The 112,442-nt window shown below is 67.7% G+C and carries 105 protein-coding genes and 1 tRNA gene (1 of these 106 running past the window's edge); 54 read left to right on the forward strand and 52 right to left on the reverse strand.

Features of this window, described 5'->3' with window-relative positions; translation table 11 throughout:
- The 3 genes from AC06FB_RS04880 to AC06FB_RS04890 all read right to left on the reverse strand — a co-directional run.
- Positions 1–400, reverse strand: a 400-nt coding sequence (locus AC06FB_RS04880; protein WP_478053432.1) for a hypothetical protein, incomplete at its 3' end; no start/stop codon positions are given.
- Between the two features lie 146 nt (positions 401–546).
- Positions 547–888: a hypothetical protein gene (locus AC06FB_RS04885; RefSeq protein ID WP_053519549.1), complete on the reverse strand. Its 342-nt coding sequence runs from the start codon at positions 886–888 to the stop codon at positions 547–549.
- 122 nt (positions 889–1,010) lie between these two features.
- Complete coding sequence (locus AC06FB_RS04890) at positions 1,011–2,186, reverse strand: thiolase family protein (RefSeq protein ID WP_053519550.1); 1,176 nt, start codon at positions 2,184–2,186, stop codon at positions 1,011–1,013.
- Between the two features lie 182 nt (positions 2,187–2,368).
- On the opposite strand from AC06FB_RS04890, the gene AC06FB_RS04895 reads away from it, so the two are divergent.
- Positions 2,369–5,197, forward strand: coding sequence for a S8 family serine peptidase (locus AC06FB_RS04895; RefSeq protein ID WP_461289139.1), 2,829 nt, complete (start codon positions 2,369–2,371; stop codon positions 5,195–5,197).
- 58 nt (positions 5,198–5,255) lie between these two features.
- On the opposite strand, the gene AC06FB_RS04900 is transcribed toward AC06FB_RS04895, so the two are convergent.
- Positions 5,256–6,353 (reverse strand): Glu/Leu/Phe/Val dehydrogenase dimerization domain-containing protein, encoded by a 1,098-nt coding sequence (locus AC06FB_RS04900; RefSeq protein ID WP_053519551.1) that lies wholly within the window; start codon positions 6,351–6,353, stop codon positions 5,256–5,258.
- Positions 6,354–6,633: 280 nt separating this feature from the next.
- Here AC06FB_RS04900 and AC06FB_RS04905 point away from each other — a divergent pair, with 280 nt between their 5' ends.
- On the forward strand, positions 6,634–7,716 hold the full coding sequence (locus AC06FB_RS04905; RefSeq protein WP_065181815.1) for an HDOD domain-containing protein: 1,083 nt from the start codon (positions 6,634–6,636) through the stop codon (positions 7,714–7,716).
- Positions 7,717–7,719: 3 nt separating this feature from the next.
- On the opposite strand, the gene AC06FB_RS04910 is transcribed toward AC06FB_RS04905, so the two are convergent.
- The 3 genes from AC06FB_RS04910 to AC06FB_RS04920 are packed head-to-tail and all read right to left on the reverse strand — an operon-like array spanning position 7,720 to position 10,578.
- Complete coding sequence (locus AC06FB_RS04910) at positions 7,720–9,288, reverse strand: phospholipase D family protein (RefSeq protein WP_461289140.1); 1,569 nt, start codon at positions 9,286–9,288, stop codon at positions 7,720–7,722.
- Positions 9,289–9,330: 42 nt separating this feature from the next.
- Positions 9,331–10,029: an RNA pseudouridine synthase gene (locus AC06FB_RS04915; protein ID WP_065181817.1), complete on the reverse strand. Its 699-nt coding sequence runs from the start codon at positions 10,027–10,029 to the stop codon at positions 9,331–9,333.
- Positions 10,030–10,077: 48 nt separating this feature from the next.
- Positions 10,078–10,578 (reverse strand): M48 metallopeptidase family protein, encoded by a 501-nt coding sequence (locus AC06FB_RS04920; RefSeq protein ID WP_461289141.1) that lies wholly within the window; start codon positions 10,576–10,578, stop codon positions 10,078–10,080.
- A 63-nt stretch (positions 10,579–10,641) separates the two neighbouring features.
- On the opposite strand from AC06FB_RS04920, the gene AC06FB_RS04925 reads away from it, so the two are divergent.
- A complete protein-coding gene (locus tag AC06FB_RS04925) occupies positions 10,642–11,199 on the forward strand; it encodes a DUF2058 domain-containing protein (protein WP_053519556.1) in 558 nt (185 codons plus the stop codon).
- Between the two features lie 125 nt (positions 11,200–11,324).
- The gene (locus tag AC06FB_RS04930) at positions 11,325–11,591 is read left to right on the forward strand and encodes a DksA/TraR family C4-type zinc finger protein (RefSeq protein WP_053519557.1); all 267 of its coding nucleotides are present in this window, start codon (positions 11,325–11,327) and stop codon (positions 11,589–11,591) included.
- Between the two features lie 10 nt (positions 11,592–11,601).
- On the opposite strand, the gene AC06FB_RS04935 is transcribed toward AC06FB_RS04930, so the two are convergent.
- Together AC06FB_RS04935 and AC06FB_RS04940 are read right to left on the reverse strand one after the other, a co-directional pair.
- Positions 11,602–12,195 carry a mechanosensitive ion channel family protein gene (locus tag AC06FB_RS04935; protein WP_080375333.1) on the reverse strand — a complete coding sequence of 198 codons (594 nt, stop codon included), beginning with the start codon at positions 12,193–12,195 and terminating at the stop codon, positions 11,602–11,604.
- Between the two features lie 35 nt (positions 12,196–12,230).
- Positions 12,231–12,410, reverse strand: a complete 180-nt coding sequence (locus tag AC06FB_RS04940) for a hypothetical protein (protein WP_053519558.1) — start codon at positions 12,408–12,410, stop codon at positions 12,231–12,233.
- A gap of 124 nt (positions 12,411–12,534) precedes the next feature.
- Here AC06FB_RS04940 and AC06FB_RS04945 point away from each other — a divergent pair, with 124 nt between their 5' ends.
- From AC06FB_RS04945 to AC06FB_RS04955, 3 genes are read left to right on the forward strand one after another with little or no spacing between them, the layout of a single operon-like run.
- Positions 12,535–13,113 carry an RNA polymerase sigma factor gene (locus AC06FB_RS04945; protein ID WP_065174854.1) on the forward strand — a complete coding sequence of 193 codons (579 nt, stop codon included), beginning with the start codon at positions 12,535–12,537 and terminating at the stop codon, positions 13,111–13,113.
- Positions 13,110–13,643: a hypothetical protein gene (locus AC06FB_RS04950; protein ID WP_461289142.1), complete on the forward strand. Its 534-nt coding sequence runs from the start codon at positions 13,110–13,112 to the stop codon at positions 13,641–13,643. Before AC06FB_RS04945 ends, AC06FB_RS04950 begins: the two co-directional genes overlap by 4 nt.
- An 8-nt stretch (positions 13,644–13,651) precedes the next feature.
- Positions 13,652–14,533, forward strand: a complete 882-nt coding sequence (locus AC06FB_RS04955; RefSeq protein WP_053519561.1) for a DUF4097 family beta strand repeat-containing protein — start codon at positions 13,652–13,654, stop codon at positions 14,531–14,533.
- Between the two features lie 48 nt (positions 14,534–14,581).
- On the opposite strand, the gene AC06FB_RS04960 is transcribed toward AC06FB_RS04955, so the two are convergent.
- The 3 genes from AC06FB_RS04960 to AC06FB_RS04970 all read right to left on the reverse strand — a co-directional run bounded on the left by AC06FB_RS04960 (position 14,582) and on the right by AC06FB_RS04970 (position 16,660).
- Complete coding sequence (locus AC06FB_RS04960; RefSeq protein WP_053519936.1) at positions 14,582–14,764, reverse strand: hypothetical protein; 183 nt, start codon at positions 14,762–14,764, stop codon at positions 14,582–14,584.
- An 11-nt stretch (positions 14,765–14,775) separates the two neighbouring features.
- Positions 14,776–15,069, reverse strand: coding sequence for a YkgJ family cysteine cluster protein (locus tag AC06FB_RS04965; protein WP_080375345.1), 294 nt, complete (start codon positions 15,067–15,069; stop codon positions 14,776–14,778).
- 229 nt (positions 15,070–15,298) lie between these two features.
- Positions 15,299–16,660, reverse strand: coding sequence for an Hsp70 family protein (locus tag AC06FB_RS04970; protein WP_197601116.1), 1,362 nt, complete (start codon positions 16,658–16,660; stop codon positions 15,299–15,301).
- A 167-nt stretch (positions 16,661–16,827) separates the two neighbouring features.
- On the opposite strand from AC06FB_RS04970, the gene AC06FB_RS04975 reads away from it, so the two are divergent.
- Complete coding sequence (locus AC06FB_RS04975; RefSeq protein WP_053519938.1) at positions 16,828–17,163, forward strand: zinc ribbon domain-containing protein YjdM; 336 nt, start codon at positions 16,828–16,830, stop codon at positions 17,161–17,163.
- A gap of 7 nt (positions 17,164–17,170) precedes the next feature.
- Here the strand turns inward: AC06FB_RS04975 and AC06FB_RS04980 are convergent, their stop codons facing one another.
- Positions 17,171–18,319, reverse strand: coding sequence for a tetratricopeptide repeat protein (locus AC06FB_RS04980; RefSeq protein WP_065181978.1), 1,149 nt, complete (start codon positions 18,317–18,319; stop codon positions 17,171–17,173).
- A gap of 229 nt (positions 18,320–18,548) precedes the next feature.
- Here AC06FB_RS04980 and AC06FB_RS04985 point away from each other — a divergent pair, with 229 nt between their 5' ends.
- The 4 genes from AC06FB_RS04985 (at position 18,549) to AC06FB_RS05000 (ending at position 21,426) form a co-directional block, all read left to right on the forward strand.
- Positions 18,549–19,151: an HD domain-containing protein gene (locus AC06FB_RS04985; RefSeq protein ID WP_193396079.1), complete on the forward strand. Its 603-nt coding sequence runs from the start codon at positions 18,549–18,551 to the stop codon at positions 19,149–19,151.
- A 50-nt stretch (positions 19,152–19,201) separates the two neighbouring features.
- Positions 19,202–19,375: an oxidoreductase-like domain-containing protein gene (locus AC06FB_RS04990; RefSeq protein ID WP_065174857.1), complete on the forward strand. Its 174-nt coding sequence runs from the start codon at positions 19,202–19,204 to the stop codon at positions 19,373–19,375.
- Positions 19,372–19,989, forward strand: a complete 618-nt coding sequence (locus AC06FB_RS04995) for a DUF998 domain-containing protein (RefSeq protein WP_053519940.1) — start codon at positions 19,372–19,374, stop codon at positions 19,987–19,989. The genes AC06FB_RS04990 and AC06FB_RS04995 overlap by 4 nt, the downstream gene beginning before the upstream one ends.
- A gap of 93 nt (positions 19,990–20,082) precedes the next feature.
- Entirely contained in the window at positions 20,083–21,426 is a 1,344-nt protein-coding gene (locus tag AC06FB_RS05000) for a virulence factor family protein (protein WP_258012825.1), read from the forward strand.
- Between the two features lie 52 nt (positions 21,427–21,478).
- Here the strand turns inward: AC06FB_RS05000 and mprF are convergent, their stop codons facing one another.
- Complete coding sequence (mprF, locus tag AC06FB_RS05005; RefSeq protein WP_065174859.1) at positions 21,479–24,043, reverse strand: bifunctional lysylphosphatidylglycerol flippase/synthetase MprF; 2,565 nt, start codon at positions 24,041–24,043, stop codon at positions 21,479–21,481.
- A gap of 158 nt (positions 24,044–24,201) precedes the next feature.
- Here mprF and AC06FB_RS05010 point away from each other — a divergent pair, with 158 nt between their 5' ends.
- Entirely contained in the window at positions 24,202–24,549 is a 348-nt protein-coding gene (locus tag AC06FB_RS05010; RefSeq protein ID WP_049426796.1) for a RidA family protein, read from the forward strand.
- 49 nt (positions 24,550–24,598) lie between these two features.
- Here AC06FB_RS05010 and rnfB read toward each other — a convergent pair whose 3' ends face one another.
- The 13 genes from rnfB to trxA all read right to left on the reverse strand — a co-directional run bounded on the left by rnfB (position 24,599) and on the right by trxA (position 38,338).
- The gene (gene rnfB, locus AC06FB_RS05015) at positions 24,599–25,012 is read right to left on the reverse strand and encodes an Rnf electron transport complex subunit RnfB (protein WP_445394193.1); all 414 of its coding nucleotides are present in this window, start codon (positions 25,010–25,012) and stop codon (positions 24,599–24,601) included.
- Positions 25,013–25,037: 25 nt separating this feature from the next.
- Positions 25,038–25,628 (reverse strand): HAD family hydrolase, encoded by a 591-nt coding sequence (locus tag AC06FB_RS05020; RefSeq protein WP_065174860.1) that lies wholly within the window; start codon positions 25,626–25,628, stop codon positions 25,038–25,040.
- 75 nt (positions 25,629–25,703) lie between these two features.
- A complete protein-coding gene (gene metG / locus AC06FB_RS05025) occupies positions 25,704–27,782 on the reverse strand; it encodes a methionine--tRNA ligase (RefSeq protein ID WP_065174861.1) in 2,079 nt (692 codons plus the stop codon).
- Between the two features lie 102 nt (positions 27,783–27,884).
- On the reverse strand, positions 27,885–28,328 hold the full coding sequence (locus AC06FB_RS05030) for a DUF2147 domain-containing protein (protein WP_053519945.1): 444 nt from the start codon (positions 28,326–28,328) through the stop codon (positions 27,885–27,887).
- Between the two features lie 148 nt (positions 28,329–28,476).
- On the reverse strand, positions 28,477–28,881 hold the full coding sequence (gene gloA2, locus AC06FB_RS05035) for an SMU1112c/YaeR family gloxylase I-like metalloprotein (RefSeq protein WP_053519946.1): 405 nt from the start codon (positions 28,879–28,881) through the stop codon (positions 28,477–28,479).
- Positions 28,878–29,948, reverse strand: a complete 1,071-nt coding sequence (locus AC06FB_RS05040) for a serine hydrolase domain-containing protein (RefSeq protein WP_368865918.1) — start codon at positions 29,946–29,948, stop codon at positions 28,878–28,880. The genes gloA2 and AC06FB_RS05040 overlap by 4 nt, the downstream gene beginning before the upstream one ends.
- A gap of 16 nt (positions 29,949–29,964) precedes the next feature.
- Positions 29,965–31,896: a DUF885 domain-containing protein gene (locus AC06FB_RS05045; RefSeq protein WP_193396082.1), complete on the reverse strand. Its 1,932-nt coding sequence runs from the start codon at positions 31,894–31,896 to the stop codon at positions 29,965–29,967.
- A 94-nt stretch (positions 31,897–31,990) separates the two neighbouring features.
- Positions 31,991–32,776 (reverse strand): queuosine precursor transporter, encoded by a 786-nt coding sequence (locus tag AC06FB_RS05050; RefSeq protein ID WP_053520127.1) that lies wholly within the window; start codon positions 32,774–32,776, stop codon positions 31,991–31,993.
- Positions 32,773–33,456, reverse strand: a complete 684-nt coding sequence (locus AC06FB_RS05055) for a DUF502 domain-containing protein (protein WP_053520126.1) — start codon at positions 33,454–33,456, stop codon at positions 32,773–32,775. The genes AC06FB_RS05050 and AC06FB_RS05055 overlap by 4 nt, the downstream gene beginning before the upstream one ends.
- Positions 33,457–33,510: 54 nt before the next feature.
- Positions 33,511–33,963 carry a DUF4442 domain-containing protein gene (locus tag AC06FB_RS05060; RefSeq protein WP_478053433.1) on the reverse strand — a complete coding sequence of 151 codons (453 nt, stop codon included), beginning with the start codon at positions 33,961–33,963 and terminating at the stop codon, positions 33,511–33,513.
- 77 nt (positions 33,964–34,040) lie between these two features.
- Entirely contained in the window at positions 34,041–35,666 is a 1,626-nt protein-coding gene (locus tag AC06FB_RS05065) for a CHASE2 domain-containing protein (protein WP_262100418.1), read from the reverse strand.
- A complete protein-coding gene (locus AC06FB_RS05070) occupies positions 35,663–37,327 on the reverse strand; it encodes a FecR family protein (protein ID WP_461289145.1) in 1,665 nt (554 codons plus the stop codon). The genes AC06FB_RS05065 and AC06FB_RS05070 overlap by 4 nt, the downstream gene beginning before the upstream one ends.
- Before the next feature lie 153 nt (positions 37,328–37,480).
- Positions 37,481–38,338 carry a thioredoxin gene (trxA, locus tag AC06FB_RS05075; RefSeq protein ID WP_053520124.1) on the reverse strand — a complete coding sequence of 286 codons (858 nt, stop codon included), beginning with the start codon at positions 38,336–38,338 and terminating at the stop codon, positions 37,481–37,483.
- A 123-nt stretch (positions 38,339–38,461) separates the two neighbouring features.
- On the opposite strand from trxA, the gene AC06FB_RS05080 reads away from it, so the two are divergent.
- The 8 genes from AC06FB_RS05080 to AC06FB_RS05115 all read left to right on the forward strand — a co-directional run bounded on the left by AC06FB_RS05080 (position 38,462) and on the right by AC06FB_RS05115 (position 45,355).
- Positions 38,462–39,064: a DUF998 domain-containing protein gene (locus AC06FB_RS05080; RefSeq protein ID WP_478053434.1), complete on the forward strand. Its 603-nt coding sequence runs from the start codon at positions 38,462–38,464 to the stop codon at positions 39,062–39,064.
- A 105-nt stretch (positions 39,065–39,169) separates the two neighbouring features.
- Positions 39,170–41,812, forward strand: a complete 2,643-nt coding sequence (leuS, locus tag AC06FB_RS05085; protein WP_074900259.1) for a leucine--tRNA ligase — start codon at positions 39,170–39,172, stop codon at positions 41,810–41,812.
- A gap of 137 nt (positions 41,813–41,949) precedes the next feature.
- Positions 41,950–42,534 (forward strand): LPS-assembly lipoprotein LptE, encoded by a 585-nt coding sequence (locus AC06FB_RS05090; RefSeq protein WP_053520122.1) that lies wholly within the window; start codon positions 41,950–41,952, stop codon positions 42,532–42,534.
- A gap of 11 nt (positions 42,535–42,545) precedes the next feature.
- Entirely contained in the window at positions 42,546–43,583 is a 1,038-nt protein-coding gene (gene holA / locus AC06FB_RS05095) for a DNA polymerase III subunit delta (protein WP_053520121.1), read from the forward strand.
- A 3-nt stretch (positions 43,584–43,586) separates the two neighbouring features.
- Complete coding sequence (gene nadD, locus AC06FB_RS05100) at positions 43,587–44,252, forward strand: nicotinate-nucleotide adenylyltransferase (protein ID WP_180876096.1); 666 nt, start codon at positions 43,587–43,589, stop codon at positions 44,250–44,252.
- Between the two features lie 58 nt (positions 44,253–44,310).
- Positions 44,311–44,721, forward strand: coding sequence for a ribosome silencing factor (rsfS, locus tag AC06FB_RS05105; protein WP_053520119.1), 411 nt, complete (start codon positions 44,311–44,313; stop codon positions 44,719–44,721).
- Positions 44,722–44,785: 64 nt separating this feature from the next.
- Complete coding sequence (rlmH, locus tag AC06FB_RS05110; RefSeq protein WP_019662111.1) at positions 44,786–45,256, forward strand: 23S rRNA (pseudouridine(1915)-N(3))-methyltransferase RlmH; 471 nt, start codon at positions 44,786–44,788, stop codon at positions 45,254–45,256.
- 22 nt (positions 45,257–45,278) lie between these two features.
- A tRNA-Asn gene (locus AC06FB_RS05115) sits at positions 45,279–45,355 on the forward strand.
- Between the two features lie 43 nt (positions 45,356–45,398).
- On the opposite strand, the gene AC06FB_RS05120 is transcribed toward AC06FB_RS05115, so the two are convergent.
- From AC06FB_RS05120 to AC06FB_RS05135, 4 genes are all read right to left on the reverse strand, one after another.
- On the reverse strand, positions 45,399–46,823 hold the full coding sequence (locus AC06FB_RS05120) for a basic amino acid/polyamine antiporter (protein ID WP_461289147.1): 1,425 nt from the start codon (positions 46,821–46,823) through the stop codon (positions 45,399–45,401).
- Positions 46,824–46,952: 129 nt separating this feature from the next.
- Complete coding sequence (locus tag AC06FB_RS05125; RefSeq protein ID WP_065181829.1) at positions 46,953–49,760, reverse strand: TonB-dependent receptor; 2,808 nt, start codon at positions 49,758–49,760, stop codon at positions 46,953–46,955.
- A 195-nt stretch (positions 49,761–49,955) separates the two neighbouring features.
- Positions 49,956–50,606 carry an energy transducer TonB gene (locus AC06FB_RS05130; RefSeq protein WP_053516772.1) on the reverse strand — a complete coding sequence of 217 codons (651 nt, stop codon included), beginning with the start codon at positions 50,604–50,606 and terminating at the stop codon, positions 49,956–49,958.
- A 254-nt stretch (positions 50,607–50,860) separates the two neighbouring features.
- The gene (locus tag AC06FB_RS05135) at positions 50,861–51,595 is read right to left on the reverse strand and encodes an SIMPL domain-containing protein (RefSeq protein WP_053516775.1); all 735 of its coding nucleotides are present in this window, start codon (positions 51,593–51,595) and stop codon (positions 50,861–50,863) included.
- Between the two features lie 129 nt (positions 51,596–51,724).
- Between AC06FB_RS05135 and AC06FB_RS05140 the strand changes: the two genes are divergently transcribed.
- From AC06FB_RS05140 to tldD, 4 genes are read left to right on the forward strand one after another with little or no spacing between them, the layout of a single operon-like run.
- Positions 51,725–52,333 carry a Maf family nucleotide pyrophosphatase gene (locus tag AC06FB_RS05140; RefSeq protein ID WP_053516777.1) on the forward strand — a complete coding sequence of 203 codons (609 nt, stop codon included), beginning with the start codon at positions 51,725–51,727 and terminating at the stop codon, positions 52,331–52,333.
- Positions 52,326–53,813 (forward strand): ribonuclease G, encoded by a 1,488-nt coding sequence (gene rng, locus AC06FB_RS05145; protein ID WP_053516779.1) that lies wholly within the window; start codon positions 52,326–52,328, stop codon positions 53,811–53,813. Before AC06FB_RS05140 ends, rng begins: the two co-directional genes overlap by 8 nt.
- A 30-nt stretch (positions 53,814–53,843) precedes the next feature.
- Complete coding sequence (locus tag AC06FB_RS05150; RefSeq protein WP_478053435.1) at positions 53,844–57,698, forward strand: YhdP family protein; 3,855 nt, start codon at positions 53,844–53,846, stop codon at positions 57,696–57,698.
- Positions 57,699–57,758: 60 nt separating this feature from the next.
- Positions 57,759–59,204 (forward strand): metalloprotease TldD, encoded by a 1,446-nt coding sequence (gene tldD / locus AC06FB_RS05155; RefSeq protein ID WP_478053436.1) that lies wholly within the window; start codon positions 57,759–57,761, stop codon positions 59,202–59,204.
- A gap of 41 nt (positions 59,205–59,245) precedes the next feature.
- On the opposite strand, the gene yjgA is transcribed toward tldD, so the two are convergent.
- A complete protein-coding gene (gene yjgA, locus AC06FB_RS05160; protein WP_478053437.1) occupies positions 59,246–59,836 on the reverse strand; it encodes a ribosome biogenesis factor YjgA in 591 nt (196 codons plus the stop codon).
- 67 nt (positions 59,837–59,903) lie between these two features.
- Here yjgA and pmbA point away from each other — a divergent pair, with 67 nt between their 5' ends.
- Complete coding sequence (pmbA, locus tag AC06FB_RS05165; RefSeq protein ID WP_197572033.1) at positions 59,904–61,271, forward strand: metalloprotease PmbA; 1,368 nt, start codon at positions 59,904–59,906, stop codon at positions 61,269–61,271.
- Positions 61,272–61,358: 87 nt separating this feature from the next.
- On the forward strand, positions 61,359–61,733 hold the full coding sequence (locus tag AC06FB_RS05170; RefSeq protein ID WP_053516791.1) for a DUF4870 domain-containing protein: 375 nt from the start codon (positions 61,359–61,361) through the stop codon (positions 61,731–61,733).
- Between the two features lie 62 nt (positions 61,734–61,795).
- On the opposite strand, the gene AC06FB_RS05175 is transcribed toward AC06FB_RS05170, so the two are convergent.
- The 4 genes from AC06FB_RS05175 to AC06FB_RS05190 form a co-directional block, all read right to left on the reverse strand.
- Complete coding sequence (locus AC06FB_RS05175) at positions 61,796–62,674, reverse strand: polyprenyl synthetase family protein (protein WP_111186398.1); 879 nt, start codon at positions 62,672–62,674, stop codon at positions 61,796–61,798.
- Positions 62,664–62,924, reverse strand: coding sequence for an exodeoxyribonuclease VII small subunit (locus tag AC06FB_RS05180; protein WP_065174877.1), 261 nt, complete (start codon positions 62,922–62,924; stop codon positions 62,664–62,666). The genes AC06FB_RS05175 and AC06FB_RS05180 overlap by 11 nt, the downstream gene beginning before the upstream one ends.
- Before the next feature lie 36 nt (positions 62,925–62,960).
- On the reverse strand, positions 62,961–64,247 hold the full coding sequence (gene tilS / locus AC06FB_RS05185; protein WP_197572518.1) for a tRNA lysidine(34) synthetase TilS: 1,287 nt from the start codon (positions 64,245–64,247) through the stop codon (positions 62,961–62,963).
- A 101-nt stretch (positions 64,248–64,348) separates the two neighbouring features.
- Positions 64,349–66,055 carry an alkaline phosphatase gene (locus AC06FB_RS05190; RefSeq protein ID WP_128988859.1) on the reverse strand — a complete coding sequence of 569 codons (1,707 nt, stop codon included), beginning with the start codon at positions 66,053–66,055 and terminating at the stop codon, positions 64,349–64,351.
- A 154-nt stretch (positions 66,056–66,209) separates the two neighbouring features.
- On the opposite strand from AC06FB_RS05190, the gene AC06FB_RS05195 reads away from it, so the two are divergent.
- Positions 66,210–67,544 (forward strand): dicarboxylate/amino acid:cation symporter, encoded by a 1,335-nt coding sequence (locus AC06FB_RS05195; RefSeq protein ID WP_065181834.1) that lies wholly within the window; start codon positions 66,210–66,212, stop codon positions 67,542–67,544.
- Between the two features lie 182 nt (positions 67,545–67,726).
- Here the strand turns inward: AC06FB_RS05195 and AC06FB_RS05200 are convergent, their stop codons facing one another.
- Positions 67,727–68,500 carry a C40 family peptidase gene (locus tag AC06FB_RS05200; protein WP_197572516.1) on the reverse strand — a complete coding sequence of 258 codons (774 nt, stop codon included), beginning with the start codon at positions 68,498–68,500 and terminating at the stop codon, positions 67,727–67,729.
- 131 nt (positions 68,501–68,631) lie between these two features.
- A complete protein-coding gene (locus AC06FB_RS05205; protein ID WP_053516860.1) occupies positions 68,632–69,171 on the reverse strand; it encodes a C40 family peptidase in 540 nt (179 codons plus the stop codon).
- A gap of 111 nt (positions 69,172–69,282) precedes the next feature.
- Between AC06FB_RS05205 and AC06FB_RS05210 the strand changes: the two genes are divergently transcribed.
- From AC06FB_RS05210 to AC06FB_RS05240, 7 genes are all read left to right on the forward strand, one after another.
- Positions 69,283–69,765, forward strand: a complete 483-nt coding sequence (locus AC06FB_RS05210; RefSeq protein ID WP_053516805.1) for an FKBP-type peptidyl-prolyl cis-trans isomerase — start codon at positions 69,283–69,285, stop codon at positions 69,763–69,765.
- 99 nt (positions 69,766–69,864) lie between these two features.
- Entirely contained in the window at positions 69,865–71,109 is a 1,245-nt protein-coding gene (locus AC06FB_RS05215) for a DUF418 domain-containing protein (protein WP_346475679.1), read from the forward strand.
- Positions 71,110–71,112: 3 nt separating this feature from the next.
- Entirely contained in the window at positions 71,113–72,363 is a 1,251-nt protein-coding gene (locus AC06FB_RS05220; protein ID WP_065174883.1) for an NAD(P)/FAD-dependent oxidoreductase, read from the forward strand.
- Positions 72,360–73,718 (forward strand): glutathione-disulfide reductase, encoded by a 1,359-nt coding sequence (gene gorA, locus AC06FB_RS05225; protein WP_478053438.1) that lies wholly within the window; start codon positions 72,360–72,362, stop codon positions 73,716–73,718. Before AC06FB_RS05220 ends, gorA begins: the two co-directional genes overlap by 4 nt.
- An 84-nt stretch (positions 73,719–73,802) precedes the next feature.
- Positions 73,803–74,723, forward strand: a complete 921-nt coding sequence (locus AC06FB_RS05230) for an EamA family transporter (RefSeq protein ID WP_197600343.1) — start codon at positions 73,803–73,805, stop codon at positions 74,721–74,723.
- Complete coding sequence (locus tag AC06FB_RS05235) at positions 74,630–75,058, forward strand: MGMT family protein (RefSeq protein WP_227255343.1); 429 nt, start codon at positions 74,630–74,632, stop codon at positions 75,056–75,058. The genes AC06FB_RS05230 and AC06FB_RS05235 overlap by 94 nt, the downstream gene beginning before the upstream one ends.
- 93 nt (positions 75,059–75,151) lie before the next feature.
- Positions 75,152–75,826: a rhomboid family intramembrane serine protease gene (locus AC06FB_RS05240; RefSeq protein ID WP_053516819.1), complete on the forward strand. Its 675-nt coding sequence runs from the start codon at positions 75,152–75,154 to the stop codon at positions 75,824–75,826.
- A 49-nt stretch (positions 75,827–75,875) separates the two neighbouring features.
- Here AC06FB_RS05240 and AC06FB_RS05245 read toward each other — a convergent pair whose 3' ends face one another.
- The 6 genes from AC06FB_RS05245 to AC06FB_RS05270 form a co-directional block, all read right to left on the reverse strand.
- Entirely contained in the window at positions 75,876–77,462 is a 1,587-nt protein-coding gene (locus tag AC06FB_RS05245; protein ID WP_478053439.1) for a phytoene desaturase family protein, read from the reverse strand.
- Entirely contained in the window at positions 77,459–77,941 is a 483-nt protein-coding gene (locus tag AC06FB_RS05250; protein WP_053516822.1) for a VOC family protein, read from the reverse strand. Before AC06FB_RS05250 ends, AC06FB_RS05245 begins: the two co-directional genes overlap by 4 nt.
- A gap of 121 nt (positions 77,942–78,062) precedes the next feature.
- Positions 78,063–80,069 (reverse strand): M13 family metallopeptidase, encoded by a 2,007-nt coding sequence (locus tag AC06FB_RS05255; RefSeq protein ID WP_053516862.1) that lies wholly within the window; start codon positions 80,067–80,069, stop codon positions 78,063–78,065.
- Between the two features lie 166 nt (positions 80,070–80,235).
- Positions 80,236–82,338 carry a M13 family metallopeptidase gene (locus AC06FB_RS05260; RefSeq protein ID WP_180876129.1) on the reverse strand — a complete coding sequence of 701 codons (2,103 nt, stop codon included), beginning with the start codon at positions 82,336–82,338 and terminating at the stop codon, positions 80,236–80,238.
- A 172-nt stretch (positions 82,339–82,510) separates the two neighbouring features.
- The gene (locus AC06FB_RS05265; protein WP_053516826.1) at positions 82,511–84,544 is read right to left on the reverse strand and encodes an alpha/beta hydrolase family protein; all 2,034 of its coding nucleotides are present in this window, start codon (positions 84,542–84,544) and stop codon (positions 82,511–82,513) included.
- A 97-nt stretch (positions 84,545–84,641) separates the two neighbouring features.
- Positions 84,642–87,593: a TonB-dependent receptor plug domain-containing protein gene (locus tag AC06FB_RS05270; protein ID WP_053516828.1), complete on the reverse strand. Its 2,952-nt coding sequence runs from the start codon at positions 87,591–87,593 to the stop codon at positions 84,642–84,644.
- Between the two features lie 440 nt (positions 87,594–88,033).
- On the opposite strand from AC06FB_RS05270, the gene apbC reads away from it, so the two are divergent.
- Both apbC and dcd read left to right on the forward strand, forming a co-directional pair.
- A complete protein-coding gene (gene apbC / locus AC06FB_RS05275) occupies positions 88,034–88,888 on the forward strand; it encodes an iron-sulfur cluster carrier protein ApbC (protein WP_053516830.1) in 855 nt (284 codons plus the stop codon).
- A gap of 74 nt (positions 88,889–88,962) precedes the next feature.
- Complete coding sequence (gene dcd, locus AC06FB_RS05280; RefSeq protein ID WP_065174891.1) at positions 88,963–89,535, forward strand: dCTP deaminase; 573 nt, start codon at positions 88,963–88,965, stop codon at positions 89,533–89,535.
- Positions 89,536–89,601: 66 nt separating this feature from the next.
- On the opposite strand, the gene AC06FB_RS05285 is transcribed toward dcd, so the two are convergent.
- Genes AC06FB_RS05285 through AC06FB_RS05295 form a run of 3 tightly spaced genes read right to left on the reverse strand, consistent with a single transcriptional unit; the run spans position 89,602 to position 90,875 of the window.
- The gene (locus AC06FB_RS05285; RefSeq protein WP_005410498.1) at positions 89,602–89,769 is read right to left on the reverse strand and encodes a LiaI-LiaF-like domain-containing protein; all 168 of its coding nucleotides are present in this window, start codon (positions 89,767–89,769) and stop codon (positions 89,602–89,604) included.
- Positions 89,770–89,784: 15 nt separating this feature from the next.
- The gene (locus AC06FB_RS05290; RefSeq protein WP_053516834.1) at positions 89,785–90,207 is read right to left on the reverse strand and encodes an HIT domain-containing protein; all 423 of its coding nucleotides are present in this window, start codon (positions 90,205–90,207) and stop codon (positions 89,785–89,787) included.
- The gene (locus AC06FB_RS05295) at positions 90,204–90,875 is read right to left on the reverse strand and encodes a dienelactone hydrolase family protein (RefSeq protein WP_065174892.1); all 672 of its coding nucleotides are present in this window, start codon (positions 90,873–90,875) and stop codon (positions 90,204–90,206) included. Before AC06FB_RS05295 ends, AC06FB_RS05290 begins: the two co-directional genes overlap by 4 nt.
- Positions 90,876–91,220: 345 nt before the next feature.
- Here AC06FB_RS05295 and AC06FB_RS05300 point away from each other — a divergent pair, with 345 nt between their 5' ends.
- From AC06FB_RS05300 to AC06FB_RS05310, 3 genes are all read left to right on the forward strand, one after another.
- Positions 91,221–91,922: a hypothetical protein gene (locus AC06FB_RS05300; RefSeq protein ID WP_262218637.1), complete on the forward strand. Its 702-nt coding sequence runs from the start codon at positions 91,221–91,223 to the stop codon at positions 91,920–91,922.
- Positions 91,923–92,247: 325 nt separating this feature from the next.
- Positions 92,248–93,609: a 30S ribosomal protein S12 methylthiotransferase RimO gene (gene rimO, locus AC06FB_RS05305; protein WP_053516842.1), complete on the forward strand. Its 1,362-nt coding sequence runs from the start codon at positions 92,248–92,250 to the stop codon at positions 93,607–93,609.
- Positions 93,606–94,439 (forward strand): DUF3025 domain-containing protein, encoded by an 834-nt coding sequence (locus AC06FB_RS05310; RefSeq protein ID WP_478053461.1) that lies wholly within the window; start codon positions 93,606–93,608, stop codon positions 94,437–94,439. The genes rimO and AC06FB_RS05310 overlap by 4 nt, the downstream gene beginning before the upstream one ends.
- Positions 94,440–94,491: 52 nt before the next feature.
- Here the strand turns inward: AC06FB_RS05310 and greB are convergent, their stop codons facing one another.
- Both greB and AC06FB_RS05320 read right to left on the reverse strand, forming a co-directional pair.
- Positions 94,492–94,998 carry a transcription elongation factor GreB gene (greB, locus tag AC06FB_RS05315; RefSeq protein ID WP_053516845.1) on the reverse strand — a complete coding sequence of 169 codons (507 nt, stop codon included), beginning with the start codon at positions 94,996–94,998 and terminating at the stop codon, positions 94,492–94,494.
- Positions 94,999–95,033: 35 nt separating this feature from the next.
- Complete coding sequence (locus AC06FB_RS05320; RefSeq protein WP_345782741.1) at positions 95,034–96,539, reverse strand: helicase HerA-like domain-containing protein; 1,506 nt, start codon at positions 96,537–96,539, stop codon at positions 95,034–95,036.
- Between the two features lie 123 nt (positions 96,540–96,662).
- Here AC06FB_RS05320 and AC06FB_RS05325 point away from each other — a divergent pair, with 123 nt between their 5' ends.
- Entirely contained in the window at positions 96,663–98,273 is a 1,611-nt protein-coding gene (locus AC06FB_RS05325) for a transglycosylase SLT domain-containing protein (protein ID WP_065174896.1), read from the forward strand.
- A gap of 23 nt (positions 98,274–98,296) precedes the next feature.
- Positions 98,297–98,644: a ribonuclease E inhibitor RraB gene (locus tag AC06FB_RS05330; protein ID WP_053516848.1), complete on the forward strand. Its 348-nt coding sequence runs from the start codon at positions 98,297–98,299 to the stop codon at positions 98,642–98,644.
- Positions 98,645–98,705: 61 nt separating this feature from the next.
- On the opposite strand, the gene asd is transcribed toward AC06FB_RS05330, so the two are convergent.
- Positions 98,706–99,548, reverse strand: coding sequence for an archaetidylserine decarboxylase (asd, locus tag AC06FB_RS05335; RefSeq protein WP_053516850.1), 843 nt, complete (start codon positions 99,546–99,548; stop codon positions 98,706–98,708).
- Positions 99,545–100,195, reverse strand: a complete 651-nt coding sequence (locus tag AC06FB_RS05340; RefSeq protein ID WP_065174897.1) for an SCO family protein — start codon at positions 100,193–100,195, stop codon at positions 99,545–99,547. Before AC06FB_RS05340 ends, asd begins: the two co-directional genes overlap by 4 nt.
- A gap of 122 nt (positions 100,196–100,317) precedes the next feature.
- Here AC06FB_RS05340 and prmB point away from each other — a divergent pair, with 122 nt between their 5' ends.
- From prmB to AC06FB_RS05380, 8 genes are all read left to right on the forward strand, one after another.
- The gene (prmB, locus tag AC06FB_RS05345; RefSeq protein ID WP_053516852.1) at positions 100,318–101,247 is read left to right on the forward strand and encodes a 50S ribosomal protein L3 N(5)-glutamine methyltransferase; all 930 of its coding nucleotides are present in this window, start codon (positions 100,318–100,320) and stop codon (positions 101,245–101,247) included.
- Positions 101,244–102,347, forward strand: coding sequence for a chorismate synthase (aroC, locus tag AC06FB_RS05350; protein ID WP_478053440.1), 1,104 nt, complete (start codon positions 101,244–101,246; stop codon positions 102,345–102,347). Before prmB ends, aroC begins: the two co-directional genes overlap by 4 nt.
- A complete protein-coding gene (locus AC06FB_RS05355; RefSeq protein ID WP_478053441.1) occupies positions 102,340–103,377 on the forward strand; it encodes a 2-hydroxyacid dehydrogenase in 1,038 nt (345 codons plus the stop codon). Before aroC ends, AC06FB_RS05355 begins: the two co-directional genes overlap by 8 nt.
- Before the next feature lie 90 nt (positions 103,378–103,467).
- Entirely contained in the window at positions 103,468–104,496 is a 1,029-nt protein-coding gene (locus tag AC06FB_RS05360; RefSeq protein ID WP_053516858.1) for an aspartate-semialdehyde dehydrogenase, read from the forward strand.
- A gap of 70 nt (positions 104,497–104,566) precedes the next feature.
- On the forward strand, positions 104,567–106,483 hold the full coding sequence (locus AC06FB_RS05365; protein WP_262100398.1) for a motility hub landmark protein FimV: 1,917 nt from the start codon (positions 104,567–104,569) through the stop codon (positions 106,481–106,483).
- A 26-nt stretch (positions 106,484–106,509) separates the two neighbouring features.
- Positions 106,510–106,869 (forward strand): VOC family protein, encoded by a 360-nt coding sequence (locus AC06FB_RS05370; RefSeq protein ID WP_074900255.1) that lies wholly within the window; start codon positions 106,510–106,512, stop codon positions 106,867–106,869.
- A gap of 32 nt (positions 106,870–106,901) precedes the next feature.
- Positions 106,902–107,672 (forward strand): tRNA pseudouridine(38-40) synthase TruA, encoded by a 771-nt coding sequence (truA, locus tag AC06FB_RS05375; protein ID WP_053520070.1) that lies wholly within the window; start codon positions 106,902–106,904, stop codon positions 107,670–107,672.
- Positions 107,669–108,325, forward strand: a complete 657-nt coding sequence (locus AC06FB_RS05380; protein ID WP_478053442.1) for a phosphoribosylanthranilate isomerase — start codon at positions 107,669–107,671, stop codon at positions 108,323–108,325. Before truA ends, AC06FB_RS05380 begins: the two co-directional genes overlap by 4 nt.
- A gap of 23 nt (positions 108,326–108,348) precedes the next feature.
- Here the strand turns inward: AC06FB_RS05380 and AC06FB_RS05385 are convergent, their stop codons facing one another.
- Positions 108,349–109,236: a LysR family transcriptional regulator gene (locus AC06FB_RS05385; RefSeq protein ID WP_053520072.1), complete on the reverse strand. Its 888-nt coding sequence runs from the start codon at positions 109,234–109,236 to the stop codon at positions 108,349–108,351.
- 96 nt (positions 109,237–109,332) lie between these two features.
- On the opposite strand from AC06FB_RS05385, the gene trpB reads away from it, so the two are divergent.
- The 4 genes from trpB to accD all read left to right on the forward strand — a co-directional run.
- On the forward strand, positions 109,333–110,550 hold the full coding sequence (gene trpB, locus AC06FB_RS05390) for a tryptophan synthase subunit beta (protein WP_180876068.1): 1,218 nt from the start codon (positions 109,333–109,335) through the stop codon (positions 110,548–110,550).
- Positions 110,547–111,236 carry a hypothetical protein gene (locus AC06FB_RS05395; protein ID WP_478053443.1) on the forward strand — a complete coding sequence of 230 codons (690 nt, stop codon included), beginning with the start codon at positions 110,547–110,549 and terminating at the stop codon, positions 111,234–111,236. The genes trpB and AC06FB_RS05395 overlap by 4 nt, the downstream gene beginning before the upstream one ends.
- Before the next feature lies 1 nt (position 111,237).
- Entirely contained in the window at positions 111,238–112,047 is an 810-nt protein-coding gene (gene trpA / locus AC06FB_RS05400; RefSeq protein WP_478053444.1) for a tryptophan synthase subunit alpha, read from the forward strand.
- Positions 112,048–112,252: 205 nt separating this feature from the next.
- Positions 112,253–112,442, forward strand: the 5' portion of a protein-coding gene (gene accD, locus AC06FB_RS05405; protein WP_053520076.1) for an acetyl-CoA carboxylase, carboxyltransferase subunit beta. 686 nt of this gene lie beyond the right edge of the window; 190 of the gene's 876 nt are visible here — the first part of the coding sequence; it begins with the start codon at positions 112,253–112,255; its stop codon lies beyond the right edge, outside the window.

Below are 112,442 nucleotides of genomic sequence, written 5' to 3' on the forward strand. Positions count from 1 at the left end.
CTTCTTCCTTGGCCGCGTTCGCCTTCGCGTCATTTGCGACATCACGCGCCTTGTCGGCGACCTTCTGTGCGGCGTCCGCGGTCGCATCGCTGGCGTGTGCAGCGGCGTCGGTGGCGGCGACCTTGGCCTGGTCAGCAGCATTGGCGGTAGCGTCGGCCGCCTTGTCCAGCGCCTGCTGGGTATCGGCCGCCGCCTGCTCGGATGCAGCTGCCGTCTTGTCGGCGGCCTCGCGGGTAGCTGCGGCGGCCTGGTCGACTGCGTCACGGGCGGCGGCGCCTGCGCTGTCGGCAGCCTGCCGCGCATCCTGGCGGGCCTGTTCGGCTTCCGGCCCCTTGCAGGCGGCCAGGCCGATCAGCAGCGAAGCGGCCAGCAGGGACAGGGTCAGCGAGCGGATCTTCATGGCGGTCTCCGGTAGTGCACTGCGGCAATGGATGGGGACGCCAGCCTATTCACGCCCTTGTGAAGGCGGGGTCGCGGAACGCGATGCAAAGAAAAAGCCGCTGGCGAACCAGCGGCTTTTCCAGAACAGCGTGAAGAAAGAAGTTATTACTTCTTGGCTTCTTCAGCAGCGTCCTTGGCCTGCTCGGCGGTGCCTTCGGCAGCCTTGGCAGCGTCCTTGGCCTGTTCAGCAGCAGCGTCGGTAGCGGCGCCAGCAGCCTGGGCAGCGGCGTCAGCCGAAGCGTCAGCAGCGGTGGCGGCGGTGTCGGCGGCCTGCTGGGCAGCGTCGGCGGTCTGGGCGCCAGCAGCGGCGGCCTGATCGGCAGCAGCCTGGGCTTCGGTGGCGGCTTCGTTGGCCGAAGCAGCGGCGTCCTGGGCAGCTTCCTGCTTCGAGCAGGCGGCCAGGGCCAGAGCCAGGGACATCGCGACCAGCAGCTTGTTGATGCTCATTGTGTGAATCCTCGTCGTTAGATTAGGCAACGCGCAACTGCGCGCCGACAACATGATGACAAGCCACGTTTGGCTGTCAAGCGATCCCGCATTCATTTTTGCGAAATCGCAGTTAAACCTTTTTAAATCAATTCGATGGCAATTGCGGTCGCCTCGCCACCACCGATGCACAGGGTGGCAATGCCGCGCTTGCCACCGCGCGTGCGCAGGGCGTTGACCAGGGTCACCACCAGGCGTGCCCCGGATGCGCCGATCGGATGCCCCAATGCGCAGGCCCCACCATTCACGTTGAGCTTGTCATGGGGAATGCCCAGTTCGCGCATCGGGGCCATCGCCACCACGGCGAAGGCTTCGTTGATTTCGAACAGATCCACCTGGTCCAGCGACCAGCCGGTCTTCTGCAGCAATGCGTGGATGGCGCCGATCGGTGCGGTGGTGAACCACTCCGGCTCCTGCGAATGCGTGGCGTGGCCGACGATGCGTGCCAGCGGGGTGATGCCGCGGGCCTTGGCGTCTTCCTCGGTCAGCAGCACCACGGCGGCGGCGCCGTCGGAAATGCTGGACGAGCTGGCAGCGGTCACGCTGCCGTCCTTCTTGAACGCCGGGCGCAGGGTCGGAATCTTGGCGATGTCCGAGCGGCCGGGCTGTTCATCGGTGTCGACCTCGACCTCACCCTTGCGGGTGGCCACCTTCACCGCGACGATCTCGTCGGCGAACGCACCGTTGGCCTGCGCCGCCTGCGCGCGCTTGACCGATTCGATGGCGTAGGCGTCCTGCTCCTCGCGGCTGAACTGGTACTTGTCCACGGCGCACTCGGCGAATTCACCCATGGCCTTGCCGTCGTAGGCGTTGACCAGGCCATCGTGGGCCATGTGGTCCACTGCCTGGAAGTTGCCGAAGCGGTTGCCGGTGCGCGAGTTGGGCAGCAGGTGCGGCGCGTTGGACATCGACTCCATGCCGCCGGCAACCACGACCTTGGCCGAACCGGCTTTGATCAGGTCATGCCCGAGCATGATGGTCTTCATGCCCGAGCCGCACACCTTGTTGAGGGTGCTGGCACCGACGGACAGCGGGATGCCGGCGGCGATCGCGGCCTGGCGGGCGGGCGCCTGGCCAAGGTTGGCCGGCAGCACGCAGCCCATCAGGACTTCGGAAACGTCGCTGGCCGGGACACCGGACTGCTCCAGCGCTGCGGCGATGGCGGCCGCGCCGAGGGTCGGGGTCGGCACACCGTTGAACTGGCCGAGGAAGGAGCCGATGGCGGTGCGTTTGGCGGCGGCGATGACGATGTTGGACATGGCAATCTCGTTGATGCGTAAGCAATGTTCGGAAAGGAGACCGGGGGCGTTGGATGCGCTCCGGTTTCCCGGCAGACTGCGTGGGGGTCGGCCCAAGTATAGAGGGTCGGGGATGGCTGCCGCTGGATGGCGCCGCATGCCCGCCGGGATGAAGGCGGGCCAACGTTCATGGGATGGAATCGATGGAACGCACGACGATGGCACGGTCGGTCCTGGCAGCGGCGCTGGCGATGGCGCTGACGGCGTGTGGGGGCGGAGGTGGCGGTGGCAACGTGCGCGTTGACCCGCCGCCCACCACGCCGCCGCCTGCACCGCCGCCGCCGACCACGCCGCCCCCGCCCAAACCGCTGGAGCCGGCCTTCGATGCGCACCTGTCGGTCACCCATGCGGGTGCCGCGCAGGCCACCGGTGCCACCGGCAGGGGCGTGCGCATCGGCATCGTCGATTCGGGCGTGCAGCGCGCGGCCGCCGCGCTGAACGGGCGGGTAGTGGCCAACCTCACCTACATCGACCCTGCCCGCAACAATCTGGGCGTGGACGATGTGGTCGGCCATGGCACTGCCGTCGCCAGCCTGGCCGCGGGCGCAGCGGTCGGGCGCTGGCCCGGCGGCATCGCGCCCGGTGCGCAAATCGTGTCGGCGCGGATCATCTCCGACAAGCCGCCGGCAGACGACGGCAGCGGCCAGGGCAATTCGTTCAGCGGCACCCTCGGAGTGGCCCAGGTGCACCGCGACCTGATCAGCTACAACGTCAAGGTGATGAACAATTCCTGGGGCGGTCTGTACTGGACCGACCTGCCCACCACCGCCCAGGTCGCCGGCGAGTACCGGCCTTTCGTCATCAATCACGGCGGGCTGGTGGTGTTCGCCGCGGGCAACGACGCGCGCAGCGAGCCCAGCAGCCTGGCGGCGTTGCCGGGCCAGGCGGGCGTGGCAGGCTCGCGACCGGCTGCGGATCTGGAGCGCGGCTGGCTGGTGGCCACGGCCGTCGATCCCTACGCGCCGGACACGCTGGCCGGTTACGCCAATGCCTGCGGCCAGGCGGCGCGCTACTGTCTGGCGGCGCCGGGCAGCGCGGTCTATCCGGATGACGCGGGCACCAGCTACTTCTGGAACTACGGCACGTCCTTCGCCGCACCTCTGGTGTCGGGCGCGGCCGCGCTGGTGTGGGAGCGGTATCCGTACTTCGACAACAACCTGGTACGGCAGACCCTGCTCGGCACGGCCAAGGACATCGGCGCCGCCGGCGTGGACCCGGTGTTCGGCTACGGGCTGCTCGACATCGGCAGGGCCATCAACGGGCCGGGACGATTCGACTGGGGCGACGTGATTGCCAATGTCGACGCAGCATCCACCGGTTCGGTCTGGAGCAACGACATCGTCGGCAGTGGCGGCCTGGTCAAGCAGGGCGCCGGCGTGCTGGCGTTGACCGGCAACAGCAGCTACAGCGGTGCCACCCGCATCGAAGGCGGTGTGCTGTCGCTGCGCGACGGCGGCGTGATCCGTTCCGGCGTGAGCATCCTGCCGCAGGCCGATCCATCATCCAGCGGCCTGCAGTTCAATGGCGGCACGCCCCGCGTGGTCGGCAATGTGACCAACGGCAGCAGCGTGTTCCTGACCACTGCCAACACCACGGCGACCATCGAAGGCAACTACGTTCAGCAGGCCGGCGCACAGCTGATGATCGCGCTGGGGGCCAACGCGCTGCAGGTCACCGGCAGCGCCCGTCTGGACGGTGGCGTGCACGTCCACGGATTCGTCGATGGCTACGTGCCGCAGGACGGTACCCGGCAGGATCTGATCCATGCTGCAGCCGGCCTGACCGGCACCTTCAGCACCGCGGCCACATCCAGTGGCCTGCAGGGGCTGGCCCTGCTGCAGACCAGCTATGGCTATGACAGCAACAACGCATGGTTGAACCTGACCCGGATCAGTGTCACCGCCGCTGCGCGTGGGCTCGATGCCGGTGTGCAGACAACTGCGGCGCGGCTGGAAGGCGCGTTCGTCGAACTGGACGGCAACCACGCGTTGCAGGATTCGCCATTCGGTGGTGCAGCGGCCGGCCTGCAGCGCAGCACGGGCCTGGCGGCCACGCTGGAGAGCCTGTCCGGCAAGGCCCACGCGCGTGCCGAGGCGGCGACCTTCGACAGCATCGACATGTCGCGACGCGCGGTGGCCGCCCGTTTCGATCGCGTGCAGGCTCTGCCTGCGCTGCGCGGTGCCTGGCAGAGCACGTTGGGCGAGGCAGGGCAGGGCAGTTTCGCTGGCAGCGCCACCGACAGCCGGGGCTGGATGGCCGGTCAGGACGTGCCGCTGGGCAGCCATGGCCTGCTGGGCATGGCGTTCGGTGAAACACGCAGCAACGGTGGCAGTGCCTTCAACGGTGATCGCGGGCAGGACCGCCAGGCGCAGGCGCAGCTGTATGCCGGCTGGAGCGTTGGGCGCGGTTATGCACTGGCGCAGTTCGGCGCAGGGCGGTTCACCCGCGAACTGGACCGGCAGCTGCTGCTGGGTGCAGGTGCCTACGGCGTTTCCGCGCGCTACGGCGGTCGATTCAGCAGCGCCAGTGTCGAAAGCGGCTATCGCTTCGGCACCGTCGGCGCGTCGTTGACACCGTATGTCGGTGCCAGTGGCACGCGGGTGGATACCGCGGCGTTCAACGAGCGCGGCGGCTTCGGTTTCGGCCTGCGGGGTGAAGCCAATCGTGCGCAGCGCAGTCAACTGCTGGCGGGGCTGCGCGGCGAGCGTGGCTGGGGACGCTGGACGCTGCGCGGGCACGCCGAATGGCAGCAGCGCCTTCAGGGCGCCGCCGGGGAGTGGCAGGCCAGCTTCGTCGGTGTCGACGCGTGGGCACCGTTGCCCGGTGCCGACTCACCGCGTGGCAGCGCCCTGCTCGGGCTTGCGCTGGAGTCGTGGTGGGGGCGGAGTGGCCGTCTGAGCCTGGGCATCGATCAGCGTGTCGGCGGTGATGACGCACGGCAAGCGGCGCTGCGTTACAGCGCCGGGTTCTGATCCATCATGGGGTTGCCGGCGCCCGGAGGGGCGCCGTGCCGAGGCCCGGCAGGGGCGGTCAACCGCCGCGCAGATTGCCCAGGCGCGGGGTGCTGCGGCCCAGCGGCATCTTCAGCTTGCCGATCGACAGGATGCGGCTCTCGGCGATTCGGTCGGCCGCACGTTGCGGCGCGATGTTCTCGCGCTGCGACAGTTCAAAGATGCGTGTCAGGTTGTGGTAGATGCTGCGGATCAGGCGCATCGCGCGCTCGCGGTTGTAGCCATCGATCTCCAGCGACACGTTCATCACGCCACCGGCATTGACCGCGTAATCGGGTGCGTACAGGATGCCGCGCGCGTGCAGTTCATCGCCGATTTCCAGGCTGGACAGCTGGTTGTTGGCGGTGCCACAGATGATCTTGGCCTTGATCCGCGGCAGGGTGTCGGCATTGATCGAGCCTTCCAGCGCGCACGGCGCGAAGACGTCGGCATTCACTTCGTGGATCTCGTCCGGCTTCACTGCTTCGGCGCCGAAATCGCTGACTGCGCGATCGACCAGAGCCGCGTCCAGGTCGGTGACATACAGCTTCGCGCCGCGGTCGCGCAGCAGCTTGACCAGTTCCATGCCGATGTGGCCCAGGCCCTGCACTGCGATGCTGGTCTTGCCCACTTCCTCGTGGCCGAACTTGAAACGCATCGACGCCATCAACGCCTGCAGCGCGCCGTAGGCGGTGAACGGTGCGGGATCTCCGGAGCCGCCATGCACTTGGTGGACACCGGTCACGAACTGGCTTTCCAGGTAGATGTTCTCCATGTCGTTGACGTCGGTACCGACGTCTTCGGCGGTGATGTAGCGGCCACCCAGCGAATCGACATAGCGACCGAAGGCGCGGAACAGGACTTCGGTCTTGTCCGCTTTCGGATCGCCGATGATCACCGCCTTGCCGCCACCGACATTGAGGCCGGCCAGCGCATTCTTGTAGGTCATCGTCCGGCTCAGCCGCAGCACGTCGGCCAGCGCTTCGTCGGTGCTGGCATAGGGACGCATGCGCACGCCGCCCAGGGCCGGGCCCAGGGTGGTGTTGTGGATGGCGATGATCGCCTTCAGGCCGGCGTCATGGCTGTGGCAGAACACCACCTGTTCGTGGCCGGTGGTGGCGAGGGTTTCGAATAGCATGGCGTCTCCGATGGTGCGAACGGCGGCGAACTGCAGCGAACGACCAGTGAACGGTAGGGTCCCAAAACAAAAAAAGCGACGTCGTCGGTGCAGGGGGACGGGTCGCGCGGCGTCATTCTAGTCCATTCCCCGAGTGTCTGCCGTCGACGTCGACGGGCACTGCGGGTTAAAGAAGATGAAAGCGCGGCCGATGCTGCGTCGATGGCCAGTGGCCGGATCGTGTGAAGAGACAGAGACGGGCCATGGCGAGCGCAGTACGACATCGACAGGATCACGGCCGGTGACGCTGGCCTGGGCACGCAGGGTACGCGGCTGGCTTGCGTCGCTGACCGGCGCGGCGCCGTCGCGTCTGTCGGCGGGGCCGCGTCAGGCGGTGGCCGCTGCGGCTGCCCGCCTGCAGGGAGACCCAGTGCCCCCGGGAGAGATCGCCGCGCAGCTGCAGCGTGGCCTGCACGCGCTGGCGCTGTACCCGCGACTGGCGGGCGAGCCCGGCCCTGTCGATGCCGCCAGCGCCGGACTGGCACAGGCGGTGGCGGACGCGCTGCAGGATCGCGACTGGGCGACGCGGCAGCTGCCGCGCCGGCCGCAGCTGCTGCCGCAGCTGATCCAGACCGTCAACGATGATGCCGCCTCGGCACGGGTGATGGCGGCGATCATCGGCCAGGATCCGGTACTCACGGGCAACCTGCTACGCATCGCCAACAGTCCCGCGTACAAGGTGCACGAACGCCCGGTCGAGAGCCTGCAGCGGGCGGTGACCCTGGTCGGCACGGAAGGCGTGCGGCAGATCATCAGTGCGGTGCTGGTGCAGCCGGTGATGCAGGTTCAGTGCGAGCGGTTCCCGCAGTTCAGCACGATCACCTGGGAGCACGCCCTGCTGGCATCGCGTGCTGCTGCCGACCACGCACGCAGCGTGAACTCCGGCGATGCCTTCGCTGCGCAGTGGCTGGGCCTGGTGCAGGGACTCGGTGCGGCGCTGGTGATGCGCCAGCTGCTGCAGGAAGCCCAGGCGCGCGGCGAGGACGTGCAGCCGGCCCTGGCCCTGCAGCTGCTGCAGCAGTGGTCGTTGCCGCTGGCACAGCGGGTGGCCGCCGCCTGGGAGCTGCCCGACCCGGTGCACCAGACCCTGGCGGCCGACGCCTCGGGCCCTCTGTCCGACAGCCTGCGGCTGGGCAGCGCAGCGGCGGCGGCGAGCCTGCTGTGCCGGCATGGCCACGCCACCCAGGGCCGCATGCTGGCCCTGCTGGAGCAGCTGCCGTCGGCACCGCCCCATGCGTTGCGCTGGATCTGGCGGCGCCTGCATGGTCGCAGCGTGGAAACACTGGACGACGCCCCGCATGAAGGCGAGGCCAGGGCACACTGAGCGCTACAGCTGCGATTCCACCGGCAGCCAGCTGATGATCCGCGACAGCCAGCGCTGGCGCCGCGTAGCACCTGGCTCGTCCTCCACCCAGCGCGGCGGAGGCTCACGCTCCAGCCAGCGCAGCCGATCGCGGTTGTCCACTGCCAGCCACCAGCTGTGCCTGGCGTCGGCCAGGCGCAGGTACTCGTCGCGCAGCTGCGCGCCCAGCACGGGGTCGTCGAACAGCACCCCCATTTCGGTGTTGAGATAGGCCGAGCGCGGGTCGAGGTTGAAGGAACCGACAAAGCCACGGTGGTCGTCCACCAGGAAGGCCTTGGTGTGCAGGCTGGCCCCGCTGCTGCCGAACAGGCCTGCATCGCCCGCCTGGCCCTGTGCCTTCAGCTCATACAGGTGCACGCCGGCGTTCAGCAGGGGCATGCGGTAGCCCATGTAGCCGCCGTGCACGGCCGCAACGTCGTTGGCGGCAAGGGAGTTGGTCACTATGCCCACGTGCACGCCGCGCGACGCCATTGCCGAGAGCCCGTCCAGGCCCTCGTTGCCCGGCACGAAGTAGGGCGAAATCAACAAGGCCTTGCTGCGCGCGGACTCCAGTTCACCGATCAGCCCGGTAACGAGCCAGCTGCCGCGGTCGTCGTTGCGGTGTTTCATCGGCGGATCCGAGACGATGCGCACGGTGCTGCTCCAGTGCAGCGGCTCGGGGCTGGGACGCTGCCGATGGCGTGATTCGGCCACGCGCGCAAGATAGGGCCGGGCAGCATCGCGCTGCGCTTCATGGTCGGACTCACGCACCAGAAGGCGAAGCTGCGCGTCGGTATGGAAGGCCAGCGCGGAGACCGGAATCGCCGCCGGGCTGTTCCAGTAGTCGTCGAATATCCGGTTCGCCTGTGCAACGGCAGGGCCGGCGACCAGCAGGTCCAGGTCCTGGAAGTTCACATCCGTGCGCGCGCTGAAATACTCCTCGCCGATGTTGCGGCCACCGACGATGGCGACACGGCCATCGGCGATCCAGCTCTTGTTGTGCATGCGGTGGTTCACGCTGAAGAAGCGCTGCACCATCTCCACCATGCGCAGGATGCCGCTGCGGTTGCGGAACGGATTGTAGAGCCGGATCTCGATGTTCGGATGCCGGTCCAGCGCCATCATCAGCGCGTCCTTGTCCTTGGCATTCATGTCGTCGAGCAGGATGCGCACGCGCACCCCGCGCTCGGCGGCGTCATGCAGCGCTCTGGCCATCAGGTGACCGATCAGGTCGTCGTGCCAGATGTAGTACTGCAGGTCCAGACTGCGCCCGGCCTGCGCGGTGATCATCGCGCGCGCCGCGAATGCATCCATGCCATCGCCGAGGAAGGCCACGCCGGATTGCCCGGGGTGCGCCTCCTGCAGCGGCACGACCTGCTGGTCGATGCGGGTCTGCGCCGGTTGCAGCGGCAGTACGTGCGACGGCTCACCGTGCGCCTGTGGCGTCAGGTGGTCGGCCAGCAGCAGTCCGGACAGGACCAGCAGCAGAAGGATGGCGAAGATGATCGCAACGACGCGCAACAGGCGTCGCCACACAGGCGCAGGCGGGCTCATGGCCCCATGCTAGTGGATCGGCGTGCCGCGCGGCGGCGCGCGTCAGAACCGTTCGTCGCTGCCCACGTAGCGCCACTGTCCCGGCGGCAGCGGGCCCAGTGCCACCCGGCCGATGCGCAGGCGGCGCAGGGCGGTGACCTGCAGGCCGGCGGCAGCCACCGCGGTCTTCAGGCCCTTGGCCGTCAGCCCCTTGCCGGCGAAGCGCAGCCGCTGCTCGCTCTGCCAGCTCACCTTGGCCCCGCCCGACTCCTGCTGCAGCCGGGCCAGCAGCCAGGGGCCCCGTTCCGGCCCGCCTTCTGCCACTTCGACCAGATACTCCTGTTCGGTGCGGCCGAGATTGCGCTGCAGGTGGGCCAGCGTGGCCGGGTCCTGGCTGACCACGACCAGGCCGCTGTCTGCCGCGGGCAGGGACGCAGCCAGCTGCAACCCGTGGAAATGGCGCTGCAGTGGCCGGATGCCGCTGGCGTCCAGAGCGCTGTGGCTGTTGCTGCTGACCAGCGCACACAGGGTTTCGGCGGCAGCACCAGCCGGCTTGTGCAGCAGCATGCCCACGCGCTCGGCCTTGCTGTCATTGGCCTGTTCATCGACCACGATCACCGCAGTGTCATCGACCGGGCGCTGTGGCTGTTCGACCACCTCGCCATCGACCGTGACCCAGCCACCTTCAATGTAGCGCCGCGCTTCGCCGCGCGGGATGCCGAGCAGGGCGGACAAGCGTTTGTCGAGGCGTATCGGTTCCATGGGCGGGCAGGTCGGGCGGGGGCCGCGCAGTGTAGCCCCTGCGCGCGGTCAGCGCTGGCTGCGGTTGGCCAGCTCGGTCAGGTACAGGCGGGTGTCGAATTCCAGCTGCAGGTAATCGGGCTCTATGTGCTGGCAGAGCTGGTAGAAGGCCTTGTTGTGGTCGGCTTCCTTCAGATGCGCCAGCTCGTGCACCACGATCATGCGCAGGAAGGCGGCCGGCGCCTGCCGGAACACCGTGGCGATGCGGATCTCACGGCTGGCCTTGAGGCGGCTGCCATGCACGCGGGAAATGGCGGTATGCGTGCCCAATGCATGCTTGATCACTTCCAGCGTGTTGTCGTAGCAGACCTTGTTGAGCGGTACCGACTTGCGCAGGTAGCGGTCTTTCAGCTCCTGGGTGTAGTCGTAGAGCTGGCGGTCGCTGCGCACCTCATGGGGCTCGGGATAGCGCTGCTGCAGCCACGGGCCGAGCCGGCCCTGCGCCAGCAGTTCGCTGACCTGGGCGACCAGGGGTTCGGGATAACCGGTGAGGTACTTCAGGACTGCCATGCAGGGGCGGCGGGGCGTCGGTAGAATGGGGGCATCCAAGATTACACGCGGTACGCACCGACCATGGCAAAGCCCAACGCGCTGCAGGAACAATTGCTCAAGGCCGGCCTGGCCAAGAAGTCGCAGGCCAGCGCCGCCGCACGCGAACAGGCCAAGGCGCGCCAGGGCAAGGCTGAATCGACTTCGGCCGAGGTCCAGCGTGAGGCTGAACGCGCCCGCGCCGAGAAGATCGAGCGTGATCGTGCCCTGGCCGCCGAGCGCAACGCACAGGCCAGGCTGGCCGAGCAGAAGGCGCAGGCAAAGCAGATCATCGCTGCCCATGCCGTGCCGCATAAGGGCGAGGACGAGTATCGCTTCAGCGATGGCAGCACGATCCGCACCCTGCTGATCGACCCCAAGCTGCGCAAGGCGCTGTCGGTGGGCGTGCTGGTCATCGTCGCCCAGGGCGAGGGTTACGCGTTGCTGCCCCGTGCTGCGGCGGAAAAGGTGCGCGAGCGCGCGCCGGAAGCCATCGTGGTCGACCACGGGCAGCCGGGCTCGACGGAGGAGATCTCCACAGGCAACGCCGAAGATGATGCCTACTACGCGCAGTTCCAGATTCCTGACGATCTGGTCTGGTAAGCCGCTGCCGCAGGCGTCCCCACGGGCAGACAGGTAGCTGAAGCACGGGCCGGGCGGGGCACTGCCCGGCCTTTTCCGTGGGTGTATCGTCCCCATATCAGGCCACACACCTGCGGAGGACGGACATGGCTACCGGTTGGGCGGGAGATGGCGCGGTCCAGGACCAGATCGACGCGACGGTAGACGATGCGATTGCCCGCGCGCGGCGCCAGCTGCGCCAGGGCCCGGGTCTGGAGCACTGCGAGGAATGCGACGCACCGATTCCGTTGGCGCGGCGCAACGCCGTGCCCGGCGTACGGCTGTGCGTGGCCTGCCAGCAGGCGCACGATGAGGAAGAGCAGGCGCACAGCAGCTACAACCGTCGCGGCAGCAAAGACAGCCAGCTGCGTTGATGTGGGCGGCTCAACCGTCGCCCTGGATGCCGCCCGGCGCCTGTGCCGGATCGCGCCAGCGGCGTACGGTGCGCTGGAAGAACAGGTTGTTCGGCAGCTGCAGCACCGTGCCTTCGTGGCCTTCGCCGGTCTCCTGCAACGTGGTGTAGATCAGGTTCACATCGATCACCCGGCCCTTCAGTCCGGGCTTCTCGCCGTTCTCCAGCACCTCGATGTAGTCATGCAGGCGGAACGGGCGGGTAGTGAAGATCAGCAGCGTGCAGAAGATGTTGGAGAGCACGCTCCAGGCCGCGAAGAAGGCCACCGCACCGACGGCTGCAAAGCCCGTGAATGCCGTCCACAGCACTGCCGGTGAGGCCCCCAGCAGGCTCAGGATGTACAGCAGTGCACTGAAATAGACCACGAAACTGGTGATGCGGCGCGCGCCCATCACCATTTCCGGCGGCAGGGTGTAGTGGTCGGCGAAGCGGCGGATCAGGCGGCGCGCCAGCAGCCGCAGCAGCCAGGCGGCCAGCAGGACGAGCGCGATCTGCAGGGCGATGCCCATGTTGTGCAGCCAGGGATGGGTCCAGGCCGGCAGGTGATCCTTCAGCGACAACATCATGGGGCGACAGCAGGTAGCGGTGGTGGTCGCCGATGTTACCCGGCACGTGCCGGCGATTCGACCATCGGCCTCCACGCCAGGCACACCAGCTCCTGGCGCTGCTGCTGCAGGCAGGCCCGGCCGCGCTCGGGGTGGAGCTGCAGCGACAGGCCAAGCACCTGCAGCGCGACGCAGGCAGCGACGGCCAGCAGGGCGGCACACGATGGGCTGGACATGGCGGGCTCCCGGACGGTATTTCACGAAGGACCCTCCATGGATGCAGCGGCCGCCGAAAAGGTTGCATCGTGCCTGGCAGGAATCCGATCTAAACCTTCTGCGGGACTGGCGCATCCAAGGACTATGCTCGACACCACCATGCCCGCACCGCCTGCTGCCTCCGACGCCGTCGACGAACCCGCCCTGGTACGGGCGGCAGCCGGTGGCGATACAGCGGCCTACGAACTGCTGTATCGACGCCATGCGCCACGGGTGTTCGCCGTGCTGTGGAGGCTGTGTGGCGGCCAGCAGGCACGGGCGGAGGATGCGCTGCAGGAAGCGTTCCTGCAGGCGTGGAAGGCACTGCCCGGGTTCCGTTTCGAAAGCAGCCTGTCGACCTGGCTGCATCGTCTCGGGGTCAATGCCGCGCTGATGGAACTGCGCGGCCGGGCGGGAGGACACGATCACGACAGCCTGGATGACGTGGACGGTGGTGTACCGGAGCTGGCCGTGCATGACCGCTGCGCCGGCACGGAGCGCGACCTGGAACGTGCGCTGGCGACGCTGCCCCCACGGGCGCGGGCGGTGCTGGTGCTGCACGACATCGAAGGCTGGAAACACCAGGAAATCGCCGAGCAGCTGCAGATGGCTGTCGGCAGTTCCAAGGCACAGTTGCATCGTGCGCGTGGCTTGCTGCGTGCACGGCTGGGAGACATGACATGACGATGAACGACCCCGACTACGACCACGATCTGCTCGCGCGCCTGCGCGCCTTGCCCCGCGAGCGCAGCGTTCCGGAGGACGGCTGGGCGCGGCTGTCGGCCAGCCTGCCACCGCGCGGGTCCGCCCCCGGACCGCTCCCGGCAGCAGGCAAGGTGGTGGCGATGACGCCGGGTCCGCGACGGCGCTGGTGGCTGCCGGTGGGCGCGGCGCTGGCCGCCAGCCTGGCGGTCTACGCGGTGGCACCGTGGTGGCAGCCGCCGCAGGCCACGCCGGCGCCTTCCGGGCTGCAGCTGCAGGCCGCAGCGATGACCGAGCAGTACCAGCAGGCGGTGGCCTCCCTGCCGCAGGGCGGGGCAGCGGAGTGGCAACCGGCCCTGCACGAACTCGACCGCAGCGCGGAGCAGATCCGCGCGGCGATGGCGCAGGATCCACGTGCGCCGCACCTGCTTGGACAGCTCAAGCGCACCTATGCGCTGCGGCTGGAACTGACCCGGCAGGCGGCGCAGGCCGCCGCCGGACTGACAACCTGAGGAGACCCATGATGCGACCCCTTCTTTTCTGCTGCGCCGCGCTGCTGCTGGTACCGGCTGTGGCACTGGCCGACACGCGCGTCGACGAACGCCATGCACTCGCCACCGGTGGCCGGATTGAACTGAGCAACGTGGCCGGCAAGGTCACCGTGCGCGGCTGGGACCGCAACGAGGTCCAGCTCACCGGCAGCCTCAGCGACGGCCTGCAGCTGCGTCAGGAGAAGAGTGCCAACCGCGTGCGGTGGGAGGTGGAATATCCACGCCGCAGCAACAATGGCGGGGCCACCCTGGTGTTGAACGTGCCACGCTCGGCGGAACTGCTGCTCAGCACCGTCAGTGCGAGCCAGGACATCAGTGGCATCGATGTGCGTCGGCTGCAGGCCGATACGGTCAGCGGCAGCCTGTCCGCGGCAGGCCGCAGCGGCGACACCAAGCTCAACACGGTCAGCGGCAGCGTCACTGCCCGCCTGCAGACGCCGCGGCTGGACGTGAACACCGTCAGCGGCCGCATTGACGCGGGGGGAGGCGTGTCCGGCGACATCGGTGCGCAGACCGTCTCCGGACGCGTGGATGTCGATGCGGGGCGCATCCAGCGCCTGGCGGTGGAGACGGTGTCAGGCAGCATCGAACTGGCCGCTGCCGGTCTGGCGCCGGGGGGGCGCATCAACGTCGAATCGGTGAGCGCATCGGTCAATCTGCGGTTGCCGCGGACCGTATCGGCGCAGCTGTCGGTGAACAGCTTCAGCGGCTCGATCAACAGTGATGCCGGCACGGTGGAGCGGCCGCGTTATGGGCCGGGCAGCAATCTCGACACGCGGCTGGGGGGCGGTGACGGCGATATCCGCATCCAGTCGCATTCGGGCAGCGTGCGGGTCCGACTGGACCGCTGAGCATCGACCGGCAGGCCGCGGCGGCAGCGCCGCCGCGGTCAGGGAGGGTCAGCTGGCTTTCTTCAGCGCCCAGGTCGTACCCAGCACTTCGATCTTGCCACCGGCCTTGCGGAACGCGGCCAGGTCAGACGCGATCGAGTCGCTGCTGACCACAGTACTGGCGGCTGCACCCTTGCGTTCGCTACGGATGCTGTTGTTAGCCTTCGCGGGGGTCTTTGCCTTGCGGGGCATGGTTGCTCCTGTCAGGTGGAAGGGGAGGAAAGCGCACAGGCATCGGCCTGGCGCAGGTAATCCTGCCGCTCGCGGCGGCAGTCATCGCCGCCCATCGAAAACTGGCGGCAGATCGCCGGGCGCTGCGAATAGATCGTGCAGCGCAGGTGATAGGGATCGATCGCCGCGCACCAGCCTTCCTCGTTGCGCGCCATCACGGCCCGGCCGTGGGCGTCGCGCGCGAGGAACTGGCCGGGCACGTGGTCGCCGGGCTGCAGCAGTACCGGCAGCCGGCAACAGACCGCGTCACAACGGCGGCAGTCGATGGGTGCAGGTGCGGCGTCAGGTTGTAAGGCCACAGGGGCCTGGCGGGTGCCCAAAGCGGGTCTCGATGGCGGCTCGGGTGATGCGCGGCCATGAACGAGCCAGGAAGGCACGGCCGCAAGACCCGCGTGGCGGGCCGCGCTGCACCCGGAACACACACCGGCAGGGCCGATGGAAGGTACAGCTGTGGATCAAGCCTACCGAGGGTAGCAAACCCTGCGTAACGTTTTGTTAATCCCGGCTGGCTGCGGCCAGCGCCAGGCCTTGTACCACCCCGAGTGAAGGCTCCCCGTAGACCATCCGGGCACCCGGAAACGCCTCCGCCACGGCCTGGCGCAGGTAACCCGCACGGGACATGCCACCGGTCAGGAACACCGCGTCCGGGTCGCCGCCGATGTCGCTGCGCACCTGGGCGAGCAGCGTGCGGATCTGTTCCAGGTAGCCATGGGCCGCACTGGCCAGGCCCTCGGCACTGCTGTCGGCGTGCAGGTCGCGGCCGATGTAGTCCAGCGTGCTGCGGTGCGTGGCAGAACTGCTCAGGGCGATCTTGGCGCGCTCGACATCACGGTACAGGCGCGCGGTGTTGCCGGTGTCCTGCAGTGCCTGCAGGCGCGGGCCCCAGGGTGCGTCGACCGCATCGTAGTTGTGCTGGCGGAAGTCGCGCTGGCGGGTCATGTCCTGCACGGTGGCGGCTTCCACGTAGTGGTGGGCGGGCACGCGGGTGATGCCACGACCGAACAGCGGCATGTAGCTGGACAGGCTCAGGGCCAGGTCGATGTCGGTGCCGCCACGGGCGATGCCCCAGGCACGGTGGATATGCGGGGGTACTGGTCCCCCCACTTCGGCATGGGCGATGTCGGTCGTGCCACCGCCGATGTCGACGATCACGGCCTGGTGCCGTGTCGCGCTTCCGGCGTGATAGTGCATCGCCGCTGCGGCAGGTTCTTCCAGGAAATCGATGCGGTCGAAGCCGGCCTGCGCCGCCGCCTCGCGCAGGATGTCCAGCGCCTGCGCGTTGCCGGCCTCGCCGATCGAGCTGCGGAACTGCACGGGGCGGCCGAGCAGGGCGGTGCGCAGCGGCCGGCCGAGCTGCGCGCTGGCGGTCAGGCGGATGTGCTCAAGGATATGCGCGGCAATGCCGGTGATGGTCTGCTTCGCGCGCGGGTGCAGGTTGTAGCCGAGCATCGACTTGGGGCTCTGCACGAGGTTGCCTTCATGCTCCTCGAAATAGGCTTCCAGCGCGTCATCGCCGTAGATCGCGTTCTGCAGCAGGTCGCTGGCGCTGCGCGCTTCGCGGGCACGGGCTTCCATCCATTCGCGGCGCAGTGCGCGCAATGCTTCGCGGCGCAGTGCCTGCGGCGGGCGCTCCTGGCCGGCAGCGCGGGCGGCACGCGCCGCGCTGTCGATCATCTGCTCCAGCGCATGCTGTTGGCTGGCATCGGGCTGGAAGTCGTCCGGATCGGGTACCACGCCTGGGAAGTAGACGCTGGTGCGGAACTGTTCGGCATCGCCGAAGCGGATCGGCAACAGGCGACCCTCGTGCACGATGGCGGCGGCAGAATTGCTGGTACCGAAGTCGATGCCGAGGCGCATGCGGAATTCCAGGGACGGACAAGGGCCGCGCACTCTGCTGCAGTTTGCGGTCCGCTGCAAGCGCCTGCCGGCCATCTCGGGCGGGCAGGGGGAGCGGCCGCGGGAGAACGGGTGAAAAGAGCGGGCGGTTACAATGGCGGCCGTTGATTCATTTTGAGGTACTTGCAATGTCGTCCGTTCCCGCTTGTCCGCAGTGCACCCTGGAAAACACCTATGCCGATGGCGCGCTGTGGATCTGCGCCGATTGCGGCTTCGAATGGACCGCCGAGGAGGGCGCGGGGCAGGCGCTGGTCGTGCGTGACAGCAACGGCAACACCCTGCAGGCCGGCGACACCGTTACCGTGATCAAGGACCTGAAGGTCAAGGGCTCCTCGATTCCGCTCAAGCAGGGCACGGTGATCCGCAACATCCGGCTGGTCGAGGACGATGCGGAGCACATCGAAGGCAACTCGGACAAGATCAAGGGCCTGGTGCTGAAAACCTGCTTCCTCAAGAAGGCCTGACCGGCCCTCAGCGCCTGGCCTGCTGCTGCGCCCGCCAGCGGGCCAGGCTGTCCAGCTTGGCCTGGTAGCGGGCCTGCTGCGGCGCCCCGCCGAGTTCCTGGGCCCGTGTCAGTTCCTTGTCGGCGCGGGCCAGCTGGCCGGCGAGGAAGTACACCCTCGCCAGGCCGAAATGGAACTGGTGTGCGGCATCGTACAGGCGCACGGCCCGGCGGTAGCAGCGGATGGCCTCCGCCAGGTCGCCCGCGCGTTCGGCGCGGGCCCCGAGCATGTACTGGGCAAACGGATCCTCGCGCTGTACGGCGCGCAGGCGGCGCTCCAGCTGCTGCGCTGCTGCCACCAGGCCCAACCGCCGGTAGAGCGCACTGGCGTTGTTCAGTGCCGCATCCTGACGGCCGTCCAGGCGGAGTGCCATTTCCAGCGCACGACGTGCGCCGGCGGTGTCTCCCTTCCGGTTGTCCAGCACGCCCAGGTTGTTCCAGGCCGGTGCGAATCGCGCGTCCTGCGCGACCGCTGCATCGAAGAACACCCGGGCACCATCCAGATCGTCGCTGGCCATGCGTTCGGCGCCACGATTGTTGTAGAAGTGCGCCAACGCACGGGCACGGTCGATCGGCTGCGGGCCGTGGCGGTCGTACAGCACGTTGCGGTCCAGATCGACCGTGCCGAAGCGGCCGCCGACGTCGACCCCGGCATTGACGTGGCCGACGCTGTAGACCACGCCCTGGTCCTGCTCCTGATACCAGGACACCACGCTGCCGACTTCCTGCACCCGGGCCTGGATGCCGGCCTCGCGTGCCAGCGACACGAACAGCAGCGTGAATGCCAGGCAGTTGGCGCGGCGGTACTGCCAGACTTCGCCGACGGTATAGGTCGCGTCGGCGTCGTACTGCAGATCCAGTCCTTGCCGATCAAAGATCATCTCCACCAGGGCCTGCAGGCGCTGGTCGCGCGAGTGGCTGCGCGCGATCACCTGTCGGGTCAGCATCGCGCGCAGCGCCGGCGGAATCGCCAGCACTTCGTCTGCGGTCGGCACGCTCGCTGGGGCGGGGCGGTACTGAGCGGCCGGTGCGGCGGCAGGACCGTCCAGGGCGACGGCGGCCGGCGCTGCCAGCGCGAGCAGGGCGAGCAGCAGGAATCGGGTGGCAGGACGTTGCATGGCAATTCCCGGCAGCGGCGGGCGCATCCGCCTGCCGCCGAGTGTAGTCCTGCCCGTGCGCCCGTGCATCGACCGCCGGTCGGCGGCGCGGTCATCCACAGGCGATGTGGACCAGCGCTCGGCAAAGCTGTGGACAACTGTGCTCCGCCCTTGCCGGACGGCGGCTGTGAGTGCGTGGTGAATTATTGTCCAGCTTGCTGGCCGGGGCGTCTGGCGGGATCATGCCGGCATGGACTTCGCCCCGATCCCGCTCGATCCGGCGCAGTGGCAGGCGTTGCAGGACCGATATGCCACGCCGCCACGCGCGTACCATCACTTCGGCCACGTGCGCGCGGTGCTGCAGCACTGCCAGGACGTCGCCGATGGACCGGGTTGGCGGCAGCCCGCCGAGGTCTTTCTGGCCGCGCTTTACCACGATGCGGTCTACGAGGCGGGGCGCAAGGACAACGAGGCACGCTCGGCGGCACTGGCCGTGCAGGCCATCGCGCAGGAGCCTGCGCTGGCGGGAATCGACGCCGCCCGCGTCGAGCAGCTGATCCTGCTGACTGCCCGTCATGGCGAACTCGGTCCTGCGGATGTCGACGTCGAAGCGGCGCTGTTCCTGGATTGCGACATGGCGATCCTGGGCGCGCCTGCACCGGTGTTCGATGCCTACGATCGTGGTGTGGCCGAGGAGTACCAGGGGGTGGTCCCGGGTTTCCTGTACCGCGCCGGCCGCCGCCGCTTCCTGCAGGGATTGCTGCGCGCACCGCGGATCTTCCTCAGCGACTTCTTCCACCAGCGCCTGGATGCCGCGGCACGCGCGAACCTGCGCCGCCGGCTGGACACCTGAGCGGGGCAGTTACACTGGCGGCCTGCATCTGCAAGGTAGCGCCGCCCACCGTGTCCGTTCCCGATCCTGATCCCCGGCCGACCGCACCGGAAGAACCTGGTCCCAACGAGTGCTGCGGCAGCGGCTGCCCGCTGTGCGTACTCGATCTGTATGCCGAAGAGCTGCAGCGTTACCGCAAGGCGTTGGCCGAATGGAAGGCGCGCCACCCGGAGGCCACGCCATGACCGGAGCGCGTCCGGCTGCGCTGCTGGCCCTGGTGGCGCTCCTGTTGTTCGTGGCGACGGCCCTGTGGACGCAGTTCGCGCGCGCTGATCTGGATTGGATGCGCGCGACCCTGAGCCTGTACCTGCACGGTCCCTGGGGTCTGGCGCTGCGCGCCGCTTACTGCCTGCTGGCGGTGGCGATCGCCGCGCTCGGTATCGCGCTCTATCGTCACAGCGTGGGGCCCCGCCGCAGCGCGGCCGCGCCGCTGCTGTTCACCGTGTCCGCCCTGGGCCTGGCGACGGTCGCCATCGGCGACAGCTGGCTGCCGCAGGCGACGCCGCTGCTCGCGCCGCTGGTGCATGGCGTGGCTGCCAACACGGCCTTCCTGTGTGCCAGCGTCGGCATGCTGCTGCAGGCGTGGTACCTGCGTCGCGAGCCGGGCTGGCAGCGCAGTGCTGCCTTGCTGTGGGGCTGGGCCTGGCTGGCCTTCGCGTTGCTGTGGCTGCATGTGCTCTGGCGTGACGGGCCGCCGCGCGGGCTGGGGCAGAAGCTGGTGATCGCCGTGATCGTCGGCTGGCTGCTCTGGCTGGCCGTCACCCTGTACCGGCGCGGTCTGGCGCGCACACGCGCCTGAACCCTGGCCGCGGGCCCGGCGAACGGCCGTGACCGGTACGTGTCGTGCACGCGGTGGCGGCGTATCGTGTGCGCATTCCACTGGGGTTGCGACATGACGCGTGCAGGGTTGGGCAGGGCGATGGGACTGGTGATGGCGCTGGCGGCGTTGCCGGCGGTGGCCGCGGCATCCGTGCAGCAGGTCAGCCATGGCCGATTCGAGCAGGTGCCGGTGCATCTGCCGGCGGGAGTGCCGCAGCGGGTGGTGATCTGGTTCCACGAAGGTCCCTATGGCGCTGCCAGCCTGGCGCCGATCGAAGCACTGCGTGCCGACGGTGCGCTGGTGGCGGCGGTGGATGTGGCGCACCTGCGGGGCGTGCTTGAACGCGAAGGCGACAGCACCTGTTCGTTCGGTGCTGGCGACGTCGAGAATTTCTCGCGCTGGGTGCAGGCGTTCCTGCACCTGCCGGGTTATCACCTGCCGCTGGTCGGCGGCGATGGTGAGGGTGCCGAGCTGGCCTACAGCCTGGCCGCACAGGCCGACACCCAGGTGTTCGCCGGCCTGCTGACCTCCGGCTTCTGTCCCGACCATGCCCACGAACGCATGGTCTGCGGAGACGGCGTCAAGGAGGGGCGGCTGCAACCGGCCGAACTGAACTTTCCCTGGTTGAATGCCATCGGCGATGTGGGCTGCAGGGGCCAGGGCGCGGGTCCGTTCGTGCAGCAGGTCGCGATGGCGCGCGGATTCAAGCGCAGCGCCCGCGGCGATGCCACGCCGGGACTGGTGGCTGCCGCGCGGGTGATCGGTGCGCAGGCCGGCATCAGCCTGGCACCGCCGCCGGCGGCGTTGAAGGGCCTGCCCGTGGTGGAAGTCCCCGCGCACGGTGACGGCGATACGCTGGCGATCTTCGTCTCCGGTGATGGCGGCTGGGCGGGACTGGACAAGGACGTGGCCTCGTCGCTGGCCGAACACGGCGTGGCCGTGGTGGGCATCGATTCGCTGCGTTATTTCTGGAGCGAACGCACGCCGGAGGGGTTTGCCGCTGACCTGCAGAAGATCATCGACCACTACCGCCAGCAATGGCGGCGCGACAAGGTGATGCTGATCGGCTTCTCGCAGGGCGCCGACGTGCTGCCGGCCACCATCAACCGGCTCGATGCCGGCAGCCGCGAAGCACTCGAGCGCATCGTGCTGCTCTCCGTGGGGCGGAAGGCCGATTTCGAGTTCCATGTCAGCAACTGGCTGGGCGGTGGCGGCGATGGCCTGCCGATCGCGCCGGAAGTGGCCAGGCTGCCGGCGGCCAAGACCCTGTGCGTCTATGGCGACAAGGATGAGGACGCGCTGTGTCCGGACCTGCCTGCGAACGAGGGCGTGCGCAGGATCCGGTTGCCTGGCGACCACCATTTCGGTGGCGACTACGATCGTCTGGCCGAGGTCATCCTCAAGGGCGGCGCGTAATCAGCACACGCCTGCAGGAGCAGCGCCGGGCCATGCCCGGCGGTCGGGTGGCTCAGCCGCGGCGTGGATCCAGCGAAATCAGGCGGGTGGCGTCCAGCAGGGCTGCCGGCAGGTGCATGCCACCGGGCGCCGCCAGGTAGCGCGGGCGCCACTGCGGATCGAACTTCGACTTGAAGCGGCGCAGGCCACTGAAGCCATAGAAGCGCTCACCATGCCGTGCCAGCAGGCCGGCAAGACGATTCCAGCGGCCCGCCAGGCGATGCTGGGCCAGCCCAGACAGGGGCGCCATGCCCAGCGAGAAACGCGCATGGCCCTGCGCCCGGCCCCACAGGAACAGTTCGATGAACAGGAAATCCATCGTGCCTTTCGGCGCGTCGCTGACGTGCCGCATCAGGTCCACCGACAGCTCGGCACCGGCTGGCGCCTGCCACAGGTTGGCGAAGGCGACGATCCGACCTTCGGCCTCGACCAGCGCGACCGGGAACCGCACCAGGTAATCGGGATCGAAGCTGCCCAGCGAGAATCCTTTTTCGTCACCGGACTTGTCTTCCAGCCAGGCATTGGAGATCGCATGCAGGCGTGGCAGCAGGCTGGGGACCTCTTCCACCGGCGCCACCCGGAACGACAGGCCACTGCGCTTGCCGCGGTTCCATGCCTGGCGCAGGTCGGCGCGTTCGCGGCCTTCCAGACCGAAGTCGTGCAGCGGCACGATCGCTTCCTCGCCCAGCTTGACCAGGCCCAGGCCGAGATCCAGATAGGTTTGCCAGTAGGCTTCGCCCACCTGGTAGAACACCGGGCGCAGGCCGAGGCGGTCGGCTTCCTCACGGAAACGCCAGATCAACGCACGTGCGACCTCCGGCGGGCCGACCGGATCACCCATCGCGATCAACGAGCCGCCGTAGCGCTGCATCATCACGAAGCCCTGCCGGGCATCGTCGCGCAGCACTGCCTTGTCGGCGGTCAGCACCAGGCAGGCCTGGGTGTCGGTGGCGCTGGCCAGCACCGGTGCCAACGCCTGCAGCGTGGCTTCGTCAGCGGCCGGCAGCGGGCTGCGCGTGCTGTGCAGCAGGCGGGCGAGGCCGAACATCACCAGGGCGATGGCCACCACCAGCAGCGCACGCAGCGCACGCGGTGCGTTGCCGGACAGTGCGAACTGCCACCAGAGTTCGTTCTGGTACTCGACATGGCTGTACGTGAAGAACAGCAGCCAGGTGACCGCGACCAGGACCAGCCCCAGGTTGCGCAACCATGGCCACGACCACGCCTCATCCAGCAGCGCACCCTGGCGGTAGAACTCACGGCGTGCGGCCCACAGTGCCATCGCGACCAGTACGGCCGATACCGCGATCAACGGTTGACCGCCGCGCAGCCACAGCGGCAGCGGCGTGATCACGCAGACCGCCATCGCCAGCATCCAAGCGGCGTGGCTGCGCCGGGCCAGGCCCTGGCCGATCAGCAGCAGGGCGACACCGCCAAGACTGCCGATCAGGTGCGATGTTTCCAGGATCGGCAGCGATGCATTGAGCAGATGGCGACGCGGGGTCGGCAAGGTGCCATCGATGACCAGGGCGGCGCCGATGCTGAAAGCCGCCAGCGCGATGATCTGCGGCAGCCAGGGGCGCAGCGCGTTCCAGCCGGCGCGGGTGGCGCCGGCGCTGGCCCGCAGCGGTCGCCGCAGTGCAGGCGCAAGCGCGAGCACGGTGGCCAGCAGCAGCGGCAGGACGTAGTAGGTGACGCGGTAGATCAGCGCGGCCGCCAGCACCGCCGCCGGTGCCACCTGCGGCAGCAGCTTGAGCAGGCTCCACTCGAACACGCCCAGGCCGGCCGGAACGGTCGAGACCAGGCCTGCCAGCACCGCCACCAGGTACAGGCCGACGAAGCCGGGAAGCCCGGTGGGCGTGGAGTCCGGAAGCAGCACGTAGAACGCTGCGCTGGCCAGCACCAGTTCGATCACGCTGAGCGCGGTGACGCCGAGCATGGTCAGCCGGTCGGGCAGCCACAGGGCGTGGCCGAACACACGGAACTGGCGTCCGCTGCGGCCGACCAGCAGCACCGTGGCCAGATAGGCGAGCAGGGCGGCAATGCCGACCGCGCGCACGGCGCCGGAATCCAACGGCAGCGCCAGCGCCGCCGCTGAGGGTTCCAGGCATAACGCCAGGCCGATCAACAGCCATGCACCGAACATGAAACCGAGCGTGCTCATCAGCACGACCTGGCCGATCTGGGCCAGATCCAGCCCGGCACCGCGATAGCCCCGCAGGCGCACCGCGCCGCCGGTCAAGGCCGCAAAGCCGACGGTCTGGCCCAGGGTGTGGGCGAGAAACGCGGTGATGCCGATGCGCGCGGGATGCACGCGGATGCCGCTGCGTCGCAGGCCGATGGCATCGAAGCCGATCAGGCAGGCATAACTGGCCAGGCCCAGCGTCACGGTCAGTGCGATCTGCGTTGCGCTGAGTGCATGGAACGCCTGGCGGATGGCGCGGTAGCCATGTTCGTCGAACTCGCCGGCCAGGCCATGCAGGGCCAGGGCCAGGATCAGCAGGGGAACGAAGATGGTAAGCAGCCGCTTCCAGACCGGGATGGACGGAGCGGTTGCGGGATCGGAAGGGACGGTCATCGGCGCAAGGGTGCGGCAGGGAGGGCGAGGGCGGTGTCAACGCGGGCGTGGCGCATCGTGCGCCTCTCGAAGGCATTTGAACAGCGGTGGTGCAGGAGCCCCACCCGCCGCCGGTTTGGAGGACAATGCAGGCCTGATCACCCGCAGGAGCCACGCCCATGATGGAGCGTTACGACGTCGGACCGCGCATGTCCGAAATGACCGTGTACAACAAGGTTGCCTACCTCTCCGGCCAGATTCCGGAGGACACCAGCCAGGACATCACCGGACAGACCCGGCAGGTGCTGGCCGAGATCGACAAGCTGCTGGCACTGGTGGCCAGTGATCGCCAGCATGTGCTGCGCGCGGAAGTGTTCCTGGCCGACATGGCCGACTTCGACGGCATGAACAAAGCATGGGACGAATGGGTGGTCGAGGGTGCGACCCCGGCCCGTGCCACGGTCGAAGCCAAGCTGGCACACGCCGAGTGGAAGGTCGAGATCGTGGTGACGGCGGCCGTGCCGTAACGGCGGGCGGGTGTCAGCTCCCTTTCCTGCCGGAAGGGAGCTGGCACCGCTACCGTTCCCGCAGCACGATGCAGTCCACCGGACACGGTGGAATGCACAACTCGCAGCCCGTGCACAGGTCGGCGATCACGGTATGCATGTACTTCGCGCCGCCGACAATCGCGTCCACCGGGCAGGCCTGGATGCACTTGGTGCAGCCGATGCAGTCGGCCTCGACGATCACCGCAACCTGCGGCGCCTTGTGTTCGCCGCGCGTACGATCAAACGGCAGTGCCGGCACACCCATTACCTGGGCCAGTGCACGCGCGCCCGCATCGCCGCCCGGCGGGCAGCGGTCCACGCCCGCCTCGCCGCGCGCCATCGCCTGCGCATAGGGGCGGCAACCGTCATAGCCGCATTGCCCGCATTGCGTCTGCGGCAACAGTCGGTCCAGGCGTTCGGTCAGCGGCGGAATCAGGCTCATGCGTGGCGAAGGCTGCGCGTATGGATCATTTCAGGGGTTTGCCACGGAACCAGCGTTCGTGGGCGAGGGCCAGCATCGGCCGGTCCTCTGCGCTGTCGCCATAAGCGTGGATGCGCGTGTAACGCGACAGATCGAAACGGCGACGGATCTGCTCGACCTTGCGAGGACCGCAATCGCCGCCGTGGTAACGGCCGGTCAGGCGTCCGTCCCGGCTTTCAAGGCGGTTGCAGATCAGTTCAAGACCCAACGTTTCGCACCAGGGACGCAGGTACAGATCCAGCGAACCGGACACGACCACCACGGTGTGCTGCTGTTCCTTGTGCCAGCGGATCTGTTCCAGCATTTCCGGGCGCACCACCTCGGGCAGGAATTCGCGCGAGAAGCCGGTGGCCAGCGCTGCGATGTCGTCGGCGTGGCGCTCGCTGAAGGTGAGGCGGGTGACGCGGGCGCGGATGCGTTCGGCCGAGATCAGTTTCAGCCGGTACGCCGCCAGCCACGGACCCACCTTCCACCACGCCTGCGCAAGCTGCTCGGCGGTGGCCACGCGGCGCAGGAAGCGGCCATAGGTATCGCAGGTGGTGACGGTATGGTCGAAGTCGAACAGCGCCAGTTCCATTCCGATGCCTCCCGTGGTGCGTCCCGTCGTTGCCGTGACCGGCGGGAGCGGCCGTGGCCGCACCCGCGCAGTGCATCAGCGGACCGGCATGCCCGGCTGCGCGCCGCTGTCGGCGTCCAGCAGCGCCAGCGCGCCACCATCGAAACCTGCCGACAGGATCATGCCTTCACTCAGGCCGAAGCGCATCTTGCGCGGGGCCAGGTTGGCGATGAACACGACGCTGCGGCCGACCAGCGCTTCCGGCTCGCCGTAGCTGGCACGGATGCCGGAGAAGATCTGCCGTTTGCCCAGTTCGCCGGCATCCAGCTCGAAGCGCAGCAGCTTGTCCGAACCCTCCACGAACTCGCACACCAGCACCTTGCCGATGCGCAGGTCGAGCTTGGCGAAGTCGTCGATGCCGATGTAGGCCGGTGCCTCGGCGCTGGCCGTTGCGGCACTGGCCGGCACGGCAGCCGCCGGCTTGGCAGCGTCGGCCTTGGCGGCGGGGGCAGCGGCGGTCGGCTGCAGGGTGTCCTTGGAGGCGTCGATCATGGCGTCAATCTTCTTCGGGTCGATACGGGTGAACAGTGGGGTGTAGTCAGCGATTCGATGGGCCAGCAGCGGCTGCGCCAGGTCGGTCCAGTCGGCCACTGGCGCGGCCAGGAACGCCTCGGCCTGGGCGGCGGTGGAAGGCAGTACCGGCTTCAGTGCGGTGACCAGTACACGGAACAGGTTCAGGCCCTGGCTGCACACGGCCTGCAGCTGCGCGTCGGCTCCTTCCTGCTTGGCGATCACCCACGGCTTGACGTCGTCGATGTAGCGGTTGGCTTCGTCGGCCAGGGTCATGGTCAGGCGGATCGCCGCCGCCGGATCGTTGCGCTCGTAGGCTTCGCGGATAGGCGCCAGGCTGTCGATGAAGCGCTGGTACTGGGCGGCATCGGGCAGCTGCGCGGCGAGCAGGCCATCGAAACGCTTGCTGATGAAGCCGGCGCAGCGGCTGGCCAGGTTGACGAACTTGCCGACCAGATCAGCGTTGACGCGGGCGACGAAGTCACCCAGGTTCAGGTCGAGGTCGTCGACGCCACCGCCGGACTTGGCCGCGTAGTAGTAGCGCAGTGCTTCCGGTTCCAGTCCTGCATCGAGGAAGGTGCGCGCCATCACGAAGGTGCCGCGCGACTTGCTCATCTTGGCGCCGTCAACGGTCAGATAGCCGTTGACGTGCAGGCGGGTCGGCGCGCGGTGGCCGGTGCCGTGCAGCACCGCCGGCCAGAACAGGCCATGGAAATTGACGATGTCCTTGCCGATGAAGTGGTGCAGCTCGGTGGCGGTGCCGGCGCGCAGGTGGGCTTGGAAATCCTCGCCGAGCGTGCCGCACAGGGTCTGGAAGCTGGACAGGTAGCCGATCGGCGCGTCCAGCCAGACGTAGAAGTACTTGCCCGGATGGCCCGGGATCTGGAAGCCGAAGTACGGCGCGTCGCGCGAGATGTCCCACGCGCGCAGGCCGCCCTCCGCGTCCAGCCACTCCATCAGCTTGGCTTTCACCCCGGGCAGCGCGACGTCGCCGGCCAGCCATTCGCGCAGGAAGCCCTCGAAGCGGCCGACCTCGAAGAAGAAGTGCTCCGAATCCCGGATCTCGGGCGTAGCGCCGGAGATCACCGATTTCGGCTCCTTCAGATCGGTGGGGCTGTAGGTCGCGCCACAGACTTCGCAGTTGTCGCCGTACTGGTCGGCGCTGCCGCAGTTCGGGCAGATGCCCTTGATGTAGCGGTCCGGCAGGAACATGCCCTTGGCCGGGTCGTAGAACTGGGCCACCGAACGGCGGCTGATGTGGCCGGCCGCTTCCAGCTTCAGGTAGAACGCCTCGGTCAGCGCCTGGTTGGCTGCCGAATTGGTCGAATCGTAGTGATCGAAGGCCACGCCGAACTCGGCGAAATCACGTTCGTGGCTGGCCTGGATGCTGGCGATGAAGGCCTCCGGGGTTACCCCGGCCTTCTCGGCTGCGAGCATGATCGGCGTGCCATGGGTGTCATCGGCGCAGACGAACCAGGTCCTGCCGCCGCTCATTCGCCGTGCACGCACCCAGATGTCGGCCTGGATGTAGCCGACCAGATGGCCCAGATGCAGCGGGCCGTTGGCGTAGGGCAGGGCGGTGGTGACGAGCGCGGTACGGGTCATGGTCGCGGGGTGAAGCCGAGGGGAACCGCAGATTATCGCATGCCCGCAACGAGGTGACCCGGCCGGGGCCGGGTCACGGGAATGCACGGACGGGCCGGTGGCTTACTCGCGTACCCAGGTCTGCGCCCGGCAGATGAAGGCGATGCAGCCGGAGACGTCCAGCTTGTTGCCACCCGGCTGCAGTTCCATCTTCGACTTGTAGGTCTTGCCGTTGGCGGGGTCGAGGATGGTGCCGCCGGACCACTTGCTGGCGCCGTCGGCCTTCAGGTTCCAGAGGATGGTCATGCCCTTCACCGGTTTGTTCCTGTTGGCACCCTCACAGCCATCGCAGACCGGGTTCGGACCCTTGTCCGAGTGCAGGATGTCCACCACCTTGCCGGACAGCGTGCCGTTGGCGGCCTGGCTGATCTCGACGATGGACTTCACCTGGCCGGTCTTGTCGTCGATGGTCTTCCAGCGGCCGGCCGCGCCATCGGCGGCCTGCGCCGAGAGCGCCGCCAGGCACAGCGGCAGCGCCAGCAGCAGGGTCTTGAAGGTCTTGCGCATGGTCCCCTCCCAGGGTTCATTCCGGCACGGTGCCGGTACACGCCGACTGTATACCCATTCGGCGGGGTATGGGGAAGGGGGTGCCGGGTCGAGCAGGTGAGTGGGGCCAGATCCTTTCCCGATGGAAAAGGGATCTGACCCCGAGCCATCAGCCGACTTCGTAGAGTTCCAGCGGCAGGCCGTCCGGGTCGGCGAAGAAGGTGAAGCGGCGGCCGGTGTATTCGTCCACGCGGACCGGTTCGCAGTCCACGCCGCAGCTGGCCAGGCGCTGGATGAATGGCTCCAGCGCGGCCACGCGGAAGGCCAGGTGACGCAGGCCCTGTGCCTCCGGGCGGCTGGGCCGGGGCGGAGGTGACGGGAACGAGAACAGTTCCAGCTGGCCGCCATCCGGCAGTGCCAGGTCCAGCTTCCACGAATCGCGCGCGGCACGGTGGTTCTCGGCCAGTACGCGCAGGCCGAGGATGCGCACGTAGAAATCCTTCGAGCGCGCATAGTCGCTGCAGATCAGCGCGGCATGATGGATGCCCAGCAGGGCGGTCGGATCGTCGGTCATTGCAGGATGTCCAGCCAGCGCTGGGCGATCTTCAGCGCCAGCGGATAGGGTTCGGGGTCGTTGCGGTTGCTCAGCACGATCACTGTCAGATGCCGGTCCGGATAGCGCAGGATGACGTTGCGGAAGCCGATGCTTTCGCCGCTGTGCCACTGCATGCGGCCGTTGAGGCGCCAGCCGAAGCCGTAATGCGGTACGTCCGGTTCGGTGGTTGCGGTGGCCTGGCTGAACATGGCCCGCCGCGATGCGGCTGACAGCAGGCGGTCGTCGTACAGTGCGGCATCCCAGCGGGCGAGGTCGTCCAGCGAGGAATAGATGCCACCATCACCCAGCACGGCACTGGTGGTGCTCTGGTCGGTGCGCTGCCAGCGACCGTCGAGCCAGCTGTAGCCGTAGGCCCGCGCAGTGACCGTATCGACGCCGTCCTGGTGGGCGACGGTGTGGGTCATGTGCAGCGGGCCGAAGATCCGCTGCTGCAGGAAGGTGGCGAAATCCTGGCCCGACGCGCGCCCGACGATCAGCGCCAGCAGCGCATATCCGCTGTTGCTGTAGCGGTACGCAGTGCCCGGTGTGAAATCCAGCCGGTCCTCGCGTGCGAGCAGCGCCAGCACGTCCGCATCGTGCACCTGGCGGCTGTCGGCGGGGTCCATCAGGCCCTCATAGTCGGGCAGACCGCTGGTATGCGACAGCAGGTGACGGAGGGTGACGGAGGACGCCGCAGTGGGAAGTTCCGGCAGCCAGCGTCGCACTGGCTGGTCCAGGCCCAGGCGGCCCTCTTCCACCAGCAGCAGCACGGCGGCGGCGGTGAACTGCTTGCTCACCGAGGCCAGCCGGAAATTGCTGGCCGCGGTCACCGCAGTGCCATCTTCCACCACCGCCAGGCCGTACCCGCGGCGGAACACCGCCTGCCCGTCGTGCAGCACCAGTACCGCTGCTCCCGGCACCTGGCCATCGTAGGCCTGCATCAGGCCATCGATGCCCGCATCCGGCGGCATCACCGCCGGTGCGGCAGGCGCGGCCTGCGGCAGCAGGGCCAGTACGGCAGCGAACACGACGGTGGCGGGACGCATGAGGGCTCCGTGGCGATCAGGGGGCCGGCGCGGCCCCCGGCGGTTGTGACAGCCATCGTTCCATCTTCCGCTCCAGCACGTCCAGCGGCATCGAGCCGTCCTTCAGCAGCTCGGCATGGAAGCGGCGCAGGTCGAATGCCGCACCCTGGCGTGCCTTGGCCTTGTCGCGCAGTGCCAGCAGGGTGGTCAGGCCGGCGACGTTGGACAGCGCCTGCGCCGGCTGGGCCATGATCCGCTCCACTTCGGCATTGGCATCATCGCTGCTCATGTCCACGGTCTTCTGCAGGTAGGCGACGGCCTGCTGCTTGCTCCAGCCCTGGGCATGCACGCCGGTGTCGGCGACCACGCGCGCTGCGCGCAGCAGGCGCGAGGAGAGATAGCCGATGCGATCGTAGGGATCGGTGTAGACGCCCAGCGTTTCCCCCAGCGTTTCCGAGTACAGGCCCCAGCCTTCGATGAAGGCCAGGTCGCCGCCGGCACGCCGGAAGCGCGGCTGCTTGGCCAGCTCCTGCTGCAGACCCAGCTGCACGTGGTGGCCGGGAATGCCTTCATGCAGGTACTGCACCGGCACGTTCCAGCGCTTGCGGCTGGGCAGGTCGCGGGTGTTCACATACAGCACCCCGGCCTCGCCGGGCTGTGTCGGCTGGTAGGAGGCCGCGGCCGCGGTGAGCGCACGCTCGGGCTCCACTGCACGGATGTCCAGGGCAGCCTTCGGCAGCGTGTCGAGCACCTGCGGCAGGCGCGTGGCGACCTGCTGCTGCACCTGGCGGTAGCGGCCGAGCAGCGCGTTGGCGTCGCCATACTGGAACTGGCGATCACTGCGCATGCTGCGCAGAAGCTTGGTCGGCGTGCCGCGCAGCTTCGCATCCTTCATCACTGCGGCGATCTGCGCCTGCAGCTCCTGCACGCGCTGTTCGCCGAGCGCATGCCATTGCGCGGGTGTCTGTTCGCTGGCCGTGGTCTGCACGATCAGGTTGGCGTACCACGCCTGGCCATTGGGCAGGGCCCCCAGACCGCTGCTGGTCCGCGTGGCCGGCAGGTACTCGGTGGCGATGAAGCCGCGCAGGGCGCGGTAGGACGGCATGATGCGCAGTTCGATCATGCGCTTGTACTCGGCACTGATGCGCGCCTTGTCCTCGGCGGAAATCGACTCCGGCATGGTCCGGATCGGCGACCAGAAGATGCTTTCCTCGGCGGTCGGCTTGATCACCGCATCCAGCTGCGGCAGCACTTTTTCCATCAGGTCGCGCGGCTGCACCACACCGGCCTTCATGCCCTGGCGCATGTTGTCGATGGCCTGGTCGAACAGCGCCGGAATGCCCAGCGAGCGGCGCGACCAGGTGTCGTAGTCCTGCACGGTATTGAACGGCTGCGCACCCGCGCCGGCACCGAGAATGGCCATGATGCTGCCGACGTTGTAGTACTGGCTGATCGGCATCATCCAGCTGGGATACGGCTCGGCGGCCAAGGTCGCGCGCGCGTCGCGCACGAAGATCTCGTAGCTCAGCAGGTCCTGGCCCTGCAGGCCGTCGCTGCCGATCTTCTCGACCTTGCCCAGCCACTCTACGGTGAAGTCATGCGACTGCTGGCGCCACGCCGCGGACAGGATGTTCGGCAGCTGGTCGTTGTAGCGGGTTTCGCCCTGGAAGGTCGCCTGCAGCGGGTTCAACCGCATCGACGCATCCCAGTATTCGTCATAGAGGCGCTCCAGCTGGACCGTTTTGGGCACAGTGCGGGCGGCGGCGACCGGGCGCGCGGGGGAGCGGGTGGCGCTGCGTGCCGGTGCGGTGGCGCGCGTGCTGGGCCGCGCCTTGGGCTTGGCCGCCGGACGGCTCTGCGTCGCAGCGGGCCGGCTGGCCTTCTTCTTCGCAGCTTCGGCCGACGGAACGGCGCTGAACAGGAACAACGCGGCAATGGCGGCGGCCAGGGCGCGGGTGGAATACGGCATCAGGAGCTTCCGTGGAACACAGACCGTGGAGCTTGCACGATCCGGCCGCGTACGGCCAGCGCGGGGGCGCAGTCAGCTGGCGCCCGCTGGGTCTTCAGTCAGCCGCGGCCGCAGCCCGCAGCGCGGCCGCGCGCTCGACACCCAGGTATCGGGTGATCGCACGGCGCATCAGGTACAGCAGGGGAATCAGGGCGATCGCAAAGCCCATCTTGTAGACGTAGTTGACGCTGCTCACCGCCAGGAACAGCGATGTCGGCCACTGCTGCGGGCCGAGCACGAAAGCGATCCAGATCACCACGAAGCTGTCCACCAGCTGCGAGACCGCGGTGGAACCGGTAGCGCGCAACCAGACGTGGCGCTCGCCGGTGGCCTGCCGGATCCTGTGGAACACGGCCACGTCGATCAGCTGGCCGAGCAGGAAGGCCACCAGCGAACCAGCAATGGTCCACATGCCCTGGCCGAACACCGCGGCGAACGCGGCCTGGTAGTCGGGCACGCCATGGGCGTTCATCGAGGTGACCCACCAGCTGGCCGGCGCCAGCGAGATCGCCGCGAAAGCGAACAGGAAGCCGTAGGCGATCAGCACCACCGCCAACCACGAGATGAAACGCACCCCGCGCTTGCCGAAGAACTCGTTGATGGTGTCGGTCATGATGAACACCACCGGCCACAGCAGTGTGCCGGCGGTGAAGCTCAACGATCCGGTCTGGCCGAACAGGTTCCAGTTCAGCGGGTCGATGCCGAGCGTGTCTTCCAGCGCGAAGATCTTCACTCCGATCAGCTCGGCCAGCACGGCATTGCCGCAGAAGAACGCGGCCAGCACGATGAACAGCAGGACCGCGCGGTCCTGCAGCGGGCGCTCGACCGGCGTCGTGCTCATTCGGTGCGTTCGCCCGCGCGGGTGAACGGCACGCTGGCTGGCGCCACAGCACCACCGGAAATGATGAAGCTCATCGCCTGGTCCACGGTCCAGTCGGTGGGTGTGAGCAGTTCCACCGGCACGATTTCAAGATAGCCGGAGGTCGGGTTCGGCGTGGTCGGCACGTACACCGCTGCCAGTTCGCGGTCGGTACCGTGTTCCTTGATCACCCGCGTGACCAGGCCGACCGACTTCATGTCGCGGTGCGGGAAGTCGATCAGCACGACGCGCTGCGTGCTGCCGGGTTCGGTCTGCAGCATGTCCAGCAGCTTCTTGGCGCTGTCGTAGATGATGCTGGCCAGCGGGATCCGCTTGATCACCGCGCCGATCCAGCGCAGCAGGCGCTGGCCGAGCACGCGGCGGCTGGCCACGCCCACGGCCAGGATCACCAGCAGCGTCGCCAGCAGCGCGATGGTGTTCTGGATCCACTCCGCGCGCACCCAGCCCAGGTAATGCGGGAAGCTGGTCGCGATCTGCTCCGACAGGGGCACCACCAGCGGGCTGGAGATGCCCGACAGCAGCACGAACACGAATTTGACCACGACCCAGGTGAGCCAGATCGGCAGCAGGGTCAGCAGGCCGGTCAGGAACAGGCGCTGCAGGGAGGGGCGGGGGACCAGGGAGGGGGCTTCGAGCGACATGGGCGCATTGTAGCGGCCAGCGCTTGCCGATGATGCGGGGGAATGCGGCCGGGATCAGCGTGCGTGCGGCTTCAGCCGCAGGTAGACCTGCTTGCGCACCTGGGCGACCACCTCGCCGCTTTCATCGACCACATCGTTGCTGAACCAGCGCAGCACTTTGCCGCCGCCGGCAGCGTCGGCGCGCAGTTCGTCCAGCAGCGCATCGTCGATGCGGAACGACGTGCGCACGGTGCCGCGCCCCGGCTTGAGGAAGTCGATCGCGCCGGCGCGGTCCCACACGTAGTAGTCGCGGCCGAGAATATGCAGCAGGCCCAGCATCCTGAACGGGTCGGTCATCGCAAACAGGCTGCCACCGAAGTGGGTGCCCACGTAGTTGCGGTTCCAGGGGCGCTGGCGCAGCTCGACGTCGATCTGCCGGTAGTCCGGGCTGACCCGGGTGACGTGGATGCCGGTGAACAGGAAGGGCGGCCACAGGTTGATGCCGAAACGGAACAGGCGGGCGTTCATGTGCATCGCGAGGGCGGAGGGGCGGGCCCCAAGTCTAACCATTCGCATGCGTATGTTGTAGCTGTGCGCGGCGCGGGTCACCCTGCGGCGTCGATCACGTAGCCGTCGCGACCATTGGCCTTGGCCTGGTACAGCGCCGCGTCGGCACCTTCCACGAAATGGTGGGGTTGCAGCTCGCCGTTGGGGATGCGGGTATAGACGCCGATGGTCAGGGTGATGCCGCCGCCATGGCCTTCACCCGGTGCGGGCAGGGCGCGGATGCTCTGGATGAGGTCTTCGATCACCTGCCGCGCGCCCTCGGCCGGCGTATCCGGCAGCACCAGCGCGAACTCATCGCCGCCGTAGCGTGCCGCCTTGTCGCGCGGGCGACGCGCGTGCGCGGCTATCTGCTGCGCCACTTCGCGCAGTACGCGATCGCCGACCTGGTGACCGTGACGGTCGTTGTGGTGCTTGAAGTGATCGACGTCGATCAGCGCGAGCGTGAGTGGCTTGCCGCTGCGCCGTGCGGCATCGCATTCCTGCTGCAGCGACTGTTCGAAACGCAGCCGGTTGCCCAGGCCGGTCAGCGCGTCACGGTTGGCCAGCCGGTGCCAGGCCGCGATCCGCCATATCGCCCAGGCCAGCAGCACCAGCACGATGCCCAGCATCGCGCTGGCCGGTGCCCACCACAGGTTGCCGGCGCGCAGCAGCGCCCAGCTCAGCAGCGGGGCCAGCGGCAGCGAACAGAGCGCCGTCAGCCAGGGCAGGCGCAGGCCGAGGAGGATCACGCACAGCGCCACCAGCAGGCCACCGATGGCGTCCTGGCAGAGCCGTGGCAGGACGTGGATCTGCCTGCCCTGCAGCAGCATCGAGGCGATGTTGGCCTGGTACTCGCTGCCGCTCATCCAGTACTCGCGCGTGGTCGGCGTGAGGAGGCGCGGGGCGATGCCGCTGGCGGTCATTCCGACCACGATGCGTCGCCCATGCAGCATCGCCATGTCCACGTGGCCCTCGAGCACGTCGGCATAGGACACCTGCGGCAATCGTTCCGGCGGGCCGGCGTAGCGCACCCGCACGTAATCGTCGCGGCGCCACTGATAGGGGGAATCGACCTCCGGCTCGGGATCCGGCAGGCCGTCGATCGCGCTGGCGGGCAGTCCGGCCAGGGCCAGGCCCAGCGCAGGCCAATGCGGCTGGCCGATGCCGGCGCGCAGGTACACCCCACGGGCGACGCCATCGCCATCCACTTCGACATCGCTGTGGCCGATCGCCGCAGCGCTGGCCGCGATCAGTGGAATGGGCAGCAGTTCCTCGGCCATGCGGTCGCCGGCTGCCGGCGCCGCCAGCACGGGTAGTACGACGTGGCCATTGCGCCGGATCGCGGCGGCCAGGATTTCGTCCTGGCGGCTGTCGCGGCGGTCGGGTTCTGACAGCATCAGGTCCAGTGCGATGCGTTCAGCGCCGGCGTCGGTGAGGCGATCAAGCAGGCGCGCATGTACCGAGCGCGGCCATGGCCATTGGCCGATGCGCTGCAGGCTGCCTTCGTCGATGGCGATGATCAGCACGCTGGGGTCGGGTCGATAGTCCCAGCCGCCGACCATCGCGTCGTAGGCCGCTTCATCCTGGCGCCACAGCCACTGGCCATGGCTGGCCACGGCGGTCAGCACACCGGCCAGCACGGCCAGTGCGATCCGTCGGGACCATGGAAGCGGCGAACGCCTCATAACAACAGCCAGAGCAGCAGCGCACCGCCGCCGCCGGCGCCGTAGCACAGGCGGCAGGGCAGCTTGACCTGCTGCGCGGGCGAGAAATCGCCTGCGTGCCCGTCGTCGTCGATGTACTGCACGCGCACGTGCAGGGTGCCGCTCCATGGCCGCTTGAAGCTGACCTGGGGCTGCTCGACGGTTTCATCGAGCATCGGGCTGGCGAAGTCGCCACGACGATCCACCTGCACGCGGTAGCGCTGGCCTTCGCTGCCGGCCTGCCAGCGCAGGGTCAGTTGGCCATGCGCCGCCTCGGGCGGCTGCAGGGCAGGGTCCACCGGTTCGTTGGTCAGCTGCAGTGGCAGCGCTTGTCCATAGCGCCCCTGGTGGCCGTTGTCATCGCGCGAGGCAACGCGCCAGTAGTACTGGCCCGGCGGCAGGGGCTGCGCCAGGCGCAGGTCGGTACCGGTGCTGGCCTGCTCCTGCAGCGGCTGCGTGAACGTCGGTTCTGCAGCGACCTGCAGCACGCTGCTGCTCGCGCCCGGGGCCTGGGTCCAGCGGAACCGGGGGCGATCGCTGTTGACGGTCTGGCCGTGCAGCGGAGAGACGGTCAACGGCGGCGGCGGTTGGTCGCTGAGTTCGAAGTCGGCACTGGCGTCCAGGCCCTCCACGCCCTGTGCGTCGACCGCACGCAGCAGCACACGCAGCTCGCCGGGCGGCAGATCGCCGATCGCCAGTCGCGTGTCGGCGGTGGTGGCGGCGAACAGCAGGATTTCCGGGGTAGCCGCCTGCACCACCTCCACCCGGTAGTGGTCGGCCCCGACGACCGGGTCCCAGGCCAGCAGGCTCGGCAGGGGGGCCAGTCTCAGCTCATCCTGGCGCAGCGTCGGCGCCGGCAGCAGCGCGGCCACGGCGGCGGGCGCCTTGTCGGCGCTGGCGTTGCGGCTGGCCTGGCCCGGACGGACAAGGCGCTGGCCGTGGGTGTTGGCGACCTGCACCCGTCCTTCCAGCACTTCGGTGGCACCGATCCGGCCGGCATCGCCATCGCCGGCGCTGACGCGGAAGACCGTGCCGCGCACGCTGCTGGTCGCCGTCGGTGCATCGATGATGTAGCGCGATGCCGGGCCGCGTGCCGGGGTGACCCGGTTGCTGGCCCGGCCCTGCTGCAGGCGCAGGCGGGTATCGACCATGCCGGTGCGGCCGTAGCGGCTGAGCTGGTCCAGGCGCAGGCGCGAATACTCGCGCAGCTGCAACCGCGAGGCATCGGCGAATTCGAGGGTGATGCTGGAGTCGCCTTCGGTTTCCACGGTGTCGCCGATGCGCAGCTGCTCTCCGGCCCGCACCGCGCGGGTGGCGCTGCCATCGCCGCCCACCAGCCCGACCTTGCCGCGCACGGACAGGACCCGTGCCGGCGCAGGCTCGGTGCGCAGCCAGCTGATCGGGAAGCGCAGCAGCTGGCCCGGCGGCAGCTGATAGGGATTGGCGATGCGGTTGTGCTGCTGCAGCTGTTGCCAGGGCACGGAAGGCTTCAGGTACAGGCCACCCAGGTCCCAGAGGGTGTCACCGGGACGGACCCGGTAGTTCCAGTCCTGTGCGGCGGCGATGGCCGGCAGCAGCAGGAGGGCACACAGCAGGACACGTTGGAGGCGCGTAATGAAAGGCGAAGTGCGGACGAAGGTCACAGTTTGCAGTCCCGGCAATGCGGAGGCGCAGCAGCAAGACCCAATGGCCCCGACCCTCATCCCCCCGAATGGATCGCGGCGGCCGAACGGCCGCCATCGATCACATTATCGCCCGCGTTCAGTGCAGGGATTCTGAACGGGACAGGCTTCCGTTCAGAACAGCAGCGAGGCCATCTTCCTGCGGTACTGTCCGACCAGGTCCTCGTCGGAGATCACATTGAAGGCGTCGATCAGGGTCCTGCGCGGCAATCCGTCCTCGAAACCGCGGTCGATCCGCAGCATTTCCAGGAACTGGGCCAGGGCCGCCTCGTCCTGGCCCTCCAGCAGCAGCTGCACGCCCCGCAGATGGCGCGCCTTGAGGTCGCTGCCGTCGGCGGCGATGCGTGATTCGAGCACCTCGGCGGCCGGGGCGTCCTTGAGTGCGGACGCGAAGGCCAGGCGTGCACGGGCGCGCACGGCGCGGTCGTCGGTGGCCAGGTTGGCCGGCAGGCGGTCGATCAGCGTACCGGCTTCATCCACGCCGCCGATCTGCAGCAGGGCCAGGGCCAGGTCGAGCTTCAGCTCGTCCTTGTCCGGTTCGGCGGCGATCTGCGCGCGCAGCACGTCCACCTGTGCCTGTGGGTCCAGCGGTGCTTCCTCCTCGCTGACCGTATCGCCGACATCAGCGGGGACGATGCCGTGCTGGGCCAGGAACTCGCGCAGCTGGCCCTCCGGGATGGCGCCGGGGAAGCCGTCCACCAGCTGCCCGTCCTTGACCAGGAACACGGTCGGCACCGAGCGGATCTGGAAGGCGGCAGCGATCTGCTGTTCCTTGTCGACATCGACCTTGGCCAGCTCAAAGGCGCCGTTGTACTCGCCGGCCAGCTTTTCCAGCATCGGTCCCAGCGTCTTGCACGGACCGCACCAGGTGGCCCAGAAATCGACCAGCACCGGCGTCTGCAGCGACTTCTGCAGGACTTCGGCCTCGAAGGTCGCAGTGGTGGCGTCGAATACGTAGGTCGTCTCGGTCATGGAAGAGGCATCGCTTGGCATCTGGAGAGGGATTCTATGGTGGCGGAACCTGTCCGTCTCAACCCGGGCCGCTGCAAATGGCCGACAATGCGGCCTTCCTGTTGCCGCTGTCGTGGAGCCTGCATGTCGTCGCCGTCCCCCTCGCTGCGCCTGTCGGGCGTGATCGCCGCACTCGTCTTCGTGGCTGCGGTCATCGGCTTCGGTGCCGGCCTCGACGGCTATGCGCAGGCCCGCCATCCGGTGGCGTTGCTGGGCGCGCAGGGGATGCCGCATGCCCTGGGCTTCAATCTGCTGGGCTTCATGCTGCCGGGCCTGCTGGGGGTGGTGGTGGCCGAATGCCTGCGCCGGCAGCTGCCGGCCACCGCGGGCTGGGCCCCGCGTGTGGGCAGCCAGATGCTGCTGCTGGCCGGCCTGGCGTTCGCCGCCATGGGCGTGCTGCCGCTGGATGTGGATGACCTGCACGGGCTGGCCAGCCAGCTGCATGCCAGCGCCTGGATGGTATGGGTGCTGGGCTTCGTTGCCGGCGCCCTGCTGCTGGGCACGGCGCGCCTGCGCGACACACAGGGCCGGGCATTGGGCTGGGTGGCGCTGGCCTGTGGTGTGGTTGCCGCGTTGGCAGCCTTCGCCCTGCAGGGCGTGCTGCCGGCGCCTCTGTCGCAGCGGCTGGCCTTCGCCTGCTGGGCGGTCTGGCTGGCGTTGGCGCTGCCGCTGTCGCGGGCCCGTTGAGACGGTCGCGGGGCCGCCACCGGGCCCACAGCCGTCGGACAGGATTGGAGACGTTTGCCGCACTGCGGTACGCTGTACCGCTTTGCCGCCGCATCCGCGTGTTCCATGACCAGCGCTGAACCCAACGCCTACGACCCGCAGCAGGTTGAATCCGCCGCCCAGCAGTACTGGGACGCCACCCGCGCGTTCGAGGTCGACGAGACTTCCGACAAGCCGAAGTACTACTGCCTGTCGATGCTTCCGTACCCGTCCGGTGCGCTGCACATGGGGCACGTGCGCAATTACACGATCGGTGACGTGATCAGCCGCTACAAGCGCATGACCGGCCACAACGTGCTGCAGCCGATGGGCTGGGACGCGTTCGGCCTGCCGGCGGAAAACGCGGCGATCAAGAACAAAACCGCGCCGGCGGCGTGGACCTACAAGAACATCGACCACATGCGCAGCCAGCTGAAGTCGCTGGGCTATGCCATCGACTGGTCGCGCGAGTTCGCCACCTGCCGCCCGGACTATTACGTCCACGAGCAGCGCATGTTCACCCGTCTGATGCGCAAGGGCTTGGCCTACCGTCGCAACGCGGTGGTGAACTGGGACCCGGTCGACCAGACCGTGCTGGCCAACGAGCAGGTCATCGACGGCCGTGGCTGGCGTTCCGGTGCGCTGGTCGAGAAGCGTGAAATTCCGCAGTGGTTCCTGCGCATCACCGATTACGCCCAGGAGCTGCTGGACGGCCTGGACGAGCTGGACGGCTGGCCGGAATCGGTCAAGACCATGCAGCGCAACTGGATCGGTCGTTCCGAGGGCCTGGAGATCCAGTTCGACGTGCGCGACGTCGATGGCAGCGTGCTGGATCCGCTGCGCGTGTTCACCACCCGCCCGGACACCGTGATGGGCGTGACCTTCGTCTCGATCGCCGCCGAGCATCCGCTGGCGCTGCACGCAGCGAAGAACAATCCGGAACTGGCCGCGCTGCTGTCGGAAATGAAGCAGGGCGGCGTGTCCGAGGCCGAGCTGGAAACCCAGGAAAAGCGCGGCATGGATACCGGCCTGCGCGCCATCCATCCGGTCACCGGCGAGAAGGTGCCGGTGTGGGTCGCCAACTTCGTGCTGATGGGCTATGGCACCGGTGCGGTGATGGCCGTGCCCGGCCATGACCAGCGCGACAACGAAGTGGCCAACAAGTACGGCCTGCCGATCGTGCAGGTCATCGCGCTGAAGGATCCGCGCAATGACGACGAGCGCAATTGGGATGGCGCGCGCTGGCAGGACTGGTACAGCGACAAGAACCGTGCCTTCGAACTGATCAATTCGGCCGAGTTCGACGGGCTGGATTTCCAGGGCGCCTTTGAAGCCCTGGCCGAGCGTTTCGAGCGCAAGGCGCAGGGGCAGCGCCGCGTCAACTACCGCCTGCGCGACTGGGGCGTGAGCCGCCAGCGCTACTGGGGCTGCCCGATTCCGGTGATCTACTGCGCCAAGTGCGGCGCGGTACCGGTGCCGGAAGAGCAGCTGCCGGTGGTGCTGCCGGAGGACGTCGCGTTCTCCGGCACCGGTTCGCCGATCAAGACCGACCCGGAGTGGCGCAAGACCACCTGCCCGGAGTGCGGCGGTGCAGCCGAGCGCGAGACCGATACCTTCGACACCTTCATGGAGTCGAGCTGGTACTACGCGCGCTACACTTCGCCGGGCGCGCGTGATGCCGTGGACAAGCGCGGCAACTACTGGCTGCCGGTGGACCAGTACATCGGTGGCATCGAGCACGCGATCCTGCATCTGATGTACTTCCGCTTCTACCACAAGCTGCTGCGTGACGCGCGGATGGTGGACAGCAACGAACCGGCCCGCAATCTGCTGTGCCAGGGCATGGTGATCGCCGAGACCTATTACCGTCCGAACCCGGACGGTTCCAAGGACTGGATCAATCCCGCCGACGTGGAAGTGCAGCGTGACGAGCGCGGCCGCATCACCGGCGCGACCCTGATCGCCGACGGTCAGCCGGTGGTGGTCGGTGGCACCGAGAAGATGTCCAAGTCGAAGAACAACGGCGTGGACCCGCAGGCGATGGTCGGCAAGTATGGCGCCGACACCGTGCGGCTGTTCTCGATGTTCGCCGCACCGCCGGAACAGTCGCTGGAGTGGAACGAGGCCGGCGTGGACGGCATGGCCCGCTTCCTGCGCCGCCTGTGGGCCCAGGTGCAGAAGCATGCCGCCGAGGGTGCCGCCCCCGCGCTGGACGTGGCCGCGCTGGACGGTGGCCAGAAGGCGCTGCGCCGCAAGACCCACGAGACCATCGGCAAGGTCGGCGACGACTATGGCCGCCGCCACAGCTTCAACACCGCGATCGCTGCGGTGATGGAACTGATGAACGCGCTGGCCAAGTTCGAGGACGGCAGCGAACAGGGCCGCGCGGTGCGCCAGGAAGCACTGCAGGCCATCGTGCTGCTGCTGAATCCGATCACCCCGCATGCCAGCCACGCCCTGTGGCAGGTGCTTGGCCATGGCGAGACGCTGCTGGAGGACCAGCCGTTCCCGCAGGCCGACGCCAGCGCGCTGGTGCGCGACGCGCTGACCCTGGCCGTGCAGGTCAACGGCAAGCTGCGCGGCACCATCGAAGTGGCCGCCGACGCCGCTCGCGAGCAGGTCGAGGCGCTGGCCCTGGCCGAGCCGAATGCAGCGAAGTTCATGGAAGGCCTGACGGTGCGCAAGATCATCATCGTCCCGGGCAAGATCGTGAACATCGTCGCCGCCTGATGTACCCGCACCGGCCGCCCTCCCGGCGGCCGGTGTTCCAGCAACGCGGGGGGCATGCGGTTGATGGCCCTGCGTTCACGCGGTCTCGGGCACGCTGTCTGTTGCCGTGATCGCCCGGCTCCGCCAGACTGTTCTCCATGACCCGACTCCTGCTTGCCCTCGTTCTTGTCCTCGGCCTTGCCGGCTGTGGCTTCCATCTGCGCAACAAGCTGATGTTGCCGACCGACACCGCGCCGGTGAAGGTGGTCTCCACGGCCCCGTACAGTGAATTGGTCAAGCTGCTCAACCGCAGTCTGCAGGCGTCCGGCGCCAAGCTGGCAAGCGAGGATGGCAACGAACCCAGCACCCAGCTGCAGGTGTTGTCCGAACGCTGGGGCGACCTGCCGATCGCGATCGACTCGCAGGGTCGTGCGCAGGAATACAGCCTGCGCTACGCGGTGATCTTCATCTTCCGTCGCGAGGATGGCAGCGAACTGGTGCCGCAGCAGGTGATCGAACTGTCGCGCGACTACGTGTCGCCGCCCACCGACGCGACCGGTACCACCACCGAGCGCGAGATCCTGGCCGATGAACTGCGCCGGGAAATGTCGGCCTCGATCATCCGCCGCATCGACAGCGTGGTCCGTGCCGAAGTCGCGAAGGGGGGCAGCCTGTCCGCGCCGAAGCCGGTCGATCCTGCGGTTCCGGCCGAGCCGACACCGGCACCGGCCATCAAGCCCTGACCGGGACCGGCATGGAACTGCGTCCGGAGCAGCTGGCCAGCCAGGGCGCTGATACCCCGCTGTCGCCGGTGTACCTGATCGCCGGTCCTGAGACGCTGCGCGTGCTGGAAGCCGCCGACGCGGTCCGTGCGCGGGCGCGCGCCGCCGGCATCGGTGAGCGCGAGGTGTTCGACGCCGATGGTCGCGACTTCGACTGGGGCCAGCTCGACGCCAGCTTCAACGCGCCGAGCCTGTTCAGTGCCCGTCGCCTGGTGGAAGTGCGGTTGCCCAGTGGCAAGCCGGGCAAGGACGGCGCCGAGGTGATCAGCCGGTTCTGCGCCGATCCGGCACCGGACGTCGTGCTGATGATCACCGCCAACGAATGGAGCAAGGCGCACCAGGGCAAGTGGGCTGAAGCGGTGGGCCGGGTCGGCGTGCTGTCGGTGGCCTGGGCGATCAAGCCGCATGAACTGCCCGACTGGATCGAGCGTCGCCTGCGCAGCAAAGGCCTGCGCGCGGATCCGGCCGCAGTGCAGCGCCTGGCCGAGCGCGTGGAAGGCAATCTGCTTGCCGCGGCGCAGGAGATCGACAAGCTGGCGCTGCTGGCCGATGGGCACGCGCTGGACGTGGAACGGATGGAATCGCTGGTGGCCGATGCCGCCCGCTACGACGTATTCCGGCTGGTGGAAGCCACGTTCTCCGGGCAACCGGCGGCGGTGCTGCGCATGCTTGCCGGCCTGCGCGGCGAAGGCGAGGCGGTGGCCGCGCTGATGCCGATCGTGATCCGGGAACTGCTGGCAGGTGCCGGGCTGGCACGGGTGCAGGCGCGCGGTGGCAACCTTGCCGCCGAGATGAAATCGCGCGGCATCTGGGAGTCGCGGCAGGCACCGTACAAGCGTGCGCTGCAGCGGCATCCGGAAGGCAAGCGCTGGGAACGTTTCGTGGCCGAGGCCGGGCTGGTCGACCGCATCGCCAAGGGGCGCGCCGACGGCGACGCCTGGCTGGCGCTGGAGCGCCTGCTGGTGGCCGTGGCCGAGCCGCGCGCCGTGCGGCTGCTGGCCCGGGCCTGATCGATGAGCCTGCGGGTCTATTACGGGGGCACCTTCGATCCGGTGCACCTGGGGCACCTGGCGATCGCGCGCGCCGCGCGCGATGAGCTGCAGGTCGCGGTGCGGATGCTGCCGGCGGCCGATCCACCGCACCGCCCGGTTCCCGGCGCGACCGCCGAACAGCGCTGCACGATGCTGTCGCTGGCCATCGGCGACGAGCCGGGGCTGCTGCTGGACCGGCACGAACTGGATCGGGCCGCGCGCTTTCCCGGTCGCCCGTCCTACACCGTCGATACCCTGCGCGAACTGCGCGGCGAGCTCGGTCCCAGCCGGCCCCTGGCCTGGCTGGTCGGCGCCGACAGCCTGCTGGGCCTGCCCGGCTGGCATGAGTGGGAGGCGCTGTTCGGCCTGGCCCACTTCGTGGTGGCGGAGCGGCCGGGCAGTCCACTGCAGGCCTCGGTCGACGGCGAGCTCGGCCGTGTCCTGGAAGGGCGGTGGGCCAACAGCGAACAGGACCTGTTTGCCAGTCCGGCCGGCCGCATCCTGCGCCTGCACCATCCGCTGCGCGGGGAATCGGCCAGCGCCGTGCGCGCGCAGATCGCCGCGGCAGGGCCCTGGCGTGCCCTGCTGCCGCCGGCGGTGGCCGACTACGTGGCCGCGCAGCGGCTGTACCATCCGGCAACACCGTGAATGCCGCGACCGCGCCATCCCCGTATAATCGCCCCCACGTTTATCGAGTCGATCCACTTTGAGCAACCAGACCCAGCCCCAGACCATCAAGGTCGATCTGCCCAGCCCGCCGCCGTCCGTGCCGGAACTGCTGGCCAGTGTCCGTCAAGCCACCGAAGACCTGAAGGCCAAGGACCTGGTCGAGATCGACGTGCGCGGCCGGTCCAGCGTTGCCGATTACCTGGTGATCGTCTCGGGTACTTCGACCCGCCACGTCAAGTCGATCGCCGACGAGGTCGTGCGCTTCGCCAAGAAGATCGACGTGATGCCGCTCGGGGTTGAGGGCGAGCGCGAAGCCGAGTGGGTACTGGTCGATCTGGGCGACGTGATCGTCCACGTGATGCTGCCGCGCGTGCGTGAGTTCTACGCCCTCGAGCGCCTGTGGACGGTCGGTGACCAGCCGCCGTCCAGCGACGACGAAGTGGCCTGAGCCGCACGTTGATGCATCCCTTCGACGGCGCCGATGGCGCCGTCGACGTTTTCGAGGAGCGCTGATGAAAGCCCGCCTGATCGCCACCGGTGAACGCGCACCCAGTTGGGTCGCGCAGGGGTTCGCCGAGTACCAGAAGCGGCTCTCGCACTGGCTGCCGTTCGAGCTGGTCGAGATCGAGCCCGGCCTGCGCGGCAAAGGCCGCGATCCACGCCGTGCCACCGAGGACGAGGGCCGGCGGGTGATCGCCGCGCTGCCGAAGAATGCCTACGTCGTGGCGCTGGATGTGCCCGGCCGCCAGCTCAGTTCCGAACAGCTGGCGCAGCGCCTGGAGCATTGGCGGGGACAGGGCAGGGACCTGGCGTTCCTGATCGGCGGTCCCGAGGGGCATTCGCCCGAAGTTTCGGCACTGGCCGACGAGAAGTGGTCGATTGGTCCGCTCACGCTGCCGCACATGCTGGTGCGGCTGGTCGTGGCGGAACAGCTGTACCGGGCCGCCGCAATGATTGCAAATCACCCCTACCATCGCGCGTGAAGAGCCGTTATACTGTTCGTCTGCCCGAATAGCTCAGCCGGTTAGAGCACTTGACTGTTAATCAGGGGGTCGTTGGTTCGAGTCCAACTTCGGGCGCCACTTTCAGAAACCTGCATCGCGAGATGCAGGTTTTTTTTTTGCTCTACAGAGTCAGCGCTCCTCGCCAGAACGCCACCAGTGTGGCGATCGCAACGGCCAGGATGGCGCCGAACAGCACCCACTCCCAAGGCGTGAACACCTGTTCGCCACGCTGGCGACGGGTCAGCGCGAACAGCGCTACGCCCGGTACATACAACAGCACCGACAGCAGCAGGTTGTGCAGGCCACCGGCATACACAAGCCACAGCGCGTATGCGCTTGCCAGCAGCGCGACGCTGAAGTCGCGCCAGCGGATTCCTGCTTCGCCGCCCGCATAGGCCTGACCACGCCAGGCCAGCTGCACGCCGAATGCCGTGGACAGGAAATAGGGCACAAGGCTCATCGATGCAGCCAGCAGTACCAGGCCGGTATAGCTGCCGGAATTCACCAGCACCAGCAGCAGGAACAACTGGATCAGGCCGTTGCTCAGCCAGAGCGCATTGGCCGGCACGCCGCGCGCATTCTCGCGGCCAAGGAACGCGGGCATGGTGCCGTCGCCGGCAGCCGCATACAGCACCTCGGCGCACAGCAGTACCCAGGCCAGCAGGGCGCCAAGCACCGAGATGATCGAACCGATGATGATCACGGTCGCGCCCCATTCGCCGACGATGGCGCGCAGCACGTAGGCCATCGATGGATTGGGCAGGGCAGCCAGCTCGGCCTGCGACAGCACGCCCATCGACAACAGGCTCACCAGGACCAGCAGCAGCCATACGCCGAGAAAGCCGATCACGGTCGCGCGCCCTACATCGGCACGACGCGCAGCGCGCCGGGAATAGATGCTGGCGCCTTCGATGCCGATGAACACCCATACGGTCACCAGCATCATGCCGCGCAGCTGCTGGCCGAGGTCGCCAAGTGCGGGCGTACCCAGGAAATCGGCGCCGAACACGTCCATGCGGAACGCGCCGGCGGCCAGGATGAGGAACAACGCAATGGGCAGCAGCTTGGCCACCGTGACTAGGCCGTTGACGATGGCGGCAGTGCGCAGTCCGCGCAGCACCAGCAGGTGCAAGGTCCATAGCAACAGCGACGAGGCAGCCACCGCTGCCGGCGTATTGCCTTCACCGAACACCGGCATGAAGTGGCCGAGGCCACTGAAGATCAGCACGAAGAAGCTTGCGTTGCCGAGTACCGAGGCAACCCAGTAGCCCCATGCCGCGGAGAAGCCGATGTAGTTGCCGAAGCCTTCCCGCGCATACGCGTAGATGCCGGTATCGAGGTCCGGCCGGCGGTTGGCCAGGGCCTGGAACACGAAGGCGAGCATCAGCATGCCGGCGCCACTCACCGCCCAGCCGATGATCGCGGCGGCCGGACCGGCGCTGCGCGCCACGTTCTGTGGCAGGGAAAAGATGCCGGCGCCGACCATCGAGCCGACCACCAGAGCGGTCAGTGCAGCCAGGCCCAGCCGTTGTGAGGTCGCAGCCATGAATCTCCCCTGCGGCAGCGCGGCCGCAGGGGCACAGTAGCGGCAGTGCCGTGAAGCCGCATGCAACATCTGCAACGACGGAGGCCCGGGCATGTGCCCGGGCCTCCGAAGGTGATGCTGCAGCGACGATCAGTTGAAGGTGTACTTGGCACCGACCGTGAAGTAGCGGCCGATGGCTCCGCTGAAGTGCAGCGGGTTGTAGTTCACGCCGCCATAGGTGGTCGGATCGAGCGGTGCGATGCGATCAAACACGTTCTGCACCGATGCGTTCAGTTCAAAGGCTTCGGTGATGTTCCAACGGCCGGACAGGTCGAAGGTGGTGAACGAGGAGATCTTCTCGACCGGCGAGCCATCCTCGTAGAACGCCAGGTAGTCGCCGCCACGGCGGTCCTTGTTCTCCAGCTTGCTGATGTAGTTGGCGACGCCGCTGACACTCCACGGGCCCTGCCTCCAGGTGGTGCCGAAGTTGATGCGGTCCTTGGGCGTGCCGATGCAGTTGGTGACGTCGCAGTTGCCGTGGGTGCCGGCGTAGTCGACCGTCACGTCAGCATCGGTGCGCTCGAACTTCAGCACATGGCTCCACTGCAGATCCATTTCCAGCTGGCCCGGACCGATATCGAAGGTCTGGCGGATATCGGTGTCGATACCGCGCACGCGGGTGGAAGCGGCGTTGATGTACTGCGTGTTGACCGCCAGGATGCTGCCGGTGCCGGCAATGCCGTTGAGCAGGTTGGTGTCGCGCAGGACGTTGCCGGCGGCAATGGCGTCGGCGGTGCTGCCCTGGGCGATTTCGTTGGTGCGCTTGATCTGCCACGCATCCACCGTCATCGAGGTGGAGGAGGTCGGCTGCAGCACGATACCCACCGAATAGCTCTTGGATTCCTCCGGCTTCAGGTCGCTGTTGGGGCGGGTGATGATCGCCACCGAGCGTGCGGTGCATTCGGCTTCACTGATGGCGCAGCGCACCGGGTCGCGGGCGTTGGAGAAGGCGGCCAGGCCACCGTCGCCGTTCTCGGCCGGGTTCGGCGCGCGGAAACCTTCGGCGTAGCTGGCGCGCAGCGCGATCCAGTCGGCCGGGGTCCACTTCACGCCCAGCTTCGGCGTCGCCTTGCCTTCACCGCTCTCGTACTTGTCGTAGCGCAGTGCACCGGACAGCTCCAGCTGTTCCAGCACCGGCGCGGACAGTTCGACGTATCCGGCGTACACGTTCTGGGTACCGTCATAGGCCGAGTAGCCCAGGCCGATGATGTCGCCGGTGTCGGTGAACGTCTGCGGGGTCAGGCTGTTGCTGGTCTTGCGCCACTCGGTGCCCATCGCCAGGCCGAGCGGGCCACCCTTGAGGTCCATCAGGCTGCGCGACACGGTGAAGTCGAACATGTCCAGGCTGGACTTGGCGCGTGCACTGATCTCCGGCGAGATGAAATCGTACAGCGCCTGCGAGTTGAGGTTGGCGTTGTCGCCGATGCGCCATACGCCACCGGCACAGTTCGGGTTTGCCAGTGCACAGCGGACGTTGTCGTAGTGCAGGAAGCCGGTACGACGGTTGATCAGGTCGGTGCCGGAGTGCAGGTAGGCGGTGTCATAGTTCCAGTCGCCCCAGTTGCCCTTGACGCCCACCAGGAAGCGGTTGAACTCGTTGGTGTTGTTGGTCACGCGCGGACCAACGTCCCAGGCCGAATAGCGCAGGCGCGAGGCCTGGCCGGGAATCGGGTTGTCCGGATGATCCGGGCCGAGCACGGTGGCACCGGAACCGCTGTTGGCGTTGACCGGTCCTTCCGGGTAGCCCCAGCCGCCGGACACGCCCGAGGGCGTGTTGCTGAAGGTGGTTTCCTTCTTCGAGTAGCCGATCTCGGTGTAGATCTCGCCGCCTTCGCCGAAGGCGAAGCTGGCACGTCCGAACACGTTGATGTACTTCTCTTCCGGGCTCAGGTCACGGAACTTCTGCGCCGGATCCCACAGGCAGCCCTGCTGCTGTGCGGTCGCATCGGTCTGGCCGGGAATGCTGGTCAGATTGGCACAGCCCGGCAGAGCCACCAGGAACGCGGGATTGTCGTCGTCGACATTGCGGTCGTCGAACACCGAGCCGTTCGGGCCCACGCCACCGGCAGTACCACCGGACAGGTAGGCACCGCCCAGGAACTGCGCGTCGGCGGCGGAATAGCCCCAGCGACGGATGTCACCGGTGCCGATCCACTTGCGGTTCTTGCGATCGCCGATCTTGATCGCGTCGGTCTTGCCGACGTCCAGGCTGAAGAATGCGTTCCAGCCATCGGTGGCCAGGTCGCCGGTGCCTGCGGTCAGCGTCGCCTTCTTGGCATCGCCGTCGCCGTCGCCGGAGACGCCGTAGGAACCGCGCAGGATCGCGCCCTGGAAATCGCTGCGCAGGATGATGTTGACCACGCCGGCGATGGCGTCGGAGCCATAGATCGCCGATGCGCCGTCCTTCAGAACTTCCACGCGCTCCACCGCATCCAGCGGAATGGTGCTCAGATCGGTGAAGACCTTCTGGCCATCGTCAGCCAGGCCGTAGGTGGCCATGCGGCGGCCATTCAACAGCACCAGCGTCGAGCCGGCGCCGAGGCCACGCAGGGAGATGCCGGCGCCGCCGCCGGCAAAGCCGTTGCCGAAGGTCTTGGGAATCGAGCCGGAACCGTCGGCGGTCAGGGTCTGCAGGTATTCGGCGACCGTGGTCTTGCCGGTGCGGTCGATCTCCTGGCGGGTCACCACCTGCACCGGGGACGGTGTCTCGGTATTGGTGCGCGGGATGTTCGAGCCGGTGACCGTGATGCGGTCGAGATTGGTGGCCTGCTCCTGGGCGAAGGCGGAGGAGGAAACCACGGCGCCGGCCAGCAGCAGGGCGCTGCCGGTAAGGATGTGAGTGATGGACGATGCCAGGGTGTCACGGCGGCTGGCGGGCCGATGGATCGGGTGTTTCACAGCTTCTCTCCTAACTGGAAAACCTTGCGTTGAGGGCTGTCGCCGGATCAGGTCCGGGACGGGCCAATCTAGGTTTCCGGCAGGTGACGGAGTCGTGAAATTTTGCTTAATCGGCAGCGCGTGGACGGGCGGTGTGCGGATTCGCAAACCCGGTCGCGGATTCCGGCCCGGCCTGAGGCCGGGCCGGTGCAACGGTCAGTCGGGCAGCGAGAACTGCACCGGCACCATGCCGATGGCAGGCACCGCCACGCCGTCATGCTGGGCGGGCTCAAACCGCCAGTGGCGCAGCACCTGTTGGCGTGCGGCCTGGTCCAGGCTGCGCGAACCGCTGCTGCGTTCGATGCTGACCGCAACAGGCTGGCCGTTGCTGTCCACTTCCACGCGCAGCAGGACCGTGCCCTGTTCGCGGTTGCGCAGCGCGGGGATGGGATAGGCCGGGGGCGGCGCACTGCGGTACTGCAGCTGGGCTCCCGCCAGCGGCGTAGCTGCCGCCAGCGTCGGCGGCGCCATCACGGCGGTCGGTTCGGCGGCCGGCAGGACGATGCCTGGCGCGTCTTCGACCGTTGCGGTGGGGGCTGGCAGCGCCGGTGCGGTCGGCACTGCCTGGGAGCGGGGGGCGACCTTCACCTGTTCGGGTTCGGTGGGCAGGATCGGCGGAGGTTCCGGTGTCTCGACCTTTTCGATCCAGCGGACCGTGGTCGTGTCACGCGGGGCCTGTACCGCCTGGTAGGTGGCGGGGATGAGCAGCAGCAGCAACGCCAGCAGATGCAGTGCGATGGCCGCGCTCCAGGCGGCGATGCGGGCGGGGTCGAAGTGCGCGGATGCAACGGGATACGTACGAACCATGGTCCACCTCCGTGCCAGTGTCGAAAGACGTCAACGCACCAGGGCCGCCATCGGGGTTTGCCGCACGCGGCTGGCAGCCAAGCATTAGCGCGTCGTGGCCGCCATTGCCTAGAGGCATGTCAGGCGATGTTGAACTGGCCTTCATCTACGCAACGGGGCCGGAGACCTTTCCGCTGGAAAGGCATCCGGCCCCGTGGGCAGCAGATCAGGGCAGGGCGCTGTCCGGCGGACAGTGCCCCCGCCGTGCCGGGTCGTCAGCGACCCAGCTCGAACACCACGTCCAGGTTGACCGAAACGGTGGATTCGCCCGGCGCGACCGGCGTGGCCTTGTCCATGGCGGCCGAGGCCATCTGTGCCCGCATCATCGGCACCGGGCGGAAGCCGCCGTTGCTGTTTTCAGAGATGCTGACGATGCGGCGCACCTGCAGGCCCAGCGACTTGGCATAGGTCTGGGCGCGCGCCTGTGCCTTCTTCAGCGCGGCCAGGCGGGCTTCGTCATAGACCGGCTCCGGCTGGTCGATCTCGAAGCTGGGGCCGTTGATCTGGTTGGCGCCCTGGGCGGCCAGCGCATCGAGCACCCGGCCCAGCTTGGCGATGTCGCGGACCTTCAGGCTGACGGTGTTGCTGGCCTGGTAGCCGGTGATCTTCGGCGCTTCGTTGTCGGCATAGCGGTACTGCGGGTTGAGGCTGACGCCGCTGGTCTGCACATCGCGCTCGGCGATGCCGGCCGCCTTGATCGCGGCCAGCACCTTGTCCATCTGCTGCGCATTCTGGCGCATGGCGCTGTTGCCGTCGGCGGCCTGGGTGACCACGCCGGCCGACAGGGTGGCCACATCCGGCACACGGGTCGCTTCGGCGTTGGCCGAAATGTTCAGCAGGGTGCCCTCGGCCGGGGCGGCGATCGGCGGCGGCGGGGCGGCATGGGCGGACATCGAGGCTCCAAGGGCGAGGGACAGGGCAAGCAGCAGCGGGGAGGCGGTCAGGCGCATGGGATCTCCTTGTTGTGGCGTGAGGGTGGTGTCGTAGCGATGAACGCGCTGTGAGTCCGTTCGGGGTTGAAGGCACGCGGGAGCAGGTTGCCGACGATTCAGGCGGCGGCCTCAGGTTATGCTGTGCCGATGCTCTATCTTGCTTCCCGCTCCCCCCGACGCAACCAGCTGCTGGCCCGACTCGGACGCCCCTTCCAGGCGCTTGACCTGGAGGTTGTCGAGCAGCGCGCGCCCAGTGAAAGCGCCGAGCAGTACGTCTGCCGGGTTGCGGCCGACAAGGCGCGCGCCGGGTTGGCCCGGGTGCTGGCCGACGACCCGGACGCACGGGTGCTGGGCTCGGACACCGAGGTCGTGCTTGATGGCGAGGTGTTCGGCAAGCCGGTCGATGCCGCCGATGCCCGGGCAATGCTGGCGCGCCTGGCCGGACGCACGCACCAGGTGATGACGGCCGTGGTGGTGGTCGGCGCGGCCGGGCTGGACAGCGAACTGGTGGTGTCCGAGGTCACGTTCGCTGCGATCGGCACCGCCGACATCGCCGCCTATGTGGCCACCGGTGAGCCGCTGGACAAGGCCGGGGCCTACGCCATCCAGGGTGGGGCCGAGCGCTGGATCGAACACCTGTCCGGCAGCTACTCCGGTGTGATGGGGCTGCCGCTGCTGCACACCGATCGTCTGCTGGCGCGCTGCGGCGTGCCGGCTCCCATTGCCAACGCCGCCAGGGAGGCTGCAGATGTCTGAGGAAATCCTGGTCAATGTGACCCCACGCGAGACCCGGGTCGCGGTGATCGAGAATGGCATGCTGCAGGAACTGCACATCGAGCGCGGCTGGCGCCGGGGTGTGGTCGGCAACATCTACAAGGGCAAGGTGCAGCGGGTGATGCCGGGCATGCAGGCCGCCTTCGTCGAGGTCGGCCTTGAGCGCGCTGCGTTCCTGCATGCCAACGACGTGGTGCGGCCAGCGCCGGTGGCCAGTGCCGACACCGAGAACACCACGCTGCCACCACCGGCCAGCGTGCCGATCGTCGAGCTGCTGCGCGACGGCCAGGACATCGTGGTGCAGGTGGTGAAGGATCCCATCGGTACCAAGGGCGCGCGGCTGACCACGCAGATCAGCATCCCGTCGCGCTACATGGTGCTGCTGCCGCAATCGAAAGTGGTGGGCGTGTCCGCGCGCATCGAGGACGAGGCCGAGCGCGCGCGCCTGAAGGCGCTGGTGACCGAGTTGTCGGCACAGCACGGCGGCTACGGCTACATCGTGCGCACCAACGCCGAAGGGCAGCCGGCCGAAGCCATCGCCGAGGACATCGCCTATCTGTCGCGGGTCTGGAACGTGGTGGAGCGCCGCGGCCGCGACGCCACCCCCTGCAGCGTGATCTATGAAGACCTGAGCCTGCCGCTGCGTTCGGTACGCGACCTGATCCGCAAGGACGTGGACAAGGTGAAGGTCGATTCCAAGGAAACGTTCGCGCAGCTGCAGGCTTTCGTGGCCAAGTACATGCCGGTGCTGGCCGAGAAGCTGGAGCTGTACTCCGGCGATCGCCCGATCTTCGACATGTTCGGCGTGGAGGACGAGATCGGCCGCGCGCTGGACAAGCAGGTGCCGCTGAAGTCCGGTGGCTACCTGGTGATCGACCAGACCGAAGCGATGACCACCATCGACGTCAACACCGGGTCGTTCCTCGGCCAGCGCAACCTGGAGGAGACGGTGTTCCGCACCAACCTGGAGGCGGCGCAGGCCGTGGCCAGGCAGCTGCGGCTGCGCAATCTCGGCGGCATCATCATCATCGACTTCATCGACATGGACGATGCCGAGCACCGCCGCCAGGTGCTGCGAACCCTGGAAAAGGCGCTGGCGCGGGACCATGCCAAGACCACGGTCTACGACTTCTCGCCGCTGGGCCTGGTGGAGATGACCCGCAAGCGCACGGTCGAAAGCCTGGAGCGCCAGCTGTCGGAGACCTGCCCGCAGTGCAGCGGTCGCGGCACAATCAAGACCACCGAAACGGTCACCTACGAGATCTTCCGCGAGATCACCCGCGCGGTGCGCCAGTTCGATGCCGCGCGCCTGCTGGTGATCGCGTCGACCAAGGTGGTGGCGCGCATCACCGATGAGGAATCCGCGGCGGTGGCCGAGCTGGAAGAGTTCCTCGGCAAGAGCATCCGCTTCCAGGCGGATGAGCAGTACCTGCAGGAGCAGTTCGATGTTGTGCTGCTCTGATCCACGCCGGCCGAAGGTCGGCGGCGGCCGATGAGCGCGCCGCCGCGCCTGCGACTGCGAAGGATCCGCCGTCATCTCATTGCTGCCTGTGCGGTGGCCCTGGTCGGGCTGGCGCTGCTGGTGGGCACCTTCAGCCAGCTGCTGCCGCTGGCCGAGCGACACCCCGACAGGATCGCCGCCTGGTTGAGCGAGCGTGCAGGCCAGCCGGTCCGTTTCGACCAGCTGGACACGGCGTGGACCCGTCGTGGCCCGCTGCTGCAGCTGAAGGGCCTGCGCATCGGCGCCGGGCAGGGCCTGGCGGTCGGCGAGGCTGAAATCCTGGTGTCGATGTACAGCGGCCTGCTGCCGGGCCGTTCGTTGACCGAGCTGCGTCTGCGCGGCCTGGCCCTGGATCTGCAGCAGAGCGAGGACGGTCGCTGGTCGGTGCGTGGCCTGCCGCAGCCCAGCAGCGGTGGTGACCCGCTGGAGGCGCTGCGCCGGCTGGGCGAGCTGCAGGTGATCGGCGGCCGGCTGGGCGTGCAGGCTCCGGCACTCGGCATCGACACCGTATTGCCGCGCGTCGATCTGCGCCTGCGCGTCAACGGCGACCGCCTGCGGGTAGGCGTGCGGGCCTGGGCCCAGACCGACGCACTTCCGCTGACCGCCGTGCTGGATGTGGACCGTGTGCGTGGCGACGGCGAGGCATGGCTGGGCGCCGATCCCATCGATTTCCGCGCTTGGTCGCCGTTGCTGGCGGCCGGGGGCGTGCGCCTGCGTGAAGGACGCGGCGAACTCAATGTGTGGCTGACCCTGCGCGATTTCGTCCCCGTGGCGCTGACCACCGATTCGGATCTGCGGGATCTGCGCATCGACGGCGCACCGATGCCGGGGCTGGCAGTGCCGCGGCTGCAGTTGCAGCGCATGCAGGCGCTGCTGCGCTGGCAGCGGCAGGCGGACGGATGGGCGATGCAGGTACCGCGCCTGCGGCTGGTGGACGACACCGGCGCGCAGCAGCTTGATGGACTGCAACTGCAGGTCGGCACGCAACTGGGCATCCGCAGCGGGGCGGTGCAGGCCGGCACCGCGCTGCGTGCGCTGGCGCTGAGTGACCGCCTGGACCCTGGCCTGCGGCGCTGGCTGTTCCTGTCAAAGCCGCAGCTGGATCTGCGGGAACTGCAGCTGGCCGGCAAGCGCAACGGTCCGCTGTGGGCCCAGGGCGAGCTGCAGTCGCTGGGTTTTGCCAGCGTCGGTGACGCACCTGGCTTGCGTGGGCTGGGCGGCCATTTCGAAGGCGACGCCGATGGCTTCCGCCTGCAGCTGCAGCCGCAGCGCGAGCTCCAGTTCGATTGGCCGACCGGCTTCGGCGTGCGCCATGACCTGCACCTGGCAGGCCAAGTGGTGGGGTGGCGCGACGAAGGCGGCGGCTGGCGCATCGGCACGGCCGCCCTGCGCGTGGAAGGCACGGATTACGCAGCCGATCTGCGCGGCGATGTCTGGTTCCAGGGCAATGGCACGCGTCCGTGGCTGCAGCTGGCGGCCAAGCTGGACGATGTACCGATGACGGCCGCCAAGCGCTTCTGGATCCATTCCAGGATGAGCAAGGGTGCCACCGACTGGCTGGACATGGCGCTGGCCGGCGGCCAGGTGCGTGATGGTATCGGCCTGGTCACCGGTGACCTCGACGACTGGCCCTTCGACAACAACGACGGGCGGTTCGAGGCGACCGGCCATATCACCCGCGGCGACATCCGCTTCCAGCGCGACTGGCCGCTGATGAGCCAGGTTGACGCCGACATCGCCTTCATCGGTCCTGGCTTCCACATGCAGGGGCGCGGTGACCTGGCAGGCGTGCCGGTGCAGCACTTCGAGGCCGGCATCAAGGATTTCGGCCAGCAGCCGCTGTACGTACGTGCCGATACCCGCAGCGAAGCCGGAAAGCTGCTGGCGCTGCTGCGGCAGAGCCCGTTGCACCAGGAATACGGCGAGACGCTGGACAACCTGACCGCCACCGGGCCGGCGCAGGTGACCTTCGACCTGCTGAAGCCGCTGCATGCCGACGAAGGGGGGGGGCACCTGCAGGGCACGGTCGATCTGGCCGGCGTGAAGCTGGTGGAGAAGCGCTTCGCGCTGGAATTCGACAACATGCGTGGGTTGGCCCGCTACGGCAACGGTGGTTTTGCCGCCGAGCAACTGGCGGTGCGCCATCTGGGCCAGGACGGCCAACTGAGCCTGCGCGCGGGTGGGTTCGTGCGTGACCCGAAGCTGGCCTTCGAGTCGGAGCTTTCGGCGCGCCTTGATGCAGGCGTGCTGATTGACCGCGCGCCGGAAATGGCCTGGCTCAAGCCCTACATCACCGGTACCTCGCCCTGGACCATCGCCGTCAACCTGCCGAAGGTCGCGCCAGGCGCGCCCGCTCCTCCCAGCGAACTGCGCCTGCGCTCGGATCTGGCAGGCACGCGCCTGGATCTTCCCGCCCCGCTGGACAAGCCCGCCGACGAGCCACTGGCCACCACCGTGACTGCGCAGCTGCCGATGGGGGATGGCCGTATCGACGTGGCGTTTGGCCAGCGCCTGGCCCTGGCCGCGCGCAGCCATAACAATCAGACCGGCGTGCAGGTGACCCTCGGCAGCGGCCAGGTCGACCGCGAGCCGCCTTCCAGCGGGCTGGCGGTCAACGGTCACAGCCCGACCCTGGACGCGTTGGAGTGGATCGGCCTGGCCCGCGGCGGAGACGGCGACGGCGATCCGATGCCGTTGCGGGCGATCGACGTGCAGGTCGGCCGCTTGATGCTGATCGGAGGGGTGTTCGAGCAGACCCGCCTGCAACTGCGCCCGGGCGCGCAGGCGCTGGATGTGCGCCTGGACGGCCCTTCGCTGGCTGGCCGCCTGAGCGTGCCCAATGCCGAGGGCGGCACCATCAGCGGCCAGCTCGACCGGGTGTACTGGCAGTCACCGCCGGCCGCGTCCGGTGCGCCAGCGGCACCGGCCCGGGTGCAGGCCGGCGCCAACGACATGGATCCGGCCAGACTGCCGTCGTTCGCGCTGGACATCGCCGACCTGAAGTTCGGCAAGGTGGCGCTCGGCCAGGCCGTGCTGCGCACCCGCCCGCGGGGCAACGGCCTGGAGGTGCAGACCCTGCGCTTCCGCGCGCCCGACCAGGAGATCGATATCACCGGCCGCTGGCTGGGCAGCAGCAGCGGCGCCCGCACCGAGCTGAACGCGCAGGTGCGCAGCGAGGATCTCGGCGCGCTGATGCAGAATCTCGACTACGGTGGCCAGTTGCGTGGCGGCGCCGGCCAGGCGCAGCTGCAGGCGTCGTGGAATGGCGGGCCGTCGGACTTCCAGCTGGGCAATCTGCAGGGCCAGCTGGATATCCATGCGCGCAACGGTCAGCTGCTGGAACTGGACCCCGGTGCTGGTCGCGTGCTGGGTCTGCTCAGCGTGGCCCAGCTGCCGCGGCGGCTGATGTTCGACTTCCGTGATTTCTTCTCCAAGGGCTTCGCGTTCAACCAGATCGAGGGCAGCCTGCAGTTCGGCCAGGGCGTGGCCCGAACCGACAAGGTGCTGATCGAAGGGCCTGCGGCGAACATCACCATCCGCGGCCAGGCCGACCTGCGCCAGCAGCAGTTCGACCAGACCATCGACGTCAATCCGCGTGCCGGCAATCTGCTGACCGTGGTCGGCGCAGTGGCCGGTGGCCCGGTCGGGGCTGCGCTGGGGGCGGCGACCAATGCGGTGCTGTCCAAGCCGCTGGGTGAGATCGGCGCCCGTACCTACAAGGTGACCGGTCCCTGGAAGGAGCCGAAGGTGGAGGTGATCGAACGCAGCCGCGAACGGACCCCGCCGGCTTCCGCACCTGCGCCGACCCTTCCACCGGCCGTGACCGACCTGCCGCGGTCGCGCTGAGCGCGGCCTCCCATTCCCCGGGGCTTGCCTGAGTGCCCCTGCATCCCCAGATCGAGAGCCATGACTGATATCGCCCTGACGCTTGCCCAAGACCGCCTGCTGCGCCCCGGCGGCCTGGATACCGCTGGACTGGAGCGCACCTTCGGCCAGCTGCTCGGCCCCGGTGTCGATTTCGGCGACCTCTATTTCCAGCACGCCCGGCGTGAGAGCTGGAGCGTGGAAGACGGCATCGTCAAGGACGGTGCCCATTCCATCGAGCAGGGGTTCGGCGTGCGTGCCATTGCCGGCGAGAAAACCGGCTTCGCCTATTCCGATGACATCCATGCCGATGCGCTGCTGGCGGCGGCGCAGTCGGCACGCGCGATTTCGCGCGAGGGCGGTGCCCAGGCGGGCCGCTCGCTGCTGCGCCGCAATGCACGCGCGCTGTATCCGGCGCTGGATCCGATCGATGGGCTCGGCAACGAGGCCAAGGTTGAAGTGCTCAAGCGCCTGGATGGCTATCTGCGTGCCGCCGATCCGCGGGTGAAGCAGGTGATGGTCAGCCTGTCCGGTGGCGTTGACACCGTGCTCATCGCGCGCAGCGACGGCGTTCTGGGTGCCGACGTCCGCCCCCTGGTGCGCTTGAACGTGCAGGTGATCGTCGAGCAGAACGGTCGCCGCGAGTCCGGCTATGCCGGCGGTGGTGGCCGTTATGGCTACGAAGAACTGTTCGCCGATGGCCGGCCGGAAGCGTTCGCCCGCGAGGCGCTGCGCCAGGCGCTGGTGAACCTGGACGCGGTGCCGGCGCCGGCCGGTGTGATGCCGGTGGTGCTCGGCCCGGGCTGGCCTGGCGTGCTGCTGCATGAAGCGGTCGGCCATGGGCTGGAGGGCGACTTCAACCGCAAGGGCACCAGCGTCTACGCCGGTCGCATCGGCGAGCGCGTGGCGGCCCCGGGGGTGACCATCGTCGATGACGGCACCCTGGACGGCCGTCGCGGCTCGCTGAACGTTGATGACGAAGGCCATCCGACCCAGTGCACGACCTTGATCGAGGACGGCATCCTGGTCGGCTACATGCAGGACAGCCTCAATGCACGGTTGATGGGCATGGCACCGACCGGCAACGCGCGCCGCGAGTCGTTCGCGCACCTGACCATGCCGCGGATGACCAATACCTACATGCGCGCCGGCCAGCACGATCCGCAGGAGATGATCCGCTCGGTGAAGAAGGGGCTGTACGCGGTCAACTTCGGCGGTGGCCAGGTCGACATCACCAGTGGCAAGTATGTGTTCTCGGCCACCGAGGCCTATCTGATCGAGGATGGCCGCATCACCACGCCGGTGAAGGGCGCGACCCTGATCGGCAACGGCCCGGAAACCATGCAGAAGGTGCGCATGGTCGGCAACGACCTGGCCCTGGACGAGGGCGTGGGCATCTGCGGCAAGGACGGGCAGAGCGTGCCGGTGGGTGTCGGCCAGCCCTCGCTGCTGATCGAGGGCCTGACCGTCGGCGGCACCCAGGCCTGAACATGGCAACGGCCCCGGCCAGCGCCCCGGCCGGCGGGGACTCAGTCCTCGTCGGTCGCGTCGTCCAGATTGGCGCCGGTGTCGTCGTCGGTGGCGACCTTCAGGCCAAGCGCGGCCGGCAGCATCAGCCCGCGCAGCACCTGGTAGATCTCGCGGTAGGCGCGCGGCGGCTTGTTCTTCGCCTTCTCGGCCTGGGCGTTGCGCACCAGCGTGCGCAGCTGCTGGCGATCCGCCTGCGGATACTCGTCCAGCAGCGCGGCCAGCGCCTTGTCGCCGTCGTCCAGCAGGCGCTCGCGCCAGTCTTCCACGCGGTGCATCATCGCCACTTCGCGGCGCGAGGTTTCGCTGTTGGCGTCCAGCGCATCGCGGATCGCCTCCAGGGTTTCGTCTTCCTCGCGGCGCATGTGCTTGGCCAGGAACGCCAGCTGCCGCTTGTGGGCGATGTGGGCCGTGATGCGCTTGCACTCGGCGATATGCGGCAGCAGATCCTCCGGAATCGGCAGGCGCGCCAGCTGGGCCGGGGTCAGCGACACCAGCTTCTCACCCAGGGCCAGGACTTCCAGGGCTTCGCCGCGCTTCTGCTTGCGGCTCTTGTCAAGGAATTCACCGGTTTCTTCGTCGCGTCCGCGCATCGTCCACACCTGCTTTCAAAAAAGTCGCCCGGCGTGATGCCGGGCCCAACCTGTACAGGATAAAGCATTGAACGTGATCGCCCCTGAAGTGGTTGTCGGCGACGACAGCCCGGCCCGCCTGGAACGGCTGGCCGACCTTTCCCAGCAGCTGCTCGAGCGTGCCCGTGCGCTGGGGGCCAGCCAAGCCGAGGTCAGCTGCAGCGAGGACCGCGGCCTGGAGGTCAATGTGCGCCTGGGCGAAGTGGAAACCGTACAGTCCACCCGCGACCGCGGCATTGCCGTGACCGTGTACTTCGGCCAGCGCAAGGGCAGCGCCAGCACCGGCGACCTGAACGAGGCCAGCCTGTCGGCCACCGTGGAGCAGGCCTGCGCGATCGCCCGCCACACCGAGGATGATCCGGCCGCCGGACTGGCCGATGCCGCCCTGATGGCCAAGGATTTTCCCGAGCTGGACGGCTGGCATCCGTGGGTCCTGCAGGCCGACGAAGCGGTGGACCTGGCGCTGGCCTGCGAGGCCGCCGGGCGCGAGGCCGACGCGCAGATCCGCAACTCCGATGGCGCGGCGGTGTCCACCTCGCAGAGCCTGTCGGTGTACGCCAATTCGCACGGTTTCATTGGCCGTGAGCGCGGCACCCACCATTCGATCGGTTGTGCGCTGATTGCCGGCCAGGGCGATGGCATGCAGCGCGACGGCTGGTACACCAGTGCGCTGGCCAGGCAGGACCTGGAAGATCCGGCCCAGGTCGGCCGCCAGGCCGCCGCGCGTACCGTCGCCCGCCTGCAACCGCGCTCGCTGGCTACGGGCAGCATGCCGGTGCTGTTCGCCCCGGAAGTGGCGCGCAGTCTGGTGGGCCATCTGCTGTCGGCCGTGTCCGGTGGCGCGCTTTACCGCCAGGCCAGCTTCCTGCTGGACAGCGCCGGGCAGCGACTGTTCCCGGACTGGATGCAGATCGACGAGCTGCCGCACCTGCGCCGCGGCCTGCGCTCGGCCGCCTTCGACGGCGATGGCGTGGCGACCCGCGCGTCGGCACTGGTCCGCGATGGCGTGCTGCAGCGCTACGTACTGGGCAGTTACTCGGCCCGCAAGCTGGGCCTGCAGACCACGGCCAATGCCGGCGGCGTGCACAACCTGCAGCTGGCGGCCAACGCCGGGCCGCTGGAAGACATCGCCCGGCAGATGGGCAGCGGCCTGCTGGTGACCGAGCTGATGGGGCAGGGGGTCAATGGTGTGACCGGTGACTACTCGCGGGGGGCCGGTGGCTTCCGTGTCGAGAACGGGGAGATCCAGTACCCGGTGGACGGCATCACCATTGCCGGCAACCTGCGCGAGATGTTCATGGCGATCGAAGCGGTGGGCAGCGATGTCGATCCGCGCTCGCACATCCGGACCGGTTCGATCCTGGTGGGGCGGATGACCATCGCCGGTAATGATTGATGGCGTCGATGGCGTAAGCTATGGCCGCCTGACGCAACCGGCCTGATGCCGGTGGGTCAAGACCACCCAATGAAAAGGAGTTTTGTCGTGAGTGAATTCGATAACGTCCCGCCGCCGCCGCCGGTCACCGCCGATGTCCCGGCAGACCAGCGCACCATGGCCCTGGCCGCGCACCTGCTGGGCATCTTCACCGGCTTCATCGGCGCGCTGATCATCTGGCTGATCAACAAGGACGACGCCGGCAAGTCCTTCGTCACCGACCAGGCCAAGGAAGCGCTGAACTTCCAGATCACCGTGGCCATCGCGATGGTGGTCTGCATCATCCTGACCATCGTGGTCATCGGCGCGATCCTGATGCCGATCGTCGGACTGGTCAGCCTGGTGTTCTGCATCATTGCCGCGGTCAAGGCCAACAACGGCGAAGCCTATCGCTACCCGTTCGCATTGCGCCTGATCAAGTAAGACCGGCTGCATGCGGACATGAAAACGCCCGGCATTGCCGGGCGTTTTCGTTGCGCACCACGTCAGTGATCGCGCTCCACCGCAAGCCTGGCCAGCGCGCGCAGCGCATCGGCCTCTTCGTGGTAGCCCGCCAGAGCAGCCTGCATGCGGGCCGCCAGCTCGCGCAGCTGCGCCTTCGCTCCCTCCATGCCGAGCAGGGCGGGGAAGGTACTCTTGTCCTGCGCCTGGTCCTTGCCTGCCGTCTTGCCCAGCTGCTCGGAGCTGGCTTCGACATCGAGGATGTCATCGCGGACCTGGAACGCCAGGCCGAGTGCATCGGCGAATGCGTCCAGCTGCACCCGCTGCGGCTCCGGCGCATCGCCGCACAATGCGCCCATACGTACCGCGGCACGGATCAGCGCGCCGGTCTTGAGCGCATGCATCCGGGTCAGCGCGGCCAGCGACTGCCGCTGTCCGGTGGCATCGATATCCAGCGCCTGGCCGCCGCACATGCCGGCGGCACCGGAGGCGTGTGCCAGCGCCTGCAGGCAGTCCACGCGCAGTGTTGCCGGCAGTGGTGCCTCGGCCAGCAGGCTGAAGGCGCGGGTCTGCAGGGCGTCGCCGGCCAGGATCGCGGTGGCTTCGTCGAAGGCGATGTGGGTGGTGGGTTTGCCACGGCGCAGTGCATCGTCGTCCATCGCCGGCAGGTCGTCGTGCACCAGCGAATAGGCATGGATCAGTTCCACCGCCATCGCGGCCGCGTCGAGCCTTTCCGGTTGAGCGCCGAACAACTGGCCAGTGGCATAGACCAGCAGCGGACGCATGCGCTTGCCACCGCCGAGGACGGAATGGCGCATGGCCTGGTGCAGCCGCTGCGGTGCATCGGCCGGCGAGGGCAGGGCGGCATCGAGCAGGCTTTCGATCCGGTCGCGCCAGCGCGCGAACGCCGCCTCAGCCGTCATGGCTGGGCGGATCGAAGGGTTCTGCCGTATCGGGCTGTGCCGGATCGCTGAGCAGCCGGACGCGCAGTTCGGCCTGCTCCAGCGCCTGCTGGCACTGGCGGTACAGGCCCACGCCACGTTCGTAAGCACTGAGCGACGCTTCCAGGCTCAGCTCGCCGGTTTCCATCTGCTCCACCAGCTGCTCCAGCGATTCGAGCGACTGCTCGAACTGGGCAACAGGGGAGGCGTTTTCGGGGGACTTCTTGGCCATGCGGCAAGTGTGGACGGCACGCGCGCAGGGGTCAATTCACCAGCCACCCGGCTGCCACCGCAGCTGGGCGTCGTGAGCGTGCAGCCAGGCCTGCAGCGGTGCGGCGATCACCACATCGGCGGCGGCCAGCAGGTTGCCGTCAGCAAACAGCAGCGGCAGCTGCGCGCGCCGCCAGGGGGCCAGATGTTCACGCTGCAGGCAGTCCTTCAAGGCATGTGCGTGGCTGCGTCCCGGCAGCACGATGCGCTCGCCGCCACGCCGTGCACGTACCTGCATCGGCTGCTGGAACATCGCGGCGCCCAGCAGGCGCAGCTGGCCGCCATCAGGCAAGGCCAGAGGCACCCGGCCGTCCCACTCCTCCTGCCAGTCCAGGGGCAGGGCAGGCAGCTCGGCCGGCAGCAGATAGGCATGCTCGCGCCATTGCTGGATGACGTGATCCTGCCAGCGCACCTGCGCCTGCCGGTCGCAAGCGGAGGGCAGCATTTCCTCGAGCATCTGCTGCAGCACCCGCCCCGGCAGCGGTGCCGCGCCATGGCTGGCCACCCAGGTGCGCAGGACGCGTGCGGCGCGTTCCGGCGATACCTGCCGCAGCAGCTGCAAGGACAGCACGCGCGGGGCTGCTTCCAGGTGCGCGAGCAGCTCGGTGTCCTCTTCCTGCAGAAGGCCACGGGTGCGCGCGCAATGATCGGCACTGCCGGCCAGGGCCGCTGCGGCGTGCGGCCAGCGCTGGCGCAGCAGCGGCAGCACCTGCAGGCGCAGGAAGTTGCGGTCGGCGTACGCGTCGTCGTTGCTGGGGTCTTCGATCCAGTGCAGATCGTGGGCCCGCGCATAGTCATGCAGAGCGTCGCGCGGGACCTGCAGCAGCGGCCGCCACAGCCGGTGGCCGGCGAGCATGCTGTCCCTGCTCATTGCCGCCAGGCCATCAACACCGGAACCGCGCAACGCGCGCAGCAGGAAAGTTTCAGCCTGATCGTCCTGATGCTGGGCCAGGGCCAGCGTCTCTCCGTCGCGCAGAGAGGCGACGAAAGCAGCGCGACGCGCCTGCCGGGCTGCACCCTCCAGGCCCAGACCGGTGCCGGTCTCGACCTGCACGCGGTGTACGACCAGTTCGATTCCCAGGGCCGCGCACTGCTGCTGGCAATGCTGGACCCAGGCATCGGCGTCGGGCTGCAGCCCGTGATGCACGTGTACAGCGCGTAGTCCCACGCCGGCCGCCTGCGTGCAGCGCCGTAGCCAGTGCAGCAGGACGGTCGAATCCAGGCCGCCGCTGTAGCCGACCAGCAGCGGTGCATCGAGGGAAACCAGGGCGGGGAAGGCAGTCACGGGTGAAGTGTAGGGTGATCGGCGGGGTCGCGCCGCGCCTTCGACTCACGGGCGGGATGCAGCCGGGCATGGCCCGGCTGCACACTGCGTCCGCCGTGCCGTTACTTTCCGTCGACGCTGCGTTCGAAGGCCTTGGGCGCCGGCAGCTGCACCGGTACGCCCTTGTCATCGCAGGTGCCCGCCTGGCACAGGCGATCGCGCAGCGCCGGCGTTGCCTGCACGATCATGTGATAGATCGTGTTCTGCTCCAGCGTGCCGCGGATCGCCTTGCTGCCGGGACCGCGCGCCCAGATGCCGACGTCCTCGCCACCATGCGATTCGGACTTCATCGGCACCAGCGCTTCCTGCATGTAGTCCGGATGCTCGGTGTCGACATCATGCAGGTCCGGACGCCCCTTGGCCGGCTCGAAGCTGCTCGGGTTGTGCGGGTAGCGCTTGCTGCCCGCCGGCTGCTGGTTGGTGCTGCCGGTGTGGCCCGGTCCATTGGCGTAGCTCAAGGTGGTGTAAGGCTGGCCGTTGCCGTCCAGCGCGTAGTCCAGCTTGCCGGCGCCGTCCTCACCGCCCTTGTCCTTCACCTTGCCCAGGATCGGGTTGCCGCGTGCGGGGTAGCCGACGAAGTTCAGGGTGTGCGAGTGGTCGGCGGTGACGATGATCAGCGTGTCGTCGGCCGACGTCATTTCCGACGCCACCCGCACCGCATCGGACATCGCCACGGTTTCGGTCAGTGCGCGATAGGCATTGCCGCTGTGGTTGGCATGGTCGATGCGGGCGCCTTCGATCATCAGCACGTAACCTTCCTGATGGCGCGACAGATTGGTGATCGCAGCAGCGGTCAGCTCGGCCAGGCTCGGCTCACCGGCCGGATCCTGCGGGCGCTCGTATTCGTAGCGCATGTGGTCCGGCTCGAACAGGCCGAGGATGGCCGGCGCATTCGCGGCGGCGGCCAGCTGCCTGCTGTTCCACACGTAGGCACCCTGCGGATGCGCCTGCTGCCATTCCTGTACCAGGCTGCGGCCATCCAGGCGCTGGCCGACCTTGTCGTCGTATTCCGGATCGCGCTCTTCCACGGTGGTGAATTCACCGCGACCACCGCCGAGCGCGACCAGCGGGCCGCGGCCATAGCGCGACGTGGACAGCAGCTGCTGGGCGATGTCCTTGCAGCCGGCGGCCTTGGCCGCTTCGGTCAGATCGGTGTCATTCTCCCAGTTGCGCTCCGGCGAGTGCGCGTAGGTGGCCGCCGGGGTGGCGTGGGTCAGGCGCGCGGTGGACACGATGCCGGTCGCCAGGCCGGCGCTGTCGGCCAGCTGCAGCCAGGTGAGCAGGCCCTTGGACAGGCTGTCGGCACAATCGGTTCGGGCGCCTGCGCTGACACCGATCGCGCCCATGTGGGTCTTCACGCCGGTGGTGATGGCGGTCATGGTGCCCGCCGAATCAGGGGTCTGCGAGTCGGTGTTGTAGGTCTTGCTGAACGCGGTGGCGGGGAAGCGTTCCCAGGACAGCAGGTTCTCTTCACCCGATCCGCCCTTCTTCTGGCCTTCGTAGATGCGCGCAGCGGCCACGGTGGTCAGGCTCATGCCGTCGCCGAGGAACAGGATGACATTCCGGGCCTTGCCGGCCATCGCGCCATTGGCGGCGGCCTGGGCGGCGCCGCTGCGGTACCACCATTGCGGCGTCTCGCCGGCCGGGTGTGCAACCGGCTCGACGGCGACCTTCAGGCCTGCCGGCGCGGAAGCGGGGGGGGTGCTGGCGCAGGCGCCGAGCAGCAGGGTGGTGGCACACGTGGCCAACAGGGAGACGGAACGGCGCATGGACGCTGGGATCTCACAAACTGTAACGGGACGTTCATTATGCCCGCCCTCGCAAGGCACGCCGATGACACACTGATTTGCCGGGCGGACGGTCGTTCTGCGGGCCGCCTTGGGCTATCGTGCCAGCATCCCTTCCTTCCCCTCTGGATTGCCTATGACGCTGGTCTCTGCCTGGCTGCGGATTCCATTCTGGCAGCGCGTGGTCGGCGGCTTCGTGCTTGGTGCGCTGGCCGGCTGGGCGCTCGGCCCCGCTGCGGAAACGTGGTTCGGTCCGCTCGGTGAGCTGTATGTCACCCTGATCAAGATGATCGCGGTGCCGCTGGTGTTCTTCGCGGTCATCAACGCGATCTCGTCACTGCATGGCCAGAAGTCGGTTGCAGCGCTCAGTGGCCGCACCTTCCTGTGGTTCGTGATCACCGCTGCGTTGGCGGTGTGCGTGGGCCTGGGCGTGGGCACCGTGCTGCAGCCCGGTGCCGGTGGCCTGCAGCTGTCCATGGCCAGCAACTATGTGCCGCGCGAGGTTCCCAGCGTGGTACAGGTGCTGCTGGATGTGGTGCCGGCCAACGTCTTCTATGCACTGTCCGGCATCGGCACCCGGGTCAATGCCGCCGGCGAGACCGTGCTGGCCGCTGGCAGGGGCTCGATCCTGCCGGTGATCTTCTTCGCCGGCCTGGTGGGCTTTGCCATCGTCAAGCTGGGCGAGAAGGTGACCGAGGCGCGGAAGCTGGTCGGCCAGATGAGCGACATCATGATCCAGGTGACCCGCTTCGTGCTGGAAGTCACCCCGATCGGTACCTTCGGCCTGATTGCCGGCCTGGTGGGCAGTTACGGTTTCGAGAAGCTGCTGCCGCTGGGGCATTTCGTGCTGGCCCTGTACGTGGCCTGTGCGTTGCACATCGTGGTCGTCTACAGCGCGCTGCTGCTGGCGCACGGCCTGAATCCGCTGAAGTTCTTCCGCGGCGCGGCGCCAGGCATGCAGGTCGCCTTCGTCAGCTCCTCCAGCTTCGCCGCGATGCCGGTGGCGCTGCGTTCGATCACCCACAACCTGGGCGTCAACAAGGACTACGGTGCATTCGCGGTGCCACTGGGTGCGAGCATCAAGATGGACGGCTGCGGCGCGATCTACCCCGCGTTGTGCGCGGTCTTCATCGCCCAGTACAGCGGCGTGCCTTTGACGCCGGAGCAGTACGTGGTGGTGCTGATCGCCTCGGTGCTGGGCAGCTTCGGTACTGCCGGTGTGCCGGGTACGGCCGTGATCATGGCCACCGTGGTGCTCAGTGCCGCCAATCTGCCGCTGGAGACCATCGGTTACCTGTATGCCATCGACCGTATCCTGGACATGATGCGCACCATGACCAACGTGACCGGTCAGATGCTGGTGCCGGTGCTGGTGGCCAAGGAGACCGGCCTGCTCGACCAGTCGGTGTACGACAATCCCTCCAGCAACGTGGGCGTGGATGACCCGGACCCTACGCCGCCACGCAGCTGAGACGCCGCGCAGCGGCCTGTCATGCGAGAGATGAAGGCCCGCCGCACTGGCGGGCCTTTTCGTTGTGGGCGTGCCCGCCGGGCCAGGAAAGGGAAGACGCATCCCAGGCATTCCGCGGGCAACGAAAAAGCCGCTGCAGGGCAGCGGCTTTCAGCTATCAGGCGGTGCCTGGAAAGGCGGCGTCAGAGCTCGACGCGGCGCGCCTGCATGAACTTGTTGCCCCAGTAGCCGCTGAGCAGGGTGTCCACCCGGACATCCTTGCCTGCGCTCGGGGCATGCAGGAAGCGGCCGTCACCTACATAGATGCCGACGTGGTCGACCCGGCCCTTGCGACCGAAGAACACCAGGTCACCCGCGGCCAGGGCGGCACGGTCGTTGATCAGCTCGGCGTTGTTGTCGTGTGCCATCTCGCGGGAGACGCGCGGCAGTTCGATGCCCAGCGCCGAACGGAAGACGTAGCCGACCAGGCCGCTGCAGTCGAAGCCGCTGTCCGGATTGCTGCCACCCCAGCGATAGGGGGTGCCGAGCAGGGTCATCGCCCGCCGCAGCAGCGACTGCACCTTGCCATTGTCGGCGGCGCTGCCGACAACGCTGCCATTGGCAGCGCTGCTGGTGTCGTAGTTGGCGAGCAGGCGGCTCAGATCGCCGGCGACCATGGCCGAGCGGTCCATCAGCGGAATGGTGTCGTTGGCGGCCAGGTGCGGCAGCAGGGCGGCCAGCGTGGCACTGGCGGCTGCATCGGTGCGGCTGCGCTGGGGGGCCGCGACTTCGGTCTTGCCCGTCACACGTACGCCATTGTCGGTCGCCGGGACCGGAACAGCGTCGGCGCGTGAGGGAACGGTCTGCGACCAGGCGGGGAGGCTGGTCAGGCACAGTGCCAAGCCCAGAAGAACAGGGCGGACACTACGCGGAGAAGCGGCGGTCTGGCCTTTGCACGTCAGGTCGTCAGTCGTCACGCGTCGGTCACAGAAAAAAAACGATGGGGCATCATGCCCTGTAAAAGCACTGATAAGTTAAAAATTCCGTTATAAAAACGTTATTTTCACTGTGACGCAATTCTCAATTTTGAACATGACGCCTGTTCATTTTAGCGAAGGACGCGTTTGGCCCCTGTGTAGTGGTCCTTCCAGTAGGGCCCGCTGAGCGAGTCCAGGCGCACCGTGCCGCCGGTGCTGGGGGCGTGCACGAAGCGCCCCTCGCCGACATAGATGCCGACATGGGTGACGTTGCCGCGGCTGCCGAAGAACACCAGGTCACCCGTGGCCAGACGCTTCGGATCGATCCTCGGGCCCTGTACGGCGGCCAGGTCGCGCGAGGTGCGCGGCAGCTTCAGATCCAGCATCTCGCGGTAGACATAGGCGACCAGGCCGCTGCAGTCGAAGCCTGATTCGGGGGTGTTGCCGCCGTAACGGTAGGGCGTGCCGACCAGGCTGATGGCACGCATCAGTACTGAATTGGCGGCCTCGGGATTGTCCGGGGTGGTCGCCGGCCAGTGCGCCGACGGCGGGGGCGCCGCCGTCCGGGTGGCCTTGCCGCCGCCGCAGGCGGTCAGCAGCAGGGGCAGGACCAGCAGCAGGGCGGGCACGGACAGCCGGCGCGGGCCGGACGAAACTGGCGTGATGTGCATGTTCTCCGGATAATGCGCCACCTTGGATTGGCCGTCATGATGGCGGCGTCCCCGCCGGGCGACAACCCGCCCCAACCCGTCTGCCTCCGGCAGAACCAGACAGAGTCGCGCATGAAGATCGAAAAAGACCGCGTTGTCCGCTTCCACTACACCGTTTCCGAAGTCGGCCAGGAGCCGATCGAATCGTCCAAGGACCGCGGCGAGCCGCTGGCGATCCTGATCGGTCACGGCAACATCATCCCGGGCCTGGAAAACGCCATGATGGACAAGGAAGCCGGCGCCACCTTCAGTGTCGACGTCACGGCGGCCGACGCCTATGGCGAGCGCCGCGAAGGCCTGTCCCAGCGCGTGCCGAAGAAGCACTTCGGCAATACCAAGCTGGCGCCGGGCCAGCAGGTCGTGCTGCAGACCAACTTCGGCCCGCGTGCGGTGACCGTGCAGAAGGTCGGCATGAGCGTGGTCGACGTCGATCTCAACCATCCGATGGCCGGCAAGGACCTGCACTTCGACGTGGAAATCGTCGACGTGCGCGAAGCCGGCAAGGAAGAGATCGAGCACGGCCACGTTCACGGCGACGGCGGTCACGCGCACTGATCGCCCTGCGATCGTGACGGCAGCAACGGCCCGCTTCGGCGGGCCGTTGCATGTCTGGAACACCGCGCGCTCGTCCACGGCGCGCAGGCGGGCTGCATAATGAAGGACCTGCCCGCCGGATGTCCTGTGAACAGCGCTTCGTCTTCCCTGCAGCCGGTCGCCTCCGGCGACCGCATCGCCGTGCTGGACATACTGCGCGGGGCCGCGTTGCTGGGCATCCTGCTGATGAACATGGAGGCCTTCAGCGGACCGCTGGACCTGGCATTCACCGGTATCGACGTGCGTTGGCAGGGGATCGATTACTGGGCCGACGCCTTCGTCTATGTGTTCGTGCAGGGCAAGTTCTTCACCCTGTTCTCGCTGCTGTTCGGCGCCGGATTCGCAGTGATGGCACAGCGCGCCGAGACCGCCGGCCGCGAGTTCACTCCGTTCTATCTGCGCCGCAGCGCCGGGCTCATGCTGATCGGCCTGTGCCACGCGCTGCTGGTCTGGTCCGGCGACATCCTGGTGCTCTACGCGCTGGCGTCGCTGCCCCTGCTGGCGTGCCGCGAGGCACCGCGCAGCTGGCTGCCGTGGATGGGCGTCATCGTCTACCTCGGTGGCGCGGCGATGATGATGCTGCTCGGTGCCATGGTTTCACTGGCGACGCCGCAGGACGCGCAGCAGATGCTGGTCGACGCGCAGCAGAGCATCGCCCGGGAGCGCATGGTCTACGGACACGGCAACTGGATCCAGGCCTGCATCCAGCGCCTGCATGAGTTTGGTTCGTCGATGGGGGCGCTGCTGATCACCGGCCCGGCGGTACTGGGCATGTTCCTGATCGGCAGTGGACTGGCCGGCAGTGGCGCGCTGGCCGCGCCGGAACGCCATCCGCGCCTGTTCGCGGCGCTGCGCTGGGTCGCCTTGCCGCTGGGCCTGCTGGTCACCGTGCTGGGTGTGGCCTGGAAACCCTACCTGGCACCCGGTGCCTACGACCTTGGTGTGACCTCGGCGATGGCGCTGGTGATGATCGGCGCGCTGCCGATGTGCCTGGGCTACCTCGCCTGGATCGTGCAGTGGCGCGCGCGGCTGGGCTGGCTGGCGCCGGTCGGCCGGATGGCGCTGACCCACTACCTGGGGCAGTCGCTATTGTGCACCTGGGTGTTCTACCACCATGGCCTGGGCTATTTCGACGTGATGCCGCGCAGCGTGCAGCTGCTCTTCGCTGTGCTGCTGTTCGCCGCGCAGGTCGCGCTTTCCCATGCCTGGCTGCGCCGCTTCCGCTTCGGACCGATGGAGTGGCTGTGGCGGGCGATGACCTATCGCCAGTGGCCGCCGATGCGCCGCGAGGCTGGAAGGGGCTGACCGATGCAGGGGGCGCGCGATGACGTGATCGTGATCGGTGCCGGTGCCATCGGCCTGGCGACTGCGCTGGCGTTGTGCGGACAGGGACGGCAGGTACGGGTGATCGATCGTGGCCGCGTGGGCGCAGCGACGTCGTACGGCAACTGCGGCACCGTCACGCCCAGTCATGCACCGCCCCTGGCCGCGCCGGGTGTGCCGCTGCGTGCGTTGCGCTGGATGCTCGACCCACGCGCGCCACTGTATGTGCGCAGCCGCCTCGATCCCGCGCTGTGGCGCTGGCTGCTGCAGTTCAGCGCGCGCTGCAATGCGCGGCATTGGCTGCAGGCCACGCGCGCGCGCGCTGCGCTGTTGAATGATTCCCGTGTGCGCCTGGCCGAATGGGTGGGAACCCATGGGCTGGACTGTGAATTCGAGACGCGCGGCCTGGATTACGTGTTCGGTGATGCACGCAGCTTCGATCAGCATATCGCCCAGTGCGAGGCGCTGGATGCGCACGGCATTGCGACCCGCTGCATCGATGGCGGCCACTACGCACGCGACAATCCGGCGTTCCATGATCGGCTTGCCGGTGCGATCCATTTCCCCGGCGACGCGCAGCTGCGCCCGGACCGTTTCACTGCGGAGCTGGCGCGGGTACTGCGTGCGCAGGGCGTCGAGATCGACGAGCAGGTCGAGATGCAGGGCTTCAGCGGCGACGTACACGGGGTCCGGGTACAGGCCGGCGGACGCACGCTGCGCGCGCGGGAACTGGTGCTGGCCACCGGCCCGTGGTCGCCGCGATGGGCACGGCTGCTCGACCTGCGGGTGCCGATCCAGCCCGGCAAGGGGTACTCGCTGACCTGGTCACGCCCGCCGCTGGTGCCGGCCCGTCCGGCGGTGCTGAAAGATCACTCCGTGTTCGTGATCGCCTGGCGCGACGCGCTGCGACTGGGGGGCACGATGGAATTCGCCGGTGCCGACCCGCAGCTGCGTGCGCAGCGCCTGCAGGCGTTGCAGCTGGCCGCTGATCGCCACCTGCGCATGCCGCGTGGCGCGCAGCTGCAGGAGCAGTGGTGCGGCTGGCGTCCGATGAGCGTGGACGATGTACCGTTGATCGGCCGCGCGCCTGCCCATCCTCACGTCTGGCTTGCGGCAGGGCATGGCATGCTCGGCATCAGCATGAGCGCCGGCACCGGCCAGCTGATCGCCGATCTCGTCTGTGGCCGCACGCCAGCGATCGATCCTGCCCCTTACCGACCCGAGCGATTCCGATGAACACGGCTTCCCATGATTACGACCTGATCGTCCTTGGCGGCGGCTCTGCCGGCCTGGCCGGCGCCATCCGCGCCGCGCAGTACGGCAAGCGCGTAGCGCTGCTGGAACCCGGTGAACTGGGCGGGACCTGCGTCAATGTTGGCTGCGTACCGAAGAAGGCGATGTGGCTGGCCGCCGATCTGCACGAGCGTATCGGCCTGGCAAGCGCGATGGGCTTCGATGTGCCGCCACGACCGGCACTGTCGTGGAAGGAACTGGTGATCCATCGCCAGGCCTATATCAGCAACATCCATACCAGCTACCACAAGCGTCTGGATGAAACTGGCGTCGTCCGCATCCCGGCGCGCGGCCACCTGCTCGACGCGCACACGGTGGCCTGCAGCGACGGGGTGCGCTACACCGCCGACCACATCCTGATCGCCACCGGAGCGCACCCGCAGCGTCCGGACATCCCCGGCGCGGAGCTGGGCCTGGTATCCGACGACTTCTTCGAGTTGCGTGCGGCCCCGGCCCAGGTCGCGATCATCGGCGGCGGCTACATCGCGGTGGAGCTGGCCGGGCTGCTGCAGGCGCTGGGCAGCCGGGTGAGCCTGCTGGTACGCGGCAAGCGTCTGCTGGAACGCTTCGACTACGAGCTGACCGATCAGCTGGCGGAAAACCTCCGCCAGCAGGGCGTGCGCATCTACTTTGATTACCGCCTGCGCGAACTGCAGCGCGACGGTGAGCGCGTCCGCGCCTTCGGCCATGATGGCCCCATGGACAGCGTGTTCGACGCGGTGTTCTTCGCCACCGGCCGCCGTGGCAACAGCCGGGGCCTGGGCCTGGAAGCGCTGGGCATCGACATCGGCGAGCACGAGCAGGTGCAGGTGGACGAATGGCAGACCACGGCGGTACCCAGCATCCATGCCGTGGGGGATATCGCGGGCAAGGTGGGCCTGACCCCGGTGGCGGTGGCTGCATCGCGTCGGTTGATGGACCGTCTGTTCGGTGGCCGCCCACAGTCGAAGATGGACTATGAGAATGTGGCCAGCGTGGTGTTTTCGCATCCGCCGCTGGGGGCGGTGGGCATGGGTGAGGAGGAGGCGCGTGCCTGCTTCAAGCAGGTGACGGTCTATCACAGCCGTTTCCGGCCGATGCTGCAGGCACTGGCCAACGGTACCCAGCGCAGCCTGTTCAAGATGGTCTGCGCCGGGCCGGAAGAGCGCGTGGTGGGGGTGCACCTGCTGGGCGAGGCCGCGGACGAGATCCTGCAGGGCTTCGCGGTGGCGGTGAAGATGGGAGCGACCAAGGCCCAGTTCGATGACACGGTGGCGATCCACCCGACCTCCGCAGAGGAAGTGGTGCTGATGCGCTGACGCTGCGGTTGCCGCGTCGGGCCATGCGACAATGGGCGTCCACACGCACCCCCGGGCCGCCCTGCGCGGCCCGCCGCTGTTCCCATGTCAAGCTCCTCCCCGCGCATCGCCACCGCATCCCCACGCATCGCCCTGGGGGGAATCGGCCTGGCGGCGATCGGCGCCGTTGCCGCATCCGGCAAGGCGGTGATCGTCAAGCTCGGCCTGCGCCACGGTGTCGATGCGACCACGCTGCTGGCGCTGCGCATGCTGATGGCACTGCCCCTGTTCGCACTGATGGCGGTGTGGGCTTCGCGCCGTGTCGAGCCGCTGTCGTGGGCAGACCGGGCGCGCGTGCTGTGGCTGGGGTTCACCGGCTACTACCTGTCCAGCCTGCTGGATTTCCAGGGTCTGCAGTACATCAGCGTCACGCTGGAACGATTGATCCTCTACCTCAACCCGACGCTGGTGCTGCTGATCAACGTGCTGCTGGCGCGGCAGCGGCCAGGGCGCTGGCAGGTCGCCGCGCTGGTGCTGAGCTACCTGGGGGTGCTGCTGGCGTTCGGCCACGATCTGCAGCGGGAGGGCGGGCAGATCATCGTCGGCAGCCTGCTGGTGCTGGGCAGCGCGCTCAGCTATGCGCTGTACCTGTTCGGCAGCGGCCAGGTGGTGGCACGGATCGGCGCGGTGCGCCTGACCGCCTATGCCAGCTGCGTGGCCAGCGGTCTGGTGCTGCTGCATTTCGCCATCACCCATCCGCTGCCACTGCTGTGGCAGGCACCTGCACCGGTGCAGGGGCTGTCGCTGGTCAACGCCACGGTCTGCACCGTGCTGCCGGTGCTGGCGATCATGCTGGCGGTGCAGCGCGTGGGTTCCTCGCTGGCAGCGCAGGTCGGTATGCTGGGGCCTGTTTCCACCATCGTGATGAGCCTATGGCTGCTCGACGAACCGATGGGGCCGGCGCAGATCGCCGGCACCGTGCTGGTCCTGCTCGGCGTGCTGCTGGTGACGCGTCTGCGCCGCTGACGCCGGACCAGGCGCGCGCGCGCATCCTGGCGGTGATCCACGCGATCCCGCCGGGACAGGTGATGGGCTATGGACAGGTAGCGATGCGCGCGGGCCTGCCGGGGCGGGCACGCTTGACGGCACGCATTCTCGGCCAGAACGATGACCCGACACTGCCCTGGCACCGCGTGCTGCGCTCTGACGGGCGCATCGCCATGGCGGAGGGGTCGGCGGGCTGGCGGGAACAGTCGCAGCGGCTGCGCGCGGAAGGCGTGGTGGTGCAGAACGGCCGGGTGCGGATGCCGGCGTCCGACCCGGCGGCGGCGCTGGATGCCGCCGTGTGGGGACCGGGCTGAGCGCGACCGGGGTCTGAACGGGCCGCACGCGGCAGTCGCCGACACGACACGACGGTGCGGCTATGATGGAGACCGTTCCATGCCGGTGTCCCCATGTTCCCGCGACTGCCAACCGTCACCAAGGCCCTGCTGATCGCCAACGCGATCCTGTTCCTGTTGCAGCAGCCGTTCCTGCTCGGCAACCAGACCTTCGAGCCGTTCATGCTGCAGCCGCTGCAGCAGGGCTTCGATGCGTTCTCCCCGGGTGGCAACTTCCAGCCGTGGCAGCTGCTGACCTACGGCTTCCTGCACGGCAGCTTCGGCCACCTGTTCTTCAACATGCTGGCCGTTTTCATGTTCGGTGCGCCGCTGGAACAGACCTGGGGCGAGAAGCGCTTCCTGCTCTACTACCTGGTGTGCGTGGCCGGCGCCGGCGTCTGCCAGCTGCTGGTGGGGACGCTGCTGGAGAATCCGGCCACGGTGCTGGGCGCGTCCGGTGGTGTGTTCGGCCTGCTGCTGGCGTACGGCATGTTGTTCCCGAACCAGCGGGTGATGCTGCTGTTCCCACCGATTCCGATGAAGGCGCGCACGTTCGTGATCCTGTTCGGTGTCGGTGAACTGGTGCTGGGCATGACCGGCTGGCAGCCGGGCGTGGCGCACTTCGCGCACCTGGGCGGCATGCTGTTCGGGTGGCTGCTGATCCGCTACTGGCGCGGCCAGCCACCGTTCAACAAGCGCCGTCCCCCCGGCCCGCCGAACCGTCCGAATCATCTGCGCAGCGTCAAATGATCCGCAGGGTCATCTGATGCGGCAGGTGCCAGCCGTGGTTGGCACACCCCTACAGATCCTGCAGGATCACCTGCGCGGCATTGTGGCCCGGCGCGCCGGTCACGCCGCCGCCGGGATGCGTGCCTGAACCACACAGGTAAAGCCCGGGCAGGGCACCGCGGTAGCCGGCCTGGCCGATCATCGGCCGCGCCGAGAACAGCTGGTTGGGACTGAGCGCACCGTGGAAGATATCGCCGCCCACCAGGCCGAACGTCCGCTCCAGATCCAGCGGTGACAGCACTTGCCGACCGAGCACGCTGTCGGCGAAGCCGGGCGCATACCGATCGACGGTGGCGATCATCAGGTCGGCGACGATATCGCGATGCGTGTCCCAATGCCTACCCCCGGGCAGGACCGGTGCCACATGCTGGCAGAACAGGCTGGCGACGTGCTGGCCCGGTGGCGCCAGCGAATCGTCGAGGGTGCTGGGAATCAGCATCTCCACGATCGGCTCGCGCGACCAGCCGTCGCGCCGCGCATCCAGCCACGCGCGGTCCATGTAGTCGAGGCTGGGCGCCATGATGATGCCGGCACTGAGGTGCTCACCGGCGCCGGGCAGGGCGTGGAAGTCCGGCAGCCGCGACAGCGCCACGTTCATCCGGAAGGTGCCCGAACCGCAGCGCCACTGCGCCATGCGTTCGCGCGTCGCCGCGGGCACCTGCTCCGGTTCCAGCAACTGCTCGTAGAGCAGTTTTGGATTGACGTTGGCCACCACCACGCGCGCGCGCAGTACGTCCCCGCCGGCCAGCTCAACGCCCACCGCGCGTCCGTGCTCGACCAGCAGCCGCTTCACGCCGGCATCCACGCGCAGTTCTGCGCCGGCCGCGCGCGCCGATGCAGCGATGGCCTGGCTGATCGCGCCCATGCCACCGATCGCATGGCCCCAGGCGCCCTTCACTCCGTTGCATTGGCCGAACACGTGGTGCAGCAGGACGTAGGCACTGCCGGGCGTGTACGGACTGGCGTAGTTGCCGACGATGCCATCGAATCCGAACAGGGCCTTGATCGGCTCGCTTTCAAACCAGCGGTCCAGATAGTCGGCGGCCGACAGGGTGAACAGATCAAGCAGCTCCTGGCGCAGGGCAGGGGACAGTGCCGCCAGTTCCCGGCCGAGCCGGCCCATCCGCCACAGTGCCGGCAATGCGCGCCAGCCGCCTGCGACGCCGAGGTCCGGCGGCGCGCGCAGGGCCCAGGCGCGCAGCACGTCGGCGAAGACCTCCAGCCTCGCCTCATAGGCTGGCAGGCGCTGCGCATCCCGTTCGGAGAACTTCGCCACCTCGGCCTGGGTACGGCCGGGTGCCGACAGCAGATAGCGGCCGTCAGGCAACGGCAGGAAATTGTTGGCCGGGCGGGCGACGACGCGCAGGCCATGCGCGTGCAGCTGCAGCTCGTCGATCACCTTAGGCTGCAGCAGCGAGACGGTGTACGAGGCGACCGAGTTGCGGAAGCCCGGATGGAATTCCTCGGTGACCGCTGCGCCGCCGAGCACGCCACGGCGTTCGAGCACCAGTACTTTCCTGCCGGCACGGGCAAGATAGGCCGCGCAGACCAGGCCATTGTGGCCGCCGCCGACGATGACCGCATCCCACGCGGTCATGCGGTGCGGATCGCCGCTTCGATGGTGGCGATGTCGATCTTCTTCATCGGCATCATCGCGTTGAAGGCGCGCTTGGCCAAGGCCTTGTCCGGGCTGGTCACCGCTTCGATCAGCATGCGCGGACTGATCTGCCATGAGATGCCCCAGCGGTCCTTGCACCAGCCGCACTGGCTCTCCTGCCCGCCGTTGCCGACGATCGCGTTCCACAGGCGGTCGGTCTCGGCCTGGTCCTCGGTCTGGATCTGGAACGAGAACGCTTCGCTGTGCCTGAACGCGGTGCCGCCGTTGAGCCCGACGCAGGGAATGCCGCAGACGGTGAACTCGACCGTCAGCACGTTGCCCTCCTTGCCGTCCGGATAGTCACCCGGTGCGTGATGCACGGCCGTTACCGCGCTGTCGGGCAGGATCCCGGCGTAGAACGTGGCGGCCTCGAGTGCTTCGCTGTCGTACCAGATGCAGATCGTGTTCTTGTGGGCCATGGTCGGGTTCCGCTGCAGGACGAAGGCGCAGCGATAGCATGCCGCGTGTTAATGGCGGATCGTGCTGCATGCGCAAAAAAAAGGGCGCCCGAGGGCGCCCTTCGTGTCACGGCCGGCTGGCTCAGCGCCAGACCTTGATCTGCTCGGCATCGCTGCGCTGCATCGGCTGGCCGGCCTTGCAGCTGAAGGTGGCGCCGAACGCCGGGAGGTTGGCCAGCGTGCCGTTGGTGCGCCACATGCCCGGCGCGCGGATGTCGGCGGTCAGGCGGCGTGCGGCTTCGTTGGGCGACAGCTGCTGCGCCCACAACGCGGCCCAGGCACGGAAGAAGCCCTGCTGCTGGGCCGGCTTGGCCTTCGGTTCCTGTGCGGTGTAGGCCGCCCAGGCCAGTTCCAGGCCGGCGATGTCGGCCAGGTTCTCTTCCTGGGTCAACGTGCCATTGACCTTGGCGCCCTTCACGCCCGGGAACTCATAGGCGCCGTACTGGGCGGCCACGCGGCTGCCGAGCAGGGTCCAGGCCGTCTTGTCGGCCGGCGTCCACCAGCTGCGCAGTTCGCCCTTGGCATCAACCAGCGCGCCCTTGGCATCGATGGCACGGGTCAGCTCGTGGCCGACCAGGCCGCCGAAGCTGCCGAACTTGTCGGCGCTGTCGGCCTTGGCGTTGAACACCGGGCCCTGCAGGATGGCCGCGGTGACGATCAGGCGGTTCTGCGCCAGGTCATAGGCCAGCGACGGCTGTTGCGGCAGCACGTCCCAGCGACGGTCGGCATTGCCCTTGCCGATGCGCTTCATCTCCTCGCGATGGCGCCAGGTCGAGGCGATCAGCATGTTGCCACCGAACGAGCCGCGGCCCATCGGCTGCACGGTGTAGTCGAGGTCGCGCAGCGGGGTGCCGATCTCGATCTTCAGCGCCGCCAGCTTGGCCTGTGCTTCAGCCTTGGCTTCGGCACTCATCCACGTGCTGTTCCTGACGGCCTCGATCTGCACCTCGCGGACCTTGTCGACGATCCATGCCGCCTGCCGGCGGTCTTCGGCCGAGAGATGGCGGGCAGCGTACTCGCGGCCGACCATCGGACCGGCCGCCACATTGATGGCATCGAGCACCGCTTCCCAGCGCTGCGGCGGCAGCGTCTGCCCGCGCAGTACGCGGCCGCGGAACTCAAACTCGGCGTCCCGGTAGGCCTTGGACAGGTACGGCGCCATCGAGTCGCCCACGCGCCAGCGCAGGTAGGCCTTCCACTGGTCCGGCTTGAGCTTGGTGACCATGCCATCCAGTTGCTGGAACAGGCCCGGGTCGGCCAGCGACACCAGATCGTCGTTCACACCCTGTACTTTCAGGAACGCCTCCAGCTGCAGGTTGCGGTAGCGGCTGTTGAGTTCCTTGGTGGAGATCGGCGCGTAGTTGTTGAACGGGTTGTTGATGCCGGCCAGCGACTGTGCATTGCGCGCCAGCTCGGTTTCCAGCGCGATCACCGCCTGCGACTCCGCATCGAGCTTGGCTGCCGGAGTACCGGTCAGTGCCAGGATCTGCTTGACGTAGGTGCGGTAGCGGCCCATCAGCGCCACGGTATCGGCATCGGTGCGGGTATAGAACGCCGGATCCGGCAGGCCCATGCCGCCCTGCATGAAGTAGCCGATATGACGGTCCAGTGCCTTCAGGTCGACGTCCGGACCGAAGTTGAAGGCGACCGGGATGCCGACCTGATGGAGTGCAGCGATCGACGCCGGCACATCCTTGGATTTCTTGATCGCATTGATGCGGGTCAGCAGCGGCGCGATCGGATTGGAGCCATCGGCTTCCACCGCCGCCTCGTCCAGGCCGCTGGCCCAGAAGTCGCCCAGCAGCTTCTGCACGTTGCCCTGCGGCGACGTCATGGCCGCATCGAGCAGTTCGCGCTGTTGCTGCCTGCTGCGCTCGACCAGCTGGCCCAGCGCGGTGGTGGCTCCGGTCTGCGGTACCGGGTTGGCCTTCAGCCAGCCAGCGTTGGTGGCGCCGTAGAAGTCGCTGCACTGGGCACTGACGGCCGGGGCGCGGGCGGCCTTTTTCTTTGCGGCGAACGCATCATGGCTCGGGACCAGGGTCGCCAGGCTGATGCCCAGGGCGATGGCAAGCGGACGGAAATTGGGCATGTAGAACGAATCCATGATGGATTGAGGGCGGGCGCACTATAGCAAGCCGCGCATGGGCGCAGCATGCACGTATCACGGTATGCCTGGCGGCCGTGGCGGGTCGCGCAAAAACAAGGGCCCGGGAGATCCCGGGCCCTTGCAGGTCTGCCTTGGCGTCAGCCGTGGCTTACCAGATCACCACCTGCTGCTCGCCGCTGCGCGCCATCGGTGCACCGGCCTTGCACTGGAACGCGGCCGCGAAGGTCGGCAGGTTCGAGGGCGCGCCCATCGCGCGGAACTGCGCCGGGGCGTGCGGATCGGTGGCCAGGCGGACCTTGGCGTTTTCCGGGGTGTACTTGGTACGCCACACGGTGGCCCAGTTGAAGAAGAAGCGCTGATCGCGGGTGAAGCCGTCGACCTTCGGATCTTCCTTGCCGGCCGAGGCCTTCTGCAACGCATCGTAGGCCGTGGCCAGGCCACCCAGGTCGGCGATGTTCTCGCCCAGGGTCAGGTGGCCGTTCACGGCCTGGCCGTCAACCTTGTACTGGTCGAACTGCTTGACCAGCTTGCCGGTCAGGCCTTCGAAGTTCTTCTTGTCGGCCGGCGTCCACCAGTCTTCCATGTTGCCGGTCGGCCCGAAGCGCGCGCCCTGATCGTCGTAGCCATGGGTCATCTCATGGCCGATCACCGCACCGATGCCACCGTAGTTCAGCGCATCGTCTGCCTTCGGATCGAAGAACGGCGGCTGCAGGATGGCGGCCGGGAACACGATCTCGTTCTGCAGCGGGTTGTAGTAGGCGTTGACCGTCTGCGGGGTCATGCCCCACTCGGTCTTGTCCACCGGCTTGCCGATCTTGGACAGGTTGAACTTGTAGTTGAACTCGTTGGCCGCACGCACGTTGGCCAGGTAGCTGTCGCGCTGGGTCTGCAGGCCCGACCAGTCACGCCACTTGTCCGGGTAGCCGATCTTCGGAGTGAAGGTTTCCCACTTCGCGATGGCCTTGGCCTTGGTTTCCTCGCTCATCCAGCTCAGGCCCTGGATGCGTTCCTTCAGCGAGGCAGCCAGGTTCTTCACCAGTTCTTCCATCTTCGCCTTGGCTTCCGGCGAGAAGGCAACCTTCACGTACAGCTGGCCGAACGCTTCGCCGGCATCGTTCTCGATGGTGCCCAGCACGCGCTTCCAACGCGGCTTCTGTTCCTTCTGGCCGTTGAGGGTCTTGCCGTAGAACGCGTAGTTCTCCTGGACGAAGGCATCGGCCAGGTACGGCGAGGCGCCATCGACGGTGTGGAAGCGCAGGTAGGCGCGCCAGACCGACGGGTCGGTGTCGCCCAGCGCCTTGCTCACTTCCTCATGGAAGGCCGGCATCGCCAGCGAGAACTTCTCCGGCGCAGCAACGCCCTGCGACTTGAAGAACTCGGTCCAGCTGAAGTTCGGGGTCAGCTTGTCGGCGTCAGCCAGGGTGACCGGGTTGTAGTACAGCTCCACATTGCGCGACAGTTCGACGCGCGACTTGGACGCCTTGGCCAGGCGGGTCTCGAACTTGACCACGTCCTCAGCCTGCTTGGCGGCGTCGGCTGCCGGGACGCCGGACAGTTCCAGCACCTTGGCGACGTGCGCCTGGTAGGCCTTGAGCTTGTCGGCGTTCTTGGCGTCGGTGTAGTACGTGCTGTCAGGCAGGCCCAGGCCGCCCTGGCTGGCGTAGGCCAAGTTCATGGTCGAGTTCTTGAAGTCGGCCTCGGCGCCGAAGCCGAACAGCACGTTCTCGCCCTTGGCTGCGCTGGTGCGCAGGTAGTCGGCGATGGCGGCCTTGTCCTGCAGGCCGTCGATGGCGGCCAGGTCGGCCTTCAGCGGCTCGATGCCCTGGGCGTTGATCTTGGCCTCATCCATGCCGGTGGCCCACAGGTCGCCGACGATCTTCTCGATGTGGCTCGGGTTCTTGACCTGCGCGACCTGCTCGGCCAGCTGGTGCTGCACTGCCACCGAACGCTCGTCGAGGATGGTGAACGCGCCCCAGCTGGTGCGGTCGCCGGGAATCTCGTTGGCGGCCAGCCACTTGCTGTTGACGTAGTCGCCGAATGCGGTGCAGGCGTCCAGGTTGGTGTCCAGATCGCTGGGCTGGAAGGCGTTATAGGCCGGCAGCTTGCTCTCATCCAGGGTGTAGGTGGTGGCTTCGGCGGCGGCCGGGGCAGGCGCGGCGGCCTCCTTGGCCGGGGTTTCGTTCTTGCCACAGCCGGCCAGCACGGCCGACACGGCCAGGCTGAGCAGCACGATCTTGGGAGTACGCGTGATCACTATGTTTGGCCTCCAGGCCGAGTGAGTCAGGGAAGAGCCGCGGGGACGGCCGTGGGCCGAACGATACGCCGCCAGCCTACCCCGCAAGGGTGTCGAAGGTCATGGGCGGGTGCAAGGGCCAGAACGGGCAAGGGCGCCCGTGGGCGCCCTTGCCTGGCAGCGACGGGGCTTACAGGCCGCCGCCGCCGCAGCCTTTGGTCAGGTAGTCGTCGATCAACTTGAGCTGGTCGCCCATGATCGCTCGGGTCCAGGCGGGGCCATGCGCGTAGTCGGCGATGGCGTGGAATTCGATCGGCTGTCCTGAATTCTTGGCCTTGTTAACGAACCACTCCGACTGCTCGATCGGCACCGTACGGTCGCGGTCACCGTGGTAGACCATCAGCGGGATCTTCATCTCGCCGGCCTTGTCCAGTGGATTCAGGCCGTCAACGGTCTTGGACTGCGCCTGGCGGAAGAACGGGTTGGTATAGAAGCGTGCCCAGATCTTCTTGATGTCCGAGACGCCAGCACCGGCGATAGCACATTTGTACAACCCATTGGGGCGGACCGAGGCGGCGAACGCGGAATAACCACCGTAGGAGAAGCCGAACATGGCGATGTGGCCAGGCTGGGCGATCTTCTGCTCGATCATCCACTTGGCGCCGTCGTCCTTGTCATCCTGCATCTTCTGGCCCCACTCGGCGTCACCGGCCATCCACAGCTTGCGGCTCCAGTCGGCCGAACCGCGGAACTGCGGGCGCAGGACCGCCATGCAGCGTGAGGCCATCAGCGGTACCCACATCGAACCGTCGAAGTCCATGCCATCGCGCGCCCACGGCCCACCATGGGGATGCACCACCGCCTTCCACGGGCCGGCACCGCATAGTTCGGTGTTCGGTGTGGTCAGGAACGCCGGAATATCCAGACCATCGCGGGCCTTGTAATAGACCAGCCTGGTATCGCCCAGCGCAGCCGGATCGATCTTCGGATAGGACTTGGCCAGCAGGGTCAGCTTGCCGTTGCGCAACAGGTGGTATTCCGGCGGGTTCGCCGGCCCGGAGACGGCCAGCACAAAGGTCTTCAGGTCCTTGCTGTAGTCGATCACGCGCACCGCGCGGCCGGTGTCGGCCTGGGTGACCGCGCGCTGGCCCGTTGCGGGATCGACAAGGGTGACGTCGCTGGACTGGATGCCCAGGGCCTGTCGGACGCCCTGGTTGAGGCCCTTGAACACCGGATGGGTCCATTCAACCTCGTTCTCGCGCGGACCACTGTAGGTCACGCCGAGCAGTGCGCCGAACGGCACGCCCTCGACGTCCTTGTAACGGTTCACATGAACGGTGCCTGCATTGAAGAATTTGTGCTCGAACAGTACTTCCCTCTGTTTGCGGGCCGTAATGTCGTACTCATAGATGATGGTCTTGTCGCGTCCGACGTTGCTCTGGATGAAGGCGATGTTCGGATCATCGGCGAAACCGACGACCTGGGTGATATCGCGGTCCTTCACGTGCGAGCGGAAATGTTCTTCCCACGCGTTGGTGGCAGGGTTGCGGAACTCGGTGGCGACGTAGGCGCCGGTACCGTCCACGTCCTGGCGCAGGCGTGCGCGCAGTTCGCTGTTCAGATCGGTGAGGTAGCCAGCGACACGTTCTTCCGTCTTCTGGATGCGCTGGGACGTGAAGCTGCGCAGGTTGACCTTGTAGACGTCACCGGAATTGCTGCCCGAGCCGTTGACCACCAGGATGTGGTCGGGGTCGTTGGGCAGCGTGTCCAGCACCGTGGCATTGGACAGCGCCTGTTCCAGTTCTTCGTTGCGGCTGGTGGCGCGCGGAACGCTGATCGGTTCCTTCCACTGCTTGCCTTCGGTATCGGTGATGAAGAACTTGCTGATGAAGGTCTTGTTGACCCGGTCGGTGCGCAGGTCGAAGGGCTGCCACAGCGTGACTGCCAGCAGCCCGTTCTTGATGAAGCCCACGCTCTGGAACTTCATGCGGCCCGCACCGATCGTGGTCGGTGCTGCGCTGAGATCATCGGTCTTCCAGACCAGGATCACGCGCTCTTCGCCGCGGGCCTGCAGACCGGCGATCTGCGTGCCGTCAGGCGACACGGAAAGGCTTGAAATATCCGGGAAGGCGGCCAGTTGTTCGATCGTGGGGACCGCGGGTTTGGCGTTGAGGTGCAGCGGCGCGGCGACGGCCAGCGCGGCCAGCAGCAGGTAGTGCTTCATGCGACGTCTCACTGTGTCCGTGCAATGGGAAGGCGGGCATTGCACCCACCCCAAAAGCAGCCGCCGCCCTTGCGGGCGGCGGCTGTTGACGCATGGCTCAGAACTTCTTGCTGAGGTTCACGAAGAACGTACGGCCGAAGTAGTCGTAGCCACTGTACAGCGGGGCGTTGCCGACGGTGTTGTAGATGCCGGCGCCCGGGCTGATGGTCGGCGGTTCCTTGTCGGCGAAGTTGCGCACGCCGGCAGTGGCCTGCCACTTGTCGGCGGTGTACTGCACCGAGAAGTCCTGGGTGATGTAGTTCGGCACGGCCAGCTTGTACGCCGAGGTTGCGGGATCTTCCTCGTAGTACGCGTAGCTGGACATGTTGTCCACCCAGTTCAGGCCATAGCGCACGCGCCATTCCTTGACACGATAGGTCAGGTCGAGCTGGCCGGTGAACTTCGGGTTGTTGATCAGGCCGTTGGAGTCAACCAGCGGATCGTCCTCGAACACCTTGCCGGACTGCTCCAGGAACCGCGAGACCTGCACATTGGCGCGGAATTCGCCCGGACCGATGTCGCGCACGTAGCGGGTCGTGAAGTCGAGGCCGCGCACCTTGTCGGTGGCCAGGTTGGCATAGCCGTTCTGGACCGTCAGCGTGTTGTTGGGCGAACGGCTGATCAGACGGCACAGACCGTTGTTGGCGGCGAAGTCGCCGGTGGTGCCGTTGTAGCAGGTGCTCAGGATGTAGGTGGCACCCATCTGGGCAACGCCGTTCTCCACTTCGATGTCGTAATAATCGACGGCGAAGGACAGATCACCGAAGCCGCTGCCGAACTCCGGCTGGAACACCAGGCCAACGGTGAATGCGTCGGAGGTTTCAGCCTTCAGGTTGGCACCGACCAGGCCGCCACCGATGGAGTCCACGCGTACCGAGTTGGTCGCGGTGAAGCTGGTGGGCAGGCCCTCAGAAGCGCAATTGATGTAGCGTGGGCTGGTCGGATTGCGCGAGCCGTAGTTGTTGCAGGGATCGCTGGAGGCGTTCAGGAAGCCGCTGGTGGCACCCAGGAACTGTTCGAACAGCGCCGGAGCACGATACGAGGTGCCGTAGGAAGCACGCAGCGACAGCCACTTGACCGGCGTCCACAGGCCACCCAGCTTCCAGGTGGTGTCCGATCCGTAGGACTGGTAGTCGGTGTAGCGGGCCGAGGCGTTGAAGGTCAGCTCTTCGGCAGCGGTGACGCCGGACAGCAGCGGCAGTTCGATTTCGCCGTAGGCTTCCCACACCGAGTCGCTGCCGCGGGTCGGGTCGGAGCTGGTCAGGTTGTACAGGTTGCGGTTGATCGAGTGGATGCTCGGGGTATCGTCGATCTTGGCCTTGCGGTACTCGACACCAAAGGCGCCTGCGGCGGTACCGCCCGGCAGATCGAACAGCGGACCATTGACGTTCAGGTTCGCGGTCGATTCCTGGTAGCTGGTGTTGCCGGTGACCGGGGTATAGACGAAGTTCTTCCACTCGTACGGCAGATTGCCGGCCAGGGTCTGTGCGTTGAGCATCGGTGCGGCAACGCAGCCATTGGCCGGGTTCACGCAGTTGAAGCCGCCTGCGCCGTCGGACACAACATCCAGGCTCTGTGCCAGGCGGTCGGTCAGGAACGAGTTGAAGGTGTAATCGGCATCCGAGTCGGCGTGGCTGACCATGAAGTCATAGTTCCACTCCGAACCGAGCCTGCCGCGCACGCCAGCGGTGGCGCGGAAGAAGTCCACCGACTGCTTGCTGCGGTCGTTGCCGAAGCCGATGAAGGTGCGGGCCGCTACGTTCTTGCCATTGGACGTTTCCGTCGGCAGGGCGAAGGCCGGCAGGTTGGACAGGTTACCGAGCAGCGGATTGCCGACCGAGTAGTCATACGACAGCTGGCGGTAGCCGGTCTGGGTGGAGTCGCGCTTGTTGCCGAGGAACTCGTAGTAGAACTCGGCGTCGCCCATCACGCCCAGATCCACGCCACCCTGGAAGAACAGGGTGTGGGTTTCGGCCGGGGACACCAGCGATTCCTTCAGCAGGCCCGGATCGTAGGTGTCGCGGTCGTAGTAGCCGACGGACTCATAGCCCGGCAGGCGGCCGGTGGTGACGGCCGGATTCGGACGCCAGCGGTTGAACCCGCCAAAGGTGGCGGTGCCCAGGGTGTTGATGGTCACGCCGCCGGAATCGAGGGTGAAGCACTTCGGCTTACCGGTGGTCGGATCGATGTAGTCGCCGCTGCCGAAGTAGTTGCCCACGTCCATGTCGCGCAGGTTATCGGTCGGGCAGCTGGCCCAGCTGCGATCGCCAATGGTCATCTCATTGCGACGGTAGTTCTCGTACGAACCAGAGAAGTGCGAGCGCTCACCGGTGCTGCCGAACACGATCGAGTACCGGGTTTCGTCGCCGCCGCCGCCCTCGGTGGCGTTGTGCTGGAACTCGGCTTCAACACCGTCCACGTTCTTGCGGGTGATGATGTTGACCACGCCGGCCACGGCGTCGGAACCATAGATGGACGAAGCACCGTCCTTCAGGATTTCCACGCGGTCGACCATCGCGCTGGGCAGCACGTTCAGGTCGGCCGAGCCGACCGAGCCGCGCGAGCCCGCCGGTGCAACGCGGCGGCCGTTGAGCAGGATCAGGGTGCGGGTAGCGCCCAGGCCACGCAGCGACAGGGTGTTGGCACCCGGGCCGCCATTGGTGACGTATCCGCCGAAGGAGTTGTTGATCTGTGCGCTGCCGGCAGTGACGCTGTTGCTCTGCAGCGCGGCGGCCGTCGAGTTGAAGCCCGCCAGGGTGGTCTCCTCACGGGTCACGACCTGCACCGGCGAAACCGAGTTGAACACGTCGCGACTGATGCGCGAACCGGTGACGGTCACTGTGTCCAGATTGGTCGCCTTGGACTTCGGCGCTTCCTGCGGCGTGTCCTGTGTCGTCTGCGTCGAGCCCGACGCATCCTGGGCAATCGCCGGGGCGGCTGCGGCGAGCAGCACGGCAGAGGCGAGGGCGAAGCTCAGCGGGTTCCTGCCGAGCGACTTGCGATTGATCATCTGAAATCCCCTTGAATCGAATGATTGCGTCGTACACCGGGGACATGACCTTGCGGGCGTCTCCGTGTGCCCCTACCCCGGTATCGGCAGCGTGCCGCCGCCCGGTTCTGGTACCGGCTTCACAAGCCAGTGACTCGAGATTAACACGCCATTAACCAAGCGTGTCAAACGTTCACAACGCAGTCATCTTTCTGTGGTCGATTTCCTGTCGGAACGTATCAAGGCGTGTCGAAAACCGCGCAGTGTATTGATTCAACTGGTTTTTCTGTTCCTTCGCAAATCGTGTCTGCTTCCTTAACGGGGGGGGGCTGGGGTGAACAGGGAGCGAAAATTCTCCGCGGCGCCCACATCTTCGACCAACGCGATCCTGCGCGCCGGTCCTTGAGGCTCCGGCGGTATGATGTCGGGTTCTCCTTCCTGACTTTCCGCCGGAGCCCGCAGTGAACAGTCCGACCCGTCGTCCCCATGCAAGCCAGGTGCAGAAGGGGCTGGCACCGCACGCGCGCATCCGCAACGTGATCGCGGTCGGCTCGGGCAAGGGCGGTGTCGGCAAGTCCACCACGGCCGTCAATCTGGCGGTGGCGCTGCAGCAGCTGGGCGCGCGGGTGGGCGTGCTCGATGCGGACATCTATGGCCCCAGCGTTCCCGCCATGCTGGGCCTGTCCGGCCGCCCGGAAAGCCCGGACAACAAGAGCATCGAACCGCTGCGTGCCTTCGGCGTGGACACCATGTCGATCGGTTACCTGATCGAGGAAGACACGCCGATGATCTGGCGCGGACCGATGGCGACCTCGGCAATGACCCAGCTCTTCAACGACACCCTGTGGGACGACCTCGACTTCCTGTTGATCGACCTGCCGCCCGGCACCGGTGACATCCAGCTGACGCTGACCCAGAAGATTCCGCTGGCCGGTGCGGTGATCGTCACCACGCCGCAGGACATCGCCACGCTGGATGCGAAGAAGGCACTGAAGATGTTCGAGAAGGTCGAAGTGCCGGTGCTGGGCATCGTCGAGAACATGGCGGTACATACCTGCAGCCAGTGCGGCCACGTCGAGCACCTGTTCGGCGAGGGCGGCGGGGAGCGCATGGCGGCGCAGTACGGCGTGCCGCTGCTGGGATCGCTGCCGTTGCAGATCGGCATCCGTGAGCAGGGTGACGCAGGCACACCGATCACCGCCGCGCAGCCGGATTCCCTGCCGGCCCAGGCCTATCGCCACGCCGCGCAGCGGCTCATCGAGGAAGTGGGCAAGCGCCCGCGTGCCTCGATCCCGATCCTGTCGTCGCTGCTGTAGGGACCGGGCGGGGAGGGCGGTGGCGCCCGGCCCCCTGCTAGAATCCTCGCGCCCCCTCGCACCCAGGACAGAGCATGAGCATCAAGAGTGACCGTTGGATCCGCCGCATGTCCGAACAGCACGGCATGATCGAGCCGTTCGAGGCCGGGCAGGTGAAGCAGGTCAACGGCCAGCGCATCGTCAGCTACGGTACCTCCAGCTACGGCTACGACGTGCGTTGCTCGCGCGAGTTCAAGGTGTTCACCAACATCAACTCGACCATCGTGGACCCGAAGCACTTCGATTCGGGCAGCTTCGTCGACATCACCGCCGACGAATGCATCATCCCGCCCAACAGCTTCGCGCTGGCGCGTACCGTGGAGTATTTCCGCATTCCGCGCGACACCCTCGTGGTGTGCCTTGGCAAGAGCACCTACGCGCGTTGCGGCATCATCGTCAACGTCACTCCGCTCGAGCCGGAGTGGGAAGGCCATGTGACCCTCGAGTTCAGCAACACCACGCCGCTGCCGGCGCGCATCTACGCCAACGAAGGCGTGGCCCAGATGCTGTTCTTCCAGGCGGCGGCCGATGATATCTGCGAAACGTCCTACAAGGACCGTGGTGGCAAGTACCAGGGCCAGACCGGCGTCACCCTGCCGCGCACCTGACGGACCGGTAGCGCCGGGTCATGCCCGGCGTCGCTCGATCGAAGGCGGCGCTTGCGCCGCCTTCGCTTATTTGCCGCGGCCGAACAGCATGGCGATGCCGACGCCGACCAGGGCCACCGGCCACCAGGTCAGCAGCAGCTTGGACAGGTTCAGGTGCGTCCAGCCCAGGTTGCTGGCAAGCATGAACAGCCCGATCAGGATCAGCAGGATGGCGGCGACGAGGTTGAATCGCATCGTGTCGGCACGGTCTCAGGAGTGGGCCGGATATCCTAGCCGTTCCTTCCAGTAGGCGACATGCTGCTGCAGCGCGTCCGGTTCGTAGCGGTGCGCAGGACCGCTGCCCCACACCGGTCCCGGCCACGCCGGATCGCCGTCGTGGCGGCCGATCACGTGGAAATGCAGCTGGCGCACGATGTTGCCCAATGCGCCGATGTTGATCTTCTCCACCCCGTCGGAGCCCTTCAGGGCCTTGCAGGCGCGGTTGAGTTCGGTGCGCAGCTTGTCCTGCTGGTCGCCGTCCAGTTCGATCCACTCCGTTACCCCGGCCAGACGCGGCACCAGGATCAGCCAGGGAAACCGTTCGTCGTTCATCAACCGCACTTGCGACAGCGGGCCTTGCGCCACCAGAACGCTGTCGGTGGCCAGGCGGGAATCAAGTTCGAAATCGCTCATCCAAGATGCTCCGTGAAGAAGTCCAGGGTGCGTTGCAGCGCCAGGGTGGCGCTGTCTGGATCATACGCATGTCCGACCTCGCGGTTGAAGGCATGGTCGGCCGGGTAGACATAGGTCGCCATCTGCGGCAGCTTCTGGCGATGCGCCTCCACGGCCTCAGGTGGGATGCTGCGGTCCTGCGCGCCGAAGTGGAAGATCACCGGCGCCTTCGGTGTCTCGTCCAGATACTGCACGTTGCGTGCGCCGTAATAGCTCACCGAGGGCAGGCCGAGGCGCAGCGCGGACAGCATCGCCACCGTTCCGCCCCAGCAGTAGCCGACCGTGCCGACCTTGCCGAAGGGGGCAAGCCGGGTTGCTGCGGCGCGCACCACTTCCAGTGCCCGTTCAATGCCCAGCGCACTTACCCGTTCCAGGCCCTGTTTCACCCCTTCAGGGTCATAGGGCAGGGCATCGGGGTCGGCGTCCGGGCCATCGACCAGGTCGAAGAACGACGGCGCCAGCACGGCATAGCCTTCGGCGGCGAAGCGCTCGGCCACGCCACGGATGTGCGGATTGGCGCCGAAGATCTCCTGCACGACCACCAGGCCGCCACGCGGCGTGCCCGCCGGCAGGGCCTGCCAGGCCCGGACCGGGCCATGATGCGTATCCAGGGTGATCCATTCGGACATCGTCGGTTTCCTCGTAGCAGTGGACAGGCCTGCATTGTCGGCGCTGGGCAGGTTAGCGCGGCGTCTGCGGCTGTGCGTGATCGGGCGGCTGATGCATCAAGCGACGTCGGATCGCGACTCGATCAAATGCGTCGCGGACGATCCTGCCAGGGATTCTGGCATCTGATTCGGCCTGGCTCTGACAGTAGATTCAGTAAAGCACCTGCTGAAGCCAAGAGGGCGAGCAGATAGCGTTTCGTTCGCGGAACTCCAGTCTGGAGGGGCGATGTGGGGCTGATCATATCTCGGCATGTTTCCGGGGGGCGGCGTGAAGGCGCAGGCGCCCGATAAATGGAGTTTCATGAAATGAAAAAGGAATTTCGCCTTCTGTGTGCATTGGGGATGGCAACAATGCACACGGTGGCTATGGCCAACCAATCGTCGTACCAGGACCGCCAGATGGCGTCATCGGATGGCAGGCAGTGGGTTGAGCGGACGGTGCGCCTCTCTGATTTCGAAGGCGGCGACGTGGCTGTCCAGGTGCGCCTTTTCAAGGATGGAAAGGGCGGTTTTGTATATCGTTATGATGATCAGAATGAAACCACAAAGCTCTATCACCAGGCCGCCTGCGAAGTCATGAACTCCAAGGTGCGGCGTGGCGAAACCGTGATATCTGGCGAGTCGGCCGTCGTTGGTTGGTCCTGTGAGGGTGATTCAGATCCGGCGGAGGATTCGAATTCAGCCTCCAGCGACATGACGCAGCCCAGGGCGGGGTACTACGTATTTGCATTGGCGCCCAGTGGGAGTGCGCCAATCGGAGTCAATTTCAATTCGGTGGGTACTGCTCGTTTCCAGAGTTCATTGGCAGGGAAATCCACAGGAACTCTCTCGCTTGATAATGGGCGCCGCATGACCTCCGCGAGCGATGAATACGCGGGCCCATTCACGGGTTCTTACACCCTTCAGGTGGTGTGTATTGGTGTGAGGCGAGGCGTTATCCCAACTGCTGCGTCAGCATGCATTCCGCGGGTTTGCTCAACAAACCACGGATCAATCAACGTCCATTGATGTCGCAATCAACGCTTCCGTGCGTCCGTGGCGACGGTGGGCCGTGAGACGATTGCCTCTCCGTGAGCGTCGAGCCGTCGGAGCGTGTTCCGCCGGGCCGAGCCGGAGTTTCAGCTCATGCCGCCGGGGGCCTTGACGCATTCACGGGTACCCTGCCGATGGAGATGGCACGTGGGGCAGAATCCGGGGCGCTCCCCTCAGTACACCCCGGGGGCGTTCAGAGCGCGGCCCTCAACCCCGGTATACTGGCGCCCTTTCAGGCCCCGGCCCCCAGGAACCCCTGCCACTCCGGCAGGGGCCCAGGCCCCCAGAGTCCCGCGATTCCATGTCCCAGCTGAACCCCAAAGTCGGCTTCGTCAGCCTTGGCTGCCCGAAGGCCCTTGTCGATTCCGAGCGCATCCTGACCCAACTGCGGTCGGAGGGATACGACATCGTCCCGTCCTATGACTCGGCCGACGTGGTGGTGGTCAACACCTGCGGCTTCATCGACTCGGCGGTGACGGAGTCGCTGGACGCCATCGGCGAGGCGATGAACCAGAACGGCAAGGTCATCGTCACCGGCTGCCTGGGCAAGCGCCCCGAACAGATCCGTGAGGCGTACCCGAACGTGCTGGCGGTGTCCGGCCCGCAGGACTACCAGAGCGTGATGGAGGCGGTGCATGAGGCGCTACCGCCCCGGCATGATCCGTTCGTGGACCTGGTGCCCGACTACGGCATCAAGCTGACCCCGCGCCACTACGCCTATCTGAAGATTTCCGAAGGCTGCAACCACGCGTGCAGTTTCTGCATCATTCCGTCGATGCGCGGCAAGCTGGTCTCGCGCCCGGTCGATGAAGTGCTGCGCGAAGCCGAGCGCCTGGTCCGGGGCGGTGTGCGTGAGCTGCTGGTGGTATCGCAGGACACCTCCGCCTACGGCGTGGACGTGAAGTACGCCGAGAAGATGTGGCGCGACAAGGCCTACCAGACCCGCCTGAAGGCGCTGTGCGAGGGCCTGTCCGAACTGGACGCGTGGGTGCGCATGCACTACGTGTACCCGTACCCGCACGTGGATGACGTGGTGCCGTTGATGGCCGAGAACCGCATCCTGCCGTACCTGGACATTCCGTTCCAGCACGCCAGCCCGCGTATCCTGCGACTGATGAAGCGCCCCGGTGCGGTGGAGAAAACGCTGGAGCGCGTGCAGAACTGGCGCCGCATCGCGCCGGACATCACCGTGCGTTCGACCTTCATCGTCGGTTTCCCGGGCGAGACCGAAGCGGAGTTCGAGGAGCTGCTGTCGTTCCTCGATGAGGCGCAGCTGGACCGCGTGGGTGCGTTCGCGTATTCGCCGGTCGAGGGGGCTACCGCCAACGCTCTTCCGGACCCTGTCCCGGAAGAGGTGAAGCAGGAGCGCCTGGCGCGCTTCATGGAAAAGCAGGCACAGATCTCGGCCGCACGTCTGGAGGCCAAGATCGGCACGGTGCAGCAGTGCCTGGTCGATGCCATCGAAGGTGACATCGCCGTGGCCCGTTCCAGGGCCGATGCACCGGAAATCGATGGACTGGTGCATATCCAGAATGCCGACCAGGTGCCGCTGCGCGTAGGCGAATTCATCAACGTGGAAATCACCGAGAGCGACGAGCACGATCTGTATGGCGACGCGCTGCCGCCGACCACGCGCCCGGCCTTCGACCTGAAGGTGCTCTGATCATGGCCGAGGGTGCTGCCGGCCACGCTGGCAGCCCTCGGCGATTCGTGCCGCCGCTGCGCGCGGCGGTGGACCCGGCGGTGTTCGATCATCCGCTGTTTGCCCGGGTGCGTGCCTTCCGCGATCTTCTGTCCGGCGACCGCTGGCCGACCGTTGCCGAGCTGGATGCGCGGCTGGCGTTGCGCGGGCGGCGACTGGTCGAGCAGGATGCAGCGTTGCTGGCCGATGGCCTGCACTACGAAACGCGCATCGCGCAGGGGCGTATCGCCACCCGTGCGGCGAGCTGGCACGATCTGTTCAATGCACTGGTATGGGCGTGTTACCCGCAGCTGAAGCACGTGCTCAACAGGCGGCAATGCCTGCATGTCGCCACGATGCCAACCGGTCAACGCAATCGCGCGCAGGCGGCGCTGACCCAGTTCGACGAGAACGGCGTGATCGTGTGCGTCCAGGACGATGCGCTGATCGCTGCGTGGGACGCCCACGACTGGCCGATGCTGTTCGCGCCGCCGCACTGGCAGGCCGGTCGCATCACCATCGCCGCGGTGTTCGGCCATGCACTGATGGAACAGGCGTTGCTGCCGGGGCGCCTGCTGGTCGGCAAGTGCGTGGTGGTGCGCGGCGATGATGAGGGTGCCTGCATCGAGACCGTGGCCCGGGCGATCGAGCAGGGCGCGACGGTGACCGATCCGCTGCAGCTGCGCCCGCTGCCACTGGCCGGAATCCCCGGCTGGTACCCGCAGCAGGACGCCGCCTTCCATGGCAACGCCGACTACTTCCGCCCGCTGCGGCAGGGCCGCCTGTACCCGCCGCCGCTCTTGCCCCGGTAGCGCCGGGCCATGCCCGGCGCTGGATTGACAGCAACGCCGGGAGGGCTCGGTGTTACGAAGACGGGTACTCGACGCTGATCACCGCGAAGGTGAACCGGCCGCCCGGCAGTTCCACCGAGAATTCATCGTCCAGGCGCTTCTTCAGCACGGCCCGCGCCAGCGGCGAGTCGATGCTGATCCAGCCCAGGCCGGCGTCGGTTTCATCCGGCCCAACGATGCGGTAACGGCTGGTCTCACCACTGTCGATGTTCTCCAGTTCGATCCATGCACCGAAGAACACCGCTTGTGGATCGGTCGGCGTGGTATCGACCACACGCAGCGATTCGAGCCGCTTGGTCAGGTAGCGCACGCGGCGGTCGATTTCACCCAACTGCTTCTTGCGGTAGGTGTACTCAGCGTTCTCCGAGCGGTCGCCCTCGGCGGCGGCAGCGGCCAGCGCCTTCACCACCTCGGGCCGGCGTACCCGCCACAGGTCGTCCAGCTCGGCTTTCAGCCGGGCGTGGCCGGCGGCGGTGATCAGGGCGGTGCTTTTCTCTGCGGGCGGACGCCAACGGGACATGTAATACAGCTTCTTCTCAGGAATACGAAAGGGCCTCAGCGCTTGCCGCCGAAGATGCCGCCCAGGATGCCGCGCACGATCTGGTTGCCCAGCTTGGTCCCGACCGTGCGCGTGGTCTGCTTGGCCATGGTTTCAATCATGCCCTGGCGACGCTTGGTGCCGAAGATCGCATCCTTGATCGCCTGGCCGAATCCACCTTCCTGTGCCTCGTCCTGCTCGCGGCTGCGCGAGGCCGGGGTCTGGGCCTGCTCCACGCTCTTCTGCGCCCGCTGGGCCAGCAGCTCGGCGGCCGATTCACGGTTGACCGCCGTGTCGTAGCGGCTGCCGACCGGGCTGCCGGCACGCACCTGCGCGCGCTCGGCCTCGGTGACCGGCCCCATCCGGCAGCGGGGCGGCGCGATCATCGTCTGCTGGACCGGCATCGGCACGCCCTTGTCCTGCAACGTGGAAACCAGTGCTTCACCGGTGCCGAGCTGGCTCAGCACCTTGGCGACATCCAGCTTCGGGTTCGGCACGAAGGTTTCGGCAGCGGTCCTGACCGCCTTCTGGTCGCGCGGCGTGAAGGCCCGCAGCGCGTGCTGCACGCGGTTGCCGAGCTGGCCCAGGATGTTGGAGGGCACGTCGTCGGGGAACTGCGAGCAGAAGTACACGCCCACGCCCTTGGAGCGGATCAGCCGCACCACCTGCTCGATGCGCTGCACCAGCGAGGAAGGCGCATCGTCGAACAGCAGGTGGGCCTCGTCGAAGATGAACACCAGCTTGGGCTTGTCGAGGTCGCCCACTTCCGGCAGCTGTTCGAACAGTTCCGACAGCAGCCAGAGCAGGAAGGTCGAGTACAGCTTGGGCTTGAGCACCAGCTGGTCGGCGGCGAGGATGCCGATCACACCGCGGCCGTCGTGATTGACCCGCATGATGTCGGCCAGTTCCAGTGCCGGCTCGCCGAAGAAATTCTCACCGCCGTCCTGCGCCAGCCGCAGCACGGCACGCTGGATCGCTGCGATCGACTGCGCGCTGACCAGTCCGTACTCGGTGGAAATGTCCTTGCGCTCTTCGGCGACCAGGCCGAGCAGGGCCCGCAGATCATCCATGTCCAGCAACAGCAGGCCGCGGTCGTCGGCCAGCTTGAACACGATGTCCAGCACGCCGGCCTGGGTGTCGTTCAATTCGAGGATGCGCGCGAGCAGGGTCGGCCCCATCTCGCTGACGGTGGTGCGCACCGGGTGGCCGAGTTTTCCGTACAGGTCCCAGAAGATGGCCGGGCTGCCCGCCGGCGCATAGTCGGCCACGCCGATGTCCGCGGCGCGCTTCAGCAGCGCTTCGCTGCCCGTGCCGGGCACGGCCAGGCCGGACACATCGCCCTTCACATCGGCGAGGAACACCGGAACCCCGAGCCGCGAGAAGCCTTCGGCCAGGGTCATCAGGGTCACGGTCTTGCCGGTGCCGGTGGCGCCCGCCACCAGCCCGTGGCGGTTGCCGAGTTTCGGCAGCAGGGTAACGGCCACATCGTCGGTGATGCCTTTGCCGAGCAGAATCGGATCCATGGTCCAGCCCTTGTGGTGAATGCGCCCAATGTTAACCGGCAGCGATGACGGCCCGAAGGTCGGCTTGCCCCGACCTTGGCGGCGCCGCTACTCTGCCTGCCTGTTTCGCACACAGTGCCAAAAATGCCCGTTCCTGTCCTGATTTCCCGCACCTGGCCGTTGCTGGCCCTGGCTGGCCTGGTTTCCCTGGCCCCCGATGCCCACGCCCAGCGGGTTTCCGCCCGGGACAAAGTGAAGGTAGATGCCCTGCAGCAGCGCATGACGGCTGCCGAGAAGCGTTACAGCGATGCGCTGCTGCTGGTGGCCAACGCCGACCCCAAGGGCAGCAACGAGGCCGACGCGGCGCTGGAGGACATGGAGGATGTCATCAGTGAGTGCGTGAAGCAGAAGGGTTGCCAGATGAGCAACATGCTGGCCACCTACAAGCGCCTGCTCAAGCGCGATGCCGATGCGGCCGCCGAAGACGAGGGCGGTGAACTGCCCGCCGAGCGGCTGGAAGCCGACCCCGACCATATCGGTCCGTTGACCGCCGACGTGCCGGAAGCCGCACGCGCAGCGGCACTGCTCAACGACAAGCGGCACGCCTTCGACAACATGGTCGAGTACAACCCGGCCGTCCAGGCCGGCATCCGCCGCTGGCTGACCGACATGCGTCCGGCGCTGCTGACCAGCTACGAGAACTACCAGAACCTGCGTGCCGTGATGTGGCCGGAGTGGGAGAAGCGCGGCCTGCCCGAAGCGCTCCTGTTCGGCATCATGGCCAAGGAATCCAATGGCCGCGTGCATGCGTCCTCGCGCGCTGGCGCCGCCGGCCTGATGCAGTTCATGCCGGCCACCGGGCGGCGTTTCGGCCTCGGTCCGGACGGCACCGGGTTCGATACCCGCTTCGATGCCCACAGCGCTGCTGAAGCCAGTGCGACCTATCTCAACGAGCGCATGCGCGAGCTCAACAACAACATCGAGTTGTCGCTGGCCGGGTACAACGGGGGTGAAGGGCGCGCCCTGCGCGTGGCGCGCGAGAATCCGGGGCAGAGCTTCTGGGTCGACCGTGTCTACAACCAGTTCCCCGGTGAAACCAAGGATTACGTGCCGATGGTGATCGCTGCGGCGTGGATCTTCCTGCACCCCCAGCAGTACGGCGTGGAGTTCCCGAAGATCAGCGCGCAGCCGGCCACCCTGCGCCTGGCGCGCTCGACCACCATCTACGAGCTGACCATCTGCCTGGGCAGCCACGGCACCCGTGATGGCTACATGCGTGCGCTGCGCAACCTCAATCCGCGTTATGAGGCCGATGGCTGGATTCCGGCCGGCACCCTGATCAACGCAACCACCCGCATCGCGAGCCTGTATCAGCGCAACTGCGTGAGCGGACCGCGTGCCGACCTGGCGCGCACCCTGATTACGGCCGACCTCAACGCCGCCATCGTGCGGCCAAGCGCTGCCAGCTACACCGGCAGCGTGGCGGTGGGCGGCGTGGTGCCGGTGGCCGATGCGGCCAGTTCGACCAGCGTACCGACCGCACCGGTGGCGGCAGTGGCCGCGCCTCGGCCGGCACCGGCCGCGCGACCGAAGCCGGCACGCAGCTACAAGGTCGGCCGCGGCGAGACGCTGGGCCGCATCGCGGCCAAATTCCAGTGCGACGTGCCGACGCTGGCACGCGCCAACGGTCTGAAGGCACCGGCCTACAGCCTGCGCCACGGCCAGGTGCTGAAGCTGCAGGGCTGCGAAAAGTAATCTCCACGACCTCTGGAACTGCCATGGACCTTGAAGCAACCCGCAACCTGTTCGCCAATCTGCGCGAAAACACCGACTGGGACATCAGCGGCCCGCTGCTGTGGGGCTATTTCTTCGTGCATTCCACTGCCGAGCCGCTGCAGGCACTGGCCGCGCATCTGCAGGCGCAGGGCTACACCCTGGTGGAGGTGTTCGAGCAGGAGCCGGACGAGGGGGACGCGCCGTTCCACGTGCTGCATGTGGAGCGCGTGGAGGTCCACGACGAAGCGTCGCTGGATCGCCGCAACCAGGAGCTGGCAGCGCTGGCAGCGCAGATGGGTGTGGAAGACTACGACGGCATGGACGTCGGCCCGGCCCCCACCCTGCAGTAGGGGCCTGTGCGTAGTGCCGGGCGCGTGCCCGGCGCTGCGCAGCAACCCGGTGGCGGGATTGTCAGCGCAGCGTGGCCAGGGCCTGGCCCAGCTGCACCGGTGACTCCGCAGCCAGGTGTGGAGCGAACTCCGCCACGCCCGGCGGCAGCAGCACGACCACGGTCGAGCCATAGTTGAAGCGTGCCATCTCCGCGAAGCGCTCCAGGCGGATGCCCTGGCCGCGATAGTCCTTGCGGGTGATGCGGTCACCGTACTGAGGGATCTCCTCGCCGCTCCACACTGTCTCCACGCCGGAGACCAGCAGCGCGCCGACCATCACGCTCACCATCGGGCCGAAGCTGGTATCGAAATGGCAGACCAGGCGCTCGTTGCGTGCGAACAGGCGTGGCACGCCTGCCACGGCGGCCGGACCCACGCTGAAAAGGCGGCCTGGCACATGCACGGTCTCGCGCAGGGTGCCGGTCCAGGGCATGTGCACACGGTGGTAGTCGCGCGGGGACAGGTAGACGGTCGCGTACAGGCCGTCGTTGAACGGCTTGGCGTCCTCGGCGCTGCCCAGCAGCTCGGCGGCGGTGAACGACTGGCCCTTGGCCTGGAAGATGCGGCCGGCCTCGATGTTGCCGAGCTGGCTGACACGGCCGTCGGCCGGCATCACCAGGGTGCGCGGATCGGCATCGGCCACGCGTGCACCCGGTTTCAGCGCACGGGTGAAGAACTGGTTGAAGGTGGCGTAACTGCGCGGGTCGGGGTTGGCGGCTTCGTCCAGATTGACGTTGAACCTGCGGCTGACGGTGTCGATCAGCCAGCGCGACACGCGCGGGTTGTCCGAGTACGCCAGCGAGCGCGCCATCGAGGACAACAGGCGATGGGGCAGGGCGTATGTCAGGGCGGTGGTGAGGCTCATGGGGCGGTTTTCTCGGTCAGCTTCTGCAGGTCGCGGGCGATCGCCGGCGCATTGAACGGGGGGCGCACCAGGCCGGCGAGCCGGCCCTGCGGATCGAGCACGGCCAGGCTGGCCGAGTGCTCGACGGTGTAATCCTCGGGATTCTCGTCGAAATGCTTGCCCGGCACCTTCTGGAACACGAAGCCCAGTGCGGTGGCGAAGCGTTCCAGCGAAGGGACGTCGGCGGTGGCCGCCAGGGTGTCCTTGTGGAAGCCGTGCGCGTACTCGCCAAGGCGGGTGGCGCTGTCGCGCTCGGGATCGACGGAGACGAACAGCACCCGCGGACGCAGCCCGTCGGGCAGTGCTTCCCACTGCTGCTGCGCACCGGCCAGTTCGGCCAGGGTGGTCGGGCACACGTCGGGGCAGAAGGTGAACCCCAGGAACACCAGGGTCCAATGGCCCTTCAACTCGCCCGGAATGAGCCGCGTGCCATCGGACTGGGCCAGGTTGAAGTCGGGCAGCTCGCGCGGCTGCGGGTACAGGGTGATCGCTTCGGTGGCCGGCTGGCCGGCCGGGGGCTTCGGAGCAAAGACCTGCTGCGCGGCGAGCAGGCCCAGGCCCGCCGCCAGGGCGATCAGCAGGATGATGCCGACGTTGCGATTGAACATGGGAGCCCCCGCGCGAAGTGGTCCCCATCATACCGGCTGCGGCCTGATCGTTTCCGTCGCAACGGATGCCGGCGCAGGCGCCAGCCCCTATAATCGGGGGCCACTTTGCCCGCAGTACCGCCATGACCGCTGAAACGGCCGCCGAACTCCACACGATCATCGACCTGATCCGCTACGGCACCAGCCGTTTCAACGCCGCCGGGCTGACCTTCGGGCACAGCTACGACAACGCCCTGGACGAGGCGACCCAACTGGTGCTGCACAGCCTGCACCTGCCGCATGACCTGGGCCCGGCGTATGGCCAGGCGCGGTTGCTGCAGGAGGAGAAGGTGCGGGTGCTGGAGCTGTTCCAGCGCCGCATCGACGAACGTATCCCGGCCGCCTACCTGACCGGCGAGGCGTGGTTCGCCGGCCTGAGCTTCAAGAGCGACGCGCGCGCCCTGGTGCCGCGTTCGCCGATCGCCGAGCTGATCGAGTGTGGTTTCGAACCATGGCTGGCCGGCCGCGACGTCAGCCGCGCGCTGGATCTGTGCACGGGTTCGGGCTGCATCGCCATCGCAATGGGCCACTATTACCCGAACTGGGAGGTGGACGGCGTGGACCTGAGCGACGACGCACTGTCGCTGGCCGAAGAGAACAAGGAGCGCCTGCAGGCGCACAACGTCACGCTGATCAAGTCCGACCTGTTCAGTGGCCTGACCGGCCGCCATTACGACCTGATCGTCACCAACCCGCCGTACGTCACCAACGACGAGACCGATGCCCTGCCGCAGGAATATTCCTACGAGCCGGAAATGGGCCTGCGTGCCGGCGATGACGGCCTGGACCTGGTGCTGAAGATCCTGCGCGATGCGCCGCTGCACCTGAGCGAGGACGGCCTGCTGATCTGCGAAGTGGGCGAGTCCGAGCAGCACCTGGTCAAGCTGCTGCCGGAAGTGGACTTCGCCTGGATCGAGTTCAAGGTCGGGCAGATGGGCATTTTCGCGGTCGAATGCCGCGAGCTGATCGCCCACAGCGCCCGCATCACCGAACTGGCGGCGCAACGGCCGTGAGCTCCAATTCGTTCGGCAAGCTGTTCACCGTCACCACGTTCGGCGAGTCGCACGGGCCAGCCATCGGCTGCGTGATCGATGGCTGTCCGCCCGGGCTGGCGCTGGACGCGGCCGAATTTGCCCACGATCTGCAGCGCCGTGCCACCGGCAAGAGCCGGCACACGTCGGCGCGGCGCGAGGCCGATGAGGTCGAGATCCTGTCCGGCGTGTACGAGGGCCTGACCACCGGCACGCCGATCGCGCTGCTGATCCGCAACACCGATCAGCGCAGCAAGGACTACGCGAACATCGGCCAGCAGTTCCGGCCGGGCCATGCCGACTACAGCTACTGGCACAAGTACGGCATCCGCGATCCGCGGGGCGGTGGCCGTTCCTCGGCGCGCGAGACCACCATGCGCGTGGCCGCGGGCGTGGTCGCCAAGAAGTGGTTGGCCGAGCGCTTCGGCGTCACCGTGCGCGGGTATCTGTCGCAGCTGGGCGGGATCACTCCTGGAGGTTTCGACTGGTCGGCGGTGGAAGACAATCCGTTCTTCTGGCCGCACGCCGCGCAGGTGCCGGAGCTGGAGGCGTACATGGATGCGCTGCGCAAGTCCGGCGATTCGGTCGGCGCGCGCGTGGACGTGGTTGCCGACAACGTGCCCCCGGGCTGGGGCGAGCCGATCTACGGCAAGCTCGATGGCGAGCTTGCGGCGGCGCTGATGAGCATCAACGCGGTCAAGGGCGTGGAGATCGGCGACGGGTTCGCCAGCGTGGCCCAGAAGGGCACCGAACACCGTGACCTGCTGACCCCGCAGGGTTTCGCCAGCAATCACGCGGGCGGCATCCTGGGCGGCATTTCCACCGGCCAGCCGGTGGTTGCGTCGATGGTGTTGAAGCCGACCTCCAGCCTGCGCCTGCCGGGCCCATCGCTGGACACCGCCGGCAACGTGGTCGAAGTGGTCACCACTGGCCGCCATGATCCCTGCGTCGGCATCCGCGCCACGCCGATCGCCGAAGCGATGGTGGCGCTGGTGCTGATGGACCAGGCATTGCGTCACCGCGCGCAATGCGGCGATGTCGGCACCATCACGCCCCGCATTCCCGGGCAGGTCGATGGCTGAAACGCGGCCGACGGTGTGGGTGAGCCAGCCGCTGATCGAGGCGGCCATCGCGCCGCTGCGTGATCGCGTGCAGCTGCGCACCACCGACTCCGTCACCGTGTGGTCGGCTGAGCAGATCGCCGCACAACTGGCCAGCGCCGATGGCGCGATCATCACCCTCAACGAGCGTATCGGCGCGGCCGAGCTGGCCAATGCCTCGCGGCTGCAGGTCGTTGCCAACGTCGGCGTGGGCTACAACAACCTGGATGTGACCGCGCTCAGCGCGGCGGGCATCCTGGCCAGCAATACCCCCGACGTGCTTACCGAGACCACCGCCGATCTGGGCTTCGCACTGCTGATGGCCGCCGCGCGCCGGATCACCGAATCCGAACGCTGGCTGCGTGAAGGGCACTGGCAGCAATGGTCGTTCCAGACCATGCTCGGTGCCGACATCCACGGCAGCACCCTGGGCATTCTCGGCATGGGGCGGATCGGCCAGGGCATCGCCCGTCGCGGCGCGCATGGTTTCGGCATGAAGGTGCTGTACCACAACCGCTCGCGACTGCCAGCAGATGCCGAAGCAGCAGTCGGTGCCGCTTATGTCGATCTGGATACGCTGCTGGCGCAGTCCGACCATCTGGTGCTTGTGCTGCCTTACACCCCGGCCTCGCACCACCTGATCGACGCCGCTGCGCTGGCGAAGATGAAACCGACGGCCACGCTGGTGAACATCGCGCGCGGAGGCCTGGTCGACGAAACAGCGCTGGCCGATGCACTGGCCCATGGGCGCCTGGCCGCTGCCGGGCTGGACGTCTACGAAGGCGAGCCGGCCGTACGCCCGGAACTGCTGGCGCTGCGCAACGTCGTGCTGACCCCGCACATCGGCAGCGCTTCGCTGGCCACGCGTACGGCGATGGTGCAGCGGGCCGTGGACAACCTGCTGGCCGCGCTCGGCCTGGCCGGCGGGCCGGCGCACATGCCGAGCGCGATCAATGCCGACGCGGCGCTGGCCGCACGTGCCGCCCTGGGCAAAAAAAACGGGAAACGATAGGGAGCCTCCGCGCGTTCCGTCCGAGGAGGTTCCCCGAACCCAGCTGTCGTGCGTGAATTTTTCCCATCCGTTTTCTTGAGAGTTCCCCCCATGAGCAATGCACAACGCCGCTTCCATGTCGCCATCGTCGGTGCCACCGGCGCCGTCGGCGAGACCATGCTGGCCATCCTGGCCGAGCGCGGTTTCCCGGTCGGAACCCTGAGCCTGCTTGCCTCCGAGCGTTCGGCCGGTGGTGAGGTCGAGTTCAACGGCGAGAAGGTCAGGATCCAGGACCTGGCGAGCTTCGATCCGAAGGGTGTGGAGATCGCCCTGTTCTCCGCAGGTGGCAGCGTCTCCAAGGAGTACGCACCGAAGTTCGCCGCCGCCGGTGCGGTGGTGATCGACAACTCCTCGGCCTTCCGTTACGACGATGACGTGCCGCTGGTGGTATCGGAGGTCAATCCGGACCAGATCGGCAATCGTCCGCGCGGCATCATCGCCAACCCCAACTGCTCGACCATGCAGATGCTGGTCGCGCTGGCGCCGCTGCATCGTCGCTATGGCATCGAGCGCATCAACGTCTCCACCTATCAGTCGGTGTCCGGCGGTGGACGCTCCGCACTGGAGGAGCTGGGCAAGCAGACCGGCCAGCTGCTGAGTTTCCAGGAGATCGATCCGCAGCGTTTCCCGGTGCAGATCGCCTTCAACCTGATCCCGCACATCGACGACTTCCAGGACAACGGCTTCACCAAGGAAGAAATGAAGCTGGTGTGGGAAACCCGCAAGATCCTGGGCGACGACAGCATCCTGGTGAACCCGACCGCGGTGCGCGTGCCGGTGTTCTACGGCCATTCCGAGTCGGTGGCGATCGAGACCCGCGACAAGGTCACCGTGGCCGAGGCCCGTGCGCTGCTTGAACAGTCGCCCGGCATCGAGGTGGTCGACCGCCATGAAGCCGGCGGCTATCCGACGCCGGTCACCCACGCATCGGGCACCGATGCGGTGTACGTCGGCCGCATCCGCGAGGATCTGTCGCATCCGCGTGGCCTCAATCTGTGGATCGTGTCGGACAACGTGCGCAAGGGCGCAGCCCTGAACGCGGTGCAGCTGGCAGAGCTGGTCGCTGCCGAGCAGCGTTGATCGACAGCCCGGGCGCCCTGGGCTGCTCTGTGCGTGCGGACCCCGGTCCGCACGCTTTATAGTGTCGCCCATGAATAAACGGGCCAAGGGCGCATCGCGCCCGCTCACCTATCTGTCTGCCGCACTGCTGGCTCTGGCCAGCAGTCCGGTGTTCGCGCTGGGGCTGGGCGACATCCGCGTCCTGTCCAGACCCGGTCAGCCGCTGCTGGCGGAGATTCCGGTGGTGTCCGCCGATCCTTCGGAGCTGGAGAATCTGCGCGTGGCGCTGGCATCGCCAGCCACGTTCGAACGTGTCGGCCTGCAACAGCCGACCGGCCTGGTGGGCGAGCTCCAGTTCGAGCTGACCCGCAATGCGCAGGGGCGGGCCGTGGTGCGGGTCACCTCGCAGATGCCGGTGGAGACGCCGTCGCTGAGCTTCCTGGTCGAGGCCGACTGGGGGCAGGGGCGGTTGGTGCGCGAGTATTCGGCCCTGATCGATGCGCCCTCCAGCGCGCTGGCCGTGGCGGAACCGGAAATCGTCGCACCGGCGGGCACGCTCTCCAATACCATCGCCCGCGATCCGCCCGCCGAGGCGGCGGTACCGGCGCCTGCACAGGGCGGGACGCCGGCCAGTGCGACCACGGCGGCTGCACCGGTGCGTCCGCGCGCTGCCGCTGCACCGTCGTTGCCGCCGGCTGCCGATGGCAGCATTACCGTGCAGCGCGGGCAGACCTTGTCGCAGATCGCCAGCGCGGTCGCCCGCGGCAACCAGGTCAGCCGCGACCGGGCGATGATTGCGCTGCTGCGTGCCAATCCCGAGGCCTTCATCCGGGGCAACATCAACCTGCTCAAACAGGGTGCGGTACTGCGCATGCCCGGCAGTGACGCGCTGGCGGCTGTGGATGCGGCCGAAGCCGGTGCCCTGGTCCGCGAACACGCCGCGCAGTGGCGGCAGGCGCGTACCGTGCCGCAGCCGGCAGGCGTTCCTGCACCTGCGGTCGCTGCGCGGGCCACTTCTCCGGCCGCCGCGGCCGGGGCACGACTTGAGATCGCCCCGGCGCTGGCGTCCGACGCCGCGCACGCGGGCACAACCACCGGCACCGGAGCCGGCAGCGAGGGTGACATGCTGGGCAACGAACAACTTCGCCAGGCGCGCGAGGACATCGCCACCCGCGATGCCGAGATCGGCGAGCTGAAACAGCGTGTGGCCGAACTGGAGACGCTGAAGGCACAACAGCAGTCGCTGATCGCGATGAAGGACAACGACCTGGCGGCGGCTCAGCAACGGCTGGCACAGGCGCCGGGCGCGCGTGACGCCGGAACGCCGTGGTACTGGCTGGGACTGCCGGTGCTGCTGGTGCTGGCAGGCGCCGCATGGTTGCTGCGCCGTCGCAAGCCATCGCCGCTGCCGCCGCTGCGCGAGGAAGACGATGCCACAGCTCTGGCGGCGGCCGTGCCGGCCGGTGCCGCGCTCGATACGCTGGCCGAGCAGTCTGCGTGGTCTACCGCCGATGCCGACAGCGGGCGCCAGGAGCCGGCGATGCCGGCCTGGGCGACGATCGCCGACGCCCGATCCGAAGACGGATCGGGCGGCACGGACGAGCAGCCGTCGGGCGATGGCAAGGACGAGGCACCGTTGCCGGAACCCGTGACCGACCTGCCGCGCTGGGACGAACCGGTGGACGAGAGGGGTGTTGGCCGGCCGACGGCCCAGGAAGCCGATTCCGGGGTTTCGGTCCCGGACTACGCGCTGCATGCCGAGCAGCAGCCGCAGTTCCGCGGCGTGTTCGACCTGCCCGCCGATCTGCAGGACAACGACGCCCCGTCGGTGGAGGATGCCGGCGACACCTGGTCGCCCCGCGCTGGGCAGGAACGCCTGGAGCTGGCGATCGCCTACCTGGATCTGGGCGACGCACAGACCGCGCGTACCCTGCTGCTGGAGGTTGCCGAAGGGGGCGACCCGGACTGCCAGGCGCAGGCGCGCGAGCTGCTGGCCCGGCTGCCGTGACCGATACCTTCGACAAGGACCCTGCCATGACCCGCGAGCGTCGCATCGACTATGTTGAGTTCGCGTCCCGCGACCCGGCCGCCAGCCGTGCATTCTTCGAGAAGGTGTTCGGCTGGTCGTTCGTCGATTACGGCAGCGACTACACCGCCTTCGACGATGGTCGCCTGCAGGGGGGCTTCTTCCGCGGCCAGCCGCAACGCGCTACTGAAGGTGCCCCGCTGCTGGTGCTGTACGCCGATCAGCTGGCCCCCGCCGAAATGGCCGTGCGCCAGGCGGGTGGTGAGGTGGTGCGGCCGGTGTTCTCCTTCCCGGGCGGCAGCCGCTTCCAGTTCGTCGAACCCGGTGGCAATGAACTGGCGGTCTGGTCGGAACGCGATCCGGCCTGAGCGTCGTCCACTCCGCAACATCGAGGTAGCACATGCGTTATGCGCTTGGCGTCGAGTACGACGGCAGCGATTTCAGAGGCTGGCAGAACCTGGGAGAGGGCGGTCCCAGCGTCCAGGCCAGTCTTGAGCAGGCCCTGTCTTCGGTGGCCGACGCGCCGCTGCAGGTGGTCTGCGCTGGCCGAACCGACGCCGGCGTGCACGGCCAGTGCCAGGTCGTGCATTTCGATACCGACGTAGTGCGCGACCCGCGCGCCTGGATGCTGGGTACCACCACCCGCCTGCCGCGCTCGATCGCGGTGCGCTGGTGCGTACCGGTGGCGGAGGATTTCCATGCGCGGTTCTCAGCGCGGGCGCGCCGCTACCGTTACCGGCTGCTCAATCGCGAAGTACGGCCGGCGCTGGACCGGCAGACGCTGAGCTGGGAGCGTCGCGCACTGGACGCGACGCTGATGCACACGGCCGGGCAGGCGCTGCTGGGTGAGAACGACTTCAGCGCGTTCCGCTCGGTCCAGTGCCAGGCCCTGCATGCGCGGCGCGAGCTGCAGTCACTGCAGGTCAGCCGCCACGGCGAGGTGATCGAGGTGGCGGTACAGGGCAATGCATTCCTTCATCACATGGTTCGCAATATCGTCGGTTCGCTGATCCTGGTCGGCAGCGGCGAGAAACCGGTGGAGTGGATCGCCGAGCTGCTGGCCGGAAGGGATCGCACCGTAGCCGGTCCCACTGCACCGCCGCAGGGCCTGGTGTTTCTTGGACCGCTGTACCCCGACAACTGGCATCTGCCCGCCGAGGTCACGCTATGAGCCGCTCCTACTACCGTACACGCATCAAGTTCTGTGGAATGACCCGTGCCGGCGACGTGCGCCTGGCCGGCGAGCTCGGCGTGGATGCGGTGGGTTTCATCTTCGCCCGCGAGAGCAGCCGCCGGGTTGCGCCCGTCGAAGCGCGCGCGATGCGCCAGGCGATCGCGCCGATGGTCGACGTGGTGGCGCTGTTCCGCAACAACAGCAAGGAAGAGGTGCGCGAAGTGCTGCGCACCGTGCGGCCCACCCTGCTGCAGTTCCATGGCGAGGAGGACGAGAGCTTCTGCCGCAGCTTCAACATGCCTTACCTGAAGGCGGTCGCGATGGGGGGGCGTGAGGAAGTCAACGCGCGTACCCTGCAACTGCGCTATCCGAGCGCGGCCGGCTTCCTGTTCGACAGCCACGCACCGGGTGGCGGTGGCGGTACCGGTGTTGCATTCGACTGGACCCGCATCCCGACCGGGTTGCATCGGCCATTCCTGCTGGCCGGCGGTCTGACCCCGGACAATGTGTACGACGCGGTGCTGGCGACCCTTCCGTGGGGCGTCGACGTCTCCAGCGGCATTGAACTGGAGCCGGGCATCAAGGACGGCTACAGGATGCGCACCTTCGTCGAGGAAGTGCGCCGCGCCGACTGCACCGTGCTGGAGTAGGACCGGGAGGCTGCGGCGTCACGTTACCTCAGCTGGGCCGCGACCCAGTCCGCCAGGGCGTCGACGCGTGCGTCGGCCTGGCCCTCCGGCCGCGCCAGGACCCAGAAGCCGCCCGTGGCGGCGAAACCCCATGGGGCCAGCAGCCGGCCTGCCGCGAGATCCTCAGCGACCAGCGGCTCCGGCGCGATCGCTGGACCCAGCCCTGCCACCGCCGCTTCCAGCAGGTAGTAAAGGTGTTCGAAACCCGTGCCCAGCCGCAGCCGGGCGGGGTCGAGATCGTGCGCCTGCGCCCACGTCGGCCACGCCTGTGGCCGTGAGCTGGTGTGCAGCAGCGTCTCCTGCAGCAGTGCCGAGGGCGGCACATGGCGCAGGCGCTGCGCCGCCGGATGTGACGGTGCCACCACCACGCCCACCCGCTCGGGCGCCAGCTCGCGCACCTGCCAGCCCCGTGGCCACGGCCCCTGCGCCAGCAGCAGGACCGCATCCAGTGCCGCCTGCGCCTCGGTGAAGCTACCGTCCAGTGCCGACCACTGCAGGCGCACACCGGGCAGTGCGGCCTGCAGGGCGGGGAGGCGCGGAATCATCCAGCGCGCCAGCACGCTGCCGCTGCAGCCCAGTACCAGCGCTGGCGACGCCGCGGGCCGCCGCAGCTCGCGCACGCAGTCTTCGATGCCGGCGAAGGCTTCGCTGCAGGCCGCCTGCAACAGTGTTCCCGATGCGGTCAGGCGCAGGCCACGCCCGGCGCGCTGGAACAGGGCCAGGCCCAGATGATCCTCCAGCAGCTTCAGCTGCCGGCTGACTGCACCGTGGGTGACATGCAGGTCCTGCGCGGCGCGGCCCACACCGCCCAGACGGGCGGTGGCCTCGAACGCGCGCAGGGCATTGAGTGGCGGCAGCAGGGATCGGCTCATGTGAGATTTCCTGACGATATGTGCCAGATAATATCCATTTTCCGGTCATGACCCGTGCGCTAGAGTATCCACCTGTCTGAATCACCGGTCCCTGCCATGTCTGCCTCCCCCATTGCCGACTACCACGCCTTCCCGGATGCCCAGGGCCATTTCGGCCGCTATGGCGGCAGCTTTGTCGCCGAAACCCTGGTCGGTCCGCTGCAGGAGCTGGCCCAGGCCTATGACCAGGCCCGCCAGGACCCCGCGTTCCAGGCGGCCTACGACCGCGATCTGGCTCATTACGTGGGCCGGCCGAGCCCGATCTATCATGCCCAGCGCCTGAGCGACCACGTCGGCGGCGCACAGATCCTGCTCAAGCGCGAGGACCTGAACCACACCGGCGCGCACAAGATCAACAACACCATCGGCCAGGCGCTGCTGGCGGCGCGGATGGGCAAGACACGCATCATCGCCGAGACCGGCGCCGGCCAGCATGGCGTCGCCAGCGCCACCGTTGCCGCACGCCTGGGCCTGGAGTGCGTGGTGTACATGGGCGCCACCGACATCGAGCGGCAGAAGATCAATGTCTACCGGATGAAGCTGCTCGGCGCGACGGTGGTGCCGGTCACCTCCGGTTCGGCGACCCTGAAGGATGCGCTCAATGAAGCGATGCGCGACTGGGTGACCAACGTGCAGGACACCTTCTACATCATCGGTACCGTGGCCGGCCCGGACCCGTATCCGCGCATGGTGCGCGATTTCAATGCCATCGTCGGCCGCGAAGCGCGCGAACAGATGCTGGCTGAGTATGGCCGGCTGCCGGATGCGATCACGGCGTGCGTGGGTGGCGGCAGCAACGCGATCGGCCTGTTCCATGCCTTCCTCAACGACCGCCAGGTCGAGATCATCGGCGCCGAAGCGGCCGGTGACGGTATCAACACAGGCCGCCATGCCGCCTCGATCGCGGCAGGGCGTCCAGGCGTGCTGCATGGCAACCGCACCTACGTGCTGTGCGACGACGACGGCCAGATCATCGAGACCCACTCGGTGTCGGCCGGCCTGGATTATCCGGGCGTCGGCCCGGAGCACGCGTTCCTGGCCGACAGCGGGCGCGCGCGCTATCTCGGCATCACCGACGAAGAAGCGCTGCAGGCGTTCCATCTGCTGGCACACACCGAGGGCATCCTGCCGGCGCTGGAGTCCAGCCACGCGCTGGCGCAGGCGATCAAGCTGGCGCGCGAGCGTCCGCGCGACCAGATCGTGCTGTGCAATCTGTCCGGGCGTGGCGACAAGGACGTGCATACCATCGCCGCACGCGAAGGGCTGGTGCTGTGAGGCCCATGCTGCGCCATGGCGGCGCGCTGGTACTGGCGGTGGGGCTGGGCGGCTGCACGCCGCCCGATCCGCCGGTGCTGGCGCCCGCGGCGACGTCTCCGGCGGCCATCGCCCCGGCCCGCCAGGTGGCCAGCAACGACGACGATGCCGCCCATCACCCGATCGAGGATGCACCGTTGCCTGCAGCAGGGGAGGTCGCAGATGACGGGGCCACGCCGACGGTGGCTTCGGTCGCGCTCGACCATGCCGGCGAGGTGCTGATTGGCCAGCCTTTCAGCGAACTGCAGGCCGAGGCGCAGTGGCACTCGGCGGGCCTCGCCGAGGCGACGGCCGGGCGCTGCGACTATTACGAGCGCGGCACGCTGCCCGAGGGCGTGGCGATGCTGGTGCAGGACGGCAACGTGGTGCGTTTCGACCTGGCTCCGATCGACGATTCGGGACTGGTGGTGACCCAGCCCGGGCCGTTCGGACTGCGCCTGGACATGCCGCGTGCGCAGGTGCTGCAGCAGATGCCGCAGGGCGTCATCGCAGCTGCGCTGGGCGTTGATGCCGACGCCGGCGAATCCCTGCTCTGGCAGGACCCCGGTTCCGATCTGGCGATCCGCGTGGAGATCGTGGATGGCACCGTATCCAGAATGCATTGGGGCGCCAGCGGCGCCGTTGACCTGATCGAAGGATGTATCTGACATGCCCGTATCCCGACTCGACGCCTGTTTCCAGCGCCTGCGCGAACAGCAGCGCAAGGCACTGATTCCCTTCGTCACCGCTGGCGATCCTCTGCTGGAAGCAACCGTGCCGGTCATGCATGCACTGGTTGAGGCGGGCGCCGACGTGATCGAACTGGGGGTGCCGTTCTCCGATCCGATGGCCGACGGCCCGATCATCCAGCGCAGTTCCGAACGTGCGCTGGCGCGCGGTGCAGGCAGCCGTTACGTCCTGCAGGCGGTAGCGCAGTTCCGCCAGCGCGATGCGCAGACGCCGGTGGTGCTGATGGGCTATCTCAATCCTGTGGAGATCCATGGCTACGCGGCATTCGCCAAGGCCGCGGTGACCGCCGGCGTGGATGGCGTGCTGCTGGTCGACCTGCCGCCGGAGGAAGCCGGCGAGGCCCAGCAGGCCTTTGATGCGGAAGGCCTGGCCCTGGTCCTGCTTGCCTCCCCGACCACCAGCCCGGCACGCGCGGACAAGCTGCTCGCGCTGGCGCGGGGCTACCTGTACTACGTCAGTTTTGCCGGTGTCACCGGTGCGTCCGACCGCCTCGACAGCGAGGCCGCCAGCGTACGCCTGCAGGCGCTGCGTGAACGGGCCACGGTCCCGGTGGTGGCCGGCTTCGGCATCCGCGATGCCGCCAGTGCGGCGGCCATGGCGCGCGAGGCAGACGGTGTGGTGGTGGGCAGCGCCTTGGTCGCGGCACTGGCCGAAGCGACCTCGGCCGAAGAGGCGGCCCAGCGGGCGCACGCATTCCTGGCGCCCCTGCGCCAGGCCCTGGACGCCTGACGGCAGCGCCCGGCCATGCCCGACGGTGCGCGCTACGGCGTATCCGCCGGGCGTGGCCCGGCGCTGCCTGCGCTAAACGTACGTCCCAGCATGGTTTTTCCGCCGCCGCCCACAGGCCGGCAAGGGGTGCACGGGCGGGGAAAGCGGAGCTAGACTGTCCGCCTTTGCGGCCCCCGGGCCGCCCTGAACGGAAGTGTCCTCCCGCATGAGTTGGCTCAGCAAGTTGATGCCGTCCGGCATCCGCACCGACAACACCCCCAGCAAGAAGCGCAGCGTCCCCGAGGGCCTGTGGGAAAAGTGCAGCAACTGCGGCAGCGCGCTGTACCGGCCGGAACTGGAAGAGAACCTGGAAGTCTGCCCGAAGTGCGGTCACCACATGGCGATCCGCGCGCGCG

This window comes from Stenotrophomonas sp. Steno-C15 (genome assembly GCF_056393265.1).

Bases quoted from the DNA above. Each gene is read 5' to 3' on its own strand.
- AC06FB_RS04885 (WP_053519549.1), bottom strand. From the start codon at position 888: ATGAGCATCAACAAGCTGCTGGTCGCGATGTCCCTGGCTCTGGCCCTG.
- AC06FB_RS04890 (WP_053519550.1), bottom strand. From the start codon at position 2,186: ATGTCCAACATCGTCATCGCCGCCGCCAAACGCACCGCCATCGGCTCC.
- AC06FB_RS04895 (WP_461289139.1), top strand. From the start codon at position 2,369: ATGGAACGCACGACGATGGCACGGTCGGTCCTGGCAGCGGCGCTGGCG.
- AC06FB_RS04900 (WP_053519551.1), bottom strand. From the start codon at position 6,353: ATGCTATTCGAAACCCTCGCCACCACCGGCCACGAACAGGTGGTGTTC.
- AC06FB_RS04910 (WP_461289140.1), bottom strand. From the start codon at position 9,288: ATGAGCCCGCCTGCGCCTGTGTGGCGACGCCTGTTGCGCGTCGTTGCG.
- AC06FB_RS04915 (WP_065181817.1), bottom strand. From the start codon at position 10,029: ATGGAACCGATACGCCTCGACAAACGCTTGTCCGCCCTGCTCGGCATC.
- AC06FB_RS04920 (WP_461289141.1), bottom strand. From the start codon at position 10,578: ATGGCAGTCCTGAAGTACCTCACCGGTTATCCCGAACCCCTGGTCGCC.
- AC06FB_RS04925 (WP_053519556.1), top strand. From the start codon at position 10,642: ATGGCAAAGCCCAACGCGCTGCAGGAACAATTGCTCAAGGCCGGCCTG.
- AC06FB_RS04930 (WP_053519557.1), top strand. From the start codon at position 11,325: ATGGCTACCGGTTGGGCGGGAGATGGCGCGGTCCAGGACCAGATCGAC.
- AC06FB_RS04935 (WP_080375333.1), bottom strand. From the start codon at position 12,195: ATGATGTTGTCGCTGAAGGATCACCTGCCGGCCTGGACCCATCCCTGG.
- AC06FB_RS04940 (WP_053519558.1), bottom strand. From the start codon at position 12,410: ATGTCCAGCCCATCGTGTGCCGCCCTGCTGGCCGTCGCTGCCTGCGTC.
- AC06FB_RS04945 (WP_065174854.1), top strand. From the start codon at position 12,535: ATGCTCGACACCACCATGCCCGCACCGCCTGCTGCCTCCGACGCCGTC.
- AC06FB_RS04950 (WP_461289142.1), top strand. From the start codon at position 13,110: ATGACGATGAACGACCCCGACTACGACCACGATCTGCTCGCGCGCCTG.
- AC06FB_RS04955 (WP_053519561.1), top strand. From the start codon at position 13,652: ATGATGCGACCCCTTCTTTTCTGCTGCGCCGCGCTGCTGCTGGTACCG.
- AC06FB_RS04960 (WP_053519936.1), bottom strand. From the start codon at position 14,764: ATGCCCCGCAAGGCAAAGACCCCCGCGAAGGCTAACAACAGCATCCGT.
- AC06FB_RS04970 (WP_197601116.1), bottom strand. From the start codon at position 16,660: ATGCGCCTCGGCATCGACTTCGGTACCAGCAATTCTGCCGCCGCCATC.
- AC06FB_RS04975 (WP_053519938.1), top strand. From the start codon at position 16,828: ATGTCGTCCGTTCCCGCTTGTCCGCAGTGCACCCTGGAAAACACCTAT.
- AC06FB_RS04980 (WP_065181978.1), bottom strand. From the start codon at position 18,319: ATGCAACGTCCTGCCACCCGATTCCTGCTGCTCGCCCTGCTCGCGCTG.
- AC06FB_RS04985 (WP_193396079.1), top strand. From the start codon at position 18,549: ATGGACTTCGCCCCGATCCCGCTCGATCCGGCGCAGTGGCAGGCGTTG.
- AC06FB_RS04995 (WP_053519940.1), top strand. From the start codon at position 19,372: ATGACCGGAGCGCGTCCGGCTGCGCTGCTGGCCCTGGTGGCGCTCCTG.
- AC06FB_RS05000 (WP_258012825.1), top strand. From the start codon at position 20,083: ATGACGCGTGCAGGGTTGGGCAGGGCGATGGGACTGGTGATGGCGCTG.
- mprF (WP_065174859.1), bottom strand. From the start codon at position 24,043: ATGACCGTCCCTTCCGATCCCGCAACCGCTCCGTCCATCCCGGTCTGG.
- AC06FB_RS05010 (WP_049426796.1), top strand. From the start codon at position 24,202: ATGATGGAGCGTTACGACGTCGGACCGCGCATGTCCGAAATGACCGTG.
- rnfB (WP_445394193.1), bottom strand. From the start codon at position 25,012: ATGAGCCTGATTCCGCCGCTGACCGAACGCCTGGACCGACTGTTGCCG.
- AC06FB_RS05020 (WP_065174860.1), bottom strand. From the start codon at position 25,628: ATGGAACTGGCGCTGTTCGACTTCGACCATACCGTCACCACCTGCGAT.
- metG (WP_065174861.1), bottom strand. From the start codon at position 27,782: ATGACCCGTACCGCGCTCGTCACCACCGCCCTGCCCTACGCCAACGGC.
- AC06FB_RS05030 (WP_053519945.1), bottom strand. From the start codon at position 28,328: ATGCGCAAGACCTTCAAGACCCTGCTGCTGGCGCTGCCGCTGTGCCTG.
- gloA2 (WP_053519946.1), bottom strand. From the start codon at position 28,881: ATGACCGACGATCCGACCGCCCTGCTGGGCATCCATCATGCCGCGCTG.
- AC06FB_RS05040 (WP_368865918.1), bottom strand. From the start codon at position 29,948: ATGCGTCCCGCCACCGTCGTGTTCGCTGCCGTACTGGCCCTGCTGCCG.
- AC06FB_RS05045 (WP_193396082.1), bottom strand. From the start codon at position 31,896: ATGCCGTATTCCACCCGCGCCCTGGCCGCCGCCATTGCCGCGTTGTTC.
- AC06FB_RS05050 (WP_053520127.1), bottom strand. From the start codon at position 32,776: ATGAGCACGACGCCGGTCGAGCGCCCGCTGCAGGACCGCGCGGTCCTG.
- AC06FB_RS05055 (WP_053520126.1), bottom strand. From the start codon at position 33,456: ATGTCGCTCGAAGCCCCCTCCCTGGTCCCCCGCCCCTCCCTGCAGCGC.
- AC06FB_RS05060 (WP_478053433.1), bottom strand. From the start codon at position 33,963: ATGAACGCCCGCCTGTTCCGTTTCGGCATCAACCTGTGGCCGCCCTTC.
- AC06FB_RS05065 (WP_262100418.1), bottom strand. From the start codon at position 35,666: ATGAGGCGTTCGCCGCTTCCATGGTCCCGACGGATCGCACTGGCCGTG.
- trxA (WP_053520124.1), bottom strand. From the start codon at position 38,338: ATGACCGAGACGACCTACGTATTCGACGCCACCACTGCGACCTTCGAG.
- AC06FB_RS05080 (WP_478053434.1), top strand. From the start codon at position 38,462: ATGTCGTCGCCGTCCCCCTCGCTGCGCCTGTCGGGCGTGATCGCCGCA.
- leuS (WP_074900259.1), top strand. From the start codon at position 39,170: ATGACCAGCGCTGAACCCAACGCCTACGACCCGCAGCAGGTTGAATCC.
- AC06FB_RS05090 (WP_053520122.1), top strand. From the start codon at position 41,950: ATGACCCGACTCCTGCTTGCCCTCGTTCTTGTCCTCGGCCTTGCCGGC.
- holA (WP_053520121.1), top strand. From the start codon at position 42,546: ATGGAACTGCGTCCGGAGCAGCTGGCCAGCCAGGGCGCTGATACCCCG.
- nadD (WP_180876096.1), top strand. From the start codon at position 43,587: ATGAGCCTGCGGGTCTATTACGGGGGCACCTTCGATCCGGTGCACCTG.
- rlmH (WP_019662111.1), top strand. From the start codon at position 44,786: ATGAAAGCCCGCCTGATCGCCACCGGTGAACGCGCACCCAGTTGGGTC.
- AC06FB_RS05120 (WP_461289147.1), bottom strand. From the start codon at position 46,823: ATGGCTGCGACCTCACAACGGCTGGGCCTGGCTGCACTGACCGCTCTG.
- AC06FB_RS05130 (WP_053516772.1), bottom strand. From the start codon at position 50,606: ATGGTTCGTACGTATCCCGTTGCATCCGCGCACTTCGACCCCGCCCGC.
- AC06FB_RS05135 (WP_053516775.1), bottom strand. From the start codon at position 51,595: ATGCGCCTGACCGCCTCCCCGCTGCTGCTTGCCCTGTCCCTCGCCCTT.
- AC06FB_RS05140 (WP_053516777.1), top strand. From the start codon at position 51,725: ATGCTCTATCTTGCTTCCCGCTCCCCCCGACGCAACCAGCTGCTGGCC.
- rng (WP_053516779.1), top strand. From the start codon at position 52,326: ATGTCTGAGGAAATCCTGGTCAATGTGACCCCACGCGAGACCCGGGTC.
- AC06FB_RS05150 (WP_478053435.1), top strand. From the start codon at position 53,844: ATGAGCGCGCCGCCGCGCCTGCGACTGCGAAGGATCCGCCGTCATCTC.
- tldD (WP_478053436.1), top strand. From the start codon at position 57,759: ATGACTGATATCGCCCTGACGCTTGCCCAAGACCGCCTGCTGCGCCCC.
- yjgA (WP_478053437.1), bottom strand. From the start codon at position 59,836: ATGCGCGGACGCGACGAAGAAACCGGTGAATTCCTTGACAAGAGCCGC.
- AC06FB_RS05175 (WP_111186398.1), bottom strand. From the start codon at position 62,674: ATGACGGCTGAGGCGGCGTTCGCGCGCTGGCGCGACCGGATCGAAAGC.
- AC06FB_RS05180 (WP_065174877.1), bottom strand. From the start codon at position 62,924: ATGGCCAAGAAGTCCCCCGAAAACGCCTCCCCTGTTGCCCAGTTCGAG.
- AC06FB_RS05190 (WP_128988859.1), bottom strand. From the start codon at position 66,055: ATGCGCCGTTCCGTCTCCCTGTTGGCCACGTGTGCCACCACCCTGCTG.
- AC06FB_RS05195 (WP_065181834.1), top strand. From the start codon at position 66,210: ATGACGCTGGTCTCTGCCTGGCTGCGGATTCCATTCTGGCAGCGCGTG.
- AC06FB_RS05205 (WP_053516860.1), bottom strand. From the start codon at position 69,171: ATGCACATCACGCCAGTTTCGTCCGGCCCGCGCCGGCTGTCCGTGCCC.
- AC06FB_RS05210 (WP_053516805.1), top strand. From the start codon at position 69,283: ATGAAGATCGAAAAAGACCGCGTTGTCCGCTTCCACTACACCGTTTCC.
- AC06FB_RS05215 (WP_346475679.1), top strand. From the start codon at position 69,865: ATGAAGGACCTGCCCGCCGGATGTCCTGTGAACAGCGCTTCGTCTTCC.
- AC06FB_RS05220 (WP_065174883.1), top strand. From the start codon at position 71,113: ATGCAGGGGGCGCGCGATGACGTGATCGTGATCGGTGCCGGTGCCATC.
- gorA (WP_478053438.1), top strand. From the start codon at position 72,360: ATGAACACGGCTTCCCATGATTACGACCTGATCGTCCTTGGCGGCGGC.
- AC06FB_RS05230 (WP_197600343.1), top strand. From the start codon at position 73,803: ATGTCAAGCTCCTCCCCGCGCATCGCCACCGCATCCCCACGCATCGCC.
- AC06FB_RS05235 (WP_227255343.1), top strand. From the start codon at position 74,630: ATGGCTGCTCGACGAACCGATGGGGCCGGCGCAGATCGCCGGCACCGT.
- AC06FB_RS05240 (WP_053516819.1), top strand. From the start codon at position 75,152: ATGTTCCCGCGACTGCCAACCGTCACCAAGGCCCTGCTGATCGCCAAC.
- AC06FB_RS05245 (WP_478053439.1), bottom strand. From the start codon at position 77,462: ATGACCGCGTGGGATGCGGTCATCGTCGGCGGCGGCCACAATGGCCTG.
- AC06FB_RS05250 (WP_053516822.1), bottom strand. From the start codon at position 77,941: ATGGCCCACAAGAACACGATCTGCATCTGGTACGACAGCGAAGCACTC.
- AC06FB_RS05255 (WP_053516862.1), bottom strand. From the start codon at position 80,069: ATGCCCAATTTCCGTCCGCTTGCCATCGCCCTGGGCATCAGCCTGGCG.
- AC06FB_RS05265 (WP_053516826.1), bottom strand. From the start codon at position 84,544: ATGAAGCACTACCTGCTGCTGGCCGCGCTGGCCGTCGCCGCGCCGCTG.
- AC06FB_RS05270 (WP_053516828.1), bottom strand. From the start codon at position 87,593: ATGATCAATCGCAAGTCGCTCGGCAGGAACCCGCTGAGCTTCGCCCTC.
- dcd (WP_065174891.1), top strand. From the start codon at position 88,963: ATGAGCATCAAGAGTGACCGTTGGATCCGCCGCATGTCCGAACAGCAC.
- AC06FB_RS05285 (WP_005410498.1), bottom strand. From the start codon at position 89,769: ATGCGATTCAACCTCGTCGCCGCCATCCTGCTGATCCTGATCGGGCTG.
- AC06FB_RS05290 (WP_053516834.1), bottom strand. From the start codon at position 90,207: ATGAGCGATTTCGAACTTGATTCCCGCCTGGCCACCGACAGCGTTCTG.
- AC06FB_RS05295 (WP_065174892.1), bottom strand. From the start codon at position 90,875: ATGTCCGAATGGATCACCCTGGATACGCATCATGGCCCGGTCCGGGCC.
- AC06FB_RS05300 (WP_262218637.1), top strand. From the start codon at position 91,221: ATGAAAAAGGAATTTCGCCTTCTGTGTGCATTGGGGATGGCAACAATG.
- rimO (WP_053516842.1), top strand. From the start codon at position 92,248: ATGTCCCAGCTGAACCCCAAAGTCGGCTTCGTCAGCCTTGGCTGCCCG.
- greB (WP_053516845.1), bottom strand. From the start codon at position 94,998: ATGTCCCGTTGGCGTCCGCCCGCAGAGAAAAGCACCGCCCTGATCACC.
- AC06FB_RS05320 (WP_345782741.1), bottom strand. From the start codon at position 96,539: ATGGATCCGATTCTGCTCGGCAAAGGCATCACCGACGATGTGGCCGTT.
- AC06FB_RS05325 (WP_065174896.1), top strand. From the start codon at position 96,663: ATGCCCGTTCCTGTCCTGATTTCCCGCACCTGGCCGTTGCTGGCCCTG.
- AC06FB_RS05330 (WP_053516848.1), top strand. From the start codon at position 98,297: ATGGACCTTGAAGCAACCCGCAACCTGTTCGCCAATCTGCGCGAAAAC.
- asd (WP_053516850.1), bottom strand. From the start codon at position 99,548: ATGAGCCTCACCACCGCCCTGACATACGCCCTGCCCCATCGCCTGTTG.
- AC06FB_RS05340 (WP_065174897.1), bottom strand. From the start codon at position 100,195: ATGTTCAATCGCAACGTCGGCATCATCCTGCTGATCGCCCTGGCGGCG.
- prmB (WP_053516852.1), top strand. From the start codon at position 100,318: ATGACCGCTGAAACGGCCGCCGAACTCCACACGATCATCGACCTGATC.
- AC06FB_RS05355 (WP_478053441.1), top strand. From the start codon at position 102,340: ATGGCTGAAACGCGGCCGACGGTGTGGGTGAGCCAGCCGCTGATCGAG.
- AC06FB_RS05360 (WP_053516858.1), top strand. From the start codon at position 103,468: ATGAGCAATGCACAACGCCGCTTCCATGTCGCCATCGTCGGTGCCACC.
- AC06FB_RS05365 (WP_262100398.1), top strand. From the start codon at position 104,567: ATGAATAAACGGGCCAAGGGCGCATCGCGCCCGCTCACCTATCTGTCT.
- AC06FB_RS05370 (WP_074900255.1), top strand. From the start codon at position 106,510: ATGACCCGCGAGCGTCGCATCGACTATGTTGAGTTCGCGTCCCGCGAC.
- truA (WP_053520070.1), top strand. From the start codon at position 106,902: ATGCGTTATGCGCTTGGCGTCGAGTACGACGGCAGCGATTTCAGAGGC.
- AC06FB_RS05380 (WP_478053442.1), top strand. From the start codon at position 107,669: ATGAGCCGCTCCTACTACCGTACACGCATCAAGTTCTGTGGAATGACC.
- AC06FB_RS05385 (WP_053520072.1), bottom strand. From the start codon at position 109,236: ATGAGCCGATCCCTGCTGCCGCCACTCAATGCCCTGCGCGCGTTCGAG.
- trpB (WP_180876068.1), top strand. From the start codon at position 109,333: ATGTCTGCCTCCCCCATTGCCGACTACCACGCCTTCCCGGATGCCCAG.
- trpA (WP_478053444.1), top strand. From the start codon at position 111,238: ATGCCCGTATCCCGACTCGACGCCTGTTTCCAGCGCCTGCGCGAACAG.